Consider the following 114841-nt stretch of genomic DNA (forward strand, 5'->3'; position numbering starts at 1 on the left):
GCGTTTCCGACTCTATCAGATTCTTTTCCGTGCCGTTTCCGGTGTGGATTGGAATTCCGATGGCCTTCGGGGGGCCTTTCCCTTTCGGGCGGATCAGACTTTATCAGGTTTCCCCGGGTGCTGATTCCCGCCCGCTCGCATGCGGCGACGGGCACACGTGTGTGCCCGGGTCGGTGCGAGGTGGAGACGTAAACGTACTGGAGCGGGGCCCCCGGACGCAAATCCGGTTGCCCCGCTCCAGTGAGGTCGCTACGAGACGCGAGGTCAGACCTCGACGACGACCGGGAGGATCATCGGGCGGCGGCGGTAGCCGTCCGAGACCCACTTGCCCATCGTGCGGCGGATGAGCTGCTGGATCTGGTGCGGCTCGGCCACGCCGTCGGCGCCGGCGCGGGCGATCGCGTCCTCGATCTTCGGCAGGATCGCCGCGAAGGCGGAGTCCTCGATGCCGGAGCCGCGGGCCTGGATGTTCGGGCCGCTGACGACCTTGCCCGTGGTGCTGTCCACCACGACGAAGACCGAGATGATGCCCTCGTCGCCGAGGATGCGGCGGTCCTTGAGGGAGGCCTCGGTGACGTCGCCGACCGAGAGGCCGTCCACGTACACGTAGCCGGCCTGGACCTTGCCGGAGATCCGGGCCTTGCCGTCGATCAGGTCGACGACCACGCCGTCCTCGGCGATGACGATGCGGTCCTTCGGGACGCCCGTCATGGCACCGAGCTCGGCGTTGGCGCGCAGGTGGCGCCATTCACCGTGGACCGGCATCAGGTTCCGCGGCTTGCAGATGTTGTAGAAGTACAGCAGCTCGCCGGCGGAGGCGTGGCCGGAAACGTGCACCTTGGCGTTGCCCTTGTGCACGACGTTGGCGCCCCAGCGGGTCAGGCCGTTGATCACGCGGTAGACCGCGTTCTCGTTGCCCGGGATCAGGGACGAGGCCAGGATGACCGTGTCGCCGGGGACGATCCGGATCTGGTGGTCGCGGTTGGCCATGCGGGACAGGGCCGCCATCGGCTCGCCCTGGGAACCCGTGCAGACCAGCACGACCTCGTCGTCCGGCAGGTCGTCGAGGGTCTTGACGTCGACGACGAGGCCGGCCGGGACGCGGAGGTAGCCCAGGTCGCGGGCGATGCCCATGTTGCGGACCATCGAGCGGCCGACGAAGGCGACCCGGCGGCCGTACTCGTGGGCCGCGTCCAGGATCTGCTGGATGCGGTGCACGTGGCTGGCGAACGACGCCACGATGATCCGCTTCTGCGCGCTCGCGAAGACGCCGCGGATGGCGTTGGAGATGTCGCGCTCGGGCGGGACGAAGCCCGGGACCTCGGCGTTCGTCGAGTCCGAGAGGAGGAGGTCGATGCCCTCCTCGCTCAGGCGCGCGAAGGCGTGCAGGTCGGTGAGGCGGTTGTCCAGCGGGAGCTGGTCCATCTTGAAGTCACCGGTGCACACGACCATGCCGGCGCCGGTGCGGATGGCCACGGCCAGGGCGTCCGGGATGGAGTGGTTGACGGCGATGAACTCGCAGTCGAAGGGGCCCAGGTTCTCGCGCTCGCCTTCCTTCACCTCGAGGGTGTAGGGGCGGATGCGGTGCTCCTGGAGCTTGGCCTCGATGAGCGCCAGGGTCAGCTTGGAGCCGATCAGCGGGATGTCCGGCTTCTCCCGGAGGAGGTACGGGACGGCGCCGATGTGGTCCTCGTGGCCGTGGGTGAGGACGATGCCCTCGACGTCGTCGAGGCGGTCCCGGATGGACGTGAAGTCCGGAAGGATCAGGTCGACGCCGGGCTGCTCCTCCTCGGGGAAGAGGACGCCGCAGTCGACGATCAGCAGCCGGCCGTCGAACTCGAAGACGGTCATGTTGCGGCCGATCTCGCCGAGACCGCCCAAGGGGGTGACCCGGAGGCCGTTCTTGGGGAGCTTCGGCGGCGGGCCCAGTTCAGGGTGCGGATGGCTCAAAAGTTTCTCCTTCACCACACACGCCACGTACCCCTTAAGGCACGTGGCGCGCATGTCATTCGTGCACTTGCTGTTGTCTGTTTTGGTCTTGCTTATTCAGTTGTGAAGTCTGTTGTCAGAGCTGTACCCCGCCGGCGGCAAGATCGATCTTGAGCTGCGCCGTCTCTTCGTCGGTCAGCCCGACCAGCGGGAGCCGCAGGGGACCGGCCGGCAGGCCCTGGAGGTGCAGCGCGCCCTTGGTGGTCATCACACCCTGGGTGCGGAACATGCCGGTGAAGACGGGGAGCAGCTTCTGGTGGATCTCGGTGGCCTTCTGGACGTCTCCGCCCAGGTGGGCCTCCAGCATGGCTCGCAGGTCGGGGGTGACCACGTGGCCGACCACGGAGACGAAGCCGACGGCGCCGACCGACAGGAGGGGCAGGTTCAGCATGTCGTCGCCGGAGTACCAGGCCAGGCCGCTCTGTGCGATGGCCCAGCTGGCACGGCCGAGGTCGCCCTTGGCGTCCTTGTTGGCCACGATACGCGGGTGCTCGGCCAGCCGTACCAGGGTTTCCGTGTTGATCGGGACACCGCTGCGGCCGGGGATGTCGTAGAGCATCACGGGGAGCTCGGTGGCGTCCGCGATGGCCGTGAAGTGCTGGAAGAGGCCTTCCTGCGGGGGCTTGCTGTAGTACGGGGTGACGGCGAGCAGGCCGTGGGCGCCGGTGCGCTCCGCCTGGCGGGCCAGTTCGAGGGTGTGCCGGGTGTCGTTCGTGCCGATGCCGGCCACGACGTGGGCGCGGTCACCGACCGCTTCGAGTACGGCTCGTACGAGGTCGTTTTTCTCCGCGTCGGTGGTCGTGGGCGACTCACCGGTGGTGCCGTTGATGATCAGGCCGTCGTTGCCTGCGTCCACCAGGTGGACGGCGAGCTGCTGCGCGCCGTCGAGGTCAAGTGCGCCATCCGCCGTGAACGGCGTGATCATGGCGGTGAGGACCCGCCCGAAGGGGGTCTGCGGAGTCGAGATCGGAGCCATGGGTAACACGCTACTCGCTGCCATGCTCGCGGTGTCCCCTCGGGGGACGTCTACCGGTGATCCCTCCCAGCGGCGGCTGGGAGGGTTTTGGATCCCGGCACTGCCTGCTCGGGGGTTCAAGCAGTGCCGGGTCCGTTTGATCAGCCTAGATGAACTTTACGAAACGCCGCAATACGGACACTTGGGACTTCTCCCCGCACATCAGTACGCCGCGCGTGCATCGGACCTTACGGGGCAACGCGGCCGTTGGCGTTGAAGGCCGCGTGGGTCAGCGGCATGAGCGTCGCCCAGTGCTGCTCCATCTTCTCGCCGACCATCTCGATCTCCCGCTGCGGGAAGGACGGGACCTTCGCCAGCTCGTGCTGGGTGCGCAGGCCGAGGAAGTGCATCAGCGAGCGGGCGTTGCAGGTGGCGTACATCGAGGAGAACAGACCCACCGGCAGGACCGAACGGGCGACCTCGCGGGCCACGCCCGCCGCCAGCATCTCCTGGTAGGCCTCGTACGCCTGACGGTACGAATCCTCCATGACCCGGCCCGTCAGTTCCTGCTGGGCCTGGGTGCCTTCGACGAAGACGTACTTGCCGGGGCGGCCCTCCTGGACGAGCTTGCGCTCGGCGTCGGGGACGTAGAAGACCGGCTCCAGCTCCCTGTAGCGGCCGGACTCCTCGTTGTAGGACCAGCCCACGCGGTGGCGCATGAACTCGCGGAACACGAAGATCGGGGCGCTGATGAAGAAGGTCATCGAGTTGTGCTCGAAGGGGCTGCCGTGGCGGTCGCGCATCAGGTAGTTGATGAGGCCCTTGGAGCGCTCGGGGTCCTTCTGGAGCTCCTCCAGGGACTGCTCGCCGGCCGTGGAGACACGGGCGGCCCACAGCACGTCGGAGTCGGCGGCGGAGTGCTTCACCAGCTCCACCGTCACATCACTGCGGAAGCTGGGTTTCAGGTCTGAAGCGGCGGTCTCGCTCACCGGGGGTCCTTCCGAACGGGTCTTACCTGGGGCGCGCCCACTCTACGGCGCCGGGCGTCGGGTCCCGGACACGAGGCGGGCGGCGGCGTGGTCACCCGGACAGCTGACGGAGAGCCAAATATTTTGGCCGATGTCCCGAAATCCGGCACCGATCGGGCCGTTCGTACGTCCTACAAGGAGAAGCCCGCCCCTTTTGTCGCCCCCGCCCGGGCCCCACCGTGAGGAGAGTCGCCCCTATGTTCCGCCGGCGCGAACCCGTCCCGTTCGCCTTCGTCGCCGAGGCCGACCGATTCCGCAGTAACGTCACTCCGCCGCCGCGCGAGAGTCTCGGGCTGCCCCAGATCGCCGCCCGTAGTCTGGTCGGACTGACCGTGGTGGCGGGGCTCGTCGGCTCGCTGCTCTTCGGCATGCCCGCACTGCAGCCGTACAAGTCAGCCGACAAGGCGCAGCAGTCGGAGGCCTCCGAGGGGCGGTAGCCTCACGGGCACAGCCCAACCGAACGTGCATGTGAGTGAGGTCCTGCCGTGCCCCTGCCCTTTTTGACGGCCGACGGCGTGTTCGACGCCGACGAGGACGAAGCCCTCCCCCACTCGGATCCGGAGCGCTGGCGCCGGCCCTACCGGCCCGGGCCGTGGCGGGTCGCCGCCGCGGCCCTGCTGCTGCTGGTGTCCGCCTTCATGCTGCTGGCCACGGTGATCATCGTCTTCGCCGGCACCTGGGCCGGCGCCGGGATCGCCGCGGCCGCCTCCCTCGCCGTGCTCGGCACGGCCCTGCGCCTGCTGCGCACCGGAGTGTGGGTGAGCCCGGCGGGACTGCGCCGCGTCGGGTTCTTCCGGACCCGCACGATCCGCTGGATCGAGGTCTCCGAGATCCGTACGGTCCAGCAGCCGGTGCGCTGGCTCGGACTGCCCAGGACCGTACAGGGGCAGGCCCTGACCGTGGCCGCGCGCGACGGATCCGAGCAGCCCGTACTGCTGACCGACCACGGCGCCGACTTCCTGGCCCGCGGCGAGGCCTTCGACCGGGCCGCGGGCTCGCTGGAGGCGTGGGCCCGGGAGTACCGACTGCCCGTGCCCGCCTGAGCTGCCAGGACGCGCCCGGAGGCCCGTACGGGGATCAGACCTGTACGGGCCTTCCGTCGTGCAGGGCGATGGCCCTCTGCATGGCCTTGCGCGCCCGCGGGGTGTCGCGGGCGTCGCGGTAGGCGACGGCGAGGCGGAACCAGCTGCGCCAGTCCCCCGGCGCGTCCTCGGTCTCGGCCTTGCGGCGCGCGAAGACCTCGTCGGCGGAGTCCCGCAGGATCCGGCCGTACTGGTCGCGTTCGAGTTCGTCGACGGGCAGGCCGCCCTCGGCCTCCAGCTCGGTCGCGAGCTGGTTGGCCTTGGTGACGAACCGGGTGTTCATCCAGAGGAACCAGACGCCGATGACCGGCATGATCAGCACGGCGGCGCCGAAGGTGACGGTGAGCCAGGTGCCCTGCCCGATCAGCATCAGGCCGCGGCTGCCGACCAGGACGAAGTAGACGACCAGGACGGCGGCCGTGAGGAAGTACGTGATCTTCGCGCGCATGATGGTGGGCTCTGTCAGCTCAGGTCGAGGAAGTTTTCCAGGCCGAAGGTGAGGCCCGGGGTCTGCGTCACGCGGCGCGCGCCGAGCAGGATGCCCGGCATGAAGCTGCTGTGGTGCAGGGAGTCGTGGCGGATGGTCAGGGTCTCGCCCTCGCCGCCGAGCAGCACCTCCTGGTGGGCCAGCAGGCCGCGCAGGCGGATGGCGTGCACCGGGACCCCGCCGACGTCCGCGCCGCGGGCGCCGTCGAGGCCCGTGGCGGTGGCATCGGGCTGCGCGCCGAGGCCGGCCTCGGCGCGGGCCGCGGCGATGAGCTGCGCCGTACGGGTGGCCGTGCCCGAGGGGGCGTCGACCTTGTTCGGGTGGTGCAGCTCGACGACCTCGACGGACTCGAAGTAGCGGGCGGCCTGGGCGGCGAACTTCATGGTGAGGACGGCGCCGATGGAGAAGTTCGGGGCGATGAGCACACCGGTCTTCGGGGAGCCCGCGAGCCAGGTGTTCAGCTGGGCGAGGCGGTCCTCGGTCCAGCCGGTGGTGCCGACCACGGCGTGGATGCCGTGGCCGACGAGGAAGTCGAGGTTCCCCATCACGGAGTCGGGGGTGGTCAGCTCGACGGCGACCTGGGCGCCGGCCTCGGCCAGCGTCTCCAGCTTGTCGCCACGGCCGAGGGCCGCCACCAGCTCCATGTCCTCGGCGGCCTCGACCGCCTTGACGGCCTCGGAGCCGATGCGGCCCTGGGCGCCGAGGACTGCCACGCGCAGCTTGCTCATTCTCTGTCCTTAAAAACGAGTACAGCCTTGAAAACGAGTACGGACTTCACTCTGTACGGAACTAGGCGACCGCTTCGTCGAGGCGGGCGGCCTGCTTCTCCTTGAGCGGGCCGATCACCGCGAGCGAGGGCCGCTGGGCCAGTACGTCCTGGGCGACCGACCGGACCTCGTCCGGGGTGACCGCGGCGATGCGGGCCAGCATGTCGTCGACCGACATCTGGTCGCCCCAGCACAGCTCGCTCTTGCCGATGCGGTTCATGATCGCGCCCGTGTCCTCCAGGCCGAGGACGGTGGAGCCGGAGAGCTGGCCGACGGCGCGCCGGATCTCCTCGTCGGTGAGCCCGTCGGAGGCGACCTTGTCGAGCTCGTCGCGGCAGATCCGTAGTACGTCGTGGACCTGGCCGGTGCGGCAGCCTGCGTAGACCCCGAAGAGGCCGGTGTCGGCGAAGCCCGAGGTGTACGAGTACACGCTGTAGGCGAGGCCGCGCTTCTCGCGGACCTCCTGGAAGAGGCGCGAGGACATGCCTCCGCCGAGGGCGGTGTTCAGTACGCCCAGGGCCCAGCGGCGCTCGTCGGTGCGGGCGAGGCCCGGCATGCCGAGGACCACGTGGGCCTGCTCGGTCTTGCGGTTGACGAGTTCGACGCGGCCGGCGGTGCGGATCCGCTTGGTGCCGGTGCGGGGGCCGATCGGCTGGGCGTCGGTGTGCCGCAGGGCGCCGGCCTTCTCGAAGGCGGCGCGGACCTGGCGTACGACCTTGTTGTGGTCGACGTTGCCCGCGGCGGCCACGACCAGGCGGGTGGGGTCGTAGTGCTTCTTCCAGAAGCGGCGGATCCGGTCGGCGCCGAGGGCGTTGATCGTCTCGACGGTGCCGAGGACGGGGCGGCCGAGCGGCGAGTCCCCGTACATGGTCTGCGCGAACAGGTCGTGGACCATGTCGCCCGGGTCGTCCTCGGTCATCGCGATCTCTTCGAGGATGACCCCGCGCTCGGCGTCGACGTCCTCCTCGCGGATCAGCGAGCCGGTGAGCATGTCGCAGACCACGTCGATGGCCAGCGGCAGGTCGGTGTCGAGCACCCGGGCGTAGTAGCAGGTGTACTCCTTCGCCGTGAAGGCGTTCATCTCGCCGCCGACCGCGTCGATCGCGGAGGAGATGTCGAGGGCGCTGCGCTGGGCGGTGCCCTTGAAGAGGAGGTGCTCCAGGTAGTGCGTGGCGCCGTTGAGCGTGGGCGTCTCGTCGCGGGAGCCGACGTTGGCCCAGATGCCGAAGGTGGCGGAGCGGACGGAGGGCAGCGTCTCGGTGACGACGCGCAGTCCGCCGGGCAGGACCGTGCGCCGGACGGTGCCGATGCCGTTCTGCCCCTTGAGCAGGGTTTGGGTACGGGCGACGGCCCGCCCCTCCGAAGAGGGGCGGGCCGTCACACGGGAACTACGCGACGTCACTTGTCGGAGTCGTCCTTGTCAGCGTCGTCGCCGGCAGCCTCGCCGTCGATCACGGGGATCAGGGAGAGCTTGCCGCGCTGGTCGATCTCGGCGATCTCCACCTGGACCTTGGTGCCGACCGCGAGCACGTCCTCGACGTTCTCCACGCGCTTGCCACCGGCGAGCTTGCGGATCTGCGAGATGTGCAGCAGACCGTCCTTGCCGGGCATGAGGGAGACGAAGGCACCGAAGGTGGTGGTCTTGACGACCGTACCCAGGTACCGCTCGCCGACCTCCGGCATGGTCGGGTTGGCGATCGCGTTGATCGTGGCACGGGCGGCCTCGGCGGCCGGGCCGTCGGAGGCACCGATGTAGATGGTGCCGTCGTCCTCGATCGTGATCTCGGCGCCGGTGTCCTCCTGGATCTGGTTGATCATCTTGCCCTTGGGGCCGATGACCTCACCGATCTTGTCCACCGGGATCTTGACGGTGATGATCCGCGGCGCGAACGGGGACATCGCGTCCGGCGTGTCGATCGCTTCCATCATCACGTCGAGGATGTGGAGGCGGGCGTCGCGGGCCTGCGTCAGGGCCGCGGCCAGGACGGAGGCCGGGATGCCGTCGAGCTTGGTGTCGAGCTGGAGCGCGGTGACGAACTCCTTGGTGCCGGCGACCTTGAAGTCCATGTCGCCGAAGGCGTCCTCCGCACCGAGGATGTCGGTGAGGGCGACGTAGTGGGTCTTGCCGTCGATCTCCTGGGAGATCAGGCCCATGGCGATACCGGCGACGGGGGCCTTGAGGGGCACACCGGCGTTCAGCAGCGACATGGTGGAGGCGCAGACCGAGCCCATGGACGTCGAACCGTTGGAGCCGAGGGCCTCGGACACCTGACGGATCGCGTAGGGGAACTCCTCGCGGGTCGGCAGGACCGGCACGATCGCGCGCTCGGCGAGCGCGCCGTGGCCGATCTCGCGGCGCTTCGGCGAACCGACGCGGCCGGTCTCGCCGACGGAGTACGGCGGGAAGTTGTAGTTGTGCATGTAGCGCTTGCGGGTCACCGGGGAGAGGGTGTCCAGCTGCTGCTCCATGCGGAGCATGTTGAGGGTGGTGACGCCCAGGATCTGGGTCTCGCCACGCTCGAACAGCGCCGAGCCGTGCACGCGCGGGATGGCCTCGACCTCGGCGGCGAGGGTACGGATGTCCGTGAGCCCGCGGCCGTCGATGCGGACCTTGTCCTTGATGACGCGCTCGCGCACCAGGGCCTTGGTCAGGCTGCGGTAGGCGGCGGAGATCTCCTTCTCGCGGCCCTCGAAGGCCGGGAGGAGCTTCTCGGCGGCGATGTCCTTGACGCGGTCCAGCTCGGCCTCGCGGTCCTGCTTGCCCGCGATGGTCAGCGCCTGGGAGAGCTCGCCCTTGACGGCGGCCGCGAGGGCCTCGTACACGTCGTCCTGGTAGTCCAGGAAGACCGGGAACTCGCCCTCGGGCTTGGCGGCCTTGGCGGCCAGGTCGGCCTGGGCCTTGCAGAGGACCTTGATGAAGGGCTTCGAGGCGTCGAGACCGGCGGCCACGACCTCCTCGGTCGGCGCCTCGGCGCCGCCCTTGACCAGGGCGATGGTCTTCTCGGTGGCCTCGGCCTCGACCATCATGATCGCGACGTCGCCGTCCTCGAGCACGCGGCCCGCGACGACCATGTCGAAGACGGCGTCCTCGAGCTCGGTGTGCGTCGGGAAGGCCACCCACTGGCCGCGGATCAGCGCGACGCGGACGCCGCCGATCGGGCCGGAGAAGGGCAGGCCGGCCAGCTGGGTGGACGCGGACGCGGCGTTGATCGCGACGACGTCGTACAGGTGGTCGGGGTTGAGCGCCATGATCGTCGCGACGACCTGGATCTCGTTGCGCAGGCCCTTCTTGAAGGACGGGCGCAGCGGGCGGTCGATCAGGCGGCAGGTGAGGATCGCGTCCTCGGAGGGGCGGCCCTCGCGGCGGAAGAAGGAACCGGGGATCTTGCCGGCCGCGTACTGGCGCTCCTCGACGTCCACCGTGAGGGGGAAGAAGTCGAGCTGGTCCTTGGGCTTCTTCGACGCGGTGGTCGCGGAGAGCACCATGGTGTCGTCGTCCAGGTAGGCAACGGCGGAGCCGGCGGCCTGGCGAGCGAGACGGCCCGTCTCGAAGCGGATGGTGCGGGTACCGAAGGAACCGTTGTCAATGACGGCCTCGGCGTAGTGGGTCTCGTTCTCCACTAGCGTTCTCTCCATTTTCGTCGTCTCCGTCCGCCACCCGTGTGGTGGAGGACGGTGTCGGAGAAGCGCTCCTGGCGTGCGGGCCGGTCTTCGATCGAAGCACCCGGTTCTGAGCCCCGGCGCGGGGCTTTCCGGATGCCACTACCGAGGACCGGCGGCGTAGGGAGGGCGCTGCTCCTCTTCGGTCGTGCGCTGTGTTCCAGACTACAAAGCGTCCGGCAGGTCGCGCACGTACAGCAAAGGGAGCGGCCCCATCAGTGTGGGAACCGCTCCCTTCACAGCGTCTTTACTTGGCGCCGGCCGCACCGCGGCGGATGCCGAGGCGCTCGACCAGCGCACGGAAGCGCTGGATGTCCTTCTTGGCCAGGTACTGCAGCAGGCGGCGACGCTGGCCGACCAGGATCAGCAGACCACGACGGGAGTGGTGGTCGTGCTTGTGGGTCTTGAGGTGCTCGGTCAGGTCCGAGATGCGGCGGGACAGCATCGCGACCTGGACCTCGGGGGAGCCGGTGTCGCCCTCCTTGGCACCAAACTCTGCGATGAGCTGCTTCTTCACTGCGGCGTCGAGCGGCACGCGTACTCCTCGTAATAGGTCTTCGTTGCCACCGAGTGCCCCAGGTCGAATTCTCTGGGGATCTTCCGTAACTCGGGAGGCGGGGTCCGCTGAGCGCAGCCTCCAGAGATTTCCGGGGGCGCGTACACAAACGGCCGTCACACAGCGTACCAGGCTGCCGGGCCGCGGCGTCTCAGCTGGTGAGAGCGCGGGCGCGGGCATAGACGTCCAGCACGGCGAGGGCCAGCGGGACCAGGCTGAGCAGTACTGCGGCCTCGGTGAGGTCGAGCACCCTTCCCCAGAAGGGTGACAGGCCCTTGCGGGGGATGACAAGCGCAATTCCCGCGAGGAGGGCCGCGCCGGCGGCGACGGCGGCCGAGAGCCAGAGCGTACGGAGCTCCGGGCCGGCTCCGCCGGGGTGGCCCGTGAGCGCGGCGGGGAGCGCGGTGGGGGTGTGCAGGGCCAGGCCCACCACCGGCAGGGAGACGGCGGCCAGGCCGGCGGTGAGGCAGCACAGCACCTGCGGGGTGCGGCGGAAGAGCCGGGCCCGCGCCAGCATCGCCAGGCCGGTGGCCAGGGCCAGGAGCCGGCCCCAGGTACTGCCGGAGAAGCCGAGGACGGCGGCGCAGGCCACGGTGACGGCGGTGCAGCCCCCGGCCAGGCCGAGGAGGGTCTCGTGGCCCCGGCGGGCCCGGGCGGCGATCCGGCCGGCGTCGAGCGCGGCCCCGTCGGTAGCGGCGCCGGGGTCGTCCGCCGCGGCGGCGCCCTCGTAGTGGTCGGGGCCGCCGTGGTCCGGGGCGGGGGCGGCGCGCGGGGCGGCGTAGCCGACGGGCAGCCGGGCGGAGCGGGCCGCGAGGCCGGGCAGGAAGGCGACGAGCCCGACGGCGGCGGGGGCGCAGACGGCCGCGGCGGCGGTCGCGGAGGTGTCGCAGACGATGACCGCGAAGCCGGCCAGGCTCCCGGTCGCGGTCAGGAAGGCGGCCGCGACGAAGGGCGCGTCGCCGTGCGGGCTGAGCGCGGCCAGGGCGGTGGCGCCGACGAGGGCGCAGACGCAGCCGAGGAGGAACTGGAGCCTGCCCGGCCCCTGGCCCGGGTCGGCGGCGACGATGCCGGAACCGGCGATCAGCAGGTGCGGGAGCGCGGCCAGGCCGAGGGCCGCGGTGCAGACCCGGTCCCCGTAGACCCGGCCGCGCACCGCGGCGGCGGCGGTCAGCAGGAGGGCGACGACCCCGGCGACGATCCCGGGCAGGCCGTGCGTGTCGTGGCGGACGGGGTCGGCGTACCAGAGGACGAGGCCGAGCAGGAGGAGCAGGGTCGCGGCGCCGGCCAGGCCCGCGCCGTGCAGCATGTCGTCGCTCCAGCGGCGGCGGTCGCGTACGACGGCCGAGGCGACGGCGTCGCAGACGTCGTCGAAGACGGCCGGCGGCAGCGACTCGGCGAAGGGGCGCAGGGCCAGCACCTCCCCGTCGAGGACCTGCTGGGCGGCGAGGGTGCGGGCGCCGTCGAGGACGGTGCCGCAGCGGCGGACCAGGTGGAAGCCGGCCGGGGCGCCGACGGGCTGGCGCTGACCGGTGAGGCGCAGCAGTTCGGGGCAGACGTCGGCGACGGCGACGTCATCCGGAAGGGCGACGTCGACGCGGCGGTCGGGAGCCACGACGGTGACCCTGCGAAAGCCCGTCGCTGCGGCCGTACTCACCGTGTGGCCCCCTCTGTCCGGCCCCCGTGGCGGCGTCCAGCGGGTGCGGACGCGCTCGCTGCGGGCGTCACCCTAGTGGCGCGGCAGCCCTGCCCCCCGCCCGTAGGATCGCCTCCCCCGTCGGCGGAGTGCCCCTGGACGTGCGGGACTTGGGGGCGGCCGCGGTGTCCCCGTACGTCCGTCCTGGAGGGACCGGTGCTCCGGTGAGCCAGATCGTCGTCAAGCGCCCGCCGCGGTCGCTGCCGCCCGAGGTTCCCTCGGAAGAGTTGCGGCTGGAGGCTCCGCCGGCGCTCGCGCGCGGTCAGGAGGAGGGGCTGCTGACGCAGCTCCTGCCGATGCTCGGCATGGGGTCCTCGGTGGTCTTCTTCTTCACCGCGGGTACCGGGTCCTTCCTGCGGGTGATGGGCGTGCTGATGCTGGTCTCCACGGTGGCCATGGTGGTCGCGCAGCTGGTGCGCCACCGGCGCGGTACGCAGGGGCACATGGCCGACGTGCGGCGGGACTACCTGCGGTACCTGGCGCGGACGCGCCGCCGGGTGCGGCGGGCCGCGCGGGCGCAGCGGGACGCGCAGCTGTACCTGCACCCGGCGCCCGAGCAGTTGTGGGCGGTGGTGGCGGAGGGCTCGCGGCTGTGGGAGCGGCGGGCCGGCGACGCGGACTTCGGGCAGGCGAGGCTCGGGCTGGGCGCGCAGCGGCCGGCGATGGTGCCGGTGGCGCCGGACACGGCCCCGGTGGAGGAGCTGGAGCCGCTCGCCGCGGGCGCGATGCAGCGTTTCCTGGCGGTGCACTCCTCGCTGGACGGGCTGCCGGTGGCGGTGTCGTTGCGGGCCTTCTACCACGTGACGGTGTCCGGGGACGCGGAGTCGGCGCGCGGGACTGCGCGGGCGCTGGTGGCGCAGCTGGTGGCGCTGCACTCCCCCGAGGACCTCGTGGTGGGCGTGGTGGCCGCGCCGGGGGCGGAGTCCTCCTGGGACTGGGTGAAGTGGCTGCCGCACACCCAGGTCCCGGACCGGGTCGACGGGGCCGGTACGCGGCGGCTGTTCTCCGACGACCTGACGGAGTTGGAGGGGCTGCTGGGGTCCCGGCTGGAGGGGCGGCCCCGGTTCGGCCGGGACGCGGCCCCGGTGCTGGACCGGCCGCACCTGGTGGTCGTCCTGGACGGCGGCGCGCGCGGTGTCGCGGTCCCGCCGGACTCGGTGCTCGCGGCGGCCGAGGGCCTCCAGGGGGTGACGGTCGTCGAGGTGGTCGCCGGTGAGCTGGACGTGCCCCGCGGCGGGCTGTCGGTCGTGGTGCGGCCGGGGCGGCTGCGGCTGGAGTCGGGCGCGGGGGTGGCGTACGAGGGCACGCCCGACGTGCTGTCGCTGCCGGCCGCGGAGGCGCTGGCCCGGCAGCTGGCGCCGCTGCGCGCGGGCGGCGGGGACGAGGAGGAGCCGCTGCTGGCGAACCTGGACTTCACGGACCTGCTGGGCCTCGGTGACGCGGCGCGGGTCGACGTGGACCGGACCTGGCGGCCGAGGCCGGCCGGTGAGCGGCTGCGCGTGCCGATCGGTGTCGGTGAGGACGGCGGCCCGGTGATGCTGGACCTGAAGGAGGCCGCACAGGAGGGGATGGGGCCGCACGGGCTGTGCGTGGGCGCGACCGGTTCTGGCAAGTCGGAGCTGCTGCGCACGCTGGTGCTGGGGCTGGCCGTCACGCACACCTCGCAGACGCTGAACTTCGTACTCGCCGACTTCAAGGGCGGCGCCACCTTCACCGGCATGGGGCGGCTTCCGCACGTCGCCGCCGTGATCACCAACCTGGCGGACGACCTGACGCTGGTCGACCGGATGGGTGACTCGATCCGCGGCGAGCTCCAGCGCCGGCAGGAGCTGCTGCGGGCGGCGGGCGGTTACGCGGGCATCCACGACTACGAGAGGGCGCGCGCGGCGGGTGCCCCGCTGGAGCCGCTGGCCTCGCTGGTACTGGTCATCGACGAGTTCTCGGAACTCCTCACCGCGAAGCCCGACTTCATCGACATGTTCATCCAGATCGGCCGGATCGGCCGCTCGCTGGGCGTGCACCTGCTGCTGGCCTCGCAGCGCCTGGAGGAGGGCAGGCTGCGCGGGCTGGACACGTACCTGTCGTACCGGATCGGTCTGCGGACCTTCTCGGCGGCGGAGTCGCGGACGGCGCTCGGGGTGCCGGACGCCTACCACCTGCCGTCGGTGCCCGGTTCGGGCTACCTGAAGTGCGGTACGGACGCGATGACGCGGTTCAAGGCCGCGTACGTGTCGGGCGCCTACCGCCCGGGCGGGCCCGCGCCGTCGGCGGAGCCGTTCGCGGTGGAGCGGCGGCCCGTGCTGTTCACGGCGGCCCCGGTGCCGGTCGTGTACGCGGCGCAGGAGCGGGAGGAGCGGCCCGAGCGGGAGGAGCGGGAGGACGAGGCGCTCGCGGACACGGTGCTGGACGTGATCGTGGGGCGGCTGGAGGGGCAGGGGGCGCCCGCCCACCAGGTGTGGCTGCCGCCGCTCGACCAGGCTCCGCCGCTGGACCGGCTGCTCCCGGCGACGGCGGTGGACGCGCGGCGGGGGCTGCACGCCCGGGGGTACGCGCGGCCCGGGGCTCTGGTCGTACCGCTCGGGCTGGTCGACAAGCCCTTCGAGCAGCGGCGCGAGGTGCTGTACCGGGACTTCTCGGGGGCGTCGGGGCACATGCTGGTGGTGGGCGGCCCGCGGTCGGGGAAGTCGACGCTGCTACGGACCCTGATCTGCGCGTTCGCGCTCACCCACACCCCGCGCGAGGTGCAGTTCTACGGGCTGGACTTCGGCGGCGGCGGCCTGTCGGCGGTCGCCGGGCTGCCGCACGTGGGCGGGATCGCCTCACGGCTGGACCCGGAGCGGGTGCGGCGTACGGTCGCGGAGGTGGCGGGCGTCCTGACCCGGCGCGAGGAGTTCTTCCGGTCGGAGGGCATCGACTCCGTCGGGACCTACCGGCGCCGGCGGGCGGCGGGCGAACTGCCCGGCGAGGACTGGGGCGACGTGTTCCTCGTCGTCGACGGCTGGGGTGCCTTCCGTACCGAGTACGAGGTCCTGGAGCAGGTCGTCACCGACGTCGCGGCCCGGGGCCTCGGCTACGGCGTCCACGTGGTGGTCACGGCGGCCCGGTACATGGAGGTGCGGGCCGCGCTGAAGGACCAGCTGCTGGGCCGGCTGGAACTGCGCCTGGGCGACGTCATGGACTCCGAGTTCGACCGCAAGGTCGCGGCGAACGTGCCCGCGGGGATGCCGGGGCGCGGACAGGTACCGGAGAAGCTGCACTTCCTGGGCGCCCTGCCGCGGATCGACGGCGGGCACGACGCGGGGAGCCTGTCCGAGGCGTCGGCCGCCTTCGTCACCGCGGCCCGGGCGGGCTGGACGGGGCCGCCGGCTCCGGGCGTACGGCTGCTGCCGCGGCTGCTGCACGCCGACCGGCTGCCCGGGGGCGGGGAGTTCCCGGAGCGCGGGATCGCCATCGGCATCGACGAGACCGCGCTGGAGCCGGTGTTCGTCGACTTCGCGGCGGACCCCTTCTTCCTGGTGTTCGGCGAGAGCGAGTCGGGCAGGACGAACCTGCTGCGACTCCTCGCCCAGCAGATCGCGCGGCGCTACACCCCGGACGAGGCCAAGCTCGTCGTCGGCGACTACCGGCGCGGCCTGCTGGGCGCACTGCCGGAGGAGCACCTGCTGGAGTACGCGCCGACTGCGGGCTCCCTCCAGATGCACATGGAGGCGCTGGCCGGGGTGTTCTCCCGGCGGCAGCCGCCGGCGGACGTCACCCCGCAGCAGTTGCGGGACCGCAGCTGGTGGAGCGGGCCGGACGTGTTCGTCGTGATCGACGACTACGACCTGGTGGCCACCGGCCAGGGCAACCCGCTGGCCCCGCTGGTGGAGTTCCTGCCGTTCGCGCGGGACACCGGGATCCGCTTCGTCCTCGCGCGCAGTTCGGCGGGGGCCGCGCGGGCGCTGTACGAGCCGTTCCTGCAACGGCTCAAGGAGCTGGGGGCGCAGGGCGTGGTGCTGTCGGGCGACCCGTCGGAGGGGGATCTGCTGGGCAACGTACGGCCGCGCCCGATGCCGCCGGGGCGCGGCTACCACCTCTCGCGCCGGCGCGGCACCTCGCTGGTGCAGCTGGGGCGGATGCCGGGACCGTAGCGGCGGGGGGGCGGCTGGGACCGGCGGTGGGCGGGGTGTCCGGCCGGGCGGGCGATCCGGAGGAAAGCCTCCCCGCGGCGGCCGCCTTGCACCGATAATCGGCAGCGAAGACCGAGCAGCACCGCACCACCGAGGGAAGGGCCGCACATGGGCACCCAGCAGGAGAAGGACGAGCTGTACGCGCTCGACATCAGCGGCGTCGAGTGGCAGGGCCCGCCCGGGACCACCCCGGACGAGGAGCGGGTCGAGATCGCCAAGCTGCCCGAGGGGGCGGTGGCCATGCGGTCCTCGCTGGACCGGGACACGGTGCTGCGCTACACGGCGGCCGAGTGGGAGGCCTTCGTACTGGGCGCCAGGGACGGCGAGTTCGACCTCACCTGAGCCCGGTGCGAGCGGGGGGCGTGCCCGGTGCGGGGACGCCCCCCTCGCGCGTGCCGGCCTCAGAAGGCCTCGGTGAACAGGCGCGAGGCCCTCAGGTCGGTGGCGCGGTACTCGCCCTTGCCGCGTTCGATGATCTGGGCGACGCTCTCCAGCCGCTGCTGCATGTGCGTGGCGGCGCGGTGGTACTTGCGCTGGAGGTTGACGTACTCCAGGTGCGCCTCGCCGTCCCAGGTGTCGGTGACCACCTTCACGGCCTGTTCCATCTCCTCCAGGTCCTTGAGGATGTTCCGGGAGACGGTGCGGATGCGGTCCGCCATCTGCTGGACGCTCTCGTACCGGACCCGGGTGTGGCCGTCGGTGCCGGACATGGCTCTCTCCTTGTGTGTGCGGTGCGGGGGGGCGGCCGGCTCAGAGGCCGTCGAGGCCCGAGGGGCCGCGGACCGGCCGGAACGCGGCGCGCACCTCCTCGTCCTGGGCGTTGCTGAGGTTCCTGGTCCGTGCCACGGCGTGGTGCAGGACGCCGAGCAGGCGGCGGATCTCGTCGTGGTCGGTGTTGACCTCCGACTGGGCCCGCGCGAATCCGCCCGCGCCGACGCCGGTCCAGCCCGCGCCCGCGGTGGCCAGGATGTCGGCCAGTTCCCGGGCCTGGGCGGTGACGGCTTCGGCCGTCTCGGAGATCCTGGTGGCCGCCTTGACGACCGGATCGTCGGCGAGCGCGAAATTGCTGGTCATCCGGAGCTCCTCGCTTCTGGGGTGTGGGGTGCGGGTTCTGGGGTGTGGGTTCACCGCGAAGGGTGACGGTGGTTGCGGGCGTCGCGGACCACGGTCGCCGTCCCGGCGGTCACCGCGACGAGGACGGCCCCGGCGCACAGTGCGTACGTACCGATCCGCTCCTGGCGTTCGCGGGCGGTCTCCGACAGCCGCAGCTCTGCCGCCCTCGGGGCGGACGCCGGGGGCGGTCCCCGGTCCGGGACTGGGGGGCGCGGGGTCCCGCGGTCCTGGGTGACGGCGCGCACCGGGTCCACGACACCCCAGCCGACGTGGTCGTCGCGGCCGTTGACGGAACGCTCGGCGGTGTTCTGGATCTGCCAGACCACCTCCTGTGCGGTCCACCGGGGGTGTTGGGCGCGCAGCAGTGCGGCGAGCCCGGCGACGTAGGGGGCGGAGAAGCTGGTGCCGCTGTCCACGCACTGGCCGAAGCCGGGGACGGTGGAGACCATGTCGACGCCGGGGGCGGCGACGCCGACGAAGGCGCCGGGCCGGGAGAAGGCGGCCCGCTCGTTGTCGCGGTCGGAGGCCGCCACCGCGAGGACCCCGGGGAAGGCCGCCGGGTAGGTGGTGCGCCCGCGCCCGTTCAGGCCGCCGTTGCCGGCCGAGGCGACGATCACCACCTGCCGTTCCAGGGCCCGCCGGACCGCCCGGGCCAGCTCGGAGTCCGGGGTGAGCGGGGCCTCGGTGTCCTGGGAGATGTTGACGACCTGGGCACGGGCGTCCACGGCGTGGTCGACGGCCCGGGCCAGGGTGGTGAGGGCGGCGGGGCCGCCGCCGTCCCGGCCGTCGTGCTGCCGGACGGGGATGATCGTGGCCTCGGGCGCGATGCCGACGAAGCCGGTGCCCTCCTGGGGGCGGGCCGCGACGATCCCGGCGACCTTCGTGCCGTGCCCGACGGGGTCGCGCGTACCGTCACCGCCGGGGTCGACGAAGTCCCGGCCCGCGCCCGGGTCCAGGGCCGCGGACAGCTGCGGGTTGGCGCGGTCCACACCGGTGTCGATGACGGCGACCCGTACGCCCTTTCCCTTGGTCCGCGCCCACAGCGCGTCGAGGAGGAGCCGCTGGAGGGCCCAGGGGCGGCCCGCGATCTGCTGGTGCATGGGGAAGGTGCATTCGCCCGCCCCGTCGAGGGCGAGGGTGAGGTTTGGGGCGTACGGGGCTTGCGGCGCGGGCGGGACCGGTGGGGAGGGCGGGGCCGCGCCGCCGCACAGGGCGGTGAGGGCGAAGGCGCCGCCCAGCAGGGCGGCCCGGACGCATCGGGACATGGCCGGCCTCCTCAGGAACCCTGGGGCTGGCGGGCGGAGTCGGTGTCCAGGCGGGGCCCCTTGGACAGGAACTCCGACCAGGCGATCGGCACCGGGGCGGGGACGACCCCGCCGTAGCCGAGCCGGATCTGCGCCTCGCCCGCCCCGTTCCGCCGCCGCTCCGGGTCGCTGCCGCTGCCTCCGTCGGCCTGTACGGCGTACCGCAGGCCCGTGTCGGTGACCAGGAACAGGGCGCCGCCGCCCGCCGCGCCCCGGCGGCCCTGGACCTGGGTGTAGAGCAGGCCCGTGCCGGGGGTGACGTAGGAGCTGGTGCCGCCGGCGGTGACGTCGACGGGGAAGCCGGTCCCGGCCCAGGTGCTCAGCCGTCGGCCGCCCTGGGCGTCGACGGAGCGCAGGACGGAGCAGATCGTGTCGCGGCGTTCGCCGCCCGGCGGGGCGCCGGGGGTGTCCGCGACCCGGTTGACCTGGACGCCGCGCCGGCTCGGCCAGGCGACCCCGCGCATGAAGGGGGCGGTGTCGGGGCGCAGCGACTGGAGGTCGACCTCGCGGGCCTTGCCGTGGAGGTCGAGGACGTCGGTCGCGGGCGAGGCGAGCAGCAGCACGGCGACGAACTCCGAGACCGTGGCGACCCGGCCGGGCAGGACGACGTAGTACTGGGTGCCGGTCCCGGTCTGCGCGGTCAGCACCGTGCCGACCTTGTCGTCGGGGCCGGCCAGGCCCGGGACGCGGGCGACGGCGCCCGGGGTGCCGGGGAGTTGGGGGAAGGCCAGGTCCGCGCCCTCGTCGAGGGTCGCCAGCCATTCCTCGGTGACCGGCTGGGGGGTGGCGCCCTCGCCGACCAGGGCCCTGGTCAGGGTCTCGGCGTGCGGCCCGCCTCCGGGGAAGCGGTAGCGGCGGCCCGCCGAGTCGACGAGGTAGCGGTCTTGGGCCCCGCCGGTGCTCCGTACGTACAGCACCTGGGTGTCCGTGGTCCTGCGCGCGTCGTCGGTGAGCCGCGCCTCACGGTCGGCGAGGACGAGGACGGCGCTCTGGACGGCGCCTTGGGCGGCGGGGCCGGTTCCGCCGGGGCCGTTGCCGCCGGGCCGCTGGCAGACGGCCCAGCGCTTGGGCCGGCCGGCGTCCGCCTCGGCGGGGAGGCGGTCGGGGGCATAGGGGATGCCGACGACGGCGCCGCGCGGGGGTGTGCCCGCGTCCAGCACCTCGTCGGCGACCTGGACCACCTGCGACCTGCGCGGATCGAGGAGGAGGCGGGCGGAGGCGAGGTTCAGGACGGGGTGCAGGCGGGTGTGCTCCCGGCCGCCCTCCGTGGTGGTCAGCACCACGTACCGGGTCGTCGACTGCTTGCCGACGATGACCTTGGCGCCGGGCACCGCCCAGTCCCTGGGAGCCTGCGGGCTGAACATGCCCCAGGCCCCGAATCCGGTGAGCAGGAGCGCCCCGGTGACGAGTCCGGGCACGACGGCGCGCAGCGGCCTGGGCGCGCCCTCCTCGGAGCCCGACGCGGAGGGCTGGAGGAAGGCCGCCACCGTACGACGCTTCGCAAACGTGTACGCGTTGAGCTCGTCTCGCCGTGATGCCATGCCCCGCCTGCTCCTCCCCCCGCCCGGTCCGGCCGGCGGTCCGCCGGCCGGGCCGTGACTGCCGGACCGGGGACCTACTATGCCTCTCTGCGCGCCCGCCCCCCGAGGGTGCGCGGGGTGCGGGTGGGGTGTGGGCGGGTGGCGGACGGAGCTGTTCGACCGCCTCTCAACTGCCCGCCAAAAAGGGGCAATCAGGATGAGTCGGGTGGATCGCGGTGTTTGCGAGGGCGTGCGGCGGCTGCCGTGCGGCTCCGGGCCCGACGGTCGCACCCCCGGAGCGGGAGAGGCGGGCGCATGGGCGTCACCGCGGCCGAGGATCGTACGGTCACACCTTCACCCGGTGGAGTGACCCCGCGTCCGGAGCCGGGCCCCGGGCACTGCGGGCCGTTCCGACTGCAACAGCTCGTGCTGCTCCAGCTCGCGGCCGCCGCGCTGCTCGTGGCATGGGCCGCGGGGGCCGCACGGCCCCTGCTGCTGGTGCCCGCCGGGGTGTCGGCGGTGGTGCTGGCGGCGGCCGCCCTCGTACGGCGCCGCCGGAGCTCCCTGCCCGAGTGGATCGGCGGCGCGCTCGCGTTGCGGGCCCGGCGGCGTGCGGCCGCCGCCTTCACCGTGCCGGCGGGTACGGAGCCGGGGCTGGCGCCGCTGGTCGAGGCCGATCCCGCGCTGCGGACGCTGACCTTCGCCGGGCGCGACCGGCGGCCCGTCGGCATGGTCGGCGACGGCACCTTCCTGACCGCCGTGGTCCGGGTGGACGCCGGTGCCGCCGCGCTGCGGCCCGACCGGGCGCGGCGGCCGCTCCCGCTGGCCGCCGTACGGGACGTCCTCGAAGTGGACGGGATCCGGCTGGAGTCCGCGCAACTGGTGCAGCACACGCAGCCCGCGCCCGCCCCGGACCTCCCGGCCGGGTCCGTGGCCGTACGCAACTACGCCCCGCTCCAGGCCCGGTCGGGCACCCCGGCGGTGCGGCTGACCTGGATCGCGCTCAAGTTCGACCCCGGGCTGTGCCCGGAGGCCGTCACCGCGCGCGGCGGGGGCCTGGAGGGGGCGCAGCGCTGCCTGGTGCGGGCCGCCGACCAGCTGGCGAGCCGGCTGGGCGGGGACGGGTTCCGGGCCACCGTGCTGAGCGAGCAGGAGCTGACGGGGGCGCTGGCGACCTCCTCGTGCGCGAACCCCCGCGCGGGGCGGTCCGCGCACCCCGCCCGCCGGACCGAGGAGACCCCGCGGAGCTGGCGCTGCGACGACCGGCGCCATACGACGTACTGGATCGGGCGCTGGCCCCGGCTGGGCGGCGCGGGGGCGGGGCTGCCGCAGTTCGTGGCGCTGCTGACCTCGCTGCCGGCCCTCGCGACGAACTTCAGCCTGACGATGGCTCCGTCCGGCCGCCACGGGGTGACGCTGACCGGCCACGTACGGGTCACCGCGCGCGGAGACGAGGAACTGACGGAGGTCCGGCGGGAGTTGGAACGCACCGCGCGGGGCGTCCGGGCGGGGCTGGTCCGGCTGGACCGGGAACAGGTGCCGGGTCTGCTGGCTTCGCTGCCGCTGGGAGGTACGCGATGAGGGGCGGCCGCGGCTTCGGGCGGCACGTGGTCCCGGCGGACGGCGTGGGCGGCCTGGGCGAGCTGGCGGTGCCCGTCGGGGACGACGGCGTCGTGATCGGCGCGGACGCGCAGGGCTGCCCGGCGGTACTGGGCCTGCACCGGCCGACCCCGTACGAGGTCACGCTCGTCGGCGGCCTGTGGACCGCCCAGGTGCTGGCCCTGCGCACGGCGGCCACCGGGGCCCGGATCGCGGTGGAGACCGGGCGCGGTGAGGTGTGGTCCGCGGTGGCACTGGCGGCCGGCGGGGGCGGGCAGCAGTGCGTGACCCTGCACGAGGTGGGCCGGGTGCCGCCGCAGGGCGCGTCGGCGGGGAGCCCGGTGCTGGTGATCCGGGACTGCGGGATGCGGCCGCCGCGCGGGCGGGTCGCGTCGGGGCCCTGGCAGTCGGTGCTGACCCTGCTGCCGTACCTGAGCCCGACGGCGCCTCGCCTGCTGCGCACCTCCGCGCTGGTGGGGGTCCAGCGGGTGTCGCCGCAGGAGGCGGAGCGGATCGGCACCCTGATGCGGCTGCCCGAGGCGGCGACGGCATCGCTTCCGACACTGGGGGACGGGGTGACGCTGTGGTGCACCCCGCAGGACCGCACGTTCGCCCTGACCGAGCCGACGGCGGAGGAGACGACCCTCCTGGGCCCGGCCCGGCGCATCGACTGAAACGCCCGCGGGCGCCGGCCGGGGGCGAACTGCGAGAGGCGCCGCCCTGGGGATCGGGCGCGCCGCGGTGGGCGGTGACGACGCCCGAGGGGCGGATGGCGGGGTGCCGTGCCGGGGATCGGGCGTGCCGGAGCAGGACGTGAGCGTGCCCGAGGGGGCGGACGGCGGAGGGGTTCGGTCCGGATCCGGCGCGGTGAGACGGTCGGTGAGGGTGCCCGGAGGGGTGGACGGCGGGGTGCTGGGCTGCGAATCCGGGGGGCCGAGGCGGTCGGTGGCGGTGCCCGAGGGTGTCGACGGCGGGGTGCCGTGCCCCGGATCCGGGGCGGCGAGGCGGGAGGTGACGGTTGCCCAGGGGCCGGGCGGCCTGTAGGCAGGAGTGCGGGGGCGCGACCTCGGGGGCTTTCGACCGCGGAGCGCGATTAGGCTGAGCGTGGGCGCGGCGTCGCGTCGAGGTGGGCGCCCGACCGGTGTTCGTACAGACCAGGAGGATCAGTGAGCGGCGATCGGAACGAGAGGCGCGGCGGGACGTGGGACGTCCCGACGGACGATCAGTCCGACGCGGAGCCCGAAGCCACGGGCGAGTTCACCATCGACTACACCCCGCCGGCCTGGTACACCCAGGGCACACCGGCCGCCGAGGTACCCGGGCTGCCCGAGGGCAGCGGTTTCGAACCCCACCGCCCGTCGGACGTGGTCTCGCCGCCGACGATGCGGATGGTTGCGCCGCCCGCGGCTCCGGCTCCGGCCCCCGCGCCGGTGGACCAGCAGCCGCAGCAGCCCGCGCCGTTCACGGCTCAGGCTGCGGAGCCGGTGGCGGAGCCCGTGGCGGCGGAGGGCCACGGGCCCCCGGCTGCGGCGCCCTTCACCGTGCCCGCCCCGGCCCCGGATGCGGAAGCCGCTGCGGTGCGGGTCGAGGTCCCGGCGCCGTTCGTTCCCGCGCCGGGTGGCGACCCCGCGCTCCCGCCGCTGCCGCCGTCGTTCCAGGCCCCGGAACCGGAGGACAGCGTGCCGTCGGCTCCGGCCGAGCCGGTCGACAGCGTCCCCGTCCCGGCGCAGGCCGAGCCGGTCGACAGCGTCCCCGCGGCGGTCGACCCCGCCGTCGAGGCGGTGCGCAGTCCCGCGCCGCCCGAGGGAGTCGCGGCGCCCGGGCCGTCCGGCGCGCCCGTCAGCCCCACGGAGGTACCCGTGCCTGCCGCGGAGACCCCGTTCGGGGGACCCGGCGCCGAACTGCCGCCGCTGCCGCCCGCGTTCCCGTCCTCGGTACCGCCCCAGGGCTACGGCTTCCCGCCTGCCGCCCCGCAGGCAACCCAGGCACCGCAGGGCTATGGCTTCCCCCCGGCCCCCGACCAGGCCCAGGCCCAGGCCCCGCAGGACAGTGTCCCGCTCGCCCCGGAGCACGCGCAGGCCCCGCAGGGTTACGGCTTCCCCCCGGCCACCGCGCCGCAAGCTCCGCAGGGCTACGGCTTCCCGCCCGCCCCGGAGCAGCCCCACGCCCCGCAGGACATTGTCCCGCCCGCAGCGGAACAGGCACCGCAGGCCCCTCAGGGCTACGGCTTCCCCCCGCCCACCGCACCGCAGGCCCCCCAGGGCTACGGCTTCCCGCCCGCCCCCGAACAGGCACAGGCACAGGCCCCCCAGGGCTACGGCTTCCCGCCCGGCCCCGGGCAGGTGCAGCCCCCGCAGGGGATCGGCGTTCCGCCCTCCCCCGAGCACCCGCAGGCACCGCAGCCCCCCGTCGCCGCCGACCCGTACGCCGCCGCCGGGCAGTGGCAGCCGCAGCCGCCGCAGGGCCCGTACCAGCAGCAGCCCGGCCAGGGCCACGGTCCCGCGGGCGCGCCCCTCGGGTACACCGCCGCCGTGGAGCTGTCCTCGGACCGGCTGCTGCGCGCCAAGCAGAAGCCCAAGCCCGCCCGTTCCGGCTTCCGCTTCGGCGGCAAGGCCGCGGAGGCCGACCGTCAGCGCAAGCTGGACCTGATCCGTACCCCGGTGATGTCCTGCTACCGGATCGCGGTCATCAGCCTCAAGGGCGGTGTCGGCAAGACCACGACGACCACCGCCCTCGGCGCCACCCTCGCCACCGAGCGTCAGGACAAGATCCTGGCCATCGACGCGAACCCGGACGCCGGCACGCTCGGCCGCCGCGTCCGCCGCGAGACGGGGGCGACGATCCGGGACCTGGTGCAGGCGATCCCGTACCTGAACTCGTACATGGACATCCGCCGGTTCACCTCGCAGGCCCCGTCCGGTCTGGAGATCATCGCCAACGACGTGGACCCGGCCGTGTCGACGACCTTCAACGACGAGGACTACCGCCGCGTCATCGAGACGGTCGGCCGCCAGTACCCCATCGTGCTGACCGACTCGGGTACCGGTCTCCTCTACTCCGCCATGCGCGGCGTGCTGGACCTGGCCGATCAGCTGATCATCATCTCGACCCCGTCGGTGGACGGCGCGAGCAGCGCGAGCACCACGCTCGACTGGCTCTCCGCCCACGGCTACGCCGACCTGGTCTCGCGCTCCCTCACCGTGATCTCCGGGGTCCGCGAGACCGCGAAGATGATCAAGGTGGAGGACATCGTGCAGCACTTCGAGACCCGCTGCCGCGGTGTGGTCGTGGTGCCCTTCGACGAGCACCTCGCGGCCGGCGCGGAGGTGGACCTCGACATGATGCGGCCCAAGACCCGGGAGGCGTACTTCACGCTCTCCGCGATGGTCGCCGAGGACTTCGCCCGGGCGCAGCAGCAGGCCGCCCAGAACCACTGGGGCGCTCCTCAGCAGCAACAGCCGCAGCAGCAGCCCCCGCAGCAGCCGGGCCCGTACCAGCAGCCGCCGCAGCAGCCGTACGGCGGACAGCCCTACCCGCAGCCCGGCCAGCCCTGGCAGCAGCCCCAGCAGCCGCAGCCGCCCCAGCCCGGCCAGCCGGCGCGCGACCCGCGCCTCGGCTGACCCCCGCCCGGCACGCACGAGGGCCCGTACCGTCCCCAGGACGGTACGGGCCCTCTTCGCGTGTCAGCGGGTCAGCGTGTCAGCGCCCGGCGGTGGTGGCGTCGTAGGAGTCGGTCAGCACCCGCGCCCGCTTCACGTCGTCCGCGATGGCCTCCAGCAGCCCGTCGAGCGACTCGAACCGGGCCATCCCCCGCACGTAGGAGAGGAAGTCCACGGCCACGTGCAGGCCGTACAGGTCCAGCCCGACGCGGTCGATGGCGTACGCCTCCACGGTCCGCTCGGTGGCGTCGAACTGCACGTTCGTACCGACCGAGATGGCCGCGGGCATCCGCTCGCCGCCCGCCGTCAGCCAGCCCGCGTACACCCCGTCGGCCGGGATCGCGGTGTGCGGCGCCGTCTCGACGTTGGCCGTCGGGTAGCCGAGCTCCCGGCCGCGCTGCGCGCCGCGCACGACGACGCCCTCGACCCGATGCGGACGCCCCAGGATCTCGGCGGCGCCCTCCATGTCGCCCTCGGCGACCAGCTTGCGCGCCAGGGTCGAGGAGAAGGGCACCCCGCCGCCGGCCGTGCCGCGCTCCACCAGGTCCACGACCTCGACCTCGTAGTCGTAGGTGCCGCCCAGCTCGCGCAGGAAGTCGACGTTCCCGGCGGCCCGGTGGCCGAAGCGGAAGTTCGGGCCCTCGATGACGGCGCGCGCGTGCAGCTTGTCGACCAGCACCTTCACGATGAAGTCGGCCGGGGACAGCTGCGAGAACTCCGCGGTGAAGGGCAGGACCAGCAGCGCGTCGACACCGAGACCGGCCATCAGTTCGGCGCGCCGGTCGTACGGGGCCAGGATCGGCGGGTGGCTGCCGGGGCGGACGACCTCGCTCGGGTGCGGGCTGAAGGTGACGACGACCGAGGGGACGCCGAGCGCGCGGGCCTTCGCCACGGCCCGTCCGATGATCAGCTGATGTCCCCGGTGCACACCGTCGTAGGAGCCGATGGTGACGACGCTGCGTCCCCAGTCCTGGGGGATGTCCTCCAAGCCACGCCAGCGCTGCACTGTGACCGCTCCTCGCCCGAACCCGTGTAGTCCCTGTACCGATTGCCGATTGCAGGTCTAAGACTGCCATGCCGGTGCCCGCGGCCCCGCATCGGCATCTGGCATCCCTATGCGGCGTCTGTACCGGGCCTCCGCCGACGGCTCGCCGTCGCCCCGGATCAGGTGACGTCCGGGGCCGCCCGGCTGAGCGTCTCCACCGTGCGCCGGGCGCCAGGCCCGAGCAGCGCCGCCGCCTCCGCCGGCGAACCGGCGAGCCAGCGGGCCACGAGCGCCCCGAACACCGGGTCGGCCCGGACCAGCTCCACCGTGCGGTGCTCGAAGACCTCCGGCCCGCCGGGGACCCGCAGCAGCTGCCGTCCGGTGCGCCGCAGCAGCTCGCGGGTGCGCTGTTCGGGGCGCAGGCAGGTCCCGGCCGCGACGGCGTCCAGGAAGGCCCCGAGCACGGCCGGATCGGCCTCCTCGCGCAGGAGCACGCCGGCCAGCTCGCCGCGCAGCGCGTACGAGGCCTCGCCGCCGGGCGCGGCCAGTACCCCGGCCAGCGCGGCCCGTACGGGGGCGGGTGCGGTGCGGAGCAGGTCCAGCACCAGGGGGCGCAGTACGGGTCCGGCGGCCGGGCCGTGTTCGAGGCGCCGGTCCACGAAGGCGGCGGCGTGCGGGGCGTCCTCGGGGTGGCCGGCGAGGTGGTCCCGTACGAGGTCACCGGCGCGGCGGGCCAGGCCCGGCGTGGTGAGCGCGGCCAGGGCGCGGAGCACCTCCCCGTCGGCCCGGGCCCGCAGGGCGGCGAAGACGGCGTCCGGGTCGGGCAGCACGGGCAGGGCCGCCACCAGCGCGGAGGCGGGCAGCCGGGAGCCGCGCTCGGGGTCCCGGAAGCAGTCCAGGGCGTCGGCGAGGTGGCGGGCCCGCGCCTGGGGGTCGCGGAGCAGGATCCCGAGGGCGCTGCCGTGCAGGGTGACGTCGCCGGGCCGGGCGAGCAGCGCCTCGGCGGCGTAGCGCAGCAGGTCCCGGTCGGCCGGGGTGCGCACGTGCGGGGCGGTGGCGAGCCCGTACGCGGCGGCCGCCACCCGCCGCCCGGGCCGCGCGTCGTGCGCCCAGCGGTCGACGGCCCGGCTCAGGGCGGAGGGCTCGTCCTCCGCGAGTACGGCGAGCAGTTCGTCGGCGCGGGGGTGCGCGGCGTCGACGAGGGCCTCGGTGAGGTCGTCGACGGCGAGGGCGCGGTGGGTGTGCAGCAGGGCCTGTGCGGCGGTGGCGACGGTGGCTCCGGGGCGGCCGCGCAGTCGGCGGCCGTCGGTGAACCAGGTGCAGAGCAGGGGCATGACGAGCTGCGGGGCGCGGGCGAGGCGGCGGGCGGCGGCCTCGAGGTACCGGTGGTCGGCGGGCAGCAGGCGACGCAGCAGGTCGAGCCGGTCGCACTCGGGCAGCCGCAGCCGGTTCCAGAACCACCCGCCGAACTCCCCGGGCCCGACCCGCGCCACGTGCTCGGCGAGAGCATGCAGAACGGGCAACTGCGCCGCGGCATCGGAAGCCCGCAACAACACCCCCCGCAACAACCGCGAGGCCCACCACCCCCGATCACCAACCCCGCCAGACCCAACGGCCCGGCCGCTCCCAGCACCCCTGACACCCCCGGCAGCCTCGGCGGCCCCGGCAGCCCCGACGACCCCTGCGACCCCTGCATCCCCGGTGCCCCCCACAGCCCCCACAGCCCCCACAGCCCCAAGGGGCCAACCGGTCATGCCGCTCCCAGCACTCCCGACACCCCCAGCAGTCTCAGCGAGACCGGCAGTCCTGGTGACCCCGGCAGCGCCATCGGCCCCAGCCACGGCTGCCCCGCCTGCCCCGGAGGGCCCGTCGGCCCCGAAGGGCTCGGCACCGCAGGTCGTCCCCCCGCCTCCCCCGGCCCCGGTCGGCCCGGCAGCCCTGCCGGGTCCCGGGGACTCAGGAGCCCACACCCGCCCAGCGTTCCAGGCCGGACCGGCTGACCTGGACGGCCCGGCGGGCCCGGCGGGCCCGGCCGAGTCTGCGGCACCAGCCACCCCACCGGTCCCAGAGGGCTCAGCAGCACAGGCCGGCCGACCACTCTCCGCAGGCCGATTCTGCCCAGCGGCCCCGGCCCGTTCCGCTACCCTGCTCGGCCCAGAAGCCCCGGCGGCACAAGCCTGCCCGGTGCTCCCCGCAGGCCAGGGGTACCCGACCGCTGCGGGTGGCCCGGCGGCCCGGGGCGCTCCCGCAGCGGCGGCTTGCCGAGCCACCCCACCGGCACCGCAGGTCGTCCAGCCTGGCGCGGCGGGCCCGGGGGCCCGGGGCGGTGAGCCACTTCCGGCGGTGGAGTCCGACCCCCCGGGGCCGGGGGTGTCCCCCGGCGGCCCGGACGGCACAGGTGGCTCGGGCGGGTGTTCCGCGAAGCGGTTGAGGGCGTCCACCAAGCCGGTGAGGTGGATCCGGGCTTCGGGCTGCGGGAGGCGGCGTACGGCCTCCAGGACGGGACCGATCCGGTGCCGGGGTACGGGCGGGCCGGACGTGGCGGGGCCGTGGTGCACCAGGGTGTCGAGCGCGGTCGGGACGTCGAGATGGCCGCCCTGGAGCCAGTCGGACAGTTCCTCGTGCGCGAAGCGGTACCCGGGGCCCGCCGGGACCAGCAGCCCCTCGGTGAGGACGGCGGAGGCCCAGCCGGTGCGCCAGGGGAAGAGTTCCTCGAAGGCGGCCCGGTCCAGCTGTCCCTGCCCGGGGCCCAGGCACCGCCGGGCGGCCTCGTGGACCCGCCCGGCCACGCGCGCGGCGAGCCGCCGCACCCCGGGCCCGTGCACGGGTACGGACCCGGACGCCGAGGCCGCGATCCTGACGGCCACCCGCAGCACCACCAGGTCCAGGTGCGCCCCGAACACCTCGTCGCGGCCGGGGCGGCCGGCGGTGACCCCGGCGGCGCGGATCCCGGCGAGCAGGTGCAGGGTGAGCGGATGCCGGGCGTCGGACTCCCGCACGGCGTCGTCGGGGATCCCCAGGCGGGCACGGGCCGCCTGCGCCTCGGCCGGGGTCAGGTCGCCGACGGGCAGTGCGGGCGGCAGCCGCCGGGCCGGGCGGTCCGGGGTGTGCAGCGCCTCGGGCGGGTAGAGGGCGCCGGCCCCCTCCCAGTACTCGGGCCGGGCGGCGACGACCAGCCGGACCCCGGTCGCGCGCAGCCACCCGGCGGTGGCACCGGTCCACGGTGCGAGGCGGTGGGCGAGCTGCGGCGGCATCTCCTCGGGGGCGTCCAGCACCACCAGCAGCGCCCGCCCCGCGGCGGCCGCCAGCCGTGCCACCCGCTCCGCCGTGGCGGACACGGCGGCCCCGGGGGTTCCGTCGGCGGCCGCGGTGACGATCCGGCCCGCGGCCGCCAGCACCCGCGTCACGGCGTCGGCCAGCGAGGCGTCGCCGCCGCGCAGGTCGGCCCCGCGCAGCCAGAGCGTCGGGGCGGGGCGGGGACCGCGCGCCCGGTCGGCGGCCAGGGTGGTGAGGATGGTGGTCCGGCCGGTACCGGGGTCTCCGACCAGCCCCAGCACGAGGCGGTGCCCTGCTGCGAAGGCACCCAGCTCCCCGGCGATCCGGGGCCTCTCCACGGGCCCGGCCCCAGCCCCGGTCCCGCGCCCCTGCCGGGGGATGTACCCGGGCCCGGAACCAGGATCCGCACCGGAGCCGGAGCCGGGACCGGTCCCAGGACCGGCGCAACCCACCCCCACACCCGCCCCCACCCCCACCGCCGACCCCACCGTCGTGGCCGTCAGTTCCAGCGCCCCCGCCAGGTTGAGTTCCGCACCGTACGCGGGGACCGTGGCGGCGTTGCGGTCCAGGAGGGACGCGAGGGGGCCGGTAGGGGTGGTGGCGGCCGCCGCGCGGAGCGGGACGGCGAAGCTCGCGGGGCGGTGCTCCGTCCGCAGAGCGGTGCCCACGACCGCGAGCACCGCTCCGGTCGCCGCGTCCAGGACCGGCCCCCCGCAGGCCTCACCGCCGAGGCCGAGGGCGTCCCGGCCGTCCGTGCCGATGGCCAGCTCCACCGTGGCGGGCAGGGCGTGGCGGCGGCCGGCCGCGGTGTAGCCGACCTCCGCCCCGGCGCCGAGCACCCGCGCCTGGCGCCAGCCCCGCGCGGGGAGGCGTACGTAGGTTCCTGGAAGGACGGCCTCCCGCGCCGCCACCGGCAGCGGCCTGACGCCGAGTCCTTCGGTCCGTACGAGGGCCAGGCCGAGCTCCGGGAGGAGGGTGAGGTCGGCGGCGCCGGCCCGGCAGGTCCGCCCGTCGGGCCCGTGCAGCACCATCCGGTCGAGGCCGTCGACGGCCTCGTGGCCGGTGATCACCGTGCCGCGGTCGTCGGCCACGAACCCGGTGCCGCGCGGCCGCCCGGCGAGATCGTGGATCCGGACGAGCCCCACGGGGTGCCCGCCGGCGTCGGATCCCGGGGCAGCCTCGAAGTCCCCCGCACCGTCCGTGACCTCGTCCGTCATCACCGCACCACTCCCCCGCCGCGGGACCCGTGGTCATGACGGTAGGCAAGTGAAGATCAGGACGAAAAGCACGCGAGGCGAAAGCGCCCCCTTACGCTCCCTCCATTCACTCCGAGCGCCTGCTCGGACGGGTGAATACGGGGCTCCGGGTGGATAGAGACCTACCCGAGGGGGGTCGTGGAGCGGTGAGCGGCGGACGATGCGCGCGCTCACCGCTCCACGTCAGAGGAACCAGGAACAGCAACAGCAGCCAGGAACCGGGAACGGGAACCAAGAAAAAGGAACCAGTACCGGCGAACAACAACGCGGGACGGTCAGACGAAGACCGCGAGGGACTTCGCCTTGCCGCCCTTGCTCTCCACGAGCCCGAGCAGCTGCCCCTGCGGCCCGTAGACGGCGACGGTGCGGCCGTCCTGGTACTCGTCCGGCATCTCGATCCGCACGCCGTTGGCGAGCAGCGAGGCCCGCCGGGCATCCAGGTCCCAGCGCGCGAACGCGGCGGCGGCCGCCTCGCCGATCGGCATGACGGTCAGCTCCTCCTGGAGCTGGTCCAGCGTGCGCGCCTTGTCGATCTTGTACGGGCCCACCCGCGTGCGCCGCAGCGCCGTCAGGTGCCCGCCCACGCCCAGGTCGGCGCCCAGGTCACGGGCGAGGGCCCGGATGTACGTACCGCTGGAGCAGACGACGGAGACCACGAGGTCGACGACCTTGGTGCCGTCCTCGGCCTCCGCCTCGCGCATGTCGTACACCTGGAACGACGAGACGGTCACCGGCCGGGCCGGGATCTCGAAGTCCTCGCCGTCGCGGGCGCGCTTGTAGGAGCGCACGCCCTTGATCTTGATGGCGCTGACCTTGGACGGGACCTGCATGATCTCGCCGCTCAGCTTGGCGATGCCCGCGTCCACGGCCTCGCGGGTGACCCCGGAGGCGTCCGCGGACGCGGTGATCTCGCCCTCGGCGTCGTCCGTGAGGGTGTACTGCCCGAGACGGATCGTCCCGAGGTACTCCTTCTCGGTCAGCGCGAGGTGGCCGAGGAGCTTGGTGGCCTTCTCGACGCCCAGGACGAGGACACCCGTCGCCATGGGGTCGAGGGTGCCTGCGTGGCCGACGCGGCGGGTCTTGGCGATCCCGCGCATCTTGGCGACCACGTCGTGCGAAGTGAAACCGGACGGCTTGTCGACGATGACAAGGCCGTCCGGAGTCTTCCCTGCGTTGCTGCTCATTCCGCGGCTGCGTCCTCGTCGTCCTCGTCGCCCGGCTTCTTGTACGGGTCGGCTTCGCCGGCGTACTGGGCGCCGGAGGAGACCTCGCGCACCTGGGCGTCGGAGGTGCGCGCCTTCTCGAGGAGGTCCTCGATGGTCTTGGCGTTCTCCGGGAGGGCGTCCGCGACGAAGGTCAGGGTGGGCGTGAACTTGGTTCCCGCCGCCCGGCCGACCGCGGAGCGCAGTACGCCCTTGGCGCTCTCGAGGCCCGCTGCCGCGCTGGCCCGGTCCTCGTCGTCGCCGTAGACCGTGTAGAAGACCGTGGCCTCCCGCAGGTCGCCGGTGACCCGGGTGTCCGTGATGGTCACGTGCGTACCGAGGCGGGGGTCCTTGACGCCGCGCTGCAGCTTCTCGGCCACCACCTCCCGGATGAGGTCCGCCAGCTTCTTCGCCCGCGCATTGTCGGCCACTGGTCCGTCTCCTTCTTCCTTGCAGACAAGCAATCAGTCTTCATCACCGTGGAACCGCCGTCTCACCGACAGCAGCTCCACTTCAGGACGCGCCGCGACCAGCCGCTCGCAGCGGTCCAGTACGTCCGACACGAACCCCGCGTCCCCACTCACCAGGGCGACCCCTATACGGGCCCTGCGGTGCAGGTCCTGGTCGCCCACCTCGGCCGCGCTCACGGCGAACTTGCGCTGGAGCTCGGCGACGATGGGCCGGACGACGGAGCGTTTCTCCTTCAGCGAATGAACGTCGCCGAGGAGCAGATCGAAGGACAGAGTCCCCACGTACATGCAGTTCCGGATGTCCCGCCGGTGCGGGTTAGGTGGCCCGCCGGGCCGTCGCCCGGAAGGATCTCCCGGCCGACGCGCGGCCCGGTCACCAGAACCGTACACGCAACGGCCGGGGCCGATCGACGGATATTCCGCCGACCGGCCCCGGTGTTACAGCTACCTACGACACGGTGCGAACCGCCTCGCGCTTACGCGCGGGGCTTCTCGCGCATCTCGTACGTCGCGATGACGTCGTCGATCTTGATGTCGTTGAAGGAGCCGAGGTTGATACCGCCCTCGAAGCCCTCGCGGATCTCGGTGACGTCGTCCTTGAAGCGGCGCAGACCGGAGATGGTGAGGTTCTCGGCGATGACCTTGCCATCGCGGATGAGCCGCGCCTTGGTGTTGCGCTTGACCTCGCCCGACCGGATGAGGACACCGGCGATGTTGCCCAGCTTGGACGAGCGGAAGATCTCGCGGACCTCCGCCGTACCGAGCTCGACCTCTTCGTACTCCGGCTTGAGGAGACCCTTGAGGGCCGCCTCGATCTCCTCGATGGCCTGGTAGATCACCGAGTAGTAGCGGACGTCGACACCCTCGCGGTCCGCCATCTGCGCGGCACGGCCGGCCGCACGGACGTTGTAACCGATGACGATGGCGTCGGAGCCCATCGCCAGCGAGATGTCGGACTCGGTGACCGCACCCACACCGCGGTGCAGGACGCGGATGTCGACCTCTTCGCCGACGTCGAGCTGGAGCAGCGAGGACTCGAGGGCCTCGACCGCACCGGACGCGTCGCCCTTGATGATGAGGTTGAGTTCCTGGACCAGACCGGCCTTGAGGACCGAGTCGAGGTCTTCCAGGGACACCCGGCGGACGCGCTTGGCGAAGTTGGCGTTGCGCTCACGCGCAGCACGCTTCTCGGCGATCTGACGGGCCGTGCGGTCCTCGTCGACGACGAGGAAGTTGTCGCCGGCGCCGGGGACGTTGGTGAGACCCAGGACCAGGACGGGGGTCGACGGACCCGCTTCCTCGACGTTGTTGCCCTTGTCGTCGAGCATGGCGCGCACTCGGCCGTAGGCGTCGCCCACGACCATCGTGTCGCCGACGCGGAGGGTACCGCGCTGGACGAGGACGGTGGCGACGGCACCGCGGCCGCGGTCGAGGTGGGACTCGATCGCAATACCCTGAGCGTCCTGCTCCGGGTTGGCGCGCAGGTCGAGCGAGGCGTCGGCGGTGAGGACGACGGCCTCGAGCAGGGAGTCGATGTGCAGACCCTGCTTGGCGGAGATGTCGACGAACATCGTGTCGCCGCCGTACTCCTCGGCGACCAGACCGAACTCGGTGAGCTGACCGCGCACCTTGACCGGGTCGGCACCCTCGACGTCGATCTTGTTGACCGCGACGACGATCGGGACGCCGGCGGCCTTGGCGTGGTTGAGCGCCTCGATCGTCTGCGGCATGACGCCGTCGTTGGCCGCGACCACGAGGATCGCGATGTCGGTCGACTTCGCACCACGGGCACGCATGGCGGTGAACGCCTCGTGACCGGGGGTATCGATGAAGGTGATCTTGCGCTCTTCACCGTTGACCTCGGTGCCCACCTGGTAGGCACCGATGTGCTGGGTGATGCCACCGGCTTCGCCCGCGACGACGTTCGTCTTGCGGATGGCGTCGAGGAGGCGGGTCTTACCGTGGTCGACGTGACCCATGACGGTGACGACCGGCGGACGCGGCATGAGGTATTCCTCGCCGCCCTCGTCCTCGCCGAACTCGATGTCGAAGCCCTCGAGGAGCTCGCGGTCCTCTTCCTCCGGGCTGACGATCTGAACCGTGTAGTTCATCTCGCCGGCCAGCATTTCGAGGGTCTCGTCGGAGACGGACTGCGTGGCAGTGACCATCTCGCCGAGGTTCATCATCACGGCGACGAGCGACGCCGGGTTGGCGTTGATCTTCTCCGCGAAGTCGGTGAGGGACGCACCGCGCGACAGGCGAACGGTCTCGCCCTGGCCGCGAGGCAGCATCACGCCGCCGACGGACGGGGCCTGCATGGCCTCGTACTCCTGGCGCCTCTGACGCTTGGACTTGCGACCACGACGGGCCGGACCGCCGGGACGGCCGAAGGCACCCTGCGTGCCACCACGGGCACCGGGACCACCGGGACGCCCGCCGAAGCCGGGACGACCGCCGCCACCGGCACCGGCCGGGCCGCCGCCGAAGCCGCCGCCACCCGGACGCGGACCGCCGAAGCCGCCGCCTGCCGGACGCGAGCCCGGACCGGCCGGACGGCCGGCGAAGCCGCCGCCACCGGGACGAGCGCCGCCGCCACCGGGACGGGCACCGCCCGCACCGGGACCACGGCCACCGGGGCCGCCGCCGGGACGGGGACCGGGACCACCGGCAGCGGGACGCTGCGGCATCATGCCCGGGTTCGGACGGTTACCACCGGGAGCACCACCGGGACGCGGGGCGCCGCCCTGCGGACGGGGCATGCCGCCCGGGGTCGGGCGACCAGCGCCCTGGCCCTGCGGACGCGGAGCGCCGCCGGGGCCGCCCTGCGGACGGGGAGCACCCTGGCCGCCACCGGCGCCGGGGGCACCGGGACGGGGAGCGCCGGCCGGACGGGGCGCCTGCGGGCGCGCCATGCCGGTGGAGCCACCAGAGGTGAAGGGGTTGTTGCCCGGACGGGGACCGGCCGGACGGGCGCCCTGGGGACGCGGAGCCGCGGAACCGGGGCCGGCGGGACGCTGTCCCTGGCCGCCGGGGGCGGTGCCGGCCGGACGCGGGGCGCCGGGACGGGCACCGGCCTGGCCACCCTGACCCTGCGCCGGACGCTGCTGCGCCGGACGGGGGCCGGGAGCCGCGGCGGCGGGACGCTCGGTGCGCGCCGGGGCGGCCGGGGCCGCCGGAGGCGCGGAGAACTCGGTCACCACGGGAGCCGCCGGAGCGGGCTTCGGGGCGGCCGGAGCCTTGGGACCGGGACGCGGGCCGGGAGCGGCCGGAGTCACCGGGGCGCTGACCGCGGGGGCCTCGGCAGCGGCGGGCTTGGGAGCCACCGGTGCGCCGGGCTTCGGGGCAGCAGGACGTGCCGCGGCGGCCGGAGAGGGCGCCGCGGGCTTGGCGGGCGCGGCCTTGCGGGGCGCGCCGGGCTTGGCAGCGGACTTGCCGGCGTTGCCGCCGGGCCCCTGCAGTGCGTCAGTCAACTTGCGTACAACCGGCGCCTCGATCGTCGAGGACGCCGAACGGACGAATTCACCGAGTTCTTGGAGCTTGGCCATGACGACCTTGCTCTCCACCCCGAACTCCTTGGCGAGTTCGTATACCCGGACCTTAGCCACTTCGCTCCTTTTAGGTCCGGGTTACGCCGGACCGTCGCTACTTCATGGGCGTACTCATCGCGTACTCATCGAGTGCTCATCGCAATCTCGACCTACTTCCAACTCGCGAGGTACCTGACCGCACGGGACGTTCCGTGCCGTTCTTCTTACTTCTTACGGTGCCGCCCCGGCCGTGACGGCCAGGGCTTTGCGCAGTTCCGTCGTGTCGAGCGCTCCTGCGGACCGAAGGGCCCGGGGGAACGCTCTGCGGCGGACCGCCTGGTCGAGGCAGACCGCGGCAGGGTGCACGTAGGCACCCCGGCCGGGCAGCGTACCGCGAGGATCAGGGACGCATTCGTCCTCGACCGCCACGATGCGCAGCAGATCGCTCTTGGCCGCTCGCTCCCGACACCCCACACAGGTGCGTTCGGGGCATGCGCGGGCTTGCGTCCGGCCAGACACGCCTAAGTCTACCTCCCCGTACCGACCTCACCCCTTCAGGTGAAAAATCGAACGGATGTCGTTGTGATCCAGAGGGAATCCCTGGGTCCAGGGGTTCCTGTCTACCCGCCGGAAACCTCCGGCGGGTAGCGATTTATTCCCGGCCCCGGCTTCCGCCGCGGTCGGCGTCACGGCCGCCGTCACGCCCGTCACGACCGTCACGACCGCCGTCACGGCCGCCGTCCTCGTCGTCCGAGGTCTCGGTGTCGGGACGGATGTCGATGCGCCAGCCGGTGAGGCGGGCGGCGAGGCGGGCGTTCTGGCCCTCCTTGCCGATGGCCAGCGACAGCTGGTAGTCGGGCACGGTCACCCGGGCGGACCGGGAGTCCCAGTCGACGACCTCGACCTTGCTCACCCGGGCGGGTGACAGGGCGTTCGCGACCATCTCCGCCGGGTCGTCCGACCAGTCGACGATGTCGATCTTCTCGCCGTGCAGCTCGGCCATGACATTGCGCACGCGGCTGCCCATCGGGCCGATGCAGGCGCCCTTCGGGTTGAGGCCCGAACGGGTGGACCGGACGGCGATCTTGGTGCGGTGACCGGCCTCACGGGCGATCGCGGAGATCTCGACGCTGCCGTCGGCGATCTCGGGGACCTCCAGCGAGAACAGCTTCTTCACCAGGTTGGGGTGGGTGCGCGACAGGGTCACGGACGGACCGCGGACACCCTTCGCCACCCGCACGACGTACGCCTTCAGGCGGAGACCGTGCGTGTAGTCCTCGCCGGGGACCTGCTCCTGCACCGGCAGGATGGCCTCCAGCTTGCCGATGTCGACGAGGACGTTCTTGGGGTCCTTGCCCTGCTGGACGACGCCGGTGATGACGTCGCCCTCGCGGCCGGCGAACTCGCCGAAGGTCAGGTCGTCCTCGGCGTCGCGCAGACGCTGCAGGATCACCTGCTTGGCGGTCGTCGCGGCGATCCGCCCGAAGTCCGACGGGGTGTCGTCGAACTCCTTGGGCTCCTGGCCCTCTTCGAGGTCCCTCGGGTCTTCCGTCGCCCACACGACCACGTGACCGTTGGTGCGGTCGAGCACGACGCGGGCGCGCCGGAAGCTGCCCTCGGTGCGGTGGTACGCGATGAGGAGGGCCGACTCGATCGCCTCGACGAGCAGGTCGAAGGAGATCTCCTTCTCCCGGACCAGACCCCGCAGGGCACTCATGTCGATGTCCACGGCTACGCCTCCTCTTCCTTCTTGTCCTTGCGGTTGAACTCGATCTCGACACGCGCCTTGGCGATGTCGGTGAAAGCAATGCGGCGGGCGGTCGCCTTGCGGCCCTTCACGCCCGGAACTTCGAGGTCCATGCCCTCGTCGTCGACGTCGAGGATGCGGGCGACCAGTTCCCCGCTCTCGACCAGCTGGAACTTCACGAGACGGCCGATGGCCCGGATGTAGTGACGGTGCTCGGTCAGCGGGCGGTCCGCGCCCGGCGAGCTCACTTCGAGGTTGTACTCGTCCTCGCCCATCGCGTCGGTCTCGTCGAGCTTGTCGGAGATCTCACGGCTCAGCTCGGCGCACTCGTCCAGGTCGACACCCTCATCGGAATCCACGATGATCCGCAGCATCCGGCGCTTGCCCGCCTTGGACATCTCGATCTCCTCGAGGTCCAGGCCCTTGGCGGCGACGAGCGGCTCCAGCAGTCCGCGCAGCCTGTCGCTCTGGGTGGTGCTCATCCGGGTGACTCCTCGGCCGCGTGTGCTGTTGTGGTTTTCGTCGCGTGTCAGGTCAAAGGGTATCCGGTCGCGGAGGGTGTTGCCGTCCGCGCTGCGGCCGGGAGCCCCGGGTACCGTGATCACACCCTGTCCCGACATCACCCCCGAGGACGTCGCCGTGCCCTGGACCCTGCCCTTGAGGCCTTCGCGAAGGAGCGTGCTCGCCGGAGCCGCCGCAGCGGCCGGGGCCGCTCTGCTCACCGGGTGCACCGACGGTGACGACCCGTCCGGGGCCGACTCCGGGATTCCACTCGAACGGCGGATGCGGGAGGGAGCCGTTCGTGACAGTGAGCGGCTGCTGGAACGTTACGACGCCACGGCCGCCGCCCATCCGGGGCTCGCCGGGCGGCTCGCGCCACTGCGCTCCGCCGTCGCCGCGCACACCGCGGCACTGGCCTTCACCTCCCCCGGGACGTCGGCGCCGTCCCGGCCCGTGTCCCCCTCCCCCTCGGCCGCAGCCTCGCCGACCGCCTCCGAGGCACGCCGCGAGGCGGTCCCGCCGCAGCCCGAGGAGGCGCTGAGCGCCCTCGCGGACGCCGAGCGGAGCCTGTCCGAGGCCCGGACCATCGCGCTGGCCGGGGCCCCCGGGGAGCTGGCCCGGATGCTGGCCTCGGTGGCCGCCTGCGGCGCCGTCCACGCGTACCTGCTGACCTCGACCCCGGGAGCCCCCGCGTGAAGCCCGAGCCCTCTCCCGCGAACCACCCCCTCGTGGCCGCCCAGGCCGCGCTGGCCGCCGAGCACGCGGCGGTCTACGGCTACGGCGTCATCGGCGCCCGTACTGCGCCCGCCCGCCAGACCGAGGCCCGGGAGGCGTACGGCGCCCACCTGGCCCGCCGCGACGTGCTCACCCGGACGGTGCGCGGGCTGGGCGGGGCGCCCCGGCCCAGCGAGGCCGCGTACACCCTGCCCTTCGAGCTGCGCACGCCCGCCGACATCGAGCGGCTCGCCGCCGAGATCGAGGACCGGGTGGCGGGCGCGTACTCCGACCTGGTCCGGTCGGCGGACGGCCAGTTGCGCCGCGAGGCGGCCGACGCGCTGAGCGCCGCAGCCGTGCGCGCGGCACGCTGGCGCGGTGTCGGCGTAGCCTTCCCTGGGCTCGCGGAACGTTCGGAGCGGGCCCGCAACAGCTGAAAGGGACCACGCACGCATGGCTTTCGAACCGCCGCAGCGGCTTGTACGGGCGCTCGGCGAGCTGCCGGAGACGGCGCGGGAGACGCAGTGGCTGGGGCAGCTGCCCGAGCTCGCCGAGAAGGCGCTGGAACGGCGCGGCGTGGAGGCCCAGCGAGTCTCGGCGCCCGGCGGCCGCAGCAGCCTGGTGCTCCTCGTCCGCTACGCCGACGGCACCCCGGCTGCGCTGAAGCTGGCGCCCCCCGGGGCCCGGCCCGACCGGGAGCTGGCCGCGCTCGCCCACTGGGGCGGTTTCGGGTCCGTACGGGTCCTCGACTCGCGCCACCACGCGGACGACGGCGCGCTGCTCCTGGAGCGCCTCCACCCGGAGGTGTCGCTGCGTTCGCTGCCGGAGGCCAAGGCCCTGCTGGAGGCCTGCGGCACGCTGCGGCGGCTGTGGGTGGAGCCGCCGGCCGGCCACGTCTTCGAGACGGTGGCCGAGCGGACGGCCGCGCAGTGCGAGGTCCTGCGGTCGGCTCCCCCGGAAGCGCGGGCACTGGCGGACACGGCGATGGCGCTGCGCGAGGAGTTGACGGCGCTGCCGGGTGAACAGCTGCTGCTGCACGGGAACTTCCGGCAGGGCAAGGTCCTCGCGGGCGAGCGGGCACCGTGGCTGACGGTGGGTCCGGACCCGCTGGTCGGCGAGCGGGCCTACGACCTGGCCCGGCTGGTCCGGGACCGCCTGGAGGACCAGGTCGCCACCTCGGCGGGGGCGGCCGGGGCCCGGCGGCGGGTGAACAAGCTCGCGGACTCGCTGGAGGTGGACCGCGACCGGCTGCGGGGCTGGACGGTGTTCCGGGCGGTGGAGTCCGGGAGCCGCGCGCTGGCGGCCGGGCGGCGCCGGGACGCGGAGCTGCTGCTGGAGTTCGCGGCCTGGCTGTAGGGCATACCGTAGGTAGGAAGGTATGCCTGGCAGGGGCAGGTGGCCGTCATGGTCGAAGAGCTGCTGACAGCGGGGATCGCCGCCGCGGTGGGTGTCGCGGTGTACGCGGGCGCCGCGGCGCGGGTCGTGAAGCAGTACGAGCGGGGTCTGGTCTTCCGCTTCGGCCGGCTGCGCCAGGGGGTGCGGCCGCCCGGGTTCACGATGATCGTTCCGGTCGTGGACCGGCTGCGCAAGGTGAACATGCAGATCGTGACGCTGCCGGTGCCGGCGCAGGAGGGCATCACCCGGGACAACGTCACGGTGCGGGTGGACGCGGTCGTGTACTTCAAGGTCGTCGAACCGGCCGATGCCATCGTCGAGGTGGAGGACTACCGCTTCGCGGTCTCCCAGATGGCGCAGACCTCGCTGAGGTCGATCATCGGCAAATCGGATCTGGACGACCTGCTGTCCAACCGGGAGAAGCTGAACGAGGGGCTGGAGCTGATGATCGACAGCCCGGCGATCGGCTGGGGCGTGCAGATCGACCGGGTCGAGATCAAGGACGTGTCCCTGCCGGAGACCATGAAGCGGTCGATGGCCCGGCAGGCGGAGGCGGACCGTGAGCGGCGGGCGCGGGTCATCAACGCGGACGCGGAGCTCCAGGCGTCGAGGAAGCTGGCCGAGGCGGCCGCGGTGATGTCGGAGCAGCCCGCCGCATTGCAGCTGCGGCTGCTCCAGACGGTGGTCGCCGTCGCGGCGGAGAAGAACTCCACCCTGGTCCTCCCGTTCCCGGTGGAACTCCTGCGCTTCCTGGAACGCGCGGCCCCTGCCCAACCACCCCCGCCCCCGGCCCCGGCGTCGGCCCCGGACGACGCCCCGGCGGCGTGAGTCCGCTGCGCGGGGCTGTCCCCTACCCGCCCTTCCTCCGTTCCCGCCTCAATCGCCGGCGCGGCTGATGAATCAGCCTCGCCGGCGTTTGAGGCGCGGGGTCTGGGGCGGAGCCCCAGGGAACGGAGGAAGGGCGGGGCGGGGAGTGGCTCGCGCAGCGCCCCCGGCTAGGACAGCCGGGTGAGGGCTTCGGCCAGGGGGAGTTCCTCGCGGGTACCCGCGCGGCGGTCCTGGAGTTCCACCACGCCCTCGGCGGACCTCCGCCCAGCGACCAGAATCCACGGCACGCCGATCAGCTCCGCGTCCGTGAGCTTCACCCCGGGCGACAGCCCCGCCCGGTCGTCGAGCAGCACCCGCCGCCCGGCCCCCGCCAGGGCCTGCGCCGCCTGCTCCGCCAGCGCCAGCGGCACGGCCTTGCCCGCCGCCACGACGTGGACGTCGGCCGGGGCCACCTCGGCCGGCCAGCACAGCCCGCGCTCGTCGGCCGTCTGCTCGGCGAGCGCCGCCACCGCCCGGGAGACGCCGATGCCGTAGGAGCCCATGGTGACCCGGACCGGCTTGCCCTCCTTGCCGAGGACGTCGAGGCCGAAGGCGTCCGCGTACTTGCGGCCCAGCTGGAAGATGTGGCCGATCTCGATGGCCCGGTCCAGCCGCAGTCCCGTACCGCAGGCGGGGCAGGGGTCGCCCGGTTCGACGACGGCCACGTCCAGGTAGCGGTCCACCTCGAAGTCCCGGCCGCAGACCACGTTGCGGGCGTGGGTGTCCGCCCGGTTGGCGCCGGTGACCCAGGCGGTGCCGGGCGCGACCCTCGGGTCGGCGAGGTAGCGGACCTTGTCCAGGCCCTGCGGGCCCACGTAGCCGCGTACGAGGTCGGGGCGGTCGGCGAAGTCCTCGGCCGTCACCAGCTCCACGACGGCCGGGGCCAGGTGCTCCGCCAGCTTGCCGAGGTCCACCTCCCGGTCTCCGGGTACGCCGACGGCGGTGATCTCCCCGTCCACCTTGACCAGGAGGTTCTTCAGCGTCGCGGAGGCGGGGACGCCCAGGTGCGCGGCGAGGGACTCGATGGTGGGGGTGTCGGGGGTGTCGACCTCCTCCAGCGCGGGGTGTTCGCCGACCACCGGCGTCAGGGCGAAGGTGACGGCCTCGGTGTTGGCGGCGTAGTCGCAGGCGGGGCAGTCCGCGAAGGTGTCCTCGCCGGCCGCGGCGGGGGCGAGGAACTCCTCGGAGGCGGAGCCGCCCATGGCCCCGGACACCGCGGAGACGATCCGGTGGTCCAGGCCGAGCCGCCGGAAGATCCGCCCGTAGGCCTCGCGGTGGAGCCGGTAGGACTCCTCCAGGCCCTCGTCGGAGACGTCGAAGGAGTACGAGTCCTTCATCTGGAACTCGCGTCCGCGCAGCACCCCGGAGCGGGGGCGGGCCTCGTCGCGGTACTTGGTCTGGATCTGGTAGAGCATGACCGGCAGGTCCTTGTACGAGGTGCACTGGTCCTTCACGACCAGGGTGAAGATCTCCTCGTGCGTCGGACCCAGCAGGTAGTCGGCGCCCTTGCGGTCCTTGAGGCGGAACAGCAGGTCCCCGTACTCCGTCCAGCGTCCGCTGACCTCGTACGGTTCCTTCGGCAGCAGCGCGGGGAGCAGCACCTCCTGGGCGCCGATCGCGTCCATCTCCTCGCGGACGACGCGCGCGACGTTGTCCAGGACCCGCTTGCCGAGCGGCAGCCAGGTCCACACCCCGGCGGAGCTGCGCCGGACGTAGCCGGCCCGGACGAGGAGGCGGTGGCTCAGGGTCTCCGCGTCGGCCGGGTCCTCGCGGAGGGTCCGGGCCATGAGGCGGGACATGCGCTGCACGTGTTGCGTTGACATGACGGGAGGCTACCGGGGCCCGCCGGGCCGGTGGAAATGGCCCGCGAAAGCAGGATGTCAGGGCCTGCGCAGGGGCAGCGGCGCGCCCATGACGGCGTACGGGAGGCCCGCGCTCGGGAAGTGGACCTTGCGGGCCAGGTCCGTGTAGCCGAGGGCGGCGTAGAGGCCGCGGGCGGGGCTGTCGGTGTCGATGGCGGAGAGGATGGAGCGCGGCTCGGCGGCGCTGTCGGTGATCCGGGTGATGAGGGCGCGGCCGACGCCGCGGCCCTGGAAGCCGGGGTGGACGTGCAGTTCGGTGATCACGAAGGAGTCGTCGAGCCAGTCGTCGACGCCGCCGGCCCGGAGGTAGGGCTCGACGATGGTGGACCACCAGTGGGCGCGGTCGTTGGGCATCCCGTACACGAAGCCGGCGAGGGCGCCGTCGTCGGTGTGGGCGCCGAGCGCGCGGGCGCCGGGGCAGGTCATGTGGCGCTGGACGATGTAGCGCCGGATGCCGATCTCCTCCTCGCTGAGCCCGAAGGCCACGGCCTGCACGCGCAGGGCCTCGTCCACGCGGGCGGCGAGGTCCAGGGGGGCGATGCGGAGGCCGGCGGGCCGTGCGGGGTCGTCGCCCCCGGGAGTAGGCAGCATGCGGCGACCTTACTTCGGGGTACGGGCGGTCCGGTACGGGTTCCGGTGCGAAAGCGGCCACGGCGGCGCCGCGGGGCGCCGGGCGGGCGGGACGGTCAGAACAGCACGCTCATGAAGGCGCCGACCTCGCGGAAGCCGACGCGCCGGTAGGAGGCGCGGGCCGCGGTGTTGAAGTCGTTGACGTAGAGGCTGACCACGGGTGCCACGTCGCGCAGCGCGTACGCGACGACGGCGGCCATGCCGGTCTCCGAGTGGCCGCGGCCCCGGAACTCGGGGTCCACCCAGACGCCCTGGATCTGGCAGGCGCGGGGGGTGGCGGCGCCGATCTCGGCCTTGAAGACGACCTTGCCGTTCTCGATGCGGGCGAAGGAGCGGCCGGCGCCGACGAGCTCGGCGACGCGGGCCTGGTAGAGCAGCCCGCCGTCGCCGGCGAGCGGGGAGATGCCGACCTCTTCGGTGAACATGGCCACGCAGGCGGGCATGATCAGGTCCATCTCGTCCTTGCGGATGCGGCGGACGAGGGGGTCGGCGGCGATCTCGGCGGACGGCTGCTCGATGGTCATGAGCGGCTGGTGGGAGCGGACGTCGCGGGCCGGTCCCCAGGTGGGCTCCAGGAGCTTCCACAGCAGCCGGGTGGCCTCGGCGGGGCCGACGATGGAGGAGCAGCGGCGGCCGGTGCGGCGGGCGCGGTCGGCGAAGGCGCGTACGGCGTCGGGTCCGGCGCAGGCGGGGACCAGGTTGGCGCCGGCGTAGCACAGGGAGCGCAGCTCGCCGTCGGCGTACCAGCCCCACATCTCGCCGCCCAGGCGCCACGGGTCGAGTCCGGCGACCTGGACCCGGGAGGTGATGAAGGCGTTCTCGACCGGCTCGCGTCCGAGGATGTCGAGCGCGGCGTCGAGATCACTGGGCTCAAGGACCCGGGTGGTGGTCTGCGTCAACACTGGGGCCTCACCATGCAAGTCTGCTGATCCCCGAACTGTACCCGGAGCTCCCTGAGGATGCCTGGTCCCACGGGTCACGAAAAGACTCCGGCCCTGCCCCCGAGCTGCGGGAACAGGGCCGGGCGCGGCGGGTGGGCGTCAGACGCCGATGGCGACGGTGGGCTCGCCGGACATGACGCCGTCCTTCTCCATCTGCTCGGCGATCTTCATCGCCTCTTCGATGAGGGTCTCCACGATCTTCGACTCGGGGACGGTCTTGATGACCTCGCCCTTCACGAAGATCTGGCCCTTGCCGTTGCCGGAGGCGACGCCGAGGTCGGCCTCGCGGGCCTCGCCGGGGCCGTTGACGACGCAGCCCATGACCGCGACGCGCAGCGGGACCTCCATGCCCTCCAGGCCCGCCGTGACCTCCTCGGCCAGCTTGTAGACGTCGACCTGGGCGCGTCCGCAGGACGGGCAGGAGACGATCTCCAGGCGGCGCGGCTTGAGGTTGAGCGACTCCAGGATCTGGTTGCCGACCTTGACCTCCTCGACCGGCGGCGCGGAGAGGGAGACGCGGATGGTGTCGCCGATGCCCTCGGAGAGCAGCGCGCCGAAGGCGACGGCGGACTTGATGGTGCCCTGGAAGGCGGGGCCTGCCTCGGTGACGCCGAGGTGCAGCGGGTAGTCGCAGGCGGCGGCGAGCTGGCGGTAGGCGTTGACCATGACGACCGGGTCGTTGTGCTTGACCGAGATCTTGATGTCGCCGAAGCCGTGCTCCTCGAAGAGGGAGGCCTCCCAGAGCGCGGACTCGACCAGTGCCTCGGGGGTGGCCTTGCCGTACTTCTTGAGCAGTCGGGCGTCGAGGGAGCCGGCGTTGACGCCGATGCGGATCGGGGTGCCGGTGTCCTTGGCGGCCCGAGCGATCTCCTTGACCTTGTCGTCGAACTGCTTGATGTTGCCCGGGTTCACGCGGACGGCGGCGCAGCCGGCTTCGATCGCGGCGAACACGTACTTGGGCTGGAAGTGGATGTCGGCGATGACCGGGATCTGCGACTTCTTCGCGATGACGGCCAGCGCGTCGGCGTCGTCCTGGGTCGGGCAGGCGACGCGGACGATGTTGCAGCCGGAGGCGGTCAGCTCGGCGATCTGCTGCAGGGTGGCGCCGATGTCGGAAGTCCGGGTCGTGGTCATCGACTGCACCGAGATGGGCGCGTCGCCGCCGACGGCGACGGACCCGACGTGGATCTTGCGGCTGACCCTGCGGTCGGCAAGCTTCGTCGGCACGGCCGGCATTCCGAGTGAGATGGCAGTCATCTGCTGTGCAACCCCAAGGTGTGGATCGAGGTCCCGATGTCGGCGGGCTCCAGCCTTCGAGATTACGCCAATGCGTGCGTACCCCTCGCATCCGAGGGGGGTCCGCCACCCGAACGTAGGGAGCCGGGCACGCATCGTGCCCGGCTCCCGTGCCGGCGGCGTAGAGACCGGTACTACTAGCTGATCTTGATCGGGTTGACCACGTCCGCGACGAGCACCAGCAGGGTGAAGGCGACGAAGACTCCGGCCACCACGTACGCGGCGGGCATCAGCTTCGCCACGTCGAACGGGCCGGGGTCGGCGCGGCGGAAGATCCGGGCCACGTGGCGCCGCAGCGACTCCCACAGGGCGCCGGCGATGTGTCCGCCGTCCAGCGGCAGCAGGGGCAGCATGTTGAACAGGAACAGCGAGAGGTTGAACATCCCGAGGACCTGGAAGAGGATCGCCGCCCGCTGTTCGCTGGGCAGGTCCAGGGCCGCGATGTCGCTGCTCATCCGGGCCGCGCCGACGATGCCCATCGGGGAGTCCTGCTCGCGCTCGCCGCCACTGAAGGCCGCGTTCCACAGGGCGGGGATCTTGGCGGGGAGCTTGACCAGGCCCTGGACGCTGCTGTCGACGATCTCGCCCATGTGGTTCACGGACTCGCCGAAGGACAGGGCCGCGATCTCGCTCTTGGGGCTGAAGCCGAGCCAGCCGGCGGTGACGTACTCGCCCTTGACGTAGCCGCCGTGGCCGTCGGTCCTGGCGACCTTGTTCTCGATGAGGGTGACGGGCACGTCGAGCTGCCGTCCGTCGCGGACGACGGTGACGGTGGCGGGGCCGACGGTGTCGCGGATCTTCTTCTGGAGGGCGGCCCAGTCGGCCACCTTCCTGCCGTTGAAGGCGACGATCCGGTCGTCCGCCCGCAGGTCCGCCTTCTTCGCCGGGGCGACCGGGTCGGTTTCCTTGCAGACCTCGCGCTTCTCGCTCTGCTGGATGACGCAGGGCGAGACGCTCGCGATCTGGGTGGTGGTCCGGTTGATCCCGAAGGTCATCCAGACCCCGAAGAAGATCGCCAGGGCGAGCACCAGGTTCATGAAGGGCCCGGCGAACATCACGATCACGCGCTTCCAGGGCTTGCGCGTGTAGAAGAGGCGCGTCTCGTCCCCGGGCTGGAGCTCCTCGTAGGCCGCCGAGCGGGCGTCCTCGATCATCGACCGGAACGGTGAGGTGGAGCGGGCGGTGACCTTGCCGTCCTCGCCGGGCGGGAACATCCCGATCATGCGGATGTAGCCGCCCATCGGGATGGCCTTGATGCCGTACTCGGTCTCGCCCCGCTTGCGCGACCACAGGGTCCGGCCGAAGCCGACCATGTACTGGGGCACGCGGATGCCGAAGAGCTTGGCCGTGGAGAGGTGGCCGAGCTCGTGCCAGGCGATCGAGAAGAGCAGTCCGCCCACGAAGACGAGCACACCGATCAGGTTCAGCACCAGCGTCATGCGCCCGCCTCCACGGCGGCCCGTGCCGCCATCTCCCGTGCCCGGGCCCTGGCCCAGGTCTCCGCTTCGAGGACGTCCGCGACCGTCAGGGAAGTTCCCGACTCCGGCGTTCCGTGCTCGTCGACCACGGCAGAGACGGTATCCATGATTGCTGTGAACGGCAGCCGACCGGCCAGGAAGGCTTCCACGCACTCCTCGTTCGCCGCATTGAACACGGCGGGCGCGGTGCCGCCGAGGGTGCCGACGTGGCGGGCCAGGTCCACGGCCGGGAAGGCCTCGGTGTCCAGCGGGAAGAACTCCCAGCTCGACGCCTTGGTCCAGTCGAAGGCGGGGGCCGCGTCCGGGATCCGCTCGGGCCAGCCGAGGCCGATCGCGATGGGGCCGCGCATGTCGGGCGGGGTGGCCTGGGCGAGGGTGGAGCCGTCGGTGAACTCGACCATGGAGTGCACGTACGACTGGGGGTGGACCACGACCTCGATGCGGTCGAAGGGGATGTCGTAGAGCAGGTGCGCCTCGATGACCTCCAGCCCCTTGTTGACCAGGGTCGCGGAGTTCACGGTGATGACCGGGCCCATGGCCCAGGTGGGGTGCGCGAGGGCGTCCTCGACGGTGACCGAGGCCAGCTCGGCGCGGCTGCGCCCGCGGAAGGGCCCGCCGGAGGCGGTGACGACGAGCTTGCGCACGTCGGCGCGGGTGCCGGCGGCCAGCGCCTGGAAGAGCGCGGCGTGCTCGGAATCGACCGGGATGATCTGGCCGGGCCGCGCGAGGGCCTTCACCAGGGGGCCGCCGACGATCAGCGACTCCTTGTTGGCGAGGGCGAGGGTGCGGCCGGCGCGCAGCGCGGCGAGGGTCGGTGCGAGGCCGATGGAGCCGGTGATGCCGTTGAGGACGGTGTGGCACGCGGAGGCGGCGAGTTCGGTGGCCGCGTCGGGCCCGGCCAGGATCTCCGGCAGCGGCTCCGAGGGGCCGTACTGGGCGCTCAGCGCCTCCTTCAGGGCCGGTACGACGTCCTCGCGGGCCACGGCCACGGCCTCGACGCGCAGCAGCCGGGCCTGCTCGGCGAGCAGGCCGACGCGCCCGCCGGCGGCCGACAGCGCGGTGACCCGGAAGCGGTCCGGGTTGCGCAGGGCCAGGTCGATGGCCTGGGTGCCGATGGATCCGGTCGACCCGAGGATGACGATGTCCCGGCGGCCGGCCGCGGCGTCGAAGAGGAGGTGCGGGTCGGCGAGGGGGGCTGGACTGTCGCTCATGCCCCCCATTGTTGCCGCAACTCAGGGACGGTTGGACACGGAGTCCCCGTCCGTGACGCGCGCGAGGAGTTCGGGGAGCGTTCCGGCGAAGTCGGGGAGCGCGCGGGCGGCCCGCCACCAGGCCCGGGGGTCGTCCCCGAGGGCCTCGTCGAACAGCCGGTCGGCCTCCGCCCGGGCGGCGAGGACGGCGGCCGGGTGGTCGTGGCGGTCCGGGTGGCCTATGTCGCCGAGCCACTGGTCCTCGTCCAGGGCCCAGCAGGCGGGGACCTTGTGCCGGACCACGTCGGCGCCGGTGAGCAGGGAGCGGTCCAGGCAGTCACGGACCCAGCGGACGTCCTCGTCGACGGTCTCCATCGGCACGGCGAGGCTGACCAGGGCCAGCTCCCGTTCCCACTCCCCCGTCGGCTCGGCCGTGCCCGGGTCGGGCGCGAGGTGGCGTACGGCGCGGGCCAGCGCCGGGTCGTGGCGTACGGCGCCGGGTGCGGGCGGCGCGCCGGAGGCCAGGGCCGCGGCCAGCTCGGGCAGGGTGCCGCGGAAGGCGGGGGCGCGGCGCGGGAGCTCGGCCCACAGCCGGGGGTCGTCGCCGAGCAGGGGGCGCAGGGCCCGCTGCACGGCCGACTGCATCTCGGCCTGTTCGGGCAGGGTCCAGCGCAGGCCGTGGCCGACGGGGAGGTGGCCCAGGAGCAGGGTGCGGGACGCGGGGGCGACGCAGGAGACGAGTTCGTCGCAGGTCAGCAGCCCGGTGCGCACCGCGCGGACGGCGGGCCGCCACCAGTGGCGGCCGTACGTGTCCCCCGCGCGGGCGTCGAGCAGCCCGAGGCAGGCCTGCCGGGGCAGTGCGCCGACCAGCAGCAGCGCCTCGACGGCGCCGGCCGGCAGGGGCGCGCGGGCGTGCTCGCGCACGAGCTGCTCGGGGTCGAGGAGCTGGTGCGGCATGCGCAGCAGGGTCAGCGGTATCCGGGGGCGGCGGCCGTGCCGGCGGAGCAGGGTGATCAGCTCCGCGGGGGCGAAGGGGCCGGGGCCGGCCTCGCGGAGCAGTTCCGGGGAGGGTCCGGGCCGGGCGGCGTAGCGGGCGGGGCCGGGCAGGCCGGGCAGCGGGCGGCCGACGACGTGGGGGTTGCGGGCGATCCAGTTCCGGTCGGCGTCGGTGCCGTGGCGCAGCAGCAGGGTGACGGCCGAGGCGGGCAGCCACTGGTCGCGGCACAGGTACTTGCGGGTGGTGTCGTCGAGCCGGTGGAGCAGGTCGGTGACGACGTGCTGCGGTGCGTGGCGCAGCAGGTGTGCCACGCACCAGGCCAGCCGTCTGCTGGCCCGGTCCTCCTCGGCCGTCGCCATCGTCCTCGTCCGCCTCGCGCTCGTGCCCGTACCCGTGCCGGTACCCGTACTCGTACATCCGTCCGACTCACTGCCGATGATGGCAGGTCACCGGAGGGGACGGTGCACGTTTTCGTGGGTGGAGGGGCCGGGGGCGGCGTCCGCGATCCACGGGCCGTCGCCCGAGGGGTCGAGGACGCCTTCCTCCAGCCAGGTGTAGGTGCCGCCGAGGACTCCTTCGACGACCTTGCGGTCGAGGTCGTCGGTGTTGGACCACAGGCGGCCGAAGAGCTCCTCGACGCGGAGCCGGGACTGCCGGCAGAAGGCGTCGGCGAGCTGGTAGGCCTCGCGGCCGTGTTCGCCGGCGGCCCGCAGGTGCTCGGCGCGGACGCAGGCGGCGCTCATCGCGAAGAGCTCGGCGCCGATGTCGACGATCCGGCCGAGGAAGCCCTGCTTGGTCTCCATGCGCCCCTGCCAGCGCGACATCGCGTAGAAGGTCGAGCGGGCGAGTTTGCGGGCGCTGCGCTCGACATAGCGCAGGTGGGTGGCGAGGTCGGGGTGGCCGCCCGGGTGGAACTCGCGGTAGGCGCCGGGGAGCTGTCCGGCGCCGGTGGCCAGCTGGGGCAGCCAGCGGGCGTAGAAGCCGGCCGCGCGGGCGCCCGCCCGGGCCTTGTCGCCGAGGTCCTTGTCGGGGTCGATGATGTCCCCGGCGACGGCGAGGTGGGCGTCGACGGCCTCGCGGGCGATCAGCAGGTGCATGATCTCGGTCGAGCCCTCGAAGATCCGGTTGATGCGCAGGTCGCGGAGCATCTGCTCGGCGGGCACGGCCCGCTCCCCGCGGGCGGCCAGCGACTCGGCGGTCTCGAATCCGCGGCCGCCGCGGATCTGGACCAGTTCGTCGGCCATCAGGCAGGCCATCTCGGAGCCGTAGAGCTTGGCGAGGGCGGCTTCGATGCGGATGTCGTTGCGGTCCTCGTCGGCCATCTGGGAGGCGAGGTCGACGACCGCCTCCAGCGCGAAGGTGGTGGCGGCGATGAAGGAGATCTTGGCGCCGACGGCCTCGTGGCGGGCGACGGGGCGGCCCCACTGCTCGCGGACGCCGGACCATTCGCGGGCGATCTTCAGGCACCACTTGCCGGCGCCGACGCACATGGCGGGCAGGGACAGCCGCCCGGTGTTCAGGGTGGTCAGGGCGATCTTGAGGCCGGCTCCCTCGGCGCCGATCCGCTGGCCGGCGGGGACGCGGACCCGGTGGAAGCGGGTGACGCCGTTCTCCAGGCCGCGCAGGCCCATGAAGGCGTTGCGGTGCTCGACGGTGATCCCGGGCGAGTCCGCCTCGACGACGAAGGCGGTGATCCCGCCCCGGTGGCCCTCGCTCTTCGGGACGCGGGCCATGACCACGAGGAGGTCGGCCACGACCCCGTTGGTGGTCCACAGCTTCACCCCGTCCAGGACGTACGCCTCGTCCCCGTCGGGCACGGCCGTGGTGGCCAGGCGGGCCGGGTCGGAGCCGACGTCGGGCTCGGTGAGCAGGAACGCGCTGATGGCGGTGGTGGCGCAGCGCGGCAGGTAGGCGTCCTTCTGCTCCTGCGTGCCGAACATCTTCAGCGGCTGCGGCACGCCGATCGACTGGTGCGCGGAGAGGAGCGCGCCGATGGCGGGGCTGACGGAGCCGACGAGCGCCAGGGCCTTGTTGTAGTAGACCTGGGTGAGTCCGAGGCCCCCGTACTTGGGGTCGATCTTCATGCCGAGGGCGCCGAGCTCCTTGAGCCCGCGGACCGTCTCGTCGGGGATCCGCGCCTCGCGCTCGATGCGGGCGCCGTCGATGTGCGCCTCGCAGAACTCCCGCAGCCGCGCCAGGAAGGCCTCGCCGCGGCGGACGTCCTCGTCGGCGGGGAGCGGGTGGGGGTGGATCAGGTCCAGCCGGAAGCGTCCGAGGAAGAGCTCCTTCGCGAAGCTGGGCTTGCGCCAGTCCTGTTCCCGGGCCGCTTCCGCGACCTGCCGTGCCTCGCGCTCGGTCACCTTGGGCTGTGCGGGCTGTGCGGGCTGTGTCGCTGACATCCGGGTGCTCACCTCGCAGCATCGGGGACTACCGATCGGTGCTACCTGTGAGTCGTACCCGTTTCGCGCACCCGGGAAAAGGCCCGGACGGGTGGGCGGCGGCGAGGGGCGGGAAGAGGGGGAGAAAAGGGGGACGGCCGGAGCCCCCGCACAGTAGGCTCCGGCCGTCGGTCTGTGACCGTACGAGCAGGTCAGATGTCGAGGCCCGTGAGGACCAGGACGCGCTCGTAGGTGTAGTCGTCCATCGCGTAGCGGACGCCCTCGCGGCCCACGCCGGACTGCTTGACGCCGCCGTACGGCATCTGGTCGGCCCGGTAGGAGGGCGCGTCGCCGATGATCACGCCGCCGACCTCCAGCTCGCGGTGGGCGCGGAACGCCACCTGGATGTCGCGGGTGAAGACGCCGGTCTGCAGGCCGAACTTCGAGTCGTTGACGGCGGCGAAGGCCTCGTCGGTGTTCTCGACGCGCAGCAGGGTCAGGACCGGGCCGAAGACCTCTTCGGTGGCGAGCTTCACGCCGGCCGGGACGTCCGCGAGGACGGTCGGCTCGACGGTGGCGCCGTCGCGCTTGCCGCCGGTGAGCAGCTTGGCGCCGGCGGAGACGGCTTCCTCGACCCAGGTCTCGACGCGCTTGGCGGCGTCCTCGGAGACGAGGGGGCCGACGTCGGTGGCGTCGTCGGACGGGTCGCCGGTGACCTGGGCGCGGACCTTCTCGACGACCTTCTCGGCGAGGCGGTCGTAGACGGAGGCGTCGGCGATCACGCGCTGCACGGAGATGCAGGACTGGCCGGCCTGGTAGTTCGAGAAGGTCGCGATACGGGTCGCGGCCCAGTCGAGGTCGGCCTCGGAGGACCAGTCGGCGAGGACCACGGCCGCGGCGTTGCCGCCGAGCTCCAGGGTGCAGTGCTTGTGGGGCACCGACTGCTGGATGGCGTAGCCGACGGTGTCGGAGCCGGTGAAGGAGATGACGGGCAGGCGCTCGTCCTTGACCAGGGCCGGCATCTTGTCGTTGGCGACGGGGAGCACGGACCAGGAACCGGCCGGGAGGTCGGTCTCGGCGAGCAGCTCGCCGAGGATCAGACCGGACAGCGGGGTGGCCGGGGCCGGCTTCAGGATGATCGGCGCGCCGACGGCGATGGCGGGGGCCACCTTGTGGGCGCACAGGTTCAGCGGGAAGTTGAACGGCGCGATGCCGAGGACCGGGCCCTTGACGAAGCGGCGGGTCAGGGCCAGGCGGCCGGTGCCGCCGGCGTCGGTGTCCAGGCGCTGGGCGTCCCCGCCGTTGAAGCGGCGGGCCTCTTCGGCGGCGAAGCGGAACACGGACACGGCACGGCCGACCTCGCCGCGCGCCCACTTGACGGGCTTGCCGTTCTCCGCGGAGATCACCTGGGCGATCTCCTCGGTGCGCTCGGCGAGCCGCTTCGAGACGTGGTCCAGGGCCGCGGCCCGCACGTGGGCGGGGGTCGCGGAGAACTCCGCCGTCACGGCGTACGCCGCGGCCACGGCCTCTTCGACCTGGGCGTCGGTGGGCACGCTGACCGTGCCGACCAGCCGGCCGTCCCACGGGTTGTGGACGTCGAAGCTGTCCTCGCCGGAGGCCTGGCGGCCGGCGAGCCAGAAGGCGTGGGTGGAAGTCATGCGAATCCCGGCCCTTCGGATTGTGCGGTCCTTGTCCCCACCACCGTAGGACTCCGCCGGGCATTCGGTGTTTGTCCGGCATGGAGCACCTCTCCGGCGCCCTTCGCCGCTTTGTCAGTGTCGCCCTCGCGCGGGGCGTGCCGGGCGGGATGTCCGGCGGGGCTGTGGCGGGGCTGCGTCCTGGGCTGCGGCGGGGCTGTGACCTGGGGCTACGGCGTGGTTCCGGCGGCCTTCAGGGCGAGCCAGAGCTCCATGCGGACGTCCGGGTCGTCCAGGGAGCGGCCGAGGATCTCCTCGACGCGCTTCATCCGGTAGCGCAGCGTGTGCCGGTGGACGCCCAGGTCGGCGGCCGCCGCGTCCCACTGCCCGTGCCGGGAGAGCCAGGCCTGGAGGGAGGCCACCAGGTCGCCGCGGCCGGTCGCGTCGTGCTCCCGCAGGGCCCGCAGGGTGCCGTCCGCGAAGGCCCGTACGGCGTCGTCGGCGAGCAGCGGCAGGACCGACCCGGCCGCCAGGTCCTCGTGCTCGACCAGCGGCCGGCCGCGGCGCCGGGCCACGGCCAGGGCCTGGTCGGCCTGTTTGAAGGCGGCGGCCACTCCCGCCGGGCCGGCCGCCGCCGACAGCCCCACCACCAGTTCGTCGGGCTCCGGGCCGGTCGCCTCCCGGCCGCGCCGGGACTCCAGCGCCTCGGCGTGGTCGGCGCAGGCCTGTACGGCGGAGCCCCCGTCGGCGGCGAGGACCACCAGCCGCCCGGGCTCCGGCACCACCAGCAGGGTCTCCCCCGTGCGGGCCGCCGCCGACTCCACGGCGTCGGCGAGCAGTGCCAGCCCCTCCGGCTGGGCGGTGCCCGGCAGGGCCGGCTCGGCGACGATGATCCGGAACGGCTCCTCCAGCAGCCCCCCGTACAGGTCGCCCGCCACGGCCCGGGCGTGCTCCGCCTGCCCCTCGAGCAGCATCCGCAGCACGGCCGCCCCCAGCCGGGACTCCGCGTCGTGCAGGGCGCGCGAACGCTCCGTGGTCAGGGTCAGCAGGGCGACGGCGGAGTGCACCGCGTACCGCTCGGCGGTGCCCAGGGGGGCGCCGGTCCCCACGGCCAGGGCGCCGCGCGCCCGCCGCCCGGTGCCGAGCGACTGGAGCTCGACCCGGTCCTCGGAGCCGCCGACCACCGCGCTCGCGGGCGCGGGCCGCTCCCGTAGCCGCTCCACGTCCGGGGTGAGCCGGGCGGCCCGGCGCGCCGCCCAGTCGGGGGCGGCGGCGACGACGGCGCCCGAGGTGTCGTAGAGCGCGGCCCAGCCGTGCACGTGGGCCGCGAGCTTCGCCAGCAGGTCGGCCGGCCCGTCGGCGGACAGCGCGGCCCGGGTCAGCTCCCGCTGCGCCTCGAAGCCGGCCGTCACGGCCCGGTACTGGTCGGCGGCGAGCGCGGCGGAGACGGCCTTGCTGATGGCGAGGAACGGGGTCCGCCGGGGCACCTCCAGCAGCGGCAGGTCCTCCTCGCGCGCGGCTTCGACCAGCGCGTCGGGGATCGCCTCGTAGTTGACTCCGACGGCGAAGCCGATGCCGACGACCCCGGCGGCCGCGAGGCGCCGTACGTAACGGCGCATCTCCTCGGGGTCCTCCGCGTCCAGCTTCATCGCCGTGACGAGCAGCAGCTCGCCGCCCTCCATGTACGGGACGGGGTCCGCGAGCTCGCTGACGTGCGCCCAGCGCACGGGGGTGTCGAGGCGGCTCTCCCCGGCCCGGACGCTGAGCTTGAGCGCCGAGTGCTGGACGAGCGAGGCAAGGGTGAGCGGCATCGGGTACCAGGGGCCTAACGCGGGGAGAGGAGCAGAACAGAGCGAGAAGAAGGAAACGGGACCGGGCTGCGCGCATTTCGCCGTGTCGTATGAACGGCCCCTCCCGATTCTGCCACCCCGTACGAATCCCCTCAGCTCGTCCCGGCCAGCCGGAGCAGCAGGGGGGCGACCTGCTCCCCGCGCACGGACGTCAGGGAGAGCACCGCGTGCCCCGGCGGCACGGTGTTGGCGAGGGCCGAGGCCGACCACCGTTCGCGCTCCACCTGCCGGACCGTGACCGCGTCGGTGCTGACCGCCTTGCCGGTGATCAGCTTGCGCACCATGTGCACGACCCGGGTGAAGGGCCGGTCGGCGTAGACGGCCCTGCTGGTGACGTCCCGCGTCTCGACCAGTTCGGTGCCCCAGGCGTCGGCGAACCACTTGCCGTCCCAGGTGGTGACACCGGAGAAGGCCATCCGGCAGCCGACCGCCCCGAGCAGCGGGGTACGCAGCGCTTCGGGTACGTCGTCCAGGGAACGCAACGCCAGCAGGACACCGGCGTTCGCCGAGCGCAACCGCTGCACGCCACGCACGGCCTCGGGAGTGAGGGTGTGCGAGGCGTCGTCGAGGGCGAGGAAGGCGAAGAGGGAGCGGTCCGTACGGGCCGCCGCGGATGCGGTGAACTGTGCGAGCAGAAGCCGTGCCAGCAGACGGGAGGCATCGGGGTGGCCTCGCTCGGGCAGGTCCACGCGGACCCGGACGGGATGTTCAAGGGCGCGCAAGGAGAAGGGGCGCCCGGTTCCGCTGGTGTCGAAGAACCCGTGGAAGGCAGGCCGGTCGAGCAGCGCCACCCGGTCTGCCAGGGCTGCCCCCGGGTCGCCGTGGCCGCCGTGATGGCGGGCGCGGGCGTCGAGCTCGCGCAGCATGGACTGCTGCCCCGTCGCCTCCAGCTCCTGGCGCAGCGCACCGACGGCGGCGGGCAGCAGGTCGAGCAGGGCACGCAGCTCGGGCACGGCGGGGAAGCGGCCGTACGCGGCCCGGAAGGGGCCGAGGAGCTGGGCGAGGGCTGTGGCAGCGCGGCGCACGTCGAGTCCCGGCAGGTCCCCGACGAAGGCTTCGGCGAGCAGCGAGGCAGCCTCGTCGGGGTCGGCCGTACCGCCGTAGAGGTCGAGGTCGTGGACGGACGCGGGATCGCCGGGACGGACCACGATGTCGTAGGCCTCGTCAGGGCCGAGCCTGGCCCCGACGCCGCCGACGGCGATCAGGGCCGCTTCCCCGGCGAGGGCCTGGAGGGCCAGCGATTCCACCACCGGCCGGATGAGCAGGCTGGTCTTGCCGGCGCCCGAGGGGCCGACGGCGAGCAGCGAGGTACCGAGAACCCCGGGGTCGAGGGCCATTGCGGTCCCGCGCCGTTCGTCGGGGTTGGGCGCGGTATCGGCGACGCGGCCCAGGCGGACCTGCGCGACAGCCAGGTCGTGGCGGGCCGTGCGCGCGGGCAGGTCGCGGGCGCCCGAGGGGTGCCCGCAGGCCCCCGCGCCCTTGTCCCGCACGGCTGAGGCGAAGGCGGTGCCGCGGGAGGGATCGGCCCGTACGGAAGCCCAGGCACGGCGGATCCGTGCGAGGTCGACGTCGTTCATGCGGCCCGCTTCCGCCTCGGCGGCCAGCCGGTCCGCAGCCTCTCCCAGCCCGGCGGCACGCAGCTGCGGCCAGCCGACCGGGTCCTGCGGGCTGCCCGGTACCACGGTGGGGACTTCGGCCGCAGGAGGTCCGGCCGGGGCGAAGAGGCCCGCCAGCAACGGTGCCCAGCCGCCGAGGCGGGCGAAGACGAGGAGGACCGGGAGGTAGATGAGGGCGTAGAGGAGATACGTGACCACCGTGCTGGCCGTGCTGCCGAGCTCGGCGTACGGCAGGTGCCCGAAGGCCAGCGGGTAGACCGAGAGGGTCTCGCTGTCGATCAGCAGCACCACCACGAAGGCCCCGACGGCCGCGCCCAGGGCCCGATACCACGGACCGCGGTCGGCGATCAGGCGGTCGAAGGCGGCCCGCCAGCCACCGACCTTGGCGAACCCGAGGAACATGCCGACGGTGACCAGCAACTCGTAGAGCTCGAGGGCCGCCATGCCCCGGTGGTCCTTCGGGGCGGGCGTGAGATCGCCGGTCCACCAGGCGTCGGGGGTGAAGAAGTAGAGGGGGCTGCCGAGGAAGGGCAGGTTGCCGTCGAGGAAGAGCTGCCAGCACACGAAGTAGACGAGGAAGGCGATGACGACCCGGGTCAGCACCGCGCGATCGGCGCCGACGGGCTTCGGCAGGACCGGCTGGTAGGCGAAGCGCCAGATGCCCGGCTCCGCCGCCGGGCGGGGGGTGCGCAGCCAGGCCACGAACTGCGACCCGGCGGACGGCGGAGCCGCTGCCCCTGCCCCGTTCCCCACGCCCGGGGCGTGGGCGGGCGGTCCCGGCGGCGCCACGGGCGGTCGGGGCGGCATCGGCGGCGGCCCGGCCGGTCGCGGCACCTGGGGTCCGGCGACCGCCGCGTCGGGCGGTCCGCCGTAGGTGCCGTGACCCTGCCCCTGGTCGTGGCCTCGCGTCCCGTCGGTGTCCATGAACCCCTGCCCCCTGCCCGTTCCCTGTCGTACGCCGCGCCCCGCGCGCCGCTCAATCTAGTGGCCGCCACCGCCCCGCGACCCGTACCCCCGCATGATCCACAACTCGCGTCCCGCGTCCTTCCTATGGCCGTCACGGACAAGGACACGCCGGGACCACTCCCGAACGGAGCATGCCTTACCCCCTCCCCCGGGCCTAGCCTGCGGACAAAGACACAAGTGCGTCCGAAAACACCCCCCAGGAGCCCTCTATGACCGCTGTCCCGCAGGAGCGCCGCATCGTCACCGCGATCCCCGGCCCCAAGTCGCAGGAGCTGCAGGCCCGTCGTCTCGGCGTGGTGGCCGGTGGCGTGGGCTCCGTGCTCCCCGTCTTCACGGCCCGCGCGGGCGGCGGCATCATCGAGGACGTCGACGGCAACCGCCTGATCGACTTCGGTTCCGGCATTGCCGTGACCTCGGTCGGCGCCTCCGCCGAGGCCGTCGTGCGCCGCGCCTCCGCGCAGCTCGCCGACTTCACGCACACCTGCTTCATGGTCACCCCCTACGAGGGCTACGTCGAGGTCTGCGAGGCCCTCGCCGAGCTGACCCCGGGCGACCACGCGAAGAAGTCGGCCCTGTTCAACTCCGGCGCCGAGGCCGTCGAGAACGCCGTCAAGATCGCCCGTTCGTACACCAAGCGCCAGGCCGTCGTCGTCTTCGACCACGGCTACCACGGCCGCACGAACCTCACGATGGCGCTGACCTCGAAGAACATGCCGTACAAGCAGGGCTTCGGGCCGTTCGCGCCCGAGGTCTACCGCGTCCCGGTCGCCTACGGCTACCGCTGGCCCACCGGCGCCGAGAACTGCGGTCCCGAGGCCGCCGCCCAGGCGATCGACCAGATCACCAAGCAGATCGGCGCCGACAACGTCGCCGCGATCATCATCGAGCCGGTCCTCGGCGAAGGCGGCTTCATCGAGCCGGCCAAGGGCTTCCTGCCGGCGATCGTGAAGTTCGCCAACGACAACGGCATCGTCTTCGTCGCCGACGAGATCCAGTCGGGCTTCTGCCGTACCGGCCAGTGGTTCGCGTGTGAGGACGAGGGCATCGTCCCGGACCTGATCACCACCGCCAAGGGCATCGCGGGCGGTCTGCCGCTCGCCGCCGTGACGGGCCGCGCCGAGATCATGGACTCCGCCCACGCGGGTGGCCTGGGCGGCACCTACGGCGGCAACCCGGTGGCGTGCGCCGGTGCGCTCGGTTCCATCGAGACGATGAAGGAGCTCGACCTCAACGCCGCGGCGAAGAAGATCGAGTCCCTCATGAAGGCCCGCCTGACGGCCATGCAGGAGAAGTACGACATCATCGGCGACATCCGCGGCCGCGGCGCGATGATCGCGATCGAGCTCGTCAAGGACCCGGTCTCCAAGACCCCGTTCCCGGAGGCGGCCTCCGCGCTCGCCAAGGCCTGCCACGCCGAGGGCGTGCTCGTCCTCACCTGTGGCACCTACGGCAACGTGCTCCGCTTCCTCCCGCCGATCGTCATCGGCGAGGACCTGCTGAACGAGGGCCTGGACGTCATCGAGGCCGCTTTCGCGGCCATCTGATCGAACGTCTAGAACGTCCGATCGCAGCGCCCGCCCGGTACCGGCGGTAACGGGCGGGCGCTGTGAAGAACGTGTGGGGGGCCGATGGCGGGAGCGCGTTCCCGCTGTCGGCCCCCCTTCCGTTGGCGTACGGTTTCTGCAGATGAGTGAGACAGACCGTTCCCGGGCAACCGGGGGCGACACCGGTACCGGGCTTCCCCAGCGCCGTACTGGGCATGCGTTCGCGCACACTCCTCGCCGATCGGACGGCCGTTCGCCCCAAACCCCCCGGGGCGCACGGCAACCCGATCCGGGCGGCCGTCCCGGAACCATCCCCCCTGTTCCGGGACGGCCGGCCACTCTCCTCCTCGCGGCCGCGGTCCTCTGCCCGCTCCTCTTCGCCCTGATCACCTGGCAGGTCCTGGTGTCGGGGCCGTCGCTGTCCCCGGACCGCGCGCTGAGCCGCGCCCTCGTGCGCGCCCTCCCCGACACGGTCACCGAGCCCCTCGCGGACCTCGGCGGCGTCCTGGTCGCAGTGCCCGTCCTCGCGGCGGCGATGTTCTACGCCGCCCGGCGCGGCCGGGGGCGCGGCGCGCTGGCCGCCGGCCTGGCGATGGCCCTGGTCCCGGCGCTGGTCGTCCCCCTGAAGGAGTGGACCGCCCGCCCGGGCCCCCTGGAGCCCTGGGCCGCCGGCTACTTCCCCTCGGGCCACACGGCCACCGCCTTCGTCGCCTACGGCTGCGCGGCCCTGCTCGTCACCTCGGCCTCGCGCACCCGTCGCAGGTGGCCGGGGGCCGCCGCCCTCGTCCTGACGGGGGCGACGGCCTTCGGGCTGGTCGTACGGGGTTTCCACTGGCCCCTGGACGTGCTGGGCAGTCTCCTGCTGTGCACACCGCTGCTGATCGCGGTCAGCCGGTCCTGCCGTAGTACCGGTCGAAGTTCCGGGAGAACTCCCAGCCGCCGAAGCGGTCCCAGTTGACCGACCAGGTCATCAGGCCGCGCAGGGCGGGCCAGGTGCCGTGGGTCCGATAGGTGCCGCAGTTCGTCTTCTTCGTCAGGCAGTCCAGGGCCTTGGTCACCTCGGCCGGGGCGGTGTGGCCGTTGCCGGCGTCGGTGGTGGCCGGGAGGCCGATGGCGACCTGGTCCGGGCGCAGGGGCGGGAAGACGCGGGCGGTGTTTCCCGCGACCGGGAAGCCGGTGAGCAGCATGTCGGTCATGGCGATGTGGAAGTCGGCGCCGCCCATGGAGTGGTACTGGCCGTCGAGGCCCATGACCGGGCCGGAGTTGTAGTCCTGGACGTGGAGCAGGGTCAGGTCCTCGCGCAGGGCGTGGATGACGGGCAGGTAGGCGCCGGCGCGCGGGTCCTGGCCACCCCAGGGGCCTGAGCCGTAGTACTGGTGGCCGAGCTGGACGAAGAAGGTCTCGGGGGCCATGGTCAGGACGAAGCCCTGGCCGTAGCGGGCCTTGAGGGTCTTCACGGCGGAGATCAGGTTGACGATGACCGGGGTGGTGGGGGCGCGGAAGTCGGTGTCGCCGGTCGCGAGGGAGAGGGAGTGGCCCTCGAAGTCGATGTCGAGGCCGTCGAGGCCGTACTCGTCGATGATCCGGCTGACGGAGGAGACGAAGGTGTCGCGGGCGGCCGTGCTCGCGAGCTGGACCTGGCCGTTCTGGCCGCCGATCGAGATCAGGACCTTCTTGCCGGCCGCCTGTCTGGCCTTGATCGCGGCCTTGAACTCGGCGGGGCTCTCCACGTTCGGGCACTCGGTGACCGGGCAGAGCTGGAAGCGGATGTCGCCGGAGGTGACGGAGGTCGGTTCGCCGAAGGCGAGGTTGACCACGTCCCATGAGGCGGGGACGTCGGCCATCCGGACGTAGCCGGAGCCGTTGGCGAAGCTGCTGTGGAGGTAGCCGACGAGGGCGTGGGCGGGCAGGCCCGGGTGGCCCGGGGTGCCGCCGCCGGAGGGGGTGGTGAGGGAGACCGGCGTGCTCCTGGGGGACTCCCCCGCCGCGTTCACGGCGCTGACCTGGAAGGTGTAGGTGGTGGAGGCGGTGAGGCCGGTGACGGTCGCCGAGGTGGCGGCGCCGCTCTGGGGTGCGGCGCCGTCCCGGTAGAGCTTGTACGAGGTGGCGCCGGCGGTCGCCGCCCAGCTGAGGGCCGCCTCGGTGGAGGAGGTCGCGGACGCCGTCAGGCCGGTGGGGGCGGCCGGGGGCTGGGGCTGGCCGGGGCCGCCGGGGTCGGGGCCGACGAGGGTGAGGTCGTCGGTGAGGTGGGCGGGCTGCCCGTACCAGCCGTGGGTGAAGACGGTGACCGAGGTGGTGGCCGGGCCGGTGCGGAAGCTCGTGGTGAGCTGCTTCCAGGTGCCCGGGGTCTGGGTCCAGGTGGAGACGTCGGTGGTGCCGGTGCCGCTCGCGCCGAGGTAGACGTAGGCGCCCTGCACCCAGGCGGCGAGGGTGTAGGTGGAGTCGGGCTTGACGGTGACGCTCTGGGAGCAGCGGGCGTTGTCCTGGCCGGCCGGGGTGGCCCTGAGGGCGGAAGTGCCGCTGTGGACGGGGGTGCCGACGGCGGCTCCGGAGCCGCCGGAGCAGCTCCAGCCGTCGAGGCCGGTCTCGAAGCCGCCGTTGCGGACGAGGTCGGCGTCGGCTGCGGCAGCGGGGGGTCCGGCGGTGAGGAGACCGGCCAGGGCGAGGGCGCCGGCGGTGAGGAGGGACATGGCTCTGCGCACAACTGCCTCCGGAACATGGGGGGATGGAGCCAGGCCGCTGGTGAAGGAGCAGCGGCGCCCAAGATGGTCCAGACCAATCCCGTTGTCAAGGTGTCCGGCCCCCCGCCTCCAGCACCTGTACGGCGGCCTCGTGCATCGCGAGCTCCAGGACCGCCGGGTCCGTGAGGGTGCCCGCGCCGTCCGGGAGCACCAGCCAGCGCACCCCGCCCGTGGCCCGGCCGGGGTACGGGACCACGACCCAGCTACCGCGCCCGGCTCCCCGTACGCCCGTGCCGATCCAGCCCGACGCCGTGCCCGCGGGTACGAAGAAGCCCAGCCGGGCGTCCGCGAAGTCGGAGAGGACCGGGCCGGGTCGCTCCGTGAGCAGGCGGAGCACTTCGAGGGCGGCCCGCCCCAGCTCCCCCGGGAGGATCAGCACGTCCCAGCGCCGGCCGGCGGGCAGGAGGGCCACCCCTAGGGGGTTGCGCTCCCACGCCCACCGGCAGGCGACGGGATCCGGCGCCACCGATACCAGCCATTCCACTGCCGTCTTCCTGGCCCCCGGGAACGTCATCGCCCGGCCTCCGTTCGTCTCGTGTCGGTGAAGGGTTCTCACCGGGAGAGAGCGGGGCCGGGCGGCACTATGACGCGGGTTCCGTTGCGCCATGGAGGTGAACCGGGTCACGGGACGGCGACCGGTGTGCGCCGGAGCGCGCGGCGGGGCGTCAGCTGTCGAAGCCGAGGCCGAGGCGGTCCAGGGTGCGCAGCCACAGGTTGCGGCGGCCTCCGTGGGCGTCGGAGCGGGCCAGCGACCACTTGGTGAGGGTGATCCCGGTCCAGGCGAAGGGCTCCGGCGGGAACGGCATCGGCTTGGACTTCACCATCTCCAGCCGGGTGCGCTCGCTGCGCACCCCGTCGAGGAGGTCCAGCATCACGTCGGCCCCGAAGCGGGTGGCGCCGACGCCGAGCCCGGTGTAGCCGGCCGCGTAGGCGACCCTGCCGGAGTGGGCCGTGCCGAAGAAGGCGGAGAAGCGCGAGCAGGTGTCGATGGCGCCGCCCCAGGCGTGGCTGAACTTCAGCCCCTCCAGCTGCGGGAAGGCGGTGAAGAAGTGCTCCGCGAGCTTCAGGTAGGTCTCGGGGCGGTGGTCGTACTCGGAGTCGAGCTTGCCCCGGTAGGGGTAGATCGCGTCGTAGCCGCCCCACAGGATCCGGTTCTCCGGGGTGATGCGGAAGTAGTGGAACTGGTTGGCGCTGTCGCCCAGGCCCTGCCGGTTCTTCCAGCCGATCGCGGCGAGCTGCTCCTCGCTCAGCGGCTCGGTCATCAGCGCGTAGTCGTACACGGGGACCGTGAACGGGCGGATGCGCTTGACCAGCGAGGGGAAGATGTTGGTGCCCAGCGCGACCCGGCGGGCGAGGATCGTGCCGTACGGGGTGGTGACGGCCATCCCGGCGCCGACCGAGGACATCTTCAGGCCGCGGGTGTTCTCGTAGATGCGTACGCCCAGGTCCAGGCAGGCCTGCTTGAGGCCCCAGGCCAGCTTCGCCGGGTTGAGCATGGCGACGCCGTCGCGGTCCCACAGGCCCGCGAGGAAGGTCGGCGAGTCGACCTCGCGGCGCACGGCGTCCTGGTCCAGCCATTCGGAGCCGTCCGCGAGGCCGAGCGCCTTGGCCTCCTCGTGGAGTTCGCGCAGCTCCTCGACCTGGTGGGGTTCGGTGGCGACGTCGATCTCGCCGGTGCGTTCGAAGTCGCAGTCGATGCCGTAGCGGGCGACCGCCGCCTCGATCTCGTCGAGGTTGCGGGCGCCCATCTCCTCCAGCTTCGCGAGTTCCCCGGGCCAGCGGGCCATGCCGTTGGCGAGCCCGTGGGTGAGGGAGGCGGCGCAGAAGCCGCCGTTCCTGCCGGAGGCGGCCCAGCCCGCCTCCTTGCTCTCGATCAGGACCACGTCCCGGCCGGGGTCGCGCTCCTTGGCGATGAGCGCGGTCCACAGGCCGCTGTAGCCGCCGCCCACGACGAGCAGGTCGCACCGCTCGTCGGAGGTGAGCGCCGGCTGGGCGGCGGGCTTGCCGGGGTCGTCCAGCCAGTACGAGACCGGCTTCGCTTCGGAAAGTGAATTCGCAACACTACGCATGGCGACTGGGGCCATGGCTTCCAACTCCCTACGGAACTGATGACGGACAGCGCGGCCGTGGACCTACTTCGGCTGCGCCTTCTTGCGGCGGTTGCCGACCATCTGGCCGGCCAGGACCACCAGCACCGCGATGACGAACATCGCCGTGCCGATGACGTTGATCTGCACGGGCGTACCGCGCTGGGCCGAGCCCCACACGAACATGGGGAAGGTGACGGTGTTGCCCGAGTTGAAGTTGGTGATGATGAAGTCGTCGAAGGAGAGCGCGAAGGACAGCAGCGCGCCCGCCGCGATGCCGGGGGCCGCGATCGGCAGGGTGACCCGCAGGAAGGTCTGCACAGGTCCGGCGTACAGGTCGCGGGCGGCCTCCTCCAGCCTCGGGTCCATCGACAGGACGCGCGCCTTGACGGCGGCGACGACGAAGCTGAGGCAGAACATGACGTGCGCGATGAGGATGGTCCAGAAGCCCAGCTGGATGCCCATGTTGAGGAACAGGGCGAGCAGGGACGCGGCCATCACGATCTCGGGCATGGCCATCGGCAGGAAGATCAGCGAGTTGACCGCGCCGCGCCCCCGGAACCGGTAGCGGACCATCGCGAAGGCTATGGCCGTGCCCAGGACCGTCGCCCCGATCGTCGCCCACAGGGCGATCTGGAGGGAGAGCGACAGGGAACCGCACAGGTCGGCGACCCCGCAGGGGTCCTTCCAGGCGTCGAGGGAGAACTCCTGCCAGGCGTAGTTGAAGCGCCCGGTGGGGTTGTTGAAGGAGAAGACCGTCACGACGACGTTCGGCAGGATCAGGTACGCGAGCGTGCCCAGTCCCGCGATGACGACGAGGTTGCGGCGGAGCCAGCCAAGAAGCTTGTCCATCAGACCAGGTCCTCCGTCCCCGCTCGGCGGATGTAGATGGTGACCATGATCAGCACGATGGCCATGAGGATGAAGGACAGCGCGGCCGCCGTCGGGTAGTCGAGGATGCGCAGGTACTGCGACTGGATGACGTTGCCGATCATCCGGGTGTCCGTGGAGCCGAGCAGCTCCGCGTTGACGTAGTCGCCGCTGGCCGGGATGAAGGTCAGCAGGGTCCCGGAGACCACGCCCGGCATCGAGAGCGGGAAGGTCACCTTGCGGAAGACCGTGGCGGGGCGGGCGTAGAGGTCACCGGCCGCCTCGTGGAGGCGGGTGTCGATGCGCTCCAGCGAGGTGTAGAGCGGCAGGATCATGAAGGGGAGGAAGTTGTACGTCAGACCGCAGACGACCGCGAGCGGGGTGGCGAGGACGCGGTCCCCCTCGGTCATGCCGAGCCAGCTGGTGACGTCCAGGAAGCCGACCGCGTTCAGGGCGCCGACCACCGGGCCGCCGTCGGCCAGGATCGTCTTCCAGGCCAGGGTGCGGATCAGGAAGCTGGTGAAGAAGGGGGCGACGACGAGGACCAGCAAAAGGTTTCGCCAGCGGCCCGCCTTGAAGGCGATCAGGTAGGCCAGCGGGTACCCCAGCAGCAGGCACAGCGCGGTGGCGGTGCCCGCGTAGAGCAGGGAGCGCAGGAACTGCGGGTAGTAGTCGGTGAAGGCGTCCCAGTACGTCCGGAAGTGCCAGGTGACCTGGAAGCCCTCTTCGAGGGAGCCGGTCTGCACCGAGGTCGAGGCCTGGTAGACCATCGGCAGCACGAAGAAGACGAGCAGCCACAGGATGCCGGGGAGCAGCAGCCAGTACGGGACCAGGCGCTTGCGCAGCGAGGGCGTGTGGACCGGCGGGTCCGCGGGGGCGGCGACCTCGGGCGGGGCCGCGGTGGTGGCGCTCACGCGCTCTCCTCGACGGTCTCGACGCCGGCGTCGATGTCCTGTGCGGCGTCCAGGCCGAAGGTGTGCTCCGGGTTCCAGTGGAGTATGACCTCGGCGCCGGGGACCAGGCGGGCGTCGCGCTCGATGTTCTGGACGTAGACCTCCAGCTCCGGGCAGACCGGGCTGTCGATCACGAACTGGGTGGAGACGCCGATGAAGGAGGAGGCGGCGATCCGGCCCGCGATCTTGTTCCGGCCCGCCGCGACCGTGTGCTCCTCGTCGGCGTGGACGAGGGAGATCTTCTCCGGGCGCACTCCGACCAGCAGCTTGCCGCCCGCGCGGGGCGTGGTCGAACACCGGCCGGCGGGCAGCCGCAGCGTGGCCCCGGAGGCCTTGACGACGACGTCGGACCCGGCGGACTCCACCGAGGCCTCGATGAGGTTGGAGGTGCCGAGGAAGTTGGCGACGAAGGTGGTCTTCGGGTTCTCGTACAGCTCGGCGGGGGCGCCCAGCTGCTCGACGCGGCCGCCGTTCATCACCGCGACCGTGTCGGCCATCGTCATGGCCTCCTCCTGGTCGTGCGTGACGTGCACGAAGGTGATGCCGACCTCGGTCTGGATCCGCTTGAGCTCCAGCTGCATCTGGCGGCGCAGCTTGAGGTCGAGGGCGCCGAGCGGCTCGTCGAGGAGCAGCACTTGGGGGTGGTTGATCAGGGCGCGGCCCACGGCGACGCGCTGCTGCTGGCCGCCGGAGAGCTGGTGGGGCTTGCGCTGGGCGAACTGGCCGAGCTGGACCAGCTCCAGCATGTCGTCGACCTGCTTCTTGACGGACTTGATGCCGCGGCGGCGCAGCCCGAAGGCGATGTTCTCGTAGATGTTCAGGTGCGGGAACAGTGCGTAGCTCTGGAAGACGGTGTTCACCGGGCGCTTGTACGGCGGCAGGTGGGTGACCTCGCGCTCGCCCAGGCTGACGGTGCCGGTGGAGGGCTCCTCCAGGCCGGCGATCATGCGCAGGGTGGTGGTCTTCCCGCAGCCCGAGGCGCCGAGCAGGGCGAAGAAGGAGCCCTGGGGGATGGTGAGGTCCAGCGGGTGCACTGCGGTGAAGGAGCCGTAGTGCTTGCTGATCCCGGCGAGGCGGACGTCGCCGCTCGCGGTCTTGTCAGTCATGGGCCTGGGCCTTCGGTGGTGTGTCGTCGGAAGGGGGAACGGGGCGCGGAAGGTGCGGGACCGGGCGCCGTGCGACGGGAGGAGGGTGCGTCAGGCTCCGATGAGCTTGGCGAACTTCTCCTCGTACGCCGTCTCTTCCTCGCTGCTGAGGGAGCGGAAGGCGTGGGACTTGGCGGTCATAGCCTTGTCCGGGACGATCAGGGTGTTGTCCGCGAGCGCGGGATCGATCTTCGCGAGCTCGTCCTTGACGCCCTCGACCGGGCAGACGTAGCTGATGAACGCGGCGAGCTGGGCGGCCACCGGCAGCTCGTAGTAGTAGTCGAGGAGCTTCTCGGCGTTGGCCTTGTGCCGGGCCTTGGCGGGGACCAGCAGGTTGTCGCTGGAGGTGATGTAACCGGCGGCCGGGACGGCGTACTTGATGTCGGGGTTGCCGGCCTGGAGCTGGATGACGTCGCCCGCCCAGGCCAGGCAGGCCGCGAGGTCGCCCTTGTCGAGGTCGGCGGTGTAGTCGTTACCGGTGAAGCGGCGTATCTGCTTGGTGTCCACGCCCTTCTGGAGCCGGCCGATCGCGCCGTCGAAGTCTGCCGTGGTGAAGCTCGCCGGGTCCTTGCCCTGATCGAGCAGGGTCATGCCGACGCTGTCGCGCATCTCCGTCAGGAAGCCGACCCGGCCCTTGAGGGAGGGGTCGTCGAGCAGCTGGGTGACCGAGTCGACCTTCCTGCCCTCGGTGGCCTTGGAGTTGTAGGCGATGACGGTGGAGATGCCGGTCCAGGGGTAGCTGTAGGCGCGGCCCGGGTCCCAGTCGGGGCTGCGGAACTGCGGGGAGAGGTTCGCGTAGGCGTGCGGCAGGTGGGAGGGGTCCAGCCTCTGCGCCCAGCCGAGGCGGATGATGCGGGCGGCGAGCCAGTCGGTGACCACGATCAGGTCGCGGCCGGTGTCCTGGCCGGCCGCCAGCTGGGGGCGGATCTTCCCGAAGAACTCGACGTTGTCGTTGATGTCCTCGGTGTACTTGACCTCGATGCCGGTCCGCTTGGTGAACTCCTCCAGCGTGGGACGCGACTTCTCGTCCTCGCTGGTGTCCATGTACTCGGTCCAGTTGGAGAAGACGATCTCCTTCTCCCGGTCCGAGTGGTCGTCGGAGGCCACCGCCGTGTCGCCCGCACGCTTGGCCGGCGGGATTCCGCAGGCGGTGAGGGCCGTCAGGCCCCCGAGGGTGAGCGCCCCGGCACCGGACGCGCGCAGCAGAGAACGGCGGGTGAGGGCGCCGCGCCCACTGGTGAGACTGCGCCGCATCGCGGCGAGCTGCGCCGCCGAGAGGCGGTCGGGCTCGAACTGCTCCATGAGCTGTGCCCTTTCGGGATGGGTGCGCCGCTGGTCGGGCGGCTGGCTTCTATCGGTCCCCGAAGATCGTGCGGTGCCAGTCCTTCGCGGCGACCGCCGTATTGTCGAACATCACGTGCTTGACCTGCGTGTACTCCTCGAAGGAGTAGGCGCTCATGTCCTTTCCGAAGCCGCTCGCCTTGTAGCCCCCGTGCGGCATCTCGCTGATGATCGGAATGTGGTCGTTGACCCAGACGCAGCCCGCCTTCAGCTCGCGGGTGGCGCGGTTCGCCCGGTAGAGGTCGCGGCTCCAGGCGGAGGCGGCGAGCCCGTACGGGGTGTCGTTGGCCAGCGCCAGGCCCTCGTCGTCGGTGTCGAAGGGCAGCACGACCAGGACCGGGCCGAAGATCTCCGACTGGACGACCTCGCTGTCCTGGGTGGCGCCGGAGATCAGGGTGGGCCGGTAGTACGCGCCCTGGGCGAGCTCCCCGCCGGGCACCTCGCCGCCGGTGACGACGGTGGCGTAGGCGCGGGCGCGCTCGACGAAGCCGGCGACGCGGTCGCGCTGGGCGTGCGAGACCAGCGGGCCGAGGTCGGTGGTGGCGGCGAAGGGATCGCCCAGGCGGACCGTCTCCATCAGCTCGGCGACCCGGGCGACGAACGCGTCGTGCAGGGGGCGCTGGACGTAGGCGCGGGTGGCGGCCGTGCAGTCCTGCCCGGTGTTGATCAGGGAGGCGGCCACGGCCCCGTGGGCGGCGGCCTCCAGGTCGGCGTCGTCGAAGACCAGGAAGGGCGCCTTGCCGCCGAGCTCCAGGTGGAGCCGCTTGACGGTGGCGGTGGCGATCTCCGCGACCCGCTTGCCGACGGCGGTGGAGCCGGTGAAGGAGGTCATGACCACGTCGGGGTGGCCGACCAGGTGCTCGCCCGCGTCGCGTCCGGCGCCGGTGACGATGTTGATCACGCCGTCGGGCAGACCCGCGTCCTTGGCCGCCTGGGCGAACATCAGGGAGGTCAGCGGGGTCAGCTCGGCGGGCTTGAGCACGATGGTGTTGCCCGCGGCGACGGCCGGGAGGATCTTCCAGGCGGCCATCTGGAGCGGGTAGTTCCAGGGGGCGATGGAACCCACGACCCCGATCGCCTCGCGGCGCACGTAGGAGGTGTGGTCCCCGGAGTACTCGCCGGCCGCCTGCCCCTGGAGGTGGCGGGCCGCCCCCGCGAAGAAGGCGGTGTTGTCGATGGTGCCCGGTACGTCGAACTCCGTGGTCAGCTTCAGCGGCTTCCCGCACTGGAGGGACTCGGCGTACGCGAAGTCCTCCGCCTGCTCGGCCAGCACGGCGGCCAGCCGGTGCAGGGCGTCCGACCGCTCACCGGGGGTGGCGGCGGACCAGGCCGGGAAGGCCCGCTTGGCCGCGGCGACGGCCGCGTCCACGTCCGCGGTGCCCGCCAGCTCGTAGGTCAGGACCTCCTGGCCGGTCGCGGGGTCGACCACGGTGTACGAGCGGCCCGAGGTGCCGGACCGGAGCCGGCCGTCGATGTACTGCGCGCCGTCTGCGAAGCGGTCCTTGACCTGGAAGCGGTTACCCATCACGCTCTCACGCTCTCCGTAGCTACAGCTCGAATTGAGTGCCGATCCTGACAGAGGCCTTCTCCTCCGCCAAGTGATTCCGTTGTTGCCTTTTGATTACGCGACGGAATCGGTCGACCATGTGTCGAGGCGCGCCCGAAATCCCGTACGAAGTGTCAGTGGTGACTGCCAGACTCGCGTGCATGGAGATGATCGACAACTTGATCGGGCAGGTCAGCCGTGGTGAGCGGGTGAAGTACCTGCCGTTCTGGGGACACCGGCCGCAGCCCGACGGGCGGCTCGGGCCCAGCTGCCTCAGCCAGTGGTGGCCCTCCGCCTTCACTGTGGGTGAGGTCCGCTACGCCACGGCCGAGCACTGGATGATGGCCGGGAAGGCCCGGCTGTTCGAGGACCCGCAGGCGGAGCGCGCGGCGCTGGAGGCGCGCAGTCCCGCAGAGGCGAAGAAGGCCGGGCGGCTGGTGCGCGGCTTCGACGACTCCGTGTGGCAGCGGGAGCGGTTCGCGCTGGTCGTGGAGGGCAGCGTGCACAAGTTCGGCTCCGACCCGGCGCTGCGGGCCTACCTGCTCGGCACCGGGAAGCGGGTGCTGGTCGAGGCGAGCCCGATGGACCGGATCTGGGGCATCGGACTGGCCGCCGACGACGAGCGCGCCCTCGACCCGGCCCGCTGGCGCGGGCTGAACCTGCTCGGCTTCGCCCTGATGGAGGCCCGGGAGCGGCTGCGCGGGGAAACCGCGTGAGCGCCGGGGCGGCCGGGGCGGGGCCGGGGGACGTGGCGAGCGCCGGGGACGGGCGGCGGCGGGTGGCGGCCGTCATCGTGCGGGACGGGAGCGTGCTGATGGTGCGCGAGCGGGGCAGGGGGCCCTCCGGCCGGCACGACGGGGCCGAGTACTGGACGCTGCCGGGCGGCGGGGTGGAGCCCGGGGAGGATCCGGAGGCGGCCGTGCGGCGGGAGGTGGCCGAGGAGACGGGGCTGCGCGCCCTGGAGGTGCGGTACGCCTACGAGGCCCCGTACCCCTCGGGGTGGACCGCCTGCTTCCGCGTGGAGGTCGCGCCCGGGGAGCCGCGGCTCGGGGTGGACCCGGAGCTGGAGTGCGACTGCCCGCGGATGGTGGGCCTGGTGTGGGTACCGGTCCCCCGCACGGGGGCGGAGGGGGAGTACATGGTGCCCACGCTGCTGTCGGCCGCCCCGGCCTGACGGGACCTAGTGCTGTGCGTGGATCTGGGAGACCGAGGAGGAGTCCTCGTCCCAGTAGTCGCCGTCGGAGCCGTCCGAGCCGGGGCCGAAGATGAGCAGCAGGGTCATGGCGATGCCCAGCACGATGCCCACCGAGCCGAGGATGACGCCCGCGAGGGACATCCCGCCGTTGGTCGCCTCGCCCCGGTTCGACTTGCCCTGGCCGAGCGCCCCGAAGACGACCGCCGCGATACCGAGGGCGATCGGCCCCACGAAGGTCGGGCAGAGCACGATCGAGAGGATGCCGAGGACGAGCGAGGTGATGCCGAAGCCGTTGCTCGGGGCCGGCCCGTAGGCGGGGTAGCCCGGGTACGCCTGGTAGCCGGCGTCTCCTGGGTAGCCCGGATGACTGGCGTACGCCGGCTGCGCGGGCGGCGGCGGACCCGGGTACGCGTACACGGCGGGCGGGGGCTCCGGCGCGGGTATCGGGGGCGGCCCGTACGGCGAGGCGTCGGGCGCGGGGGGCTCCGCTGCCGCGGGAGCGGGTGCGGGGCCGAAGCCGGCTGCGGGAGGCGGCGTGGCGGCCGAGGCTCCCCGGTCCTTGCCCAGGTCCACCGCGGGCCGCTCGGGCGGCGCCCACGGGTCCCTCGGTTCAGGGCTGTGGTCGGTCATGTGGCGCCCCCCTCTCGTACAGCCATGCTAAGCGCTGCCGCCGACAGCGCCCCGGCCTGCCTACGATGAGGCCGACCCGACCGCAACCCGCGTCTTCTCCGGAGGCACACCATGCCCGACCTGCACCCCTTCATCGAAGGGCTGCCCAAGGCCGAACTCCATGTCCACCACGTCGGTTCCGCCTCCCCCCGCATCGTGGCCGAACTGGCCTCCCGCCACCCCGACTCGAAGGTCCCGACCGACCCCGAGGCGCTGGCCGACTACTTCACCTTCACCGACTTCGCCCACTTCATCGACGTGTACCTGTCGGTCGTCGACCTGGTCCGCACCCCGGACGACGTCCGCCACCTCACCTTCGAAGTGGCCCGCGACATGGCCCGGCAGAACATCCGTTACGCCGAACTGACCATCACCCCCTACTCCTCGACCCGCCGCGGCATCGACGAGAACGCGTTCATGGAAGCCATCGAGGACGCCCGCAAGGCCGCCGAGGCCGAACTCGGCGTCGTCCTGCGCTGGTGCTTCGACATCCCCGGCGAGGCCGGCCCGGATGCCGCCGCCGAGACCGCCCGGCTCGCGGTCGACCTGCGCCCCGAGGGCCTGGTCTCCTTCGGCCTGGGCGGCCCGGAGATCGGCGTACCGCGCCCGCAGTTCAAGCCGTACTTCGACCGCGCCCGCGCCGCCGGGCTGCACAGCGTCCCGCACGCCGGCGAGAGCACCGGCCCGGAGACGATCTGGGACTCCATCCGCGAGCTGGGCGCCGAACGCATCGGCCACGGCACCAGTTCCGTGCAGGACCCGGAGCTGCTCGCCTACCTCGCCGAGCACCGGATCGCCGTGGAGGTCTGCCCGACCTCCAACATCGCCACCCGCGTGGTGACCGACCTGGACCGGCACCCCGTCAAGGAGATGGTCGCGGCGGGCGTGCTCGTCACCATCAACAGCGACGACCCGCCGATGTTCGGCACCGACCTCAACAACGAGTACGCGGTGGCCGCCCGGCTCCTCGACCTGGACGAGCGCGGCCTCGCCCAGCTCGCGAAGAACGCCGTCGAGGCCTCCTTCCTGGACCCGGCCGGCAAGGCCGCGCTGAACGCGGAGATCGACGCCTACACCGAAGCATGGCTCGCGCGCTGACCTCCCGTTGATCCCGTCGGCCCCTGAGAATGGGGTGCATGAGCACCCTTACCGCCGTCGGCCACCGCGGCGATCCCTACCGTGTCCGTGAGAACACCCTCGCCTCCGTCCGCTCCGCCTTCGACCGCGGAGCGGACGCGGTGGAGATCGACGTACGGCTGACCCGTGACGGGGTGCCGGTCCTCCTCCACGACGAGACCCTCCAGCGGCTGTGGGGCCACGACGTACGGCTCGACGCCGTCACCGCGCCGCAGTTGACGGAGCTGACGCAGGGCGGCGTCCCGACCCTGCGCGACGCCCTGACGGGGGCCGGCGCCGGACGGCTGATGATCGACCTGCCGGGTGCCACGACGGAGTCGGTGCGCACCGTCGTCGACCTGGTGCGCGAGTGCGGGGCGCGCGAGCGTACGTACTACTGCGCCGGGCCCGACACCATGCTGGCCGTGCGCGCCGCCGATCCGGACGCGGAGATCGCGCTGACCTGGACCACCCTGTCGCCGCCGCGCCGGGTGCTGATCGACGCGGTGTCCCCGCGCTGGCTCAACTACCGCTTCGGGCTGGTCGACCGGGAGCTGACGGACGCCCTGCACCGGGACGGTCTGCTGGTGTCCGCCTGGACGGCCGACACCAAGCGCTCGATGCGCGCGCTGATCGCCGCCGGGGTGGACTCCGTCACCACCAACCGGGTGGACGCGCTCGCCGAGGTCAGAGCCGGCTGCGGCAGGTGACGCTCGAGCCGATACGCGGGCTGGTACGCGACCTGACGGTGCGGGTCCGGGGCGCCGACCCGCGCCGCCAGGACCTCGTGCTGGCGCTGCTCGTGCAGCTGGCCGTCACGATGCCGTTCCTGGTGCCCCGCTCCCCCGATCTGCCGCTCGCCACCTGGACCTCGTACGGGATGACCACGCTCGCCGTGCTCCCGCTGGTCTGGCGGCGGCGGGCCCCGGTGCTGACGCTGGCCGCGGTCATGGCCGCCGGCGGGGTGTACAAGCTGGCCTTCGACGGGCCGGGGCAGCCGTTGCCGTACGCGGGACTCATCGCCATGTACACGGTGGCGCTGCTGTGCACCGCCCGCGTCCGCGTCGGCGTGGGGATCGCCGCGGCCGGGGTGGTGTCCCTGTCGGTGGGCTGGGAGACGGGCACGGCGCGGGAGCTGTTCTTCACCCTGTTCGTCTCGGCGGCGGCCTACGCCCTGGGCCGGCTCCAGCACACCCGGCAGGCCTACACCGAGGCCGTCGAGGCGCGCGCGGCGCAGCTGGAGCGGGCGAACCGGATCGAGGCCGAGCAGGCGGCGGCCCGTGAACGGGCCCGGATCGCGCGGGAGATGCACGACATCCTCTCGCACGCGGTCAGCATCATGATCGTGCAGGCGGAGGCGGGTCCGGTGGCGGTGCGCCGGGCCCCCGCCCGGGCGGAGGCGGCCTTCGAGGCGATCGCCGAGACGGGGCGGGACGCGATGGCGCAGCTGCGGACCATGCTGGGGGTGCTGCGGACGGACGAGGCGGCCCCGCGGGCCCCGCAGCCGGGGATCGCCGGGCTGCCGGCGCTGCTGGAGCGGGTACGGGCGAGCGGGCCCGAGGTCTCGTACGAGCGGACGGGCGCGGTGCGCGAGCTGCCGGCCGCGCTGGAGGCGACGGTGCACCGGGTGGTGCAGGAGGCGCTGACCAATGTGGTCAAGCACGCGGGCGCCTCGTCGGTCGACGTACGTCTGGAGTACGGGTCCGAGGACCTGACGGTGACGGTCACGGACGACGGGCGGGGCCCGGGAGCGGGGAAGGGCGACGGGAGCGGGCACGGGCTGATCGGGATCCGTGAGCGGGCTGCGGCGCACGGCGGTACGGCGGTGGCCGGCCCGGGAGCGGGCGGCGTCGGCTGGTCGCTGCGCGTGGTCCTTGTAACCTCGCCGCTGGAGGTGGGGAATTGACGATCCGTGTGGTGGTGGCCGACGACCAGGAGCTGGTGCGCAGCGGCTTCGCGATGATCCTGGACGTCCAGGACGACATTGAGGTCGTGGCGGAGGTCGGGGACGGCGCGGCGGCGGTGGCGGCGGTGGAGCGGCTGGCGCCGGACGTGGCGCTGCTGGACATCCGGATGCCGGTGCTGGACGGGATCGAGGCCTGCCGGCGGATCTCGGCGGGCAGTTCCTGCCGGACGGTGATGCTGACGACCTTCGACTCGGACGAGTACGTGTACGAGGCGCTGCACGCGGGGGCGAGCGGGTTCCTGCTGAAGGACGTGCGGCGGGACGATCTGGTGCACGCGGTACGGGTGGTGGCGGCGGGCGAGTCCCTGCTGGCGCCTTCGGTGGCGCGGCGGCTGATCGAGGAGTACACGGCGGCGACGGCGCGTCCGGCGGCCGTCTCCGGTGCGTCGGCGGAGCACCGGCTGGAGGTGCTGACGGCGCGGGAGCGGGAGACGCTGCTGCTCCTGGGGCGGGGGCTGTCGAACGCGGAGATCGCGGTGGCGCTGACGGTGAGCGAGCACACGGTGAAGTCGCACGTGGGCAACGTACTGGCGAAGCTGGGGCTGCGGGACCGGATCCAGGCGGTGATCTGCGCGTACGAGACGGGGCTGATCGCGGCGGGTACCGCTTGAGTTCCTCCCTCTGCGGAGGGAGGGGCGGCGGTTCGTCTCCCCCGCGCCGGTGAGTTGTCGTACCGCTGAAGACCCCTCTCGCTGGTGATCCGCAACTGCCCCTGTGACCAGCAACATTGTGGTCATCGGGGCAGCGGGCCCCGGGAACCGCACACAGGGGGACCACCGTCATGAACGCACGCACACGCACTCTGATCGCCACCGCTCTGGTCGTCGGCATCGCCGCCGGACCGGTGGCGGCCGCGCAGGCCGCCCCGTCGCCGGCGGCCGTCTCGGCCGGGGTGCCGGCGCCTGTCGCCGTCTCCACCCCGCCGAACGCGGCGGAGCTGGCGAAGGCCCTGGAGGGCCTCGGCGCCCGGAACAAGGACGCGACGGCCGCGCTGGTCCGGGTCGGCGGTACGAGCGGCAGCTGGCAGGGCAGTTCCGGTGTCGCGGACGTCCGCAGCGAGCGGGCGGCCCTGGAGGACGGCCGGTTCCGGGCCGGGTCGGTGACCAAGACGTTCACGGCGGCGGTGGTGCTCCAGCTGGCGGCGGAGCGCCGGGTGGAGCTGGACCGGCCGGTACGGGACTACCTGCCGGGGCTGTTCCCGGCGAGCTTCGAGCGGCCGGTGACGGTGCGCCAGCTGTTGAACTACACGAGCGGCATCCAGTCGGCCGACGGTCCGGGCGACTCCTTCGAGGCGCAGTGGGAGCACCGCTTCGACGTGACCGATCCGCACGCGCAGATCGCGAACGCCCTGGCGAAGGGGCCCGAGTTCGCGGCGGGCGACGCCCAGCACTACCTGAACATCAACTACACGATCCTCGGCGTGCTGATCGAGAAGCTGACGGGCACGAGCTACGAGAGGGCGGTCGGGGACCGGATCCTGAAGCCGCTGGGGCTGCGGGACACCTCGTACCCGGGCCTGCACCGGACGCGCATCGCGGGTCCGCACAACCGCGGCTACCAGGCGGTGCCGGGTCCCGGCGGGACGACGGAGCTGCGGGACGTGACGGAGTGGAACTCCTCGGACCGCTGGGCGGCGGGGGACATCATCTCGACGACGGCCGATCTGGAGCGGTTCACCAAGGCCCTGTTCAGCGGGCGGATCGTGCCGAAGGCCCAGCTGGAGGAGATGTTCACGGTGCCCGCGGTGAAGAACTTCACCAACGGCAAGCCCGCCACGCTCACGGCGGGGCTGTCCAAGCTCGTCCTGCCGGACGGCACGGTGGCGTGGGGCAAGACGGGTGGCCGGCACGGCTACAACACGGCGATAGGCGGGACCCGCGACCTCTCCCGGACCCTGGTCTACTCGGTCAACTCGACGAACGCCAAGGGCGAGGACATGAACCCGGTGGCCCTCGCCGTCCTGATGGCGGCGTTCGCCAAGTAGGCCGGGTGGGCGGTTCAGGCGGGCAGGGCTTCCAGCCGCTTGATCGTGCGGCGCAGGGCCAGCAGGGGGATCACCCCGAAGACCCCGAACGACATGTCGATCAGCGACCACGTGAGGGGGATCCCGCGGACGGGGCCGCAGATGAGGGCCAGCGGGACGATCCCGGCGCAGGCGATCATGCCGGCTTCGACGATCCAGATGTTGCGCACGGGGTCCCGGTGGACTCCGTAGAAGAAGACGGCGATCACCAGGTGGGCGAAGGCGAGCCAGTCGGTGCCGTAGAGGAGGAAGGGGTACTGGGCGTCGGCCTGTTCGAGGCCGTCCCCCACCCTGCGCAGCCAGTCGTTCGTGATCAGGGAGTTGGCCCAGTGCAGCTCGGTGACCAGGGGGAAGGCGGTGAGTCCACTCAGCACCAGGCAGACCACGAACAGCAGGAGCCAGGCACGGATCCGGCGCTGGAGGGCGCTTCTCTCGTTCATGGAAGGAAGCGTACGCCAAAAACTGAACATGTTCAGTCAATTTCCTGAACATGTTCAGTCGTGCGGCCGGGCCGTGGTCAGAGGCCGACGATGGCGTTCCAGCGCTTGGCGAAGGAGGGGCGCTCGGCCGAGGAGATGTCCCGGGCCACCACGAGGCGCTTGCGCATGTCGTCGTCGGGGAAGATCAGCGGGTTCTCCGCCAGCTGGGCGGTCTCCTTGTCCGGGGAGCCGGCCAGGACCTCGCGGGCCGCGGGCACCGGGCAGACGTAGTTGACGGCGGCGGCGAGCTCGGCGGCCACCGCCGGGTCGTAGTAGTGGTCGACGAGGGCCTCGGCATTGGCCTTGTGCCGGGCCAGGTTGGGGACGAGCAGGCTCTCCGCCCAGAGTTCGGCGCCCTCCTCGGGGACCACGAACTCGATGTCGGGGTTGTCGGCCTGGAGCTGAATGACGTCGCCGGAGTAGGCCTGGCAGGCCAGGACGTCGCCCTTGCTCAGATCGGAGGTGTAGTCGTTGCCGGTGAAACGGCGGACGTGCTTCTTCTTCACCATGCTCTCGACCTGGTCGCACATCCGGTGGAAGTCGGTGTCGGTCCACCGGGTGACGTCGGCGCCGTTGCCCTGCATGAGCAGCGAGTAGGACTCGTCGAGGCCGGAGAAGAGGGTGACCTTGCCCGCGAGGTCCGGGTGCCAGAGGTCCTTGACCGACTTGATCTCCCGGCCCAGCGCCTTGCGGTTGTAGGCGATGCCGGTGATCCCGGACTGCCAGGGGACGGTGTGCAGCCGGCCCTCGTCGAAGGCGGGGGAAGCCAGCTGCGGGTCGAGGTGCCTGGCCACGTTGGCCTGGGCCGAGCGGTCCATCTTCTGGGCCCAGCCCAGGTGGACGAACCGGGCGGCCATCCAGTCGCTGACCACCACGAGGTCGTGGCCGGTCGTCTGGTGGTTCATGAGGGCGGGGCTGACCTTGCCGAAGAACTCGTCGTTGTCGTTGATCTCCTCGGTGTAGCGGACCTCGATCCCGGTCCGCTCCGTGAAGGCCGCGAGCGTCGGGCGGCTCTCCTCGTCCTCGTCATCGGTGTCGATGTAGAGGGGCCAGTTGGAGAAGGAGAGGCTCCGGTCCCGGTCCGAGAGGTCCTGGCCCTGCCGCCGGTCCTCCGGGACGTAGGCGGCGGGGACACCGCACCCGGTGAGGGCGGCCAGCAGGCCCGCGGCACCGAGGCCGCGCAGCGCCGCGCGGCGGGAGAAGGCGAGTTCAGGCATGCCCACAGCCTCCGACAAGGCGAAAGGGGCGGGCAATAGACAAGGTGTCTACTGCCCGCCCCTTCAGCGAACTGCGGTGATCAGTGCGCGCCCGGGGCCCGCGGATCAGCCGTCGAGCGAGGTCATGACGTGCTTGATGCGGGTGTAGTCCTCGAAGCCGTAGGCGGAGAGGTCCTTGCCGTAGCCGGACTTCTTGAAGCCGCCGTGGGGCATCTCGGCGACGAGCGGGATGTGGGTGTTGATCCACACACAGCCGAAGTCGAGGTTCTTGGACATCCGCATCGCGCGGCCGTGGTTCTTGGTCCACACGGAGGAGGCGAGGGCGAACTCGACGCCGTTCGCGTACTCCAGGGCCTGGGCCTCGTCCGTGAAGGACTGGACGGTGATGACGGGGCCGAAGACCTCGTTCTGGATGATCTCGTCGTCCTGCTTGAGGCCGGAGACCACGGTCGGGGCGTAGAAGTAGCCCTTGTCGCCGACCTGGTGGCCGCCCGCCTCGACCTTGGCGTGGGCGGGGAGGCGCTCGATGAAGCCCGCGACCTGCTTGAGCTGGTTCGGGTTGTTCAGCGGGCCGTACAGCACGTCCTCGTCGTCCGGCTGACCGGTCTTGGTCTCCGCGGCGGCCTTGGCCAGCGCGGCCACGAACTCGTCGTGGATCGACTCGTGCACGATCACGCGGGTGGCGGCGGTGCAGTCCTGGCCGGCGTTGAAGTAGCCCGCGACGGCGATGTCCTCGACGGCCTTCGCGAGGTCGGCGTCCTCGAAGACCACGACGGGGGCCTTGCCGCCGAGCTCCAGGTGGACGCGCTTGACGTCCTTCGAGGCGCTCTCGGCGACCTGCATGCCCGCGCGCACCGAGCCGGTGATGGAGGCCATCGCCGGGGTGGAGTGCTCCACCATGGCCTTGCCGGTCTCGCGGTCGCCGCAGACGACGTTGAAGACGCCCTTGGGCAGGACCGAGTCGATGATCTCCGCCATCAGGACGGTGGAGGCCGGGGTGGTGTCCGAGGGCTTGAGCACCACGGTGTTGCCCGCGGCGATCGCCGGGGCGAACTTCCACACGGCCATCATCATCGGGTAGTTCCACGGCGCGACCTGGGCGCAGACGCCGACCGGTTCACGGCGGACGATCGAGGTCATCCCCTCCATGTACTCGCCGGCCGAACGGCCCTCCAGCAGACGCGCGGCGCCCGCGAAGAAGCGGATCTGGTCCACCATCGGCGGCAGCTCCTCGCTGGCCGTCAGGCCCAGCGGCTTGCCGGTGTTCTCCGACTCGGCGGCGACCAGCTCGTCCGCGCGCGCCTCGAAGGCGTCCGCGATCTTGAGCAGGGCCTTCTGCCGCTCGGAGGGGGTGGTGTCGCGCCAGCCCGGGAAGGCGGCAGCGGCGGCGGCCATGGCGGCGTCCACGTCGGCCTGGCCGGACAGCGGGGCGGTCGCGTAGACCTCGCCGGTGGCGGGGTTGACCACGTCGGTGGTCCGCCCGTCGGCGGCGTCCTTGAACTCTCCGCCGATGTAGTTGCGCAGACGACGCAGTTCGGTGGTCACTACAGCCACTCTCCTGATCACATGTCCAACGATTGAGACAACTCCCAAGCCTAGCCCCTCGGGCGACGCTTTCGACAGAGCCAGACCCCACCAACTACGAAATCCGTGCAATCGGAGACTCCGAACAACGGATTTCATCGATTCCGGGTTGCGGAACAGACGACTCCTCGTGCACAGTGAGGTTGTGGTCAGTCGAAGCGCAGATTCCAGGAACAGACAACCGTCCCCTTCGGTCGATGCTGTGTCCCTGGCGATCATCGAGCAACTGCAGGAGGACGGTCGCCGTCCCTACGCATCGATCGGCAAGGCCGTCGGCCTGTCCGAAGCCGCAGTGCGCCAGCGCGTACAGAAGCTGCTCGACCAGGGCGTGATGCAGATCGTCGCCGTCACCGACCCGCTCACCGTGGGCCTGCGACGCCAGGCCATGGTCGGCATCAACGTCGAGGGAGACCTCGACCCGGTGGCCGACGCACTGACCGCAATGGCCGAGTGCGAGTACGTCGTGATGACCGCAGGGTCGTTCGACCTGATGGTGGAGATCGTCTGCGAGGACGACGACCACCTGCTCGAGACGATCAACAAGAAGATCCGCACGCTCCCCGGCGTGCGATCAACCGAAAGCTTCGTTTACCTGAAGCTGAAGAAGCAGACCTACATGTGGGGAACCAGATAACCGTGAGCCAGGACCTCTCCAAGACCGCGTACGACCACCTGTGGATGCACTTCACCCGCATGTCGTCGTACGAGAACTCCCCCGTACCCACCATCGTGCGGGGCGAGGGCACCTACATCTGGGACGACAAGGGCAAGCGCTACCTGGACGGCCTCGCGGGCCTGTTCGTGGTCAACGCCGGTCACGGCCGCAAGGAACTGGCCGAGGTCGCCTACAAGCAGGCGCAGGAGCTCGCGTTCTTCCCCATCTGGTCGTACGCGCACCCCAAGGCCGTGGAGCTCGCCGAGCGCCTCGCCCACTACGCCCCGGGCGACCTGAACAAGGTCTTCTTCACCACCGGTGGCGGCGAGGCCGTCGAGACCGCCTGGAAGCTCGCCAAGCAGTACTTCAAGCTCCAGGGCAAGCACACCAAGTACAAGGTCATCTCGCGTGCGGTCGCCTACCACGGCACCCCGCAGGGCGCCCTGTCCATCACCGGCCTGCCGGCCCTGAAGGCCCCCTTCGAGCCGCTGGTCCCCGGCGCGCACAAGGTGCCGAACACCAACATCTACCGCGCCCCGATCTTCGGTGACGACCCGGAGGCCTACGGCCGCTGGTGCGCCGACCAGATCGAGCAGGAGATCCTCTTCGAGGGCGCCGACACCGTCGCCGCCGTCTTCCTGGAGCCGGTGCAGAACGCCGGCGGCTGCTTCCCGCCGCCGCCCGGGTACTTCCAGCGCGTCCGCGAGATCTGCGACGAGTACGACGTGCTCCTCGTCTCCGACGAGACGATCTGCGCCTTCGGCCGTCTGGGCACGATGTTCGCCTGTGACAAGTTCGACTACGTGCCGGACATGATCACCTGCGCCAAGGGCATGACCTCGGGCTACTCCCCGATCGGTGCCTGCATCATCTCGGACCGCCTCGCGGAGCCCTTCTACAAGGGCGACAACACCTTCCTGCACGGCTACACCTTCGGCGGACACCCGGTGTCCTCCGCCGTGGCGCTGGCCAACCTCGACATCTTCGACAAGGAAGGCCTGAACCAGCACGTGCTGGACCAGGAGGGCAACTTCTTCAACACCCTGAAGAAGCTGCACGACCTCCCGATCGTCGGCGACGTCCGCGGCAACGGCTTCTTCTACGGCATCGAGCTCGTCAAGGACAAGGTCACCAAGGAGTCCTTCACCGACGAGGAGACCGAGCGCGTGCTCTACGGCTTCCTCTCCAAGGCGCTCTTCGAGAACGGCCTGTACTGCCGCGCCGACGACCGTGGGGACCCGGTCATCCAGCTGGCCCCGCCGCTGATCGCGGACCAGGGCACCTTCGACGAGATCGAAGGCATCCTGCGCTCGGTGCTCACCGAGGCGTGGACCAAGCTGTAGGACCAAGCGGTAAAGAGCACCACAGAGTCCTGACCACACGGCCCGGATCCTCCGTTCGAGTGAGAACGCGGGGGTCCGGGCCGTGTGCTGTCACCATCCAAGACGTTCATCTCTTTACATCTCAGTGCGGCGCCAGTGACCGAAAGGGCTCCGCTTCGTTCCCCCGGACGGAGGTGTACGCCATGGTGGCTCCACCGGACAGTGCCCGGCTCGACAGTGCCCAGGGTGTCCCGAGTGTCCCGCCCCAGGACGATCTGCTCTGGGCGCGGTCCCTGCACTACTCCCACAGCGGTTCGCCCGGCCTGATCGGGGTCTCCGTCGGAGTCCGTCAGGGGGAGATCCTCGCCGTGACCGGCCCGCGCGGCGCCGGGAAGACCACCTTGCTGAGCGCCCTGGCCGGACTGCTGGTCCCCGAGCAGGGCGAGATCTGGTTCAACAGCCTCCCGGTCCACACCCTGCGCCCCCTGGCCCGCGAGCGGCTGCGCCGTGACCGGTTCGCCTGGATCGGGCCCGAGCCGCAGCTGCTGCCCGAGCTCAAGGTGTGGGAGAACGCCGCCCTGCCGCTGCTGATCTCCGGCGTCCCCCACCGCACCGCCAAGCACACCGCCTGCGAATGGCTGGACCGCCTCGACATCGGCGGCTTCGCCCGCAAACGCCCCGGCGCGCTCAACCGAGCCGAGTCCCAGCGGGTCGCCCTCGCCCGGGCCCTGGCCGGGGCACCCTCCGTGCTCTTCGCCGACGAGCCCACCGCCTGCCTGCACCGCGCCGAGCGCGCGCTGCTGCTCCGCACCCTCACCACGGCGGCCCGCTCCCACGGGATCACCGTGCTCCTCGCCACCCACGACGAGGAGACGGCCGCCGTGGCCGACCGCCGGGTGGCCCTGCTCGACGGCCGCCCCGCCGGAGCCGCCGCCCCGCCCCCGACGACGGAGGACCAGGCCGCGTGCTCGCTCTCCGCCTAGCCCGCGGCTCCCGGCCCGCCGTCCAGGTGCGCCGGCTGCTGGTCGCCGCCGCCTCGGCCGGTACCGGATTCCTGCTGCTGTACGTCCTGGCGGAGGCCACGGACCGGCCCGCCGGATCGTTCCCTCGGCTGCTGTGGGCCCTGGTCCCGCTCGCCGCCACCGTCCAGTTCGCGGTGGCGGTGGCCCGGACCGACCCGGCGACCCGGCCCCGGGAGGGGATGGACGCGGCCGGGCTGGGACCCGTACGGCTCACCCTGGCCGCCGCGGTCTCCACCGCCGTCGCGTGCACCCTCGGCTGCGCCCTGGCCCTGGCCGCCTTCCTGCACCTGCGGGGCGACCTCGCCGGTCTGCCCTTCGACGGGGCCGCCGTCCGGATGCTGCACGCGGACCGGCCGCTGCCGGTGGCCGCCGCCCTCACCCTGCTGGCCCTGGTCCCGCTCACGGCCTCCCTCACCACCGCCCTCGCCCTGCGCCCCCGCCCCCCGCACGCCGGGCTGAGCCCCCAGACCGGGGTGCCCTGGGGGGTGGCCATCACCGCCTGCGGGCTCACCGTCCTGGCCTACGCGGGCACCGGCGGCCCGGCCGTACCGGCGGGCTGGACACTGATCGCCGCCGGACTGGCCCTCGCCGGCCCGGGACTGGCCTACGCCTGCGGCACCCTGGTGCAGGCCGTACGCCCAGGCGCGCTGCGGCTGCTGGCCGGGCGGTCCCTCCAGGAGGAGGCGCCCCGCATCGGCCGTCCGCTCGGGGTGCTCTGCGCCGTCGGGGCGGCCACCCTGACCGCGCTCGCCGCCCGGGGCCAGGACGGACCCCTGACCCCGCTCGGGCCGCTCACCGGGCCGGCCGGCCTGCTGGTGGCGCTGTGCGCGGCCGCGACCCTGCTCACCTCGGCGGTCGAATCCCGCCAGGCCCGCTACGCCGTCCGGGCCACCCTGGCCGGGCTGGGCACTCCGGGCACGGTGCTGCGTACGGCCGCGACCGTGCGGGCCGTGGCCCTGCTCGCCGGCTGCGTACCGCTCGTGTGGGGTGTGGCACAGCTGACGTCGCTGGCGTTGACCCGCTGACGGGACCAGCCCTTAGTGTGGGCCGAATGGTCAACGCAGACATCGAGATCGAGACGCTCGCCGAATTCGACCGGGTCGTCGCCCGGGGCTCGCTGAGCGGCTACCGGGTCCAGTCGGTCAACCTGCTGGAGCGGACGTTCGCCCTGCTCTCCGCCGACACCTCCGCGGCGGTGTTCCTCGGCTGCCCGATGGAGCCGGACGCCTCGGTGAAGGTCCGCGCGGACGGCGCGCTCGTCTTCCCACCCGTCCCTGACCTGCCCTTCAACCCGTACCGGGGCCTGCTGTACACGGCCGAGGAGCTGTTCTCCGAACTGGAGGACGACTACGAGGCCACCCCGGACGCCCAGGCGTACGCCTGGTTCCAGGAGACCAAGTCCGACGGCGACATCTTCTCCTCGATGCTGCGCTCCATCCACGACGACGCGGTCTCCGACGCCCTCGACGAGCACCTCGCCGGTGCCCGCGTCGTGGGCGTGATGGGCGGCCACGCCATGGCCCGGGACGGCGCCGACTACCGCGGCGCGGCGGAGCTCGGCCGGGCGCTGACCCGGTCGGGGCTGACGGTCGCCACGGGCGGCGGCCCGGGGGCGATGGAGGCCGCCAACCTCGGCGCCTACCTGGCCCCGGCCCCGGACGAGGCCCTGCCCGAGGCCCTGGAACTGCTGGCCAAGACCCCCTCCTTCGCCCCGTCGGTCTCCGACTGGGCGCGCGCGGCCTTCGCCGTACGGGAGCGCTGGCCCGGTGGCGGCGACTCGGTGGGCATCCCCACCTGGTTCTACGGGCACGAGCCGCCGAACGCCTTCGCGGGCCAGATCGCCAAGTACTTCGCGAACGCCACCCGTGAGGACGGGCTCCTCGCACGGTGCAACGCCGGCGTGGTGTTCCTGCCGGGTGCGGCGGGCACCGTGCAGGAGATCTTCGACAACGCGACCCCGAACTACTACCGGTCTCGGTCCGAGCCGACGCCGATGGTCCTCGTCGGACGCGCCCACTGGACCGAGCACCTGCCGGCCTGGCCGCTGCTCCAGGCACTGGCGCGCGGCCGTGCCATGGAGTCCCGGATCGCGCTGGTGGACTCGGTGGACGAGGTCCCGGCGGTACTCGCGTCGATCGGCTGAGTCCGGGAGGCAACTTCCGGGCCCGTTCACACGTCTGGCAGAGGTACCGCAAAACCTGCCAGACGTGAACGGAGCCTTCTGTGCTCATAGGCCTGCTGACCGCTGTCGCGGCGTCCATCTGCTACGGCACGGGATCCGTCCTGCAAGCCGTCGGCTCCCGCCGGGCCGCCCGGATGTCACCGGCCGCCGCCGGGGTGACCGCGCACGGCGGACCGAATCTGACCTCCACCGCCAAGGCCGCGATGACCTGGGAGTTCATCGTCGGCACCATCCTGGACTTCGTCGGTTTCGGGCTGGGCGCGCTGGCGGCGCGGATGCTGCCGCTGTTCCTCTCCCAGACCGTCATCAGCGCCAACCTGGTGATCACCGCCGTGCTCAGCGTGAAGATGCTGGGGATCCGGCTGACCCGCAAGGAATGGACGTCCATCGGGGTGGTCTGCGCCGCGCTGGTGCTGCTCGCCACCGCCGCGGGCCACGAGGGCGGCCACCACGCCCCGATGTCCACGCACTGGTGGCTGCTCGCGGTGACGCTGCTGATCATCGTCGGCGGCACGGTGGCCGTACGGTTCCTCGGCGGGCGGGCCGCCATCCTCGCGGGTCTGCTGTCCGGCCTGGCCTTCGGCGCGCTGGGCGTCGGCGTCCGCATCCTCGACGGCGTCGACCCCTTCGACCTGCCCACGCTGCTGGCGGACCCGGCCCTGTACGCCATCCTCGTGGCGGGCTTCGGCGGCATGTACCTGCACACCGTCGCCCTGCAGATCGGTTCGGTGAACGGCGCGACGGCGGCGCTGGTCGTCGGCGAGACGGTGCTCCCGGGGGCGATCGGTGTGCTCTGGCTCGGCGACGCCTCCCGGCCGGGGCTGGCCTGGCTCGCGGTGCTCGGCTTCGTGCTGGCGGTGACCGGCGCGGTGGCGGTGGCCTGGTACGGCAACCACGACGGGGCCGAGGAGCCCGCCGAGGAGCCGGTGCCGACGCCGGTGTCCTGACGGGCCCGGCAGGACCTGACGGGCGGCGGCCGCGGGCCCGCCCCCGGTTCACCCCCGCGGGTGCTCCGGGTGGCGGGGCCGCGGCCGCGGCCGCTTGCTGGGTGCATGCAGACCACCACGACCGACCGGATGGAGACGCCCCGGGCCGCGGGCGCGGCCGGGGTGGTCTTCGCGCTGCTGCTGGCGGCCGCGATCGTACTGATGCGCTACGCCGTCCCGGGGGACGCCGCCCACGCGGCCGTCGATCCGGGCCGGCGCTGGGCGGTGCGTACGGCGCTGGAGATCGTCCCGTTCGCGGGGATCTTCTTCCTGTGGTTCATGGGCGCCCTGCGCGCGCACACCGGGGACGCCGAGGACCGCTTCTTCGCGACCGTCTTCCTCGGCAGCGGGTTCCTCTTCACGGCCAGTGTGTTCGTCGCCGCGGCCGCCGCGGGCACCGTCCTGCAGGAGACCTCGCCGCCCTCCGACTTCGGCCGCTCCTTCGCGTACACGGTGCTCACGACGTACGGGATGCGCATGGCGGCCGTCTTCGTCTTCGCGACCTCGACCATCGGCAGGCGCCTGGGCGTCTTCCCGCGCCCGCTCGCCCTCCTCGGCTACGTGGTGGGGCTGGTCCTGATCCTGACCGGATCGGGGGTGCCCTGGTCAGAGCTGGTCTTCCCGGCCTGGGCGCTGGTCATCAGCCTGTACATCCTGCGGGCCGGCGGCCGGTAGACCGCCCGGCGGGCGGCCCCCGCCCGGCGCGCGCATGCTGGAGGAAGTGGGGGTGTCGGGGGTCACGGGGGTCATCAGGTCACGGAAAGGCTGATGCCTCATGAGGCTTGTCGTCGACCTCAACCGCTGTCAGGGGTACGCGCAGTGCGCGTTCCTCGCACCCGACGTCTTCGCCATGCACGGCGACGAGTCACTGCTCTACGACCCGCAGGCCGACGAGGAGCAGCGCGAGAACGTCGAGCGCGCCGTCCACGCCTGTCCCGTCCGGGCCATCCTGGTGGACGCCATGAACGGGTCCCCGTCGACACCGGAGGCACGCGGTGAGCGGTGACACAGCCCTGGAGCGGCTCAAGCGCGAGGGACGCATCGTCGTCGTCGGCGCTTCGCTGGCCGGCCTGCGGGCCGCCGAGACCATGCGGGAGAAGGGCTTCGCCGGTTCGCTGACCATGATCGGCGACGAGCCGTACGAGCCCTACGACCGGCCCCCGCTCTCCAAGCAGGTCCTCCTCGGCAAGGCCACCGCCGACCGGACCGCCCTCCCCCGGCGCCTGGACATCGACGCGAAGTGGCGGCTCGGGGTGCCCGCCGACGGCCTGGACATGGCGGCCCGGCGGGTCCGGCTCGCCGACGGGGACGAGGTGGAGTACGACCGGCTGCTGATCGCGACCGGGGTACGGGCCCGGCCCTGGCCCCATGAGGACGAGGCCGCGCTCGACGGCGTCTTCGTCCTGCGCACCCGGGACGACGCGGTGGGGCTGGAACGCGCCCTGGCGGCGCGCCCTGGCCGGGTCCTGGTGATCGGGGCCGGGTTCACCGGCTCGGAGATCGCCTCCGCCTGCCGGGAGCGGGATCTGGCCGTCACCGTGGCCGAGCGCGCGGGCGCGCCGCTGGTCGGCGCCCTGGGCGGGGTGATCGGCGAGGTCGCGGCGGGTCTGCACCAGGAGAACGGGGTGGATCTGCGCACCGGGATCATGGTGACGGGGCTGGAGGGCGATTCCTCGGGCCGGGTACGCGCCGCGCACCTGTCCGACGGCACCACGCTGGAGGCGCAGGTGGTCGTCGTCTCGCTCGGTGCCATGCGCAACACCGAATGGCTGGCCGGTTCCGGGCTCGGGGCGGGGCCGCGCGGCATCGCCTGCGACGCGGGCTGCCGGGCCTTCGACATCCGCGGCATCGTCACCGACGACATCTACGTGGCGGGTGACGTGGCACGCTCCCCGCACGCGCTGTTCGGCTACCAGTTCCTCTCCCTGGAGCACTGGGGCAACGCCGTCGCCCAGGCGGAGACGGCCGCGCACAACATGCTCAGCGAGAGCGTGGACCGGCGCCCCCACATGTGGGTCCCGGCGTTCTGGTCCTCGCAGTTCGGCGTGAACATCAAGTCGGTCGGCGTGCCCTCCATGGGCACCGAGATCATGATCACGCAGGGCTCGCGCGACGAGCGGCGCTTCACCGGCGTCTACGGCTACCAGGGCCGCGTGATCGGGGCCGTCACCTTCGACCAGTCCCGCTGGCTGCAGTTCTACCAACGGCTCATCGAGGAGACCGCGCCCTTCCCGCTGGCCTTCCCCACCGTGGACCGGCGTCCCGAGGGACACCGGCCGATGCCCGCGGACTTCCCGGACCCGTCGATCCCCACGCACGGACCGACCGTCACCCTGAGCGGCTACTCGCCGGCCGACCGGCGCCTGACGTTCACCCCCGCCGGGCACTGACCCCCACTGACCCGCCGAGCCGCACGAGGACATGCCATGAGCCAAGCCATCCTCCGGCAGATCATCGACTACTCCAGCCGGGCCGATCCGTACCCGCTGTACGAGGAGCTCCGCAAGACGCCGGTGTCCCACGACGAGGACGGGCCGTACGTCGTCAGCACGTACTACGAGATCCAGGGCCTGCTGCACGATCCGCGCATCAGCTCCGACTCCCGCAACCTGGCCTCCACGGCCTCCGACCCGCTCGGTGAGGCCGAGGAGGAGGAGACCACGCTGCCGCCCTCGTTCCTGAAGCTGGACCCGCCCGACCACGACCGGCTGCGCCGGATGACGAACCGGCCGTTCGGGCCGCCGCACTCCCCGCGCCGGGTGCACGACATGCGGGGCGAGCTCGGCGGGATCGTCTCCGGGCTGATCGACGGGATCGTCGAGAAGGGCGACCCGAACCGGATCGACCTGGTCGAGGAGTTCTCGTACCCCTTCCCGGTGACGGTGATCTGCCGGCTGCTGGGCATACCGCCCGAGGACGAGGCGCGCTTCCACGTGTGGGCGGACACCCTGGCCGCGAGCCTGGACCCCGACCCGGACGCCGAGCCGGGAAAGGGCAAGAAGGGCACCCAGGAAGCCCGGATGGAGCTGGGCATGTACCTGGCCGGGCTGATCGAGGAGCGACGCAAGAACCCCGGCGACGACATGCTGTCCCAGCTGGCGGCGGGCGGCGGCCAGGACGGCTCCATGACCACGATGGAGGTGCTCAGCACCTCGGCGCTGCTGCTGATCGCGGGCCACGAGACCACGGTCAACCTGATCACCAACGGCATGCTGACGCTGCTGCGCCACCCGGAGGTGCTGGAGCGGCTGCGTCAGGACCCGGCGCTGTCGGTGCCCCTCGTGGAGGAGCTGCTGCGCTACGAGCCCCCGGTGCAGCTGCTGCCGCAGCGCTGCGCCCTCACCGACATCGAGGTCCGCGGGGTCACCATCCCCAAGGGCGCCTCGATGTGGCTGATCCTCGCCTCCGGCAACCGCGACCCGGACCGGTTCGAGAACCCGGACCGCTTCGACCCCGACCGGCCGGACATCCAGCACCTGGGCCTGGGCAGCGGCATCCACAGCTGCTTCGGCGCCCCGCTGGCCCGCCTGGAGGCCCAGCTGGCGCTGTCGGAGCTGGCCCGCAGGCTGGAGAACCCGCGCCTGCTGGAGGACCCTCCCCCCTACCGGCAGAACGCCGTCCTGCGCGGCCCGCGCCACCTGCCGATCGCCGTGGACGGGATCCGCGCGGCCTGACCCGCTAGTGCTGTGGCCTTTCCGGTCACAGCACTAGACCGTCTCGTCGGCCACCGGGAGGACGACCACCTCGGACGGGGCGAAGGCCACCGCCACCCGGTCGCCGGCGGCCGGGGCGGTGGCCAGCTCGCACTCGGCCTCCAGCACCGGCCCCGCCGGGGGCCGCAGCAGCAGCGCCACATGGGTGCCGCGGAAGGTGCGGGAGACCACCTCGCAGGTCAGGCCGCCGTCGGGGCCGAGCACCACGCCCGCCGGGCGGATCAGCAGCCGCCGCTCCCCGTCGGGGGTTCCGTCCGGGACGGGCACCTTCCCCCACGGGGTGTCGGCCGCGCCGCCCGACACGGTCGCCGGGACCACGTTCTCGAAGCCCAGGAACCGCGCCACGAACTCGGACGCCGGCCGGCTCCACACCTCCAGCGGGGTCCCCGTCTGGGCGATCCGCCCGTCCCGCATCACCACGACCCGGTCGGCCAGCGCGAAGGCCTCGCCCTGGTCGTGGGTGACGGCGAGCACGGTGGTGCCGAGGCGGGTGAACAGCCCCTGGAGCTCGACCACCAGCCGCTCGCGCAGGCCCCGGTCCAGCTGGCCGAGCGGCTCGTCGAGCATCAGCAGCCGGGGTGAGGGGGCCAGGGCCCGGGCGAGGGCCACCCGCTGCTGCTCGCCACCGGACAGGGAGGCCACCGCGCGGCCCTGGGCTCCCGGGAGCCCGACCAGCTCCAGGAGCTGCGCGACCTGGGCCTCGTACGCCTGGCGGGAGGTGCCCCGCATGCGCAGGCCGAAGGCGACGTTCCCGGCGACGTCCCGGTGCGGGAACAGCTGGTGGTCCTGGAACATCAGGCCCACGCCCCGCCGGTGCACCGGCACCCCGGCCTGGTCGGCGCCGCCGAGCAGTACCCGCCCGCCGGACACCGGCTGGAGCCCGGCCACCACCCTCAGCAGGGTGGACTTGCCGCTGCCGCTGGGGCCCAGGACGCACACGGTCTCGTGCTCGGCGACCTCCAGGTCCACGCGGTCCACCACCGCCCGGTCGCCGAACCGGACGGTGACCCCTTCGAGGCGGAGCAGGGTCATCAGAACTCTCCCGAGGTCTTGTCGGGTCGCAGTCGCTCCAGCACCAGCAGGGACACCGCGCACACCAGCATCAGAATCGTGCTCAGGGCCATGGCCTGCCCGTAGTTCAGCTCCCCGGCCCGCCCCAGCAGCCGTGCCACGGCCACCGGCAGCGTCGGGTGGTCCGGCCGGGCGATGAACACGGTCGCCCCGAACTCGCCGAGCGAGACCGCGAAGGCGAAACCGGCCGCGATCAGCAGCGCCCTGCGCACCATCGGCAGGTCCACCTCGCGCCAGGCCCGCAGCGGGGACGCGCCGAGCACCGCCGCCGCCTCCCGCAGCCGCCCGTCCACCGCCCGCAGCACCGGCAGCATGGTCCGTACGACGAAGGGCACCCCTACGAGGGCCTGCGCCAGCGGCACCAGGATCCACGAGGTCCGCAGGTCCAGCGGCGGTTCGTCCAGGGTGATCAGGAAGCCGAAGCCGACCGTCACGGCGGACACCCCGAGCGGCAGCATCAGCAACGCGTCGAAGCCCCGCACGAAACGGCCCCCGCGCCGGGTCAGCGCGGCCGCGGCGAGCCCCCCGATCAGCAGGGCGATGGCGGTGGCGGCCAGCGCGTACTGGAGGGAGTTCCAGATGGCTTCGAGCGGCGGCACCAGAAACGTTCCGCCACCGGCGCCCGCGTCCTGCAGCGCCCGGTAGAAGCCGAGCCCGTACCCGCCGGGCGCGTCGAAGGACCGTTCCACCAGCACGGCCAGCGGGGCCACGATCAGCAGCGCCACCGTCAGCAGCACCCCGCCCAGCAGGCCCCGCTGCGCCCAGCCGCGCGGCCGGTGCGCGGTGCGCGCGGGGTCCACGAGCCGCAGGGCGGTCTCCCGCCGGCGCACCGTCCAGGCGTGCACGGCGAGGATCAGCCCCACGGCCGCGAACTGCACCATGGTCAGCACGGCGGCCGTCGGCAGGTCCAGCAGCTGCGCGGTCTGCCGGTAGACCTCCACCTCCAGGGTGGAGTACGAGGGGCCGCCGAGGATCTGCACGACGCCGAACGAGGTGAAGGTGAAGAGGAAGACCATCAGCGTGGCGGCCGCCACCGCCGGCCCGAGCGCGGGCAGCGTCACCCGCCGCCAGGCCCCGAACCGTCCGGCGCCCAGCACCCGGGCGGCCTCCTCCTGGCGCGGGTCCAGCTGCGCCCACAGCCCGCCGACCGTCCGCACGACGACGGCGTAGTTGAAGAAGACGTGGGCGAGCAGGATCGCCCAGACGGTGGTGTCCAGCCGCACGCCCCACAGCTCGTCGAGCAGCCCGCCCCGCCCGACCAGCGCCAGGAAGGCCGTGCCGACGACCACCGTCGGCAGCACGAACGGCACGGTGACCAGGGCGCGCAGGAACTGCTTGCCGGGGAACTCGAAGCGCGCGAAGACGTACGCCCCGGGCAGCGCCACCAGCAGGGTCAGCGCGGTCGAGGCGAGGGCCTGCCAGGTGGTGAACCACAGGACGCCGGCGATGTCGGGCCGGGCCAGGACCTCGCCGATCCGGCCGAACTGCCAGCCCTCGTCCGTCCTGAGCCCGCGGCCGACGATCGCGGCCACGGGGTAGGCGAAGAACAGCCCGAAGAAGGCGAGCGGCACGGCCATCAGGCCCAGCCGGACGGCCGTGGCCCGCCCGCCCTCCTTCGGGGTGCGCTCGCGCTCTACTTCACGACGAGCGAGGACCATGCCTTGACCCACTGCTCACGGTTCTTGGCGATGGCGTCGGGGGCGACCGTCTCCGGCTTCTCGACGACCACACCGTGCTTCGTGAAGATCTCCGGCAGCTTCGCGTCCTTGACGACCGGGTTCACGAACATCTGGAGCGGCATGTCCTCCTGGAACTTCTTGCTCACCAGGAAGTCGAGGAGCGCCTTGCCGCCCTGCTCGTTCTTCGCGCCCTTCAGCAGGCCCGCGAACTCGACCTGGCGGAAGCAGGTGCCGGTGGCCACGCCCGTGGGGGCCTCGGCCGGCTGCGGCTCGCCGTACAGGACCTCGACCGGCGGGCTGGAGGCGTAGGAGACGACCAGCGGGCGGTCGCCCTTGGCCTTCTTTCCGCCGGCGGAGCCGGAAAAGCGCTCGTTGTAGGCCTGCTCCCAGCCGTCGACGACCTCGACGCCGTTGGCCTTGAGCTTGCTCCAGTAGTCCTTCCAGCCGTCCTCCCCGTACTTGCCGACGGAGGCGAGGAGGAAGCCGAGGCCGGGCGAGGAGGTCGCGGCGTTCTCGGTGACGAGGAGGTTCTTGTACTCCGGCTTCAGCAGGTCGTCCAGCGTCTGCGGCGGGGCGATCTTCTTGTCGGCGAAGTAGGCCTTGTCGTAGTTGACGCAGATGTCGCCGGAGTCGACGGGGGTGACCCGGTGCTCCTTGTCGAGCACGTACTCGGGCTTGACCTCGGCCAGGCCCTTGGCCTCGTACGGGGTGAAGATCCCGTTGTCGAGGGCGCGCGAGAGCAGGGTGTTGTCCACGCCGAAGAAGACGTCGCCGCGCGGGGAGCCCTTGGTGAGGATCTCCTGGTTGAGGGCCGCGCCGGCGTCGCCGGACTTCAGGACCTTGACCGTGTAGCCGCTCTGCTGCTCGAACTCCTTGAGGACCGTGTCGGTCACGTTGAAGGAGTCGTGGGAGACCAGGGTGATCGTCTTGGACTTCGGGGCGTCGCTCGCGCCGGCCGGCTTGTCCTTGGCGTCCGTGCCGCCGCAGGCGCTGAGCGCGGTGACGCCCAGGGCTGCCGCGAGCGCGGCGCCCGCGATCTTCTTGGTGGTGCTCACTGGTGAATTCCTCCTGGGATGACCAGGAGAAGACGCGGCCCTGCCCGGCGCTCTTCCGGGAGCGGACGCCGGGCAGGGCGCAACAGCTTGAGTGATGACCGAACTTCCTACCCCGAATGACCGGGGCGAGGTTCAGAGGGTCTGCGGATGACGGTTACCGCACTCTCAGCGCTGTGGCGCTCCCCTGTCGGAATATGAAATTGGTTCGGCCACAGGGTACCCCGTGGCCGAATATGCATCTCCGTGGCCGGAATCTAGCGCTCCGAGGCCGCCAGCTGGCCGCAGGCCCCGTCGATCTCCTGACCGCGGGTGTCGCGCACGGTCACCGGCACGCCGTGGCGGGCGATGGCCTCGACGAAGGCCTTCTCGTCCTCGGGGCGCGAGGCGGTCCACTTCGAGCCCGGCGTCGGGTTCAGCGGGATCAGGTTGACGTGCACGCGCTTGCCCTTGAGCAGGCGGCCGAGCAGGTCACCACGCCAGGCCTGGTCGTTGATGTCGCGGATCAGGGCGTACTCGATGGAGATCCGGCGGCCGGACTTCTCGGCGTACTCCCAGGCCGCGTCGAGCACCTCGCGGACGTTCCAGCGGGTGTTGACCGGCACCAGGGTGTCGCGCAGCTCGTCGTCGGGCGCGTGCAGCGAGACGGCGAGGCGGCACTTGAAGCCCTCGTCGGCGAACCGCAGCATGGCCGGGACCAGGCCGACGGTGGAGACGGTGATGCCGCGCTGCGAGAGGCCGAGGCCGTCGGGCTCGGGGTCGGTGAGCCGGCGGATGGCGCCGACGACGCGGTTGTAGTTGGCGAGCGGCTCGCCCATGCCCATGAAGACGATGTTGGAGAGGCGGGCCGGGCCGCCGGGGACCTCTCCGTCGCGCAGGGCGCGCATGCCGTCGACGATCTGGTGCACGATCTCGGCGGTGGAGAGGTTGCGGTCCAGACCGGCCTGGCCGGTCGCGCAGAACGGGCAGTTCATACCGCAGCCGGCCTGCGAGGAGATGCACATGGTCACCCGGTCGGGGTAGCGCATCAGCACCGACTCCACGAGGGTGCCGTCGTGCAGCTTCCACAGCGTCTTGCGGGTGGTGTCGTTGTCACAGCTGATGTGCCGGACCACGTTCATCAGGTCCGGCAGCAGCTCCTGCTGGAGCTTCTCGCGGGAGCCGGCGGGGATGTCCGTCCACTCCGCCGGGTCGTGCGCGTAGCGGGCGAAGTAGTGCTGCGAGAGCTGCTTGGCCCGGAACGGCTTCTCGCCGATCGCGGCCACCGCCTCCCGGCGCTCGGCCGGGGTGAGGTCGGCGAGGTGCCGGGGCGGCTTCTTGGCCCCGCGAGGGGCGACGAAGGTGAGCTCTCCCGGAACAGGGCGGGCCATGGCAGGTACTCCTTGTAAGACGAAAGGCGCGCCGCAGAAGCAGCGCGCCTTTCAAGAGTAACCGCCCGGCGTCTCACGACGCCTTTCCGCAGCTCAGCCAGTCCCGGCGAGGGCCGCGCGGGCCGTGGGCAGCAGGTTCAGCCGGTACCGACGAACGCCGCCAGCAGCAGCCACACCACCGGGGCCGTCGGCAGCAGCGAGTCCAGCCGGTCCATGATGCCGCCGTGGCCCGGGAGCAGGGTGCCCATGTCCTTGATGCCCAGGTCCCGCTTGATCATCGACTCGCCGAGGTCGCCCAGGGTGGCACTGACCGCGACCGTGAGGCCCAGCAGCAGGCCCTGCCACCAGGCGCCGCCGTCGATCAGGAACTCCATGCACAGCGCGCCGGCCACCATCGCGAAGGCCACCGCCCCGAAGAGCCCCTCGCGGGTCTTGCCGGGGCTGATGCGCGGGGCGAGCTTGGTCTTGCCGAAGCGCCAGCCGACCGCGTAGGCCCCCGTGTCGCTGACCACGGTCAGGACCAGGAAGGTGACCACGCGCTGCGGGCCGTCGTCGGCGGTGAGCAGCATCGCGACGAAGGTGGCCAGAAAGGGCACGTAGAACGCGGCGAAGACACCCGCCGTGACGTCCTTGAGGTAGTCCTCGGGCGGTTCCGTCATCCGCCACACCAGGACCGCAAGGGCCGTCAGCGCCATGGCCACCCAGGCGCCCTCGGCCCCCCGGACGTAGCCGGCGATGACCATCGCCGCACCGCCGACCGCGAGCGGTACGAGCGGAGCCTTGATGCCCTTCTTCTCCTGGAGCCGGGAGGTGAGCTCCCACAGGCCCACGACGACCGCCACGACGACGACGCCGACGAAGACGGCCTTGACGATGAACAGGGAAGCGAAGATCACCGCACCGAGGCCGACGCCGACCCCTATGGCGGCACGCAGATCCCGCCCCGCGCGCTTCTTCGGCGGCGGGGGCGAGGCGTCCTGCGGTGCCTGCGAAGGCGGAGGCGGGGGGCTGGGCATGGGCTCCTGCGGCGGCATCTCGGCGCGGAACGGGGGGCCGCCGACGAAGGCGGCCCCCCGATCGCGTGCTTCCCGGTCGTCGAAGTCACGGCCGGCGGCATCGGGCACGATGGGCATGGGCCGAGTCTGCGGGCCCACCAGCGCATCGTATGCGGGACCCGCCGGAACCGGCTCCGCGGCCCAGGGAGAGTCGTTCATCAGACCTCGAGGAGCTCGGCTTCCTTGTGCTTGAGCAGCTCGTCCACCTGCGCGACGTACTTCGCGGTGGTGTCGTCGAGCTCCTTCTCGGCGCGGCGCACCTCGTCCTCGCCGGCCTCCTTGTCCTTGACGAGCTTGTCAAGGGCGTCCTTCGCCTTGCGGCGGACGGCGCGGATGGAGACCTTGGAGTCCTCGGCCTTGTTCTTCGCGACCTTGATGTACTCCTTGCGGCGGTCCTGCGTCAGCTCGGGGAAGGTCACCCGGATGATGCGGCCGTCGTTGCTCGGGTTGACACCGAGGTCGGAGTCGCGGATGGCCTGCTCGATGTTGCGCAGCGCGGACGCGTCGAACGGCGTCACGATCGCCATGCGCGGCTCGGGCACCGCGAAGGAGGCCAGCTGGTTGATGGGCGTGATGGCACCGTAGTAGTCCGCCACGATCTTGTTGAACATCGCCGGGTGCGCACGGCCCGTGCGAATCGCGGCGAAGTCTTCCTTCGCGACGACGACGGCCTTCTCCATCTTCTCCTCGGCCTCGAGGAGGATTTCTTCGATCACCACGTGCTCCTGCATGTCAGATATGGATGGTTCGGGCGGGCGGGGCGGGGCGGGCCGTCCGGACCGGGCCCCGGGGGGCCCGGCGGCGGACCGCTCAGGCCCGGGTGCCCTGGTCGCTCACGAGCGTGCCGATCTTCTCACCCTTGACGGCGCGGGCGATATTGCCCTCGGCGAGCAGTTCGAAGACCAGGATCGGCAGCTTGTTGTCGCGGCACAGCGTGATGGCCGTGGCGTCGGCGACCTTGAGGTCCCGGGACAGCACCTCGCTGTACTCCAGCGCGTCGAACTTCACGGCGTCCGGGTTCTTCTTCGGGTCGGAGTCGTAGACCCCGTCGACGCCGTTCTTGCCCATGAGGAGGGCCTCGGCGTCGATCTCCAGGGCGCGCTGGGCGGCCGTGGTGTCGGTGGAGAAGTAGGGCATGCCCATGCCGGCGCCGAAGATGACGACGCGGCCCTTCTCCAGGTGCCGCACGGCGCGCAGCGGGATGTACGGCTCCGCGACCTGGCCCATGGTGATGGCGGTCTGGACTCGGCTGTCGATGCCTTCCTTCTCCAGGAAGTCCTGGAGGGCGAGGCAGTTCATGACGGTGCCGAGCATGCCCATGTAGTCGGACCGGGCCCGGTCCATGCCGCGCTGCTGCAGCTCAGCGCCGCGGAAGAAGTTTCCGCCGCCGATGACGATCGCGATCTCCGCGCCGTCACGGACCACGGCCGCGATCTCACGGGCGATGGCGTGCACGACGTCAGGGTCGACGCCCAGCCCGCCGCCGCCGGAGAAGGCTTCGCCCGAGAGCTTCAGCATGAAGCGGCGACCCTTCTTCTCGTGGTCGCTCTTGTCGTCGGAAGCGGTGTGGGGGTCCACGCCCTGATTCATGGAGATCTCCTCGTGCACATACGAAGAAGGCCATTGCCGGTGGGTCCTTGCGGTTCCCTCTACGGCAATGGCCTCCTCGTCAGATCTGCGGTCGCCTCGCGCGAGCGCGGACGACTGCTTCAGACCCTACCGGGGTCCGGTGTCCGTCGTGTACGGACGGACTCAGATGCCGACCTTGATGCGCGCGAAGCGCTTCAGGGTGACACCGGCCTCGTCCAGAACCTTCTGGACGGACTTCTTGTTGTCCAGCGCGTAGGGCTGGCCAAGGAGCGTGACGTCCTTGAAGAAGCCGTTGACGCGACCCTCGACGATCTTGGCGATCGCGGCCTCGGGCTTGCCCTCGGCGCGGGTGACCTCTTCGGCGACGCGGCGCTCGGACTCGACGACCTCGGCCGGGACCTCGTCGGCGGTCAGGTACTTCGGCGCGAACGCGGCGATGTGCTGGGCGATGCCCTTGGCCAGGTCGGCGTCGGCCTTGTCCAGCTCGACCAGGACACCGATCTGCGGGGGCAGGTCGGGCATGGTGCGGTGCATGTAGGAGGCCACGAAGGCACCCTGGTACTGCGCGAAGCGGTCCAGGACGATCTTCTCGCCGAGGTTGGCGTTGGCCTCGTCCACGAACGCCTGGACGGTCTGGCCGGCCTTGATCTCGGAAGCCAGCAGCGCCTCGATGTCCGCCGGGGAGGTGGCGGCCACGTGGGCGGCGAGCTCGTCGGCGACGGCCAGGAACTTCTCGCTCTTGGCGACGAAGTCGGTCTCGCACTTGAGCTCGAGCAGCACGCCGGAGGTGGCGTCCGCGGCGATCAGGGAGGTGACGGCACCGTTCTCGGCGGAACGGCCCTCGCGCTTGGCGACACCCTTCAGGCCCTTGACGCGCAGGATCTCGTTGGCCTTGGTGACATCACCTTCGGCCTCGACGAGCGCGTTCTTGCAGTCCAGCATGCCGGCGCCGGTGAGCTCGCGGAGCTTCTTGACGTCAGCGGCGGTGTAGTTCGCCATGAGTCTGTGATTCTCTCTCGAAGTCGTAGATCTACGGGTGAACGGCGGAGGCGCCGCGCTCGTGGCGCGGCTCCCCCGCCGTCATCGTCCGTGCTGCGAGTGCCCGGCGGATGAACGCCGGGCGCTCTCAGTGGGTCAGGCCTGCTCGGCGTCGGCGGCCGGAGCCTCGACGACGGCCTCGGCGACGACCTCGGCCGCGGGGGCCTCGGTCTCGACAACGGCCTCGGCCGCGGGGGCCTCGGCGGCGTCGTCGGCCTTCTTGTCACCCTCGAGCAGGTCGCGCTCCCACTCGGCGAGCGGCTCGGCGGCGGCCTTCTCGCCCGGCTTCGAGTCGCCAGTGGCGGCACCGGAACGGGCGATGAGGCCCTCGGCGACGGCGTCGGCGATCACGCGGGTGAGCAGGGTGACGGAGCGGATCGCGTCGTCGTTGCCCGGGATCTTGTAGTCGACCTCGTCGGGGTCGCAGTTGGTGTCGAGGATCGCGACGACCGGGATGTGCAGCTTGCGCGCCTCACCGACCGCGATGTGCTCCTTCTTGGTGTCGACGATCCAGACGGCGCTGGGAACCTTCGACATCTCGCGGATACCACCGAGGGTCTTCTCCAGCTTGGTCTTCTCGCGGGAGAGGACCAGGAGCTCCTTCTTGGTGAGACCCGAGGCGGCGACGTCCTCGAAGTCGATCGCCTCAAGCTCCTTCAGACGCTGGAGGCGCTTGTAGACGGTGGAGAAGTTGGTGAGCATGCCACCGAGCCAGCGCTGGTTGACGTACGGCATGCCGACGCGCGTCGCCTGCTCGGCGATGGCCTCCTGCGCCTGCTTCTTCGTACCGACGAACATGATGGAGCCACCGTGCGCGACGGTCTCCTTCACGAACTCGTAGGCGCGGTCGATGTACGACAGCGACTGGAGCAGGTCGATGATGTAGATGCCGTTGCGCTCGGTGAAGATGAAGCGCTTCATCTTCGGGTTCCAGCGACGGGTCTGGTGACCGAAGTGGACGCCGCTTTCCAGCAGCTCCCGCATCGTTACGACGGCCATGGCCATCTCCTTGTTTTCTCGGTTTGGTTCCTGACGCCCCGCCGCGCCCTGCCCCGTGTGAGGGACCGAGAGACGCTTTCACCAGGCCGTTCCGGGCCGGTGCTGGGGCGTGCGAAGTCGACCCGGTGACCCGGATCGCCACAAGAAGTGTACGGGACCGAGCGGTATGCCGGGTGACGCCGTTGTCCACACCCGGCCCGCCGTCCACAGGCGCGGGCGCCCGCCCCGGCCCGCGCGGGACGCTGTGGGGCATGACGACACTGCTGCTCAGCCTGCTCCTGGCCCTGGCCCAGACCTTCACCGCGGGGGTGCGCCCGCTGCCCGCTCCGCTGTCGGTGGCGCGGTGGTGGGACCCGCCGCCGACCCCCTACGCGGCCGGGCACCGGGGCGTGGACCTGTCGGCCCCGGTGGGCGCGGAGCTACGGGCCGTCGGGCCCGGCCGGGTCCACTTCGCCGGGCCGGTCGCGGGGCGCGGGGTGCTCTCCCTCACGCTGCCGGGCGGCCTGCGCACGACCTACGAGCCGGTGCGGCCGCTGGTCACGGAGGGTGAGGCGGTCACGGCCGGGCAGGTGGTGGCGGTCCTGACGGAGGGCTCCCACTGTCCGGACCCGTGCCTGCACTGGGGCCTGCTGGCCGGCGAGCGCGAGTACCTCGACCCGCTGACCCTGCTCCCCCGCCCCACGCCCCGGCTGCTGCCGGCGGACGGCCCTTAGCCCTCGGGCGGTCAGGCGCCGGTCACGCCCCGCAGGGCCATGGCGACGGCGGTCTCGGTGATGACGTCCGGGCCCTCGGCGGCGCCGAGCTCGATGCGGCGCACCGCGGCGTCCACGACGCCCTGGAGCAGCATGGCGGCCAGCCGCGGCTGCGCCAGGCCCAGCGTGCCGAGCGCCTCGACGATCATCGCCACCAGGCCGCCGTGCGCGGCGCGGATCTTCTCCCGCGCGCCCGCGTCGAGCTCGCTGGCGGAGATCGCCACCACGGCCCGGTGGCGGCGGTCGCCGACCAGTCCGAGCTGACTGCGCACGTACGCCTCGATCTTGGCCTCCGGCGTCGGCGCGGCCTCCATCGCCGCCTCGATCTCGGCCGCCCACACGGGGAAGTCCACCGCGCACAGCTCTTCGACGACGGCCGCGCGGGACCGGAAGTACTCGTACACGGACGACCGGGCGAGCCCGGTGCGCTCGGCGAGGGCGGGGAAGGTCAGCGCTTCCGTTCCGCCTTCGGACAGCAGGGAGCGCGCGGCGTCCAAGAGGGCGCCACGCTGCATCGACCGGTGCTCGGCCACGGAGGCCGCTCGAATCCTGGGCACGTCACCACTGTACGGAGGGTGCGCAAGGCCGGTTGCGGGGTCGGCCGGTCACCGGCCGACATCGGCAAGTTTCGCCCGCAGCTGGAGCACGGATTTCGTGTGGATCTGGCTGACCCGGCTCTCGGTGACGCCGAGGACGTTGCCGATCTCGGCGAGGGTGAGGCCCTCGTAGTAGTAGAGGGTCACGACCGTCTTCTCGCGCTCGGGAAGGGTGTTGATGGCCCGTGCGAGCAGGCGGCGCAGTTCGCGGTCCTCGGCCACCTCCACCGGGTTGTCGGCGGCGTGGTCCTCCAGGGTGTCCATCAGCGAGAGGCGGTCGCCGCCCTCCCCGCCGACGTGCAGCAGCTCCTCCAGGGCGACCACGTTGGCGAGGGACAACTGGCTGAAGACCGTGTGGAGTTCCTCGACGCCGATGCCCATCTCCCCCGCGACCTCGCTCTCGGTCGGGGTCCGCCGCAGCTGGGCCTCCAGCGTGGCGTAGGCGCGCTCCACGGACCGCGCCTTCTGCCGCACGGAGCGCGGGATCCAGTCGAGCGCCCGCAGTTCGTCGATCATCGCGCCCCGGATCCGGGTGATCGCGTACGTCTCGAACTTGATGGACCGCTCGATGTCGAACTTCTCGATCGCGTCGATCAGGCCGAAGACGCCGGAGGAGACGAAGTCGGCCTGTTCCACATTGGGCGGCAGGCCCACGCTGACCCGGCCCGCCACGTATTTGACCAGGGGCGAGTAGTGCAGGATCAGCTGTTCCCGCAGCCGCTCGTCACCCGACTCCTTGTATGAGCGCCAGAGCACCTCCAGGGACGAGGGCGCGGTGGACCGCACGCTGCCACGGGCAGCGGGGGGCACCGCAGCGCGGTCGGACCCTGAGGTGTGCTGGGGCATGCTTCGCCTTTGCCGGAGCGGGATTCCTTGGGAGCGTAGCGTGACGGAAGTGTCGCGGTGCGCGAAGAGTACGGGATCCCGCGACGGGCGACGGGCGCCCGGACTCGCGCGGGCGACCCGGGACCGGCGCCTGGCGCACGGTCCCGGCGGGTGGCACCGGGAAGACCGCGTCTCTCATCGCCTTCACTCTTTCACCGGAACGCCCCAGGTCAACGACCGCCTCGCCGGGTGCCCGCGGATTGCACCCCCTCTCCCGCCTCTGACCTGGTCAACTTCCAGCCGTCGCCCTGCCGTTCGACGAACCCCAGAGAGTGAAGTTCGTACAGTCTGCCGATGACTTCATCGGTTCCGGTGCCCGCCGCGAGGGCGATCTCGTCGAGCCCTGCGGGGCGTTCGCCGGGGAGCGCCTCCAGCACCCGCGCCGTGTCCCGGTCCAGCAGGTCACGGGGGAGGACGGGGCCGCGCCGCTCGGGGGCCAGTTCGCCCATCGCGCCGACCAGCTCGATCACCTCGGCGGCGTCCGTGACCAGGACGGCTTCACCCCGCAGCAGCTCGTGCACCCCCGCCGAGAGGCCGCTGGTGGCGGGGCCGGGGACGCCCATGGTGAGGCGGCCGAGCCGCTGGGCGCGGCGGGCGGTGACGAGGGAGCCGCTGCGGTGGGCGGCCTCCACGACCACCGTCCCCCGGGTGAGGGCGGCGATGACCCGGTTGCGCAGCACGAACCGGCTCGGGGTGGGGTGGGAGCCGGGCGGCAGTTCGCCGACCACCAGCCCCTGGCGGGTGATCCGGCCGAGGAGCCCGGCGTGGCCCCGGGGGTAGCTGACGTCGACCCCGCAGGCGAGTACCGCGGCCGTGGCGCCGCCGGAGGCGAGGGCGCCCCGGTGGGCGGCCCCGTCGATCCCGTAGGCCGCTCCGGAGACCACGACCCAGCCGCGCTCGGCGAGCCCGGCGGCCAGGGTCTGGGCCATGTGGGCCCCGTACGGGGTGCAGGCCCGGGCCCCGACCACGGCGACCGAGCGCAGCGCCCAGGTCCGCAGATGCGGTCTGCCGCGCAGCCACAGCCCGACGGGCCTGGCGTCGCCGAGGTCGTCGAGCTGGGTCGGCCACTCCGGCGACCCCGGGCAGACGAACCGGCCGCCCGACTCGGCGGCTGCCGCCAGGTCGCGGCCCGGTTCGGCGAGGGCGGCCCGCCGGCGGTACCCGGCGAGCCGTTCCGGCCCCACCCCGCTCAGGGCGGCCGGCTGCGGGTCGGGTCCGGTGAGGAGCCGCATCACCTCCACCGCCCCGGTCTCCCGCAGCCAGCGCCCGCCGTGCTCCTCCCCCGGCTCCAGCACCCTGGTCAGCGCGGCCCGGGCCAGGACCTCCGGATCCGGCTGCCCCTCGGGCGTCATGAGCCGGCCCCCAGAGCCAGGGTCGCCCCCCGGGCGATCCCGGTGCGCAGTTCCAGGGCGACGGCCACGTCCAGCACGTCGGGCCGGTCGTGTCCTCTCAGGTCGGCGACGGTCCAGGCGACCCGCAGCACCCGGTCCAGCCCCCGGGCGGTGAGCAGCCCGCGCTCCATGTCCCGCTCGGCCTGGGCGAGCGCGCCCGGACCGGCGGGCCAGCGGGTGCGCAGTTCGTGCCCGGGGACCTCGGAGTTGAGCCGCCAGGGGGTGTCCTGGAGCCGGGCGGCGGCCCGGTCGCGGGCTTCGCGGACCCGGTCGGCGACGGTCGCCGTGGCCTCCCCCCGGCCGCCCCGGCCCAGCAGGTCGGAGCGGGTGACGGGCTCGACCTCCACCCGCAGGTCCACCCGGTCGAGCAGCGGCCCCGACAGCCGGGCCTGGTAGCGGCGGATCACCGAGGCGGGGCATTCGCAGCCCGCCCCGTGCAGGGTGTGGCGGCCGCAGGGGCAGGGGTTCGCCGCGAGGACCATCAGGAACCTTGCCGGGAGCCGCACCACCCCGGCGGCCCGGGCGATGACCACGTGCCCGGCCTCCAGGGGCTGCCGCAGCGCGTCGAGGGTCTTGCCGCTGAACTCGGCGGCCTCGTCGAGGAAGAGCACGCCGCGGTGCGCCAGGGAGACCGCCCCCGGCCGGGGGATCCCGGCGCCGCCGCCGACCAGGGACTGCATGGTCGCGGAGTGGTGCGGGGCGCAGTACGGGGGCCGCCCGACCAGCGGTTCGCCGGGCGGGAGGATCCCCGCGACGGAGTGGACGGCCGTCACCTCCAGCGAGTCCTGGCGCGAGAGCGGGGGCAGGAGCCACGGCAGCCGCTCGGCGAGCATCGTCTTGCCGGCGCCCGGGGGCCCGCTGAGGAAGAGGTGGTGGCCCCCGGAGGCCGCCACCTCCAGGGCGCGGCGGGCGCCGTGCTGCCCCGCGACGTCGGCGAGGTCGGGGAAGTCGGCGCAGTCGCTCCCGCCCCGGGTCAGGCCCGTACCGAGTCCGGCGCCCGGGACGACCAGCCCCGCCAGCATCGCGTCGGGGCGCCCCGCCCGCCCGGCCGGCTCCTCCTCGGGCACCACCCCGTCGGTCAGCACCGCGATCAGCTGCCGCAGGCTGCGCACGCCCAGCACCGAGACGTCGGGCACCAAGCCCGCCTCGGCGGCGCACTGCTGAGGAACCACCACCTGCCGGTACCCGGCCTCCGCGGCGGCGAGCACCGCCGGCAGGATCCCGCGCACCGGGCGCACCCGGCCGTCGAGGCCGAGCTCCCCGATCAGCACCAGGTCGGCGATGGCCCCGGGGTCGACCACCTCGGCGGCGCCCAGGACGGCCGCCGCGACGGCCAGGTCGAAATGGGCCCCGGACTTCGGTACGGACGCCGGGCTGAGCCCGACGGTCAGCTTCTTCTGCGGCCACTGGGCGCCGGAGTTGACCACGGCGGCCCGCACCCGGTCCCGGCTCTCGACGAGGGTCTTGTCGGGCAGCCCCACCAGGGTGAAGGCGGCGACCCCGGGCTCCAGATCGGCCTGGACCTCGACCACCACGCCCTCGACGCCCACCAGGGCCACCGAGCAGGCCCGCGCGAACCCCATCAGGCCACCCCCCTGACGTGTTCCACCAGGGCCGCACCGCGCCGTGGCAGCAGGACCGCGACCAGGTCGATCCGCACCCCGCCCGGCGGCGGTCCCCCGTGGTCGGCCAGCCAGCGCCCGGCGAGCCGGCGCAGCCGCTCGGCCTTGCCGGCCCGGACTGCGGCCATGGGGTGTTCGAAGTCCCCCGCCCGGCGCGTCTTGACCTCGCACACGACGAGGGCGTCCCCGTCCCGCGCGACGATGTCGATCTCGCCCGCCCGGCACCGCCAGTTCCGGGCGATCACCGTCATCCCGGACTCGGTCAGCCGCCGCGCCGCGAGCTCCTCGCCGTACCGCCCCAATGCCTGCTGTGCCACGCCCTTCGCGTTCATCCGGCACCACCTCCGGCACCGACACTCCCGCGTCCCCGCCCACCGTGTGGATCTTGGTGGACAACCGGGGCGTTGTGGACAACCCGCTCACCCTCAGGAGTGATCCCGGGCCGTCAGCCCCCTCGGTGCCGTCAGCCGCCCGGCAGTTCGAGGTCGCTCTTGTTGAGCTCCTCGATGTTCACGTCCTTGAAGGTCAGCACCCGCACCTGCTTGACGAAGCGGGCGGGCCGGTACATGTCCCAGACCCAGGCGTCCGCCATCGACACCTCGAAGAACACCTCCCCCTGGACCGAGTGCACCTGCATCTCGTAGTCGTTGGTGAGGTAGAAACGACGTTCGGTCTCGATCACGTACTTGAACAGCCCGACGACGTCGCGGTACTCCCGATAGAGCTTCAGCTCCATCTCGGTCTCGTACTTCTCGAGGTCCTCGGCGCTCATGGCATGTTCCCCTTCAGCCGTGCGTCCCCCTATTGTGCGCCAGCGCCGTGCGCCCCTAAACGATTTCCGGGGGCAGGACCACCGGAGCACCCGGGGGACCCTCGTCGAGCAGTGTGCGAAACAGCTCGGCGAGCTTGGTCGGGTACACCGTCTCACGCGCCGCGAGAAGTTCCTCGGAGGTCCACCATCTCGCCCCGGTGACGCTGCGCCGCTCCAGCTCGGTGAGCCCGTCCATGGCCGTGGCCGTCCGGTCGGTACGGGCCAGGAAGTACCACTCGTCCTGCTCCCAGCGCCTCCCGTCGAAGGGGAAGGCGCAGTACCGGTGCCACAGGACCGGCCCCAGCTCCACCTCTGTGATCCCCGTCTCCTCCGCGAGCTCGCGCAGCGCCGCCTGCTCCCGGCTCTCGTCCCCCTCCAGCCCGCCGCCGGGGGTGAACCACCAGCTGTCGCCGGGGTCGGCCGGTTCGAAGCCGTGCAGCAGCAGGATCCGGTCCTCGGGGTCCAGCAGGATCACCCGGGCCACCTTGCGGGGCTCCGCCCCGGACGGCTCAGCGGGCACCGGCGCGCTCCCGCCGCCCGAGCCCCAGGACGCGTACGAGCGGCCCGTACGCGGCTCCCAGGAGCACCAGCGCGGCTCCGGCCACCACCGCCGCCACCTGGAGCCGCAGCGGGCCGGGGCTGGAGACGCCGCCGGGCAGGGCGGCGTACGGCGCGGGCCGCTCCAGCATGCTCATCGAGGGCCACGCCACCGCGTCCACCCGGGCCTCGACCGCCGAGCGGGGGACGGTGCCCTGTCCGGCCTCCTCGAGGTGCGCCCGGGAGTCCAGGGACCCCCCGCGCCGGTCGCCCATCAGGAAGAGGTTCCCCTCGGGCACCTTCACCTCGAACCGCCTCTGCGAGGCCCCCACCGGAGGGGCGCCCGCGACGGTCTCCTCAGGGGCGAGGTACGGCTCGTCCAGTTCCTTGCCGTTCACGGTCAGCCGGCCGCCCTGACCGCAGCAGGCCACGGTGTCGCCGCCGACGGCCACCACCCGCTTCACCATGGGCGAGGCGCTCCACACGGAGTCCTTGAAGACGACCACGTCGCCGCGGTGGACCTCGGCGCCGTCGATCCGCTGCGCCAGCACCCGGTCGCCGGGACGCACCGTCGGCACCATCGAGTCCGTCGGCACCGTGTACGGCTGGTACAGGAGCGCGCCCCAGCCGAAACCGCCGACGAAGAGCACGAAGCCGATGGCCACGACGATCCCCGACAACGTGTTGCCGAGGCCGCCGCGGCCATCACCGGTACCGCGTATGGAATTGCTACCGCTTGCCCGCGTTCCGCCCATTGCAGCGCCCCCACCTCGGAGATCGTCGACCTGGGCGGCACCCTACCCGGCGGTACGGGCCTTGGTCAGCCTCCGCCTGCGCCACAGGACCACGGGCACCGCGCCCACCAGCCCGAGACCGGCCGGGCCGAGCCCGACGGGCGCCAGCCCGGCGGCTCCGAGACCCAGCGCGGTGGCCTTGGCCTGGTTGCCGATGCCCGGCTGGTCGAAGGTGTCCGGGACCGGCAGGGTCGACCAGCGGGTCAGCGGCCACGCGACGACCACGGCGCGCCCGACGACCTTGTCCACGGGCACGAAGCCCTGGGTGACGTCCTGCTGGTGGTAGCGGGAGTCCTGGGAGTTCTGCCGGTGGTCGCCCATCACCCAGATCTTGCCCTTGGGCACGGTGAGCGGACCGAACGGGAAGTCGTCGCACGGGGTGTTGCCGGGGAAGATGTACGGCTCGTCCAGCGGCTTGCCGTTGACGATGACCGGTCCCGACTTCTTGCACTCCACGGTGTCCCCGCCGATGGCGATGGTCCGCTTGATCAGGTCCTTCTCCTCGGCCGACGGCATGAGGCCGATCCAGCTGAGGGCCTTCTGCGCGAAGTTCGGCTCCGGGGTGATCTCGTTGGCCAGCCAGGAGGCCGGGTCGTGGAAGACGACGACCTCACCGCGCTCGGGCTCCGAACCGAACCACGGGGTGAGCTTGTCCACCAGGACCCGGTCACCGCGCTGCAGCGTGTTCTGCATCGAGTCGGACGGGATCGAGAAGGCCTGCACCAGGAACGTCTTGATCAGCAGAGCCAGCAGCAGCGCGATACCGATGAGGAGCGGGAGTTCCTTCCAGAAGGAACGGTGCGGGCTCGCCTCGGCCTCGCCCTCCTCGGTCCCGGGCTCGACGGCGTCGTCGGGGCGCTCCTCGCCCTCGTCACGTCCGGACCGTGCGCCTACCGCCACGTCCCCCACATCCACTCCTCAGTCACGAATCGCCGCCCACGCCTGATCAGGCAGGGGCCCTCCCCTCCCTTAACGAGCGGGAGTTCCCTAAGGCGCGGGAGACCGAGGACACACTATGCGAACGGCACGCCCCGTCTGCGCCCACCAGCCACGCGTCGCCGCGCGCGACGGGCCGGATCCGGCACCGAGAGGAAGGTCTCGGGCTGCTCCAGCTTCCGCCAGTGGTCGAACGGCCAGGCGATCACCACGGCCCGGCCGACCACGCCCTTCTCGTCGATGGTGCCCTCGAAGGCCTCGTCGAGGTGGTAGCGGGAATCGGCCGAATCGGCCCGGTGATCACCCATCACGAAGATCCGCCCGGCGGGCACCAGCACCTCGAAGAGGATCTCCGAAGGGACGTTGCCGGGTGACACGTACGGCTCATCGAGCGGCGTTCCGTTGACGGTCACCCGCCCCCTGCCGTCACAGCACTTGACGGTGTCGCCGCCGACGCCGATGACCCGCTTGATCAGGTCCTGCTCGTCGGCCGAGGGCAGCAGGCCGATGAAGGTCAGGACCTGCTTGACCTGCTTGACGCCGGCCGGGTCCTGGGCGGGCCGGGCCGCCTCGCCCCTCAGCCAGCCGCCCGGGTCCTTGAAGACGACGACCTGACCCCGCTCGACCTTGGAGCCGAACCACGGGGTCAGCTTGTCCACCAGCACCCGGTCGCCGATCCGGATGGTCTGCTCCATCGAGCCGGAGGGGATGAAGAAGGCCTGCACCAGGAAGGTCTTGAGGACCAGGGCTATGCACAGCGCCACCGCGACCAGCAGCGGGAGCTCCCCGACCCGCCGGGTACGCCGGCGCCGCCGGACCTTGCGCGCCAGCCGGCGCCGCTCGGCCCGGCCACCACCCTCCCCGGCCCCGGCCTCGGCCCCCGGCTCCGCCGAAGGCACAGCGGGACGTACAGGAGGTACGGGCGGTACAGGAGGTACGGGCGGTACGGCAGGCAGCGGCTCGGACGCGCGCGGCTCGGACGCCACCCGCCGCCCGGGCTCCCGCCCCCGGCCGCCCCGCGAGCGGCCACGGCTACCCATGCGAGCCCCCGCCGGCTCCGGCCCCCGGCACCGAACCCCAGCGCGGGACCGGCCAGCCGAGCCAGTCGGCCCGCCCGATCACCTTCTCCACCGGCACCATCCCCCCGCCCGGCTCCCCCAGGTGGTCCCGCGAGTCCCGGGACTGGGACCGGTGGTCACCCATGACCCACAGGGTCCCCAGGGGTACGACGATCCGGAAGGGCACCTTCGAGGGAGCGTCCCCGGGGTAGAGGTACGGCTCTTCCACCGGGACCCCGTTGACCGAGATCCGGCCCCCCGCGTCGCAGCACACCACGTCGTCCCCGCCGACCCCCACGACCCGCTTCACGAAGTCGGTGTCGGAGGGCTCCGCCAGCCCGAGCGCCGAAAGGGCCCCGCGCAGGGCTTCACCGACCGGGTTGCCCCCGGCCCGCTCCCGTACGAAGGACCCGGTCCCGTCGAAGACCACCACGTCGCCACGGGCCGGCCGATCGCCGAAACGGTACGCCAGCTTGTTGACCAGGATCCGGTCCCCGACCCGCAGCGTCGGCTCCATCGAGCGGCTCGGGATCAGGAAGGGCTGGACCACGAAGTTGCTGAGCAGCAGCAGGAAGACGGTGCACACCGCACCGAGCGCCGCGGCCCGCCGCCAGGAGCACGTGAACGGACGCCACCGGGAAAACGCAGAACGCGGCCGCCCCTCCCCCTGTTCGGGGGAGGAGTGGCCGCGCTGTGTGAGCTCTGCTTCGGTGTCCATCGGGGGCGAGCCTATCCGGCCGTCCCCGGGATCCGGAGAGGAGATCAGCGGTCGCGCTTCTCCTTGATCTTCGCGGCCTTGCCGCGGAGCTCACGGAGGAAGTACAGCTTGGCGCGACGCACGTCACCACGGGTGACGAGCTCGATCTTCTCGAAGATCGGGGAGTGGACCGGGAAGGTACGCTCCACGCCGACGCTGAAGGAGACCTTGCGAACGGTGAAGGTCTCGGAGACGCCAGAGCCCTGGCGACGGATGACAACGCCCTTGAACTGCTGGATACGGGAGCGGTTGCCCTCGATCACGCGGACGTGCACGTTGATCGTGTCACCCGGGCGGAAGGCCGGGACGTCGGTGCGCAGGGAGGCGGCGTTGACGCCATCGAGCAGGTGAGACATGTTGTTCGTCTGCTTTCTTCGCACGACGCCACAGGTCGCCGGTGCGGATTTCCGTAGAGAATTCGGGAGCCGTGTCACTCGGCGGGCGACGGTCCCCCTGTGGCAGGGGCGCCCGCGAGCACACAGCAGCCGCCTATTCTTCCACGGCTCCGGGCCTGCGCCAAAATCGGCCGTCGGCGGTGGGCCGCCAGCCCAGGATGCTGAGGATCTCCCGGTCCTTCTTGTCGAAGGCGGAGGCCTCGCAGCGCTCGATCAGGTCCGGGCGGTTGCGGGCGGTCCGGCGGAAGGCCTCGTCGCGGCGCCAACGGGCGATCTTCCCGTGGTGGCCGCTGAGCAGCACCTCGGGGATGCCGCGCCCGCGCCACTCCGGGGGCTTGGTGTAGACGGGCCCTTCGAGCAGGTTGGCCATCTCGCCGGGCGCGAAGGAGTCGTCGCGGTGCGATTCGGCGTTGCCGAGGACCCCGGGGAGCAGCCGGGCCACGGCCTCGGTGACGACCAGGACGGCGGCCTCGCCGCCCGCCAGGACGTAGTCGCCGATGGAGACCTCGTAGACCGGCATGCGCGTGGCGTACTCGTCCATGACCCGGCGGTCGATGCCCTCGTAGCGCGCGGGCGTGAAGATCAGCCAGGGGCGCTCGGAGAGTTCGACGGCCAGTTCCTGGGTGAACGGCCGGCCACTGGGCGTGGGGACGACCATGACCGGACCGTGCGCGCCGCTCTCGTAGCCGTCGGCCAGCGCGGAGTCCAGGGCCTCGCCCCAGGGGTCGGTCTTCATGACCATGCCGGGGCCGCCGCCGTAGGGGGTGTCGTCGACCGTGTTGTGCCGGTCGTACGTCCAGTCCCGCAGGTCGTGCACGTGTACGTCGAGCTGCCCGCGGGCCCGCGCCTTGCCGACGAGGGAGACGTTCAGCGGTTCGAGGTACTCGGGGAAGATCGTGACGACGTCCAGCCGCATCAGGCGTCGCCCTCGCCCTTGGCCTCACCCTCGGCCTCGTCCTCGGCCTCGGCGTCACGCGCGGAGGCGACCTCGGCGCGGTCGTCGATCAGCCCGGGCGGCGGGGTGATGACGCAGCGCTGCTCCTCCAGGTCGATCTCGGCGACGATCTCCTCGACGAAGGGGATCATCACCTCGGTGCCGTCGGGACGCTCCACGATGAAGAGGTCCTGCGAGGGCAGGTGCGAGATCTCGGTGATCCGGCCGATCTCGGTGCCGTCCTCCAGGACGACGTCGAGGTCCATCAGCTGGTGGTCGTAGTACTCGTCGGGCTCGGCCGGCAGCTCGGAGGGGTCCACGTCGGCGATGAGCAGGATGTTGCGCAGGGCCTCGGCCCCGGTGCGGTCCTTGACGCCCGCGAAGCGGAGCATGAGCCGGCCGCTGTGCACCCGTCCCGTCTCGATGGTCAGCGGACCCGCCGACGCCGGTTCGGTCCGCAGGACGGCGCCGGGCCCGAGCCGCAGCTCCGGCTCGTCGGTCCGCACCTCGACGGTGACCTCACCCTTGATCCCGTGGGCGCGGCCGATCCGCGCGACTACCAGCTCCACTATCTCTCCTGTTCAGACGACGACGGGCCGGGGCGGGCGCAAATGCCCTCCCCGGCCCGTGCCGGTGATTCAACTGCTCAGCGGACCTGGTCCACGTCGACGAGGTCGACGCGGATCCCCCGGCCGCCGATGGCGCCCACGACGGTACGCAGTGCACGCGCGGTGCGGCCGTTACGGCCGATCACCTTCCCGAGGTCGTCGGGGTGTACCCGGACCTCGAGCACCTGACCGCGGCGCAGGTTGCGCGAGGCGACCTGCACGTCGTCGGGGTTGTCCACAATGCCCTTCACGAGGTGCTCAAGAGCCTCCTCGAGCATGATCAGGCCTCGGTCGACTCGGCGGCGGCCTCAGCCTCGTCCGCCTTCTTGTCGGCCTTCTTCGCCTTCTGCGTGATGGCTTCGCCCTTGGCCTCGCCGATGCCCTCGAGGGCCTTGGCGAACTCGTCGAAGGAGCGACGCTTGCTCTCCTTCGTCTCCGGCTGCAGCAGCGGCGCGGGGGCGGGGAGGCCCTTGTGGGCCTGCCAGTCACCGGTCAGCTTCAGGATGGCGAGCACAGCCTCGGTGGGCTGGGCACCGACCGAGAGCCAGTACTGCGCACGCTCGGCGTTGACCTCGATGCGCGACGGGTTGTAGGTCGGCTGGTAGATACCGATCTCTTCGATCGCGCGACCGTCCCGGCGGGTGCGGGCGTCGGCGACGACGATGCGGTAGTGCGGCTGGCGAATCTTGCCGAGGCGCTTGAGCTTGATCTTGACTGCCACTGGAGTGGTGTCTCCTGAACTTGACGTGGTTGGGCACATGAGATGCCACGTGGGGTTGCGGTACTCGGGTGCCCGATGGACGCGTCAGCCGGAGGAGAGAGGGGTCCTATGCGACTGTCGAGTACAGCTGTCCATTGTGCCATACGCCTGCCGCACGCTCGGCCGGGAGGTTCCGCCCCGGCCGCCCGGTCAGGAAGCCGCCGCGGTGGCGACCTCCGGGATCCGGAACGGCTTCATGCAGCCGCCGCACACGATCGGCGCCTGGGCCAGCACGGAGGGGACCACGCGTACGTTGCGCCCGCAGTCGCAGACGGCCTTGACCCGTACACCCCCGCCCGAGGAGCCGTGGCGGGCGGCCGGGCCGCGGAAGCTGCGCTTGGTGTCGGCGGCCGTGGCCGCGGTGTGCGCCTTCAGCGCGCGCTGGAGCCGCTCCATGGTGGGGCGGTAGCGCTTCTTCGCCTCGGGGTTGAGCGTGACCAGGGAGAAGCCGCTGCTGGCGTGCGGCTCCTCGGAGTGGTCCAGGCCCATCTCCTCGGCGATCGCGAGGAATCTGCGGTTGTGGTAGCGGCCGGCTCGCGAGGTGTCACGGACACCGCGGGCTGCGGCGATGCCGTGGACTGCCTCGTGCAGCAGTCGCTCGAAGGAGAGCTCGGCGCCACAGGCGGACGAGGACTCTCCGATCAGGGACTCGGGCGCGGCAAGGTCAGGCAGCTCGGGGTGGTACCGCTGAATGTCGGCCCACGCCTGCGCCAGCTCTGCGGCGAGAACAGGTGGTGTCGTGCTCACGTCGTGACAACGAGCAGGGGTGCCCCGGTGTTCCGATTCCGGGCCATTCCAAATTTTTTGCACGTACCAGTCAGTTCAGCCTGATGCGTCCTGACGAGGACGGGTGCGCCCATCTCAGGAGGAGTCGGTACGTAACGAGTACGACCGACGGGCACGCCCCCGGCGCGCGGCTGCAGCCGCACACCGGGGGCGTGACGTAAGGCGTACACCGGCAGGACCCTCGGGGATCCGCCCGGATCAGTACGAGCGCGCGACGATCGCGAGCGTACCGGGGGCGTCGTCCGCCACCGGGACCGAGCCGTCCTCGGCGATCAGGCAGCGTACGGAGACGGCCTGCTCGGCCAGCTTGGCCTCGCCCTCGGGACCCAGGTCGGCCCACGGGATGCGCGCCCAGCCACCGTTGACGGCCGCCTCGGCGGCCTCCTCGATGGTCGACACGTCGGAGGTACGGGCCTCACGGCGCTCGCGCGACTCGCGCAGCAGCTGGGCCTGGTCCTCCTCCAGCACCTTCGGCAGCAGGTCGGCGAGGGCGTCGATCTGCACGGGGGTCTTCCCGCCCGGGATCCGGCGGGCCAGCATCGCGGTGCCGGCCTCCAGGTCGCGGGGGCCGATCTCGATGCGCACCGGTACGCCCTTGAGCTCCCAGTCCACGGCGCGGCGGCCGAAGGGGGTGTCGACGCGGTCGT

Annotated in this window: 102 protein-coding genes, 1 pseudogene and 1 riboswitch (1 of these 104 cut by a window edge); of the genes and pseudogenes, 31 read left to right on the forward strand and 72 right to left on the reverse strand. The window is 72.5% G+C overall.

Going from position 1 to position 114841, the window contains the following annotated elements:
* Window positions 1-264: 264 nt before the first annotated feature.
* The 3 genes from OOK31_RS08835 to thyX form a co-directional block, all read right to left on the reverse strand.
* Entirely contained in the window at window positions 265-1950 is a 1686-nt protein-coding gene (locus tag OOK31_RS08835) for a ribonuclease J (RefSeq protein ID WP_267011879.1), read from the reverse strand.
* A gap of 115 nt (window positions 1951-2065) precedes the next feature.
* On the reverse strand, window positions 2066-2965 hold the full coding sequence (dapA, locus tag OOK31_RS08840) for a 4-hydroxy-tetrahydrodipicolinate synthase (RefSeq protein ID WP_267011880.1): 900 nt from the start codon (window positions 2963-2965) through the stop codon (window positions 2066-2068).
* A gap of 227 nt (window positions 2966-3192) precedes the next feature.
* Window positions 3193-3933, reverse strand: a complete 741-nt coding sequence (gene thyX / locus OOK31_RS08845; protein ID WP_267011881.1) for an FAD-dependent thymidylate synthase — start codon at window positions 3931-3933, stop codon at window positions 3193-3195.
* A 236-nt stretch (window positions 3934-4169) separates the two neighbouring features.
* Between thyX and OOK31_RS08850 the strand changes: the two genes are divergently transcribed.
* Entirely contained in the window at window positions 4170-4409 is a 240-nt protein-coding gene (locus OOK31_RS08850; protein WP_267011882.1) for a hypothetical protein, read from the forward strand.
* Window positions 4410-4457: 48 nt separating this feature from the next.
* A complete protein-coding gene (locus OOK31_RS08855; RefSeq protein WP_267011883.1) occupies window positions 4458-5015 on the forward strand; it encodes a PH domain-containing protein in 558 nt (185 codons plus the stop codon).
* A gap of 34 nt (window positions 5016-5049) precedes the next feature.
* Here OOK31_RS08855 and OOK31_RS08860 read toward each other — a convergent pair whose 3' ends face one another.
* The 6 genes from OOK31_RS08860 to eccD form a co-directional block, all read right to left on the reverse strand.
* Window positions 5050-5502 (reverse strand): tetratricopeptide repeat protein, encoded by a 453-nt coding sequence (locus OOK31_RS08860; protein WP_267011884.1) that lies wholly within the window; start codon window positions 5500-5502, stop codon window positions 5050-5052.
* A gap of 14 nt (window positions 5503-5516) precedes the next feature.
* Entirely contained in the window at window positions 5517-6269 is a 753-nt protein-coding gene (gene dapB, locus OOK31_RS08865; RefSeq protein WP_267011885.1) for a 4-hydroxy-tetrahydrodipicolinate reductase, read from the reverse strand.
* 61 nt (window positions 6270-6330) lie between these two features.
* A complete protein-coding gene (locus OOK31_RS08870) occupies window positions 6331-7710 on the reverse strand; it encodes a pitrilysin family protein (RefSeq protein WP_267011886.1) in 1380 nt (459 codons plus the stop codon).
* The gene (locus OOK31_RS08875) at window positions 7707-9929 is read right to left on the reverse strand and encodes a polyribonucleotide nucleotidyltransferase (RefSeq protein WP_267012819.1); all 2223 of its coding nucleotides are present in this window, start codon (window positions 9927-9929) and stop codon (window positions 7707-7709) included. The genes OOK31_RS08870 and OOK31_RS08875 overlap by 4 nt, the downstream gene beginning before the upstream one ends.
* A 286-nt stretch (window positions 9930-10215) precedes the next feature.
* Window positions 10216-10503: a 30S ribosomal protein S15 gene (rpsO, locus tag OOK31_RS08880; protein WP_267011887.1), complete on the reverse strand. Its 288-nt coding sequence runs from the start codon at window positions 10501-10503 to the stop codon at window positions 10216-10218.
* 172 nt (window positions 10504-10675) lie between these two features.
* Window positions 10676-12178: a type VII secretion integral membrane protein EccD gene (gene eccD, locus OOK31_RS08885; RefSeq protein ID WP_267011888.1), complete on the reverse strand. Its 1503-nt coding sequence runs from the start codon at window positions 12176-12178 to the stop codon at window positions 10676-10678.
* A 203-nt stretch (window positions 12179-12381) separates the two neighbouring features.
* On the opposite strand from eccD, the gene eccCa reads away from it, so the two are divergent.
* Window positions 12382-16347, forward strand: a complete 3966-nt coding sequence (eccCa, locus tag OOK31_RS08890) for a type VII secretion protein EccCa (RefSeq protein ID WP_267011889.1) — start codon at window positions 12382-12384, stop codon at window positions 16345-16347.
* A gap of 147 nt (window positions 16348-16494) precedes the next feature.
* Window positions 16495-16728 carry a DUF397 domain-containing protein gene (locus OOK31_RS08895; protein WP_267011890.1) on the forward strand — a complete coding sequence of 78 codons (234 nt, stop codon included), beginning with the start codon at window positions 16495-16497 and terminating at the stop codon, window positions 16726-16728.
* A 59-nt stretch (window positions 16729-16787) separates the two neighbouring features.
* Here OOK31_RS08895 and OOK31_RS08900 read toward each other — a convergent pair whose 3' ends face one another.
* The 4 genes from OOK31_RS08900 to eccB are packed head-to-tail and all read right to left on the reverse strand — an operon-like array spanning window position 16788 to window position 20344.
* The gene (locus tag OOK31_RS08900; RefSeq protein ID WP_267011891.1) at window positions 16788-17096 is read right to left on the reverse strand and encodes a WXG100 family type VII secretion target; all 309 of its coding nucleotides are present in this window, start codon (window positions 17094-17096) and stop codon (window positions 16788-16790) included.
* Window positions 17097-17136: 40 nt separating this feature from the next.
* A complete protein-coding gene (locus OOK31_RS08905) occupies window positions 17137-17460 on the reverse strand; it encodes a WXG100 family type VII secretion target (protein ID WP_267011892.1) in 324 nt (107 codons plus the stop codon).
* A 50-nt stretch (window positions 17461-17510) separates the two neighbouring features.
* Window positions 17511-18764 carry a type VII secretion-associated serine protease mycosin gene (gene mycP / locus OOK31_RS08910; protein WP_267011893.1) on the reverse strand — a complete coding sequence of 418 codons (1254 nt, stop codon included), beginning with the start codon at window positions 18762-18764 and terminating at the stop codon, window positions 17511-17513.
* A gap of 11 nt (window positions 18765-18775) precedes the next feature.
* Entirely contained in the window at window positions 18776-20344 is a 1569-nt protein-coding gene (gene eccB / locus OOK31_RS08915) for a type VII secretion protein EccB (protein WP_267011894.1), read from the reverse strand.
* Window positions 20345-20638: 294 nt separating this feature from the next.
* Between eccB and eccE the strand changes: the two genes are divergently transcribed.
* From eccE to OOK31_RS08930, 3 genes are all read left to right on the forward strand, one after another.
* Window positions 20639-21904, forward strand: a complete 1266-nt coding sequence (eccE, locus tag OOK31_RS08920) for a type VII secretion protein EccE (RefSeq protein WP_267011895.1) — start codon at window positions 20639-20641, stop codon at window positions 21902-21904.
* Window positions 21901-22596: a hypothetical protein gene (locus OOK31_RS08925; RefSeq protein ID WP_267011896.1), complete on the forward strand. Its 696-nt coding sequence runs from the start codon at window positions 21901-21903 to the stop codon at window positions 22594-22596. The genes eccE and OOK31_RS08925 overlap by 4 nt, the downstream gene beginning before the upstream one ends.
* 492 nt (window positions 22597-23088) lie before the next feature.
* Window positions 23089-25542, forward strand: coding sequence for an SCO5717 family growth-regulating ATPase (locus OOK31_RS08930; RefSeq protein WP_267011897.1), 2454 nt, complete (start codon window positions 23089-23091; stop codon window positions 25540-25542).
* A gap of 79 nt (window positions 25543-25621) precedes the next feature.
* Here the strand turns inward: OOK31_RS08930 and OOK31_RS08935 are convergent, their stop codons facing one another.
* From OOK31_RS08935 to rimP, 9 genes are all read right to left on the reverse strand, one after another.
* Window positions 25622-26587 (reverse strand): bifunctional riboflavin kinase/FAD synthetase, encoded by a 966-nt coding sequence (locus tag OOK31_RS08935; protein WP_267011898.1) that lies wholly within the window; start codon window positions 26585-26587, stop codon window positions 25622-25624.
* 158 nt (window positions 26588-26745) lie between these two features.
* Window positions 26746-31059, reverse strand: a complete 4314-nt coding sequence (locus OOK31_RS08940) for a serine protease (protein ID WP_267011899.1) — start codon at window positions 31057-31059, stop codon at window positions 26746-26748.
* A 314-nt stretch (window positions 31060-31373) separates the two neighbouring features.
* On the reverse strand, window positions 31374-32282 hold the full coding sequence (truB, locus tag OOK31_RS08945; protein ID WP_267011900.1) for a tRNA pseudouridine(55) synthase TruB: 909 nt from the start codon (window positions 32280-32282) through the stop codon (window positions 31374-31376).
* On the reverse strand, window positions 32279-32731 hold the full coding sequence (rbfA, locus tag OOK31_RS08950) for a 30S ribosome-binding factor RbfA (protein WP_267011901.1): 453 nt from the start codon (window positions 32729-32731) through the stop codon (window positions 32279-32281). The genes truB and rbfA overlap by 4 nt, the downstream gene beginning before the upstream one ends.
* A gap of 33 nt (window positions 32732-32764) precedes the next feature.
* Complete coding sequence (locus OOK31_RS08955; protein ID WP_079430054.1) at window positions 32765-33058, reverse strand: DUF503 domain-containing protein; 294 nt, start codon at window positions 33056-33058, stop codon at window positions 32765-32767.
* A 188-nt stretch (window positions 33059-33246) separates the two neighbouring features.
* Window positions 33247-36375: a translation initiation factor IF-2 gene (infB, locus tag OOK31_RS08960; RefSeq protein ID WP_267011902.1), complete on the reverse strand. Its 3129-nt coding sequence runs from the start codon at window positions 36373-36375 to the stop codon at window positions 33247-33249.
* Between the two features lie 153 nt (window positions 36376-36528).
* The gene (locus OOK31_RS08965) at window positions 36529-36816 is read right to left on the reverse strand and encodes a YlxR family protein (RefSeq protein ID WP_267011903.1); all 288 of its coding nucleotides are present in this window, start codon (window positions 36814-36816) and stop codon (window positions 36529-36531) included.
* 133 nt (window positions 36817-36949) lie between these two features.
* The gene (gene nusA, locus OOK31_RS08970; RefSeq protein ID WP_267011904.1) at window positions 36950-38026 is read right to left on the reverse strand and encodes a transcription termination factor NusA; all 1077 of its coding nucleotides are present in this window, start codon (window positions 38024-38026) and stop codon (window positions 36950-36952) included.
* A gap of 2 nt (window positions 38027-38028) precedes the next feature.
* A complete protein-coding gene (rimP, locus tag OOK31_RS08975) occupies window positions 38029-38526 on the reverse strand; it encodes a ribosome maturation factor RimP (protein ID WP_267011905.1) in 498 nt (165 codons plus the stop codon).
* Between the two features lie 115 nt (window positions 38527-38641).
* Between rimP and OOK31_RS08980 the strand changes: the two genes are divergently transcribed.
* Genes OOK31_RS08980 through OOK31_RS08995 form a run of 4 tightly spaced genes read left to right on the forward strand, consistent with a single transcriptional unit; the run spans window position 38642 to window position 41482 of the window.
* Window positions 38642-39241 (forward strand): hypothetical protein, encoded by a 600-nt coding sequence (locus OOK31_RS08980; protein WP_267011906.1) that lies wholly within the window; start codon window positions 38642-38644, stop codon window positions 39239-39241.
* A complete protein-coding gene (locus OOK31_RS08985; protein ID WP_267011907.1) occupies window positions 39238-39696 on the forward strand; it encodes a ferritin-like domain-containing protein in 459 nt (152 codons plus the stop codon). Before OOK31_RS08980 ends, OOK31_RS08985 begins: the two co-directional genes overlap by 4 nt.
* A gap of 16 nt (window positions 39697-39712) precedes the next feature.
* Window positions 39713-40615: an aminoglycoside phosphotransferase family protein gene (locus tag OOK31_RS08990; RefSeq protein WP_267011908.1), complete on the forward strand. Its 903-nt coding sequence runs from the start codon at window positions 39713-39715 to the stop codon at window positions 40613-40615.
* A gap of 48 nt (window positions 40616-40663) precedes the next feature.
* Window positions 40664-41482, forward strand: a complete 819-nt coding sequence (locus OOK31_RS08995) for a slipin family protein (RefSeq protein WP_267011909.1) — start codon at window positions 40664-40666, stop codon at window positions 41480-41482.
* Between the two features lie 167 nt (window positions 41483-41649).
* Here OOK31_RS08995 and OOK31_RS09000 read toward each other — a convergent pair whose 3' ends face one another.
* The 11 genes from OOK31_RS09000 to OOK31_RS09050 all read right to left on the reverse strand — a co-directional run bounded on the left by OOK31_RS09000 (window position 41650) and on the right by OOK31_RS09050 (window position 58320).
* Window positions 41650-43344: a proline--tRNA ligase gene (locus OOK31_RS09000; RefSeq protein ID WP_267011910.1), complete on the reverse strand. Its 1695-nt coding sequence runs from the start codon at window positions 43342-43344 to the stop codon at window positions 41650-41652.
* Between the two features lie 57 nt (window positions 43345-43401).
* Window positions 43402-43974 carry a GNAT family N-acetyltransferase gene (locus OOK31_RS09005; RefSeq protein ID WP_267011911.1) on the reverse strand — a complete coding sequence of 191 codons (573 nt, stop codon included), beginning with the start codon at window positions 43972-43974 and terminating at the stop codon, window positions 43402-43404.
* Between the two features lie 95 nt (window positions 43975-44069).
* A complete protein-coding gene (locus OOK31_RS09010; RefSeq protein WP_267011912.1) occupies window positions 44070-44915 on the reverse strand; it encodes a GNAT family N-acetyltransferase in 846 nt (281 codons plus the stop codon).
* A gap of 138 nt (window positions 44916-45053) precedes the next feature.
* Window positions 45054-46211, reverse strand: a complete 1158-nt coding sequence (gene ispG, locus OOK31_RS09015; protein WP_267011913.1) for a flavodoxin-dependent (E)-4-hydroxy-3-methylbut-2-enyl-diphosphate synthase — start codon at window positions 46209-46211, stop codon at window positions 45054-45056.
* Between the two features lie 176 nt (window positions 46212-46387).
* On the reverse strand, window positions 46388-47689 hold the full coding sequence (locus tag OOK31_RS09020; RefSeq protein WP_267011914.1) for an RIP metalloprotease: 1302 nt from the start codon (window positions 47687-47689) through the stop codon (window positions 46388-46390).
* Window positions 47686-48939 carry a 1-deoxy-D-xylulose-5-phosphate reductoisomerase gene (gene dxr / locus OOK31_RS09025; RefSeq protein WP_267011915.1) on the reverse strand — a complete coding sequence of 418 codons (1254 nt, stop codon included), beginning with the start codon at window positions 48937-48939 and terminating at the stop codon, window positions 47686-47688. Before dxr ends, OOK31_RS09020 begins: the two co-directional genes overlap by 4 nt.
* Before the next feature lie 21 nt (window positions 48940-48960).
* On the reverse strand, window positions 48961-50274 hold the full coding sequence (locus tag OOK31_RS09030) for a hypothetical protein (RefSeq protein WP_267011916.1): 1314 nt from the start codon (window positions 50272-50274) through the stop codon (window positions 48961-48963).
* 87 nt (window positions 50275-50361) lie between these two features.
* Window positions 50362-52314 carry an acyl-CoA dehydrogenase family protein gene (locus OOK31_RS09035; protein WP_267011917.1) on the reverse strand — a complete coding sequence of 651 codons (1953 nt, stop codon included), beginning with the start codon at window positions 52312-52314 and terminating at the stop codon, window positions 50362-50364.
* Window positions 52315-52505: 191 nt separating this feature from the next.
* A complete protein-coding gene (locus OOK31_RS09040; RefSeq protein WP_267011918.1) occupies window positions 52506-53951 on the reverse strand; it encodes an aldehyde dehydrogenase family protein in 1446 nt (481 codons plus the stop codon).
* A 209-nt stretch (window positions 53952-54160) separates the two neighbouring features.
* Entirely contained in the window at window positions 54161-55741 is a 1581-nt protein-coding gene (locus tag OOK31_RS09045; RefSeq protein ID WP_267011919.1) for a PucR family transcriptional regulator, read from the reverse strand.
* 131 nt (window positions 55742-55872) lie between these two features.
* Window positions 55873-58320 (reverse strand): ATP/GTP-binding protein, encoded by a 2448-nt coding sequence (locus OOK31_RS09050; RefSeq protein ID WP_267011920.1) that lies wholly within the window; start codon window positions 58318-58320, stop codon window positions 55873-55875.
* 251 nt (window positions 58321-58571) lie between these two features.
* Between OOK31_RS09050 and gabT the strand changes: the two genes are divergently transcribed.
* Both gabT and OOK31_RS09060 read left to right on the forward strand, forming a co-directional pair.
* Window positions 58572-59906 carry a 4-aminobutyrate--2-oxoglutarate transaminase gene (gene gabT / locus OOK31_RS09055; protein ID WP_267011921.1) on the forward strand — a complete coding sequence of 445 codons (1335 nt, stop codon included), beginning with the start codon at window positions 58572-58574 and terminating at the stop codon, window positions 59904-59906.
* Between the two features lie 403 nt (window positions 59907-60309).
* Window positions 60310-60864, forward strand: a complete 555-nt coding sequence (locus OOK31_RS09060) for a phosphatase PAP2 family protein (RefSeq protein WP_323188199.1) — start codon at window positions 60310-60312, stop codon at window positions 60862-60864.
* Here OOK31_RS09060 and OOK31_RS09065 read toward each other — a convergent pair.
* The 8 genes from OOK31_RS09065 to OOK31_RS09100 all read right to left on the reverse strand — a co-directional run bounded on the left by OOK31_RS09065 (window position 60794) and on the right by OOK31_RS09100 (window position 70568).
* Window positions 60794-62596: a chitinase gene (locus OOK31_RS09065; protein ID WP_267012820.1), complete on the reverse strand. Its 1803-nt coding sequence runs from the start codon at window positions 62594-62596 to the stop codon at window positions 60794-60796. The two genes, OOK31_RS09060 and OOK31_RS09065, sit on opposite strands and share 71 nt — an antisense overlap.
* Window positions 62597-62693: 97 nt before the next feature.
* A complete protein-coding gene (locus OOK31_RS09070) occupies window positions 62694-63161 on the reverse strand; it encodes a hypothetical protein (protein WP_267011923.1) in 468 nt (155 codons plus the stop codon).
* 151 nt (window positions 63162-63312) lie between these two features.
* Window positions 63313-64731, reverse strand: a complete 1419-nt coding sequence (locus tag OOK31_RS09075) for an FAD-binding oxidoreductase (RefSeq protein ID WP_267011924.1) — start codon at window positions 64729-64731, stop codon at window positions 63313-63315.
* A gap of 48 nt (window positions 64732-64779) precedes the next feature.
* The gene (locus OOK31_RS09080) at window positions 64780-65586 is read right to left on the reverse strand and encodes an ABC transporter permease (RefSeq protein WP_267011925.1); all 807 of its coding nucleotides are present in this window, start codon (window positions 65584-65586) and stop codon (window positions 64780-64782) included.
* Complete coding sequence (locus tag OOK31_RS09085; protein ID WP_267011926.1) at window positions 65586-66518, reverse strand: ABC transporter permease; 933 nt, start codon at window positions 66516-66518, stop codon at window positions 65586-65588. The genes OOK31_RS09080 and OOK31_RS09085 overlap by 1 nt, the downstream gene beginning before the upstream one ends.
* Window positions 66515-67663: an ABC transporter ATP-binding protein gene (locus OOK31_RS09090; RefSeq protein WP_267011927.1), complete on the reverse strand. Its 1149-nt coding sequence runs from the start codon at window positions 67661-67663 to the stop codon at window positions 66515-66517. The genes OOK31_RS09085 and OOK31_RS09090 overlap by 4 nt, the downstream gene beginning before the upstream one ends.
* 90 nt (window positions 67664-67753) lie before the next feature.
* Window positions 67754-69004: a spermidine/putrescine ABC transporter substrate-binding protein gene (locus tag OOK31_RS09095; protein ID WP_267011928.1), complete on the reverse strand. Its 1251-nt coding sequence runs from the start codon at window positions 69002-69004 to the stop codon at window positions 67754-67756.
* A 49-nt stretch (window positions 69005-69053) separates the two neighbouring features.
* Window positions 69054-70568 carry a gamma-aminobutyraldehyde dehydrogenase gene (locus tag OOK31_RS09100; RefSeq protein WP_267012821.1) on the reverse strand — a complete coding sequence of 505 codons (1515 nt, stop codon included), beginning with the start codon at window positions 70566-70568 and terminating at the stop codon, window positions 69054-69056.
* A 182-nt stretch (window positions 70569-70750) separates the two neighbouring features.
* On the opposite strand from OOK31_RS09100, the gene OOK31_RS09105 reads away from it, so the two are divergent.
* Both OOK31_RS09105 and OOK31_RS09110 read left to right on the forward strand, forming a co-directional pair.
* Entirely contained in the window at window positions 70751-71305 is a 555-nt protein-coding gene (locus OOK31_RS09105) for an NADAR family protein (protein ID WP_267011929.1), read from the forward strand.
* Complete coding sequence (locus OOK31_RS09110) at window positions 71302-71763, forward strand: NUDIX hydrolase (protein WP_267011930.1); 462 nt, start codon at window positions 71302-71304, stop codon at window positions 71761-71763. Before OOK31_RS09105 ends, OOK31_RS09110 begins: the two co-directional genes overlap by 4 nt.
* Before the next feature lie 6 nt (window positions 71764-71769).
* Here OOK31_RS09110 and OOK31_RS09115 read toward each other — a convergent pair whose 3' ends face one another.
* Complete coding sequence (locus OOK31_RS09115; protein WP_267011931.1) at window positions 71770-72414, reverse strand: DUF4190 domain-containing protein; 645 nt, start codon at window positions 72412-72414, stop codon at window positions 71770-71772.
* 111 nt (window positions 72415-72525) lie between these two features.
* Here OOK31_RS09115 and OOK31_RS09120 point away from each other — a divergent pair, with 111 nt between their 5' ends.
* The 5 genes from OOK31_RS09120 (at window position 72526) to OOK31_RS09140 (ending at window position 77519) form a co-directional block, all read left to right on the forward strand.
* On the forward strand, window positions 72526-73551 hold the full coding sequence (locus OOK31_RS09120) for an adenosine deaminase (RefSeq protein WP_267011932.1): 1026 nt from the start codon (window positions 72526-72528) through the stop codon (window positions 73549-73551).
* 29 nt (window positions 73552-73580) lie between these two features.
* Window positions 73581-74279 (forward strand): glycerophosphodiester phosphodiesterase, encoded by a 699-nt coding sequence (locus tag OOK31_RS09125; protein WP_267011933.1) that lies wholly within the window; start codon window positions 73581-73583, stop codon window positions 74277-74279.
* Between the two features lie 110 nt (window positions 74280-74389).
* Window positions 74390-75475, forward strand: coding sequence for a sensor histidine kinase (locus OOK31_RS09130; RefSeq protein ID WP_267012822.1), 1086 nt, complete (start codon window positions 74390-74392; stop codon window positions 75473-75475).
* Window positions 75472-76146, forward strand: coding sequence for a response regulator transcription factor (locus tag OOK31_RS09135; RefSeq protein WP_267011934.1), 675 nt, complete (start codon window positions 75472-75474; stop codon window positions 76144-76146). Before OOK31_RS09130 ends, OOK31_RS09135 begins: the two co-directional genes overlap by 4 nt.
* Window positions 76147-76316: 170 nt before the next feature.
* On the forward strand, window positions 76317-77519 hold the full coding sequence (locus OOK31_RS09140) for a serine hydrolase (RefSeq protein WP_267011935.1): 1203 nt from the start codon (window positions 76317-76319) through the stop codon (window positions 77517-77519).
* Window positions 77520-77533: 14 nt separating this feature from the next.
* Here the strand turns inward: OOK31_RS09140 and OOK31_RS09145 are convergent, their stop codons facing one another.
* From OOK31_RS09145 to OOK31_RS09155, 3 genes are all read right to left on the reverse strand, one after another.
* Window positions 77534-77998 (reverse strand): hypothetical protein, encoded by a 465-nt coding sequence (locus tag OOK31_RS09145; RefSeq protein WP_267011936.1) that lies wholly within the window; start codon window positions 77996-77998, stop codon window positions 77534-77536.
* Between the two features lie 77 nt (window positions 77999-78075).
* A complete protein-coding gene (locus tag OOK31_RS09150) occupies window positions 78076-79254 on the reverse strand; it encodes a spermidine/putrescine ABC transporter substrate-binding protein (RefSeq protein ID WP_267011937.1) in 1179 nt (392 codons plus the stop codon).
* 105 nt (window positions 79255-79359) lie between these two features.
* Complete coding sequence (locus OOK31_RS09155; RefSeq protein ID WP_267011938.1) at window positions 79360-80799, reverse strand: gamma-aminobutyraldehyde dehydrogenase; 1440 nt, start codon at window positions 80797-80799, stop codon at window positions 79360-79362.
* Window positions 80800-80968: 169 nt separating this feature from the next.
* On the opposite strand from OOK31_RS09155, the gene OOK31_RS09160 reads away from it, so the two are divergent.
* From OOK31_RS09160 to OOK31_RS09205, 10 genes are all read left to right on the forward strand, one after another.
* Entirely contained in the window at window positions 80969-81472 is a 504-nt protein-coding gene (locus tag OOK31_RS09160) for an Lrp/AsnC family transcriptional regulator (RefSeq protein WP_007266859.1), read from the forward strand.
* On the forward strand, window positions 81457-82836 hold the full coding sequence (locus tag OOK31_RS09165; protein ID WP_030227477.1) for an aspartate aminotransferase family protein: 1380 nt from the start codon (window positions 81457-81459) through the stop codon (window positions 82834-82836). The genes OOK31_RS09160 and OOK31_RS09165 overlap by 16 nt, the downstream gene beginning before the upstream one ends.
* 182 nt (window positions 82837-83018) lie before the next feature.
* Entirely contained in the window at window positions 83019-83798 is a 780-nt protein-coding gene (locus OOK31_RS09170; protein ID WP_267011939.1) for an ABC transporter ATP-binding protein, read from the forward strand.
* Window positions 83780-84862, forward strand: coding sequence for a hypothetical protein (locus OOK31_RS09175; RefSeq protein ID WP_267011940.1), 1083 nt, complete (start codon window positions 83780-83782; stop codon window positions 84860-84862). The genes OOK31_RS09170 and OOK31_RS09175 overlap by 19 nt, the downstream gene beginning before the upstream one ends.
* Before the next feature lie 26 nt (window positions 84863-84888).
* Window positions 84889-85980, forward strand: coding sequence for an LOG family protein (locus OOK31_RS09180; protein WP_267011941.1), 1092 nt, complete (start codon window positions 84889-84891; stop codon window positions 85978-85980).
* A gap of 80 nt (window positions 85981-86060) precedes the next feature.
* On the forward strand, window positions 86061-86966 hold the full coding sequence (locus OOK31_RS09185; RefSeq protein ID WP_267011942.1) for a hypothetical protein: 906 nt from the start codon (window positions 86061-86063) through the stop codon (window positions 86964-86966).
* Between the two features lie 105 nt (window positions 86967-87071).
* Window positions 87072-87680, forward strand: coding sequence for a hypothetical protein (locus OOK31_RS09190; protein ID WP_267011943.1), 609 nt, complete (start codon window positions 87072-87074; stop codon window positions 87678-87680).
* Window positions 87681-87780: 100 nt separating this feature from the next.
* Window positions 87781-88011 carry a ferredoxin gene (locus OOK31_RS09195; protein ID WP_267011944.1) on the forward strand — a complete coding sequence of 77 codons (231 nt, stop codon included), beginning with the start codon at window positions 87781-87783 and terminating at the stop codon, window positions 88009-88011.
* The gene (locus tag OOK31_RS09200) at window positions 88001-89395 is read left to right on the forward strand and encodes an NAD(P)/FAD-dependent oxidoreductase (RefSeq protein WP_267011945.1); all 1395 of its coding nucleotides are present in this window, start codon (window positions 88001-88003) and stop codon (window positions 89393-89395) included. Before OOK31_RS09195 ends, OOK31_RS09200 begins: the two co-directional genes overlap by 11 nt.
* A gap of 36 nt (window positions 89396-89431) precedes the next feature.
* Window positions 89432-90679, forward strand: coding sequence for a cytochrome P450 (locus OOK31_RS09205; protein WP_267011946.1), 1248 nt, complete (start codon window positions 89432-89434; stop codon window positions 90677-90679).
* A 33-nt stretch (window positions 90680-90712) separates the two neighbouring features.
* Here OOK31_RS09205 and OOK31_RS09210 read toward each other — a convergent pair whose 3' ends face one another.
* The 9 genes from OOK31_RS09210 to rpsB form a co-directional block, all read right to left on the reverse strand.
* Window positions 90713-91750, reverse strand: coding sequence for an ABC transporter ATP-binding protein (locus OOK31_RS09210; protein WP_267011947.1), 1038 nt, complete (start codon window positions 91748-91750; stop codon window positions 90713-90715).
* Window positions 91750-93366 carry an iron ABC transporter permease gene (locus tag OOK31_RS09215; RefSeq protein WP_267012823.1) on the reverse strand — a complete coding sequence of 539 codons (1617 nt, stop codon included), beginning with the start codon at window positions 93364-93366 and terminating at the stop codon, window positions 91750-91752. The genes OOK31_RS09210 and OOK31_RS09215 overlap by 1 nt, the downstream gene beginning before the upstream one ends.
* Before the next feature lie 56 nt (window positions 93367-93422).
* The gene (locus tag OOK31_RS09220; RefSeq protein ID WP_267011948.1) at window positions 93423-94523 is read right to left on the reverse strand and encodes a thiamine ABC transporter substrate binding subunit; all 1101 of its coding nucleotides are present in this window, start codon (window positions 94521-94523) and stop codon (window positions 93423-93425) included.
* Window positions 94524-94609: 86 nt separating this feature from the next.
* Window positions 94610-94719, reverse strand: a riboswitch (TPP riboswitch).
* Between the two features lie 58 nt (window positions 94720-94777).
* On the reverse strand, window positions 94778-95890 hold the full coding sequence (rlmN, locus tag OOK31_RS09225) for a 23S rRNA (adenine(2503)-C(2))-methyltransferase RlmN (RefSeq protein WP_267011949.1): 1113 nt from the start codon (window positions 95888-95890) through the stop codon (window positions 94778-94780).
* A 137-nt stretch (window positions 95891-96027) separates the two neighbouring features.
* Window positions 96028-97104 (reverse strand): phosphatidate cytidylyltransferase, encoded by a 1077-nt coding sequence (locus OOK31_RS09230; RefSeq protein WP_267011950.1) that lies wholly within the window; start codon window positions 97102-97104, stop codon window positions 96028-96030.
* Window positions 97104-97661 carry a ribosome recycling factor gene (gene frr, locus OOK31_RS09235; RefSeq protein ID WP_267011951.1) on the reverse strand — a complete coding sequence of 186 codons (558 nt, stop codon included), beginning with the start codon at window positions 97659-97661 and terminating at the stop codon, window positions 97104-97106. The genes OOK31_RS09230 and frr overlap by 1 nt, the downstream gene beginning before the upstream one ends.
* 94 nt (window positions 97662-97755) lie before the next feature.
* Window positions 97756-98535 (reverse strand): UMP kinase, encoded by a 780-nt coding sequence (gene pyrH / locus OOK31_RS09240; protein WP_267011952.1) that lies wholly within the window; start codon window positions 98533-98535, stop codon window positions 97756-97758.
* Between the two features lie 162 nt (window positions 98536-98697).
* On the reverse strand, window positions 98698-99534 hold the full coding sequence (tsf, locus tag OOK31_RS09245; RefSeq protein ID WP_267011953.1) for a translation elongation factor Ts: 837 nt from the start codon (window positions 99532-99534) through the stop codon (window positions 98698-98700).
* A 135-nt stretch (window positions 99535-99669) separates the two neighbouring features.
* The gene (rpsB, locus tag OOK31_RS09250; protein WP_267011954.1) at window positions 99670-100572 is read right to left on the reverse strand and encodes a 30S ribosomal protein S2; all 903 of its coding nucleotides are present in this window, start codon (window positions 100570-100572) and stop codon (window positions 99670-99672) included.
* A gap of 251 nt (window positions 100573-100823) precedes the next feature.
* On the opposite strand from rpsB, the gene OOK31_RS09255 reads away from it, so the two are divergent.
* Window positions 100824-101285: a M23 family metallopeptidase gene (locus OOK31_RS09255; RefSeq protein ID WP_267011955.1), complete on the forward strand. Its 462-nt coding sequence runs from the start codon at window positions 100824-100826 to the stop codon at window positions 101283-101285.
* 11 nt (window positions 101286-101296) lie between these two features.
* Here the strand turns inward: OOK31_RS09255 and OOK31_RS09260 are convergent, their stop codons facing one another.
* From OOK31_RS09260 to proS, 18 genes and pseudogenes are all read right to left on the reverse strand, one after another.
* Complete coding sequence (locus tag OOK31_RS09260) at window positions 101297-101857, reverse strand: TetR/AcrR family transcriptional regulator (RefSeq protein WP_267012824.1); 561 nt, start codon at window positions 101855-101857, stop codon at window positions 101297-101299.
* Between the two features lie 72 nt (window positions 101858-101929).
* Complete coding sequence (gene whiG / locus OOK31_RS09265) at window positions 101930-102766, reverse strand: RNA polymerase sigma factor WhiG (protein ID WP_267011956.1); 837 nt, start codon at window positions 102764-102766, stop codon at window positions 101930-101932.
* A gap of 209 nt (window positions 102767-102975) precedes the next feature.
* Entirely contained in the window at window positions 102976-104157 is a 1182-nt protein-coding gene (dprA, locus tag OOK31_RS09270) for a DNA-processing protein DprA (RefSeq protein ID WP_267011957.1), read from the reverse strand.
* Entirely contained in the window at window positions 104154-105779 is a 1626-nt protein-coding gene (locus OOK31_RS09275; protein WP_267011958.1) for a YifB family Mg chelatase-like AAA ATPase, read from the reverse strand. Before OOK31_RS09275 ends, dprA begins: the two co-directional genes overlap by 4 nt.
* Window positions 105779-106150 carry a YraN family protein gene (locus OOK31_RS09280; protein ID WP_267011959.1) on the reverse strand — a complete coding sequence of 124 codons (372 nt, stop codon included), beginning with the start codon at window positions 106148-106150 and terminating at the stop codon, window positions 105779-105781. Before OOK31_RS09280 ends, OOK31_RS09275 begins: the two co-directional genes overlap by 1 nt.
* Before the next feature lie 131 nt (window positions 106151-106281).
* Window positions 106282-106590: a DUF2469 domain-containing protein gene (locus OOK31_RS09285; protein ID WP_003965949.1), complete on the reverse strand. Its 309-nt coding sequence runs from the start codon at window positions 106588-106590 to the stop codon at window positions 106282-106284.
* 55 nt (window positions 106591-106645) lie between these two features.
* Entirely contained in the window at window positions 106646-107149 is a 504-nt protein-coding gene (locus OOK31_RS09290) for an NUDIX hydrolase (RefSeq protein WP_267011960.1), read from the reverse strand.
* A complete protein-coding gene (gene lepB / locus OOK31_RS09295) occupies window positions 107139-107921 on the reverse strand; it encodes a signal peptidase I (RefSeq protein ID WP_267011961.1) in 783 nt (260 codons plus the stop codon). Before lepB (OOK31_RS09295) ends, OOK31_RS09290 begins: the two co-directional genes overlap by 11 nt.
* A 42-nt stretch (window positions 107922-107963) precedes the next feature.
* Window positions 107964-108860: a signal peptidase I gene (lepB, locus tag OOK31_RS09300; RefSeq protein ID WP_267011962.1), complete on the reverse strand. Its 897-nt coding sequence runs from the start codon at window positions 108858-108860 to the stop codon at window positions 107964-107966.
* Window positions 108832-109744, reverse strand: a pseudogene (lepB, locus tag OOK31_RS09305) (signal peptidase I); the annotation flags it as partial. The gene lepB (OOK31_RS09300) and the pseudogene lepB (OOK31_RS09305), both read right to left, overlap by 29 nt.
* Window positions 109745-109928: 184 nt before the next feature.
* Window positions 109929-110672, reverse strand: a complete 744-nt coding sequence (gene lepB / locus OOK31_RS09310) for a signal peptidase I (RefSeq protein WP_267011963.1) — start codon at window positions 110670-110672, stop codon at window positions 109929-109931.
* 44 nt (window positions 110673-110716) lie between these two features.
* A complete protein-coding gene (gene rplS / locus OOK31_RS09315) occupies window positions 110717-111067 on the reverse strand; it encodes a 50S ribosomal protein L19 (RefSeq protein ID WP_030227407.1) in 351 nt (116 codons plus the stop codon).
* Window positions 111068-111200: 133 nt separating this feature from the next.
* Window positions 111201-112022 carry a tRNA (guanosine(37)-N1)-methyltransferase TrmD gene (trmD, locus tag OOK31_RS09320; RefSeq protein ID WP_267011964.1) on the reverse strand — a complete coding sequence of 274 codons (822 nt, stop codon included), beginning with the start codon at window positions 112020-112022 and terminating at the stop codon, window positions 111201-111203.
* On the reverse strand, window positions 112022-112609 hold the full coding sequence (gene rimM / locus OOK31_RS09325) for a ribosome maturation factor RimM (protein ID WP_267011965.1): 588 nt from the start codon (window positions 112607-112609) through the stop codon (window positions 112022-112024). Before rimM ends, trmD begins: the two co-directional genes overlap by 1 nt.
* 77 nt (window positions 112610-112686) lie before the next feature.
* Window positions 112687-112926 carry an RNA-binding protein gene (locus OOK31_RS09330; protein ID WP_007266827.1) on the reverse strand — a complete coding sequence of 80 codons (240 nt, stop codon included), beginning with the start codon at window positions 112924-112926 and terminating at the stop codon, window positions 112687-112689.
* Between the two features lie 2 nt (window positions 112927-112928).
* Window positions 112929-113369 (reverse strand): 30S ribosomal protein S16, encoded by a 441-nt coding sequence (rpsP, locus tag OOK31_RS09335; protein ID WP_267011966.1) that lies wholly within the window; start codon window positions 113367-113369, stop codon window positions 112929-112931.
* Window positions 113370-113558: 189 nt separating this feature from the next.
* Window positions 113559-114155 carry a hypothetical protein gene (locus OOK31_RS09340; RefSeq protein ID WP_266573716.1) on the reverse strand — a complete coding sequence of 199 codons (597 nt, stop codon included), beginning with the start codon at window positions 114153-114155 and terminating at the stop codon, window positions 113559-113561.
* A gap of 237 nt (window positions 114156-114392) precedes the next feature.
* Window positions 114393-114841, reverse strand: partial view of a proline--tRNA ligase gene (gene proS, locus OOK31_RS09345; protein WP_267011967.1) — the final stretch only. 964 nt of this gene lie beyond the right edge of the window; 449 of the gene's 1413 nt are visible here — the last part of the coding sequence; the start codon falls outside the window, past its right edge; it ends in the stop codon at window positions 114393-114395.

It is taken from the genome of Streptomyces sp. NBC_00249, from assembly GCF_026342355.1.
GTDB lineage: Bacteria > Actinomycetota > Actinomycetes > Streptomycetales > Streptomycetaceae > Streptomyces.

Excerpts from the sequence above, each read along its gene's own strand:
- dapA (WP_267011880.1), bottom strand. The coding sequence starts at position 2,965 with ATGGCTCCGATCTCGACTCCGCAGACCCCCTTCGGGCGGGTCCTCACC.
- OOK31_RS08850 (WP_267011882.1), top strand. The coding sequence starts at position 4,170 with ATGTTCCGCCGGCGCGAACCCGTCCCGTTCGCCTTCGTCGCCGAGGCC.
- OOK31_RS08860 (WP_267011884.1), bottom strand. The coding sequence starts at position 5,502 with ATGCGCGCGAAGATCACGTACTTCCTCACGGCCGCCGTCCTGGTCGTC.
- dapB (WP_267011885.1), bottom strand. The coding sequence starts at position 6,269 with ATGAGCAAGCTGCGCGTGGCAGTCCTCGGCGCCCAGGGCCGCATCGGC.
- OOK31_RS08895 (WP_267011890.1), top strand. The coding sequence starts at position 16,495 with ATGGGCACCCAGCAGGAGAAGGACGAGCTGTACGCGCTCGACATCAGC.
- OOK31_RS08900 (WP_267011891.1), bottom strand. The coding sequence starts at position 17,096 with ATGTCCGGCACCGACGGCCACACCCGGGTCCGGTACGAGAGCGTCCAG.
- OOK31_RS08905 (WP_267011892.1), bottom strand. The coding sequence starts at position 17,460 with ATGACCAGCAATTTCGCGCTCGCCGACGATCCGGTCGTCAAGGCGGCC.
- mycP (WP_267011893.1), bottom strand. The coding sequence starts at position 18,764 with ATGTCCCGATGCGTCCGGGCCGCCCTGCTGGGCGGCGCCTTCGCCCTC.
- eccB (WP_267011894.1), bottom strand. The coding sequence starts at position 20,344 with ATGGCATCACGGCGAGACGAGCTCAACGCGTACACGTTTGCGAAGCGT.
- eccE (WP_267011895.1), top strand. The coding sequence starts at position 20,639 with ATGGGCGTCACCGCGGCCGAGGATCGTACGGTCACACCTTCACCCGGT.
- OOK31_RS08925 (WP_267011896.1), top strand. The coding sequence starts at position 21,901 with ATGAGGGGCGGCCGCGGCTTCGGGCGGCACGTGGTCCCGGCGGACGGC.
- OOK31_RS08940 (WP_267011899.1), bottom strand. The coding sequence starts at position 31,059 with ATGACGGACGAGGTCACGGACGGTGCGGGGGACTTCGAGGCTGCCCCG.
- truB (WP_267011900.1), bottom strand. The coding sequence starts at position 32,282 with ATGAGCAGCAACGCAGGGAAGACTCCGGACGGCCTTGTCATCGTCGAC.
- OOK31_RS08955 (WP_079430054.1), bottom strand. The coding sequence starts at position 33,058 with ATGTACGTGGGGACTCTGTCCTTCGATCTGCTCCTCGGCGACGTTCAT.
- rimP (WP_267011905.1), bottom strand. The coding sequence starts at position 38,526 with ATGAGCACCACCCAGAGCGACAGGCTGCGCGGACTGCTGGAGCCGCTC.
- OOK31_RS08990 (WP_267011908.1), top strand. The coding sequence starts at position 39,713 with ATGGCTTTCGAACCGCCGCAGCGGCTTGTACGGGCGCTCGGCGAGCTG.
- OOK31_RS08995 (WP_267011909.1), top strand. The coding sequence starts at position 40,664 with ATGGTCGAAGAGCTGCTGACAGCGGGGATCGCCGCCGCGGTGGGTGTC.
- OOK31_RS09000 (WP_267011910.1), bottom strand. The coding sequence starts at position 43,344 with ATGTCAACGCAACACGTGCAGCGCATGTCCCGCCTCATGGCCCGGACC.
- OOK31_RS09005 (WP_267011911.1), bottom strand. The coding sequence starts at position 43,974 with ATGCTGCCTACTCCCGGGGGCGACGACCCCGCACGGCCCGCCGGCCTC.
- ispG (WP_267011913.1), bottom strand. The coding sequence starts at position 46,211 with ATGACTGCCATCTCACTCGGAATGCCGGCCGTGCCGACGAAGCTTGCC.
- OOK31_RS09020 (WP_267011914.1), bottom strand. The coding sequence starts at position 47,689 with ATGACGCTGGTGCTGAACCTGATCGGTGTGCTCGTCTTCGTGGGCGGA.
- dxr (WP_267011915.1), bottom strand. The coding sequence starts at position 48,939 with ATGAGCGACAGTCCAGCCCCCCTCGCCGACCCGCACCTCCTCTTCGAC.
- OOK31_RS09030 (WP_267011916.1), bottom strand. The coding sequence starts at position 50,274 with ATGGCGACGGCCGAGGAGGACCGGGCCAGCAGACGGCTGGCCTGGTGC.
- OOK31_RS09035 (WP_267011917.1), bottom strand. The coding sequence starts at position 52,314 with ATGTCAGCGACACAGCCCGCACAGCCCGCACAGCCCAAGGTGACCGAG.
- OOK31_RS09040 (WP_267011918.1), bottom strand. The coding sequence starts at position 53,951 with ATGACTTCCACCCACGCCTTCTGGCTCGCCGGCCGCCAGGCCTCCGGC.
- OOK31_RS09045 (WP_267011919.1), bottom strand. The coding sequence starts at position 55,741 with ATGCCGCTCACCCTTGCCTCGCTCGTCCAGCACTCGGCGCTCAAGCTC.
- OOK31_RS09050 (WP_267011920.1), bottom strand. The coding sequence starts at position 58,320 with ATGGACACCGACGGGACGCGAGGCCACGACCAGGGGCAGGGTCACGGC.
- gabT (WP_267011921.1), top strand. The coding sequence starts at position 58,572 with ATGACCGCTGTCCCGCAGGAGCGCCGCATCGTCACCGCGATCCCCGGC.
- OOK31_RS09065 (WP_267012820.1), bottom strand. The coding sequence starts at position 62,596 with ATGTCCCTCCTCACCGCCGGCGCCCTCGCCCTGGCCGGTCTCCTCACC.
- OOK31_RS09070 (WP_267011923.1), bottom strand. The coding sequence starts at position 63,161 with ATGACGTTCCCGGGGGCCAGGAAGACGGCAGTGGAATGGCTGGTATCG.
- OOK31_RS09075 (WP_267011924.1), bottom strand. The coding sequence starts at position 64,731 with ATGGCCCCAGTCGCCATGCGTAGTGTTGCGAATTCACTTTCCGAAGCG.
- OOK31_RS09080 (WP_267011925.1), bottom strand. The coding sequence starts at position 65,586 with ATGGACAAGCTTCTTGGCTGGCTCCGCCGCAACCTCGTCGTCATCGCG.
- OOK31_RS09090 (WP_267011927.1), bottom strand. The coding sequence starts at position 67,663 with ATGACTGACAAGACCGCGAGCGGCGACGTCCGCCTCGCCGGGATCAGC.
- OOK31_RS09095 (WP_267011928.1), bottom strand. The coding sequence starts at position 69,004 with ATGGAGCAGTTCGAGCCCGACCGCCTCTCGGCGGCGCAGCTCGCCGCG.
- OOK31_RS09100 (WP_267012821.1), bottom strand. The coding sequence starts at position 70,568 with ATGGGTAACCGCTTCCAGGTCAAGGACCGCTTCGCAGACGGCGCGCAG.
- OOK31_RS09105 (WP_267011929.1), top strand. The coding sequence starts at position 70,751 with ATGGAGATGATCGACAACTTGATCGGGCAGGTCAGCCGTGGTGAGCGG.
- OOK31_RS09115 (WP_267011931.1), bottom strand. The coding sequence starts at position 72,414 with ATGACCGACCACAGCCCTGAACCGAGGGACCCGTGGGCGCCGCCCGAG.
- OOK31_RS09120 (WP_267011932.1), top strand. The coding sequence starts at position 72,526 with ATGCCCGACCTGCACCCCTTCATCGAAGGGCTGCCCAAGGCCGAACTC.
- OOK31_RS09125 (WP_267011933.1), top strand. The coding sequence starts at position 73,581 with ATGGGGTGCATGAGCACCCTTACCGCCGTCGGCCACCGCGGCGATCCC.
- OOK31_RS09130 (WP_267012822.1), top strand. The coding sequence starts at position 74,390 with ATGCCGTTCCTGGTGCCCCGCTCCCCCGATCTGCCGCTCGCCACCTGG.
- OOK31_RS09140 (WP_267011935.1), top strand. The coding sequence starts at position 76,317 with ATGAACGCACGCACACGCACTCTGATCGCCACCGCTCTGGTCGTCGGC.
- OOK31_RS09145 (WP_267011936.1), bottom strand. The coding sequence starts at position 77,998 with ATGAACGAGAGAAGCGCCCTCCAGCGCCGGATCCGTGCCTGGCTCCTG.
- OOK31_RS09150 (WP_267011937.1), bottom strand. The coding sequence starts at position 79,254 with ATGCCTGAACTCGCCTTCTCCCGCCGCGCGGCGCTGCGCGGCCTCGGT.
- OOK31_RS09170 (WP_267011939.1), top strand. The coding sequence starts at position 83,019 with ATGGTGGCTCCACCGGACAGTGCCCGGCTCGACAGTGCCCAGGGTGTC.
- OOK31_RS09180 (WP_267011941.1), top strand. The coding sequence starts at position 84,889 with ATGGTCAACGCAGACATCGAGATCGAGACGCTCGCCGAATTCGACCGG.
- OOK31_RS09190 (WP_267011943.1), top strand. The coding sequence starts at position 87,072 with ATGCAGACCACCACGACCGACCGGATGGAGACGCCCCGGGCCGCGGGC.
- OOK31_RS09195 (WP_267011944.1), top strand. The coding sequence starts at position 87,781 with ATGAGGCTTGTCGTCGACCTCAACCGCTGTCAGGGGTACGCGCAGTGC.
- OOK31_RS09205 (WP_267011946.1), top strand. The coding sequence starts at position 89,432 with ATGAGCCAAGCCATCCTCCGGCAGATCATCGACTACTCCAGCCGGGCC.
- OOK31_RS09210 (WP_267011947.1), bottom strand. The coding sequence starts at position 91,750 with ATGACCCTGCTCCGCCTCGAAGGGGTCACCGTCCGGTTCGGCGACCGG.
- OOK31_RS09215 (WP_267012823.1), bottom strand. The coding sequence starts at position 93,366 with ATGGCCGTGCCGCTCGCCTTCTTCGGGCTGTTCTTCGCCTACCCCGTG.
- rlmN (WP_267011949.1), bottom strand. The coding sequence starts at position 95,890 with ATGGCCCGCCCTGTTCCGGGAGAGCTCACCTTCGTCGCCCCTCGCGGG.
- OOK31_RS09230 (WP_267011950.1), bottom strand. The coding sequence starts at position 97,104 with ATGAACGACTCTCCCTGGGCCGCGGAGCCGGTTCCGGCGGGTCCCGCA.
- pyrH (WP_267011952.1), bottom strand. The coding sequence starts at position 98,535 with ATGAATCAGGGCGTGGACCCCCACACCGCTTCCGACGACAAGAGCGAC.
- tsf (WP_267011953.1), bottom strand. The coding sequence starts at position 99,534 with ATGGCGAACTACACCGCCGCTGACGTCAAGAAGCTCCGCGAGCTCACC.
- rpsB (WP_267011954.1), bottom strand. The coding sequence starts at position 100,572 with ATGGCCGTCGTAACGATGCGGGAGCTGCTGGAAAGCGGCGTCCACTTC.
- OOK31_RS09255 (WP_267011955.1), top strand. The coding sequence starts at position 100,824 with ATGACGACACTGCTGCTCAGCCTGCTCCTGGCCCTGGCCCAGACCTTC.
- whiG (WP_267011956.1), bottom strand. The coding sequence starts at position 102,766 with ATGCCCCAGCACACCTCAGGGTCCGACCGCGCTGCGGTGCCCCCCGCT.
- dprA (WP_267011957.1), bottom strand. The coding sequence starts at position 104,157 with ATGACGCCCGAGGGGCAGCCGGATCCGGAGGTCCTGGCCCGGGCCGCG.
- OOK31_RS09275 (WP_267011958.1), bottom strand. The coding sequence starts at position 105,779 with ATGGGGTTCGCGCGGGCCTGCTCGGTGGCCCTGGTGGGCGTCGAGGGC.
- OOK31_RS09280 (WP_267011959.1), bottom strand. The coding sequence starts at position 106,150 with ATGAACGCGAAGGGCGTGGCACAGCAGGCATTGGGGCGGTACGGCGAG.
- OOK31_RS09285 (WP_003965949.1), bottom strand. The coding sequence starts at position 106,590 with ATGAGCGCCGAGGACCTCGAGAAGTACGAGACCGAGATGGAGCTGAAG.
- lepB (WP_267011961.1), bottom strand. The coding sequence starts at position 107,921 with ATGGGCGGAACGCGGGCAAGCGGTAGCAATTCCATACGCGGTACCGGT.
- lepB (WP_267011963.1), bottom strand. The coding sequence starts at position 110,672 with ATGGACACCGAAGCAGAGCTCACACAGCGCGGCCACTCCTCCCCCGAA.
- rplS (WP_030227407.1), bottom strand. The coding sequence starts at position 111,067 with ATGTCTCACCTGCTCGATGGCGTCAACGCCGCCTCCCTGCGCACCGAC.
- trmD (WP_267011964.1), bottom strand. The coding sequence starts at position 112,022 with ATGCGGCTGGACGTCGTCACGATCTTCCCCGAGTACCTCGAACCGCTG.
- OOK31_RS09330 (WP_007266827.1), bottom strand. The coding sequence starts at position 112,926 with ATGCTCGAGGAGGCTCTTGAGCACCTCGTGAAGGGCATTGTGGACAAC.